Source organism: Arcicella sp. LKC2W (assembly GCF_034931005.1).
GTDB lineage: Bacteria > Bacteroidota > Bacteroidia > Cytophagales > Spirosomataceae > Arcicella.
In genome coordinates, this window is sequence record NZ_JAYGIN010000014.1 from 1 (window position 1) to 115,343 (window position 115,343).

The 115,343-nt window shown below is 34.9% G+C and carries 96 protein-coding genes, 2 tRNA genes and 1 pseudogene (1 of these 99 running past the window's edge); 49 read left to right on the forward strand and 50 right to left on the reverse strand.

Annotation, left to right across the window (positions count from 1 at the left end):
* Positions 1 to 2: 2 nt before the first annotated feature.
* Positions 3 to 1,001: a zinc dependent phospholipase C family protein gene (locus VB796_RS12065; RefSeq protein ID WP_323346799.1), complete on the reverse strand. Its 999-nt coding sequence runs from the start codon at positions 999 to 1,001 to the stop codon at positions 3 to 5.
* A 79-nt stretch (positions 1,002 to 1,080) separates the two neighbouring features.
* Positions 1,081 to 1,545, reverse strand: coding sequence for a GNAT family N-acetyltransferase (locus VB796_RS12070; protein ID WP_323346800.1), 465 nt, complete (start codon positions 1,543 to 1,545; stop codon positions 1,081 to 1,083).
* 71 nt (positions 1,546 to 1,616) lie between these two features.
* Between VB796_RS12070 and VB796_RS12075 the strand changes: the two genes are divergently transcribed.
* From VB796_RS12075 to VB796_RS12105, 7 genes are all read left to right on the forward strand, one after another.
* Positions 1,617 to 2,228, forward strand: a complete 612-nt coding sequence (locus tag VB796_RS12075; protein ID WP_323346801.1) for a hypothetical protein — start codon at positions 1,617 to 1,619, stop codon at positions 2,226 to 2,228.
* Positions 2,229 to 2,367: 139 nt separating this feature from the next.
* Positions 2,368 to 2,964, forward strand: a complete 597-nt coding sequence (locus VB796_RS12080) for a nucleotide exchange factor GrpE (protein WP_323346802.1) — start codon at positions 2,368 to 2,370, stop codon at positions 2,962 to 2,964.
* Between the two features lie 110 nt (positions 2,965 to 3,074).
* Positions 3,075 to 4,241 (forward strand): molecular chaperone DnaJ, encoded by a 1,167-nt coding sequence (gene dnaJ / locus VB796_RS12085; RefSeq protein WP_323347002.1) that lies wholly within the window; start codon positions 3,075 to 3,077, stop codon positions 4,239 to 4,241.
* A 204-nt stretch (positions 4,242 to 4,445) separates the two neighbouring features.
* On the forward strand, positions 4,446 to 4,967 hold the full coding sequence (locus VB796_RS12090; protein WP_323346803.1) for a DUF2911 domain-containing protein: 522 nt from the start codon (positions 4,446 to 4,448) through the stop codon (positions 4,965 to 4,967).
* 244 nt (positions 4,968 to 5,211) lie between these two features.
* Complete coding sequence (locus tag VB796_RS12095; RefSeq protein ID WP_323346804.1) at positions 5,212 to 6,462, forward strand: TlpA disulfide reductase family protein; 1,251 nt, start codon at positions 5,212 to 5,214, stop codon at positions 6,460 to 6,462.
* Positions 6,463 to 6,607: 145 nt separating this feature from the next.
* A complete protein-coding gene (locus tag VB796_RS12100; protein WP_109745228.1) occupies positions 6,608 to 6,976 on the forward strand; it encodes a response regulator in 369 nt (122 codons plus the stop codon).
* Between the two features lie 82 nt (positions 6,977 to 7,058).
* Positions 7,059 to 7,823, forward strand: a complete 765-nt coding sequence (locus VB796_RS12105; RefSeq protein WP_323346805.1) for an MBL fold metallo-hydrolase — start codon at positions 7,059 to 7,061, stop codon at positions 7,821 to 7,823.
* Here the strand turns inward: VB796_RS12105 and VB796_RS12110 are convergent.
* The gene (locus tag VB796_RS12110) at positions 7,820 to 8,548 is read right to left on the reverse strand and encodes a DUF2490 domain-containing protein (RefSeq protein ID WP_323346806.1); all 729 of its coding nucleotides are present in this window, start codon (positions 8,546 to 8,548) and stop codon (positions 7,820 to 7,822) included. The two genes, VB796_RS12105 and VB796_RS12110, sit on opposite strands and share 4 nt — an antisense overlap.
* Before the next feature lie 185 nt (positions 8,549 to 8,733).
* On the opposite strand from VB796_RS12110, the gene VB796_RS12115 reads away from it, so the two are divergent.
* Positions 8,734 to 9,492, forward strand: a complete 759-nt coding sequence (locus VB796_RS12115) for a hypothetical protein (protein ID WP_323346807.1) — start codon at positions 8,734 to 8,736, stop codon at positions 9,490 to 9,492.
* Positions 9,493 to 9,547: 55 nt separating this feature from the next.
* Here VB796_RS12115 and VB796_RS12120 read toward each other — a convergent pair whose 3' ends face one another.
* The 4 genes from VB796_RS12120 to VB796_RS12135 form a co-directional block, all read right to left on the reverse strand.
* The gene (locus tag VB796_RS12120) at positions 9,548 to 9,874 is read right to left on the reverse strand and encodes a nucleotide pyrophosphohydrolase (protein WP_323346808.1); all 327 of its coding nucleotides are present in this window, start codon (positions 9,872 to 9,874) and stop codon (positions 9,548 to 9,550) included.
* Complete coding sequence (gene dtd, locus VB796_RS12125; RefSeq protein ID WP_323346809.1) at positions 9,875 to 10,327, reverse strand: D-aminoacyl-tRNA deacylase; 453 nt, start codon at positions 10,325 to 10,327, stop codon at positions 9,875 to 9,877.
* A gap of 86 nt (positions 10,328 to 10,413) precedes the next feature.
* Positions 10,414 to 11,796 (reverse strand): magnesium transporter, encoded by a 1,383-nt coding sequence (gene mgtE, locus VB796_RS12130; RefSeq protein ID WP_323346810.1) that lies wholly within the window; start codon positions 11,794 to 11,796, stop codon positions 10,414 to 10,416.
* Positions 11,797 to 11,825: 29 nt separating this feature from the next.
* Complete coding sequence (locus VB796_RS12135; RefSeq protein ID WP_323346811.1) at positions 11,826 to 12,422, reverse strand: hypothetical protein; 597 nt, start codon at positions 12,420 to 12,422, stop codon at positions 11,826 to 11,828.
* 234 nt (positions 12,423 to 12,656) lie between these two features.
* Between VB796_RS12135 and VB796_RS12140 the strand changes: the two genes are divergently transcribed.
* Positions 12,657 to 13,256 (forward strand): hypothetical protein, encoded by a 600-nt coding sequence (locus tag VB796_RS12140; RefSeq protein ID WP_323346812.1) that lies wholly within the window; start codon positions 12,657 to 12,659, stop codon positions 13,254 to 13,256.
* 166 nt (positions 13,257 to 13,422) lie between these two features.
* On the opposite strand, the gene VB796_RS12145 is transcribed toward VB796_RS12140, so the two are convergent.
* Positions 13,423 to 13,788 carry a hypothetical protein gene (locus VB796_RS12145; RefSeq protein WP_323346813.1) on the reverse strand — a complete coding sequence of 122 codons (366 nt, stop codon included), beginning with the start codon at positions 13,786 to 13,788 and terminating at the stop codon, positions 13,423 to 13,425.
* Between the two features lie 33 nt (positions 13,789 to 13,821).
* Positions 13,822 to 15,198: a DNA repair protein RadA gene (radA, locus tag VB796_RS12150; RefSeq protein ID WP_323346814.1), complete on the reverse strand. Its 1,377-nt coding sequence runs from the start codon at positions 15,196 to 15,198 to the stop codon at positions 13,822 to 13,824.
* 233 nt (positions 15,199 to 15,431) lie between these two features.
* On the opposite strand from radA, the gene VB796_RS12155 reads away from it, so the two are divergent.
* Positions 15,432 to 16,061, forward strand: a complete 630-nt coding sequence (locus VB796_RS12155; RefSeq protein WP_323346815.1) for a porin family protein — start codon at positions 15,432 to 15,434, stop codon at positions 16,059 to 16,061.
* A 4-nt stretch (positions 16,062 to 16,065) separates the two neighbouring features.
* Here the strand turns inward: VB796_RS12155 and VB796_RS12160 are convergent, their stop codons facing one another.
* Positions 16,066 to 16,305 (reverse strand): hypothetical protein, encoded by a 240-nt coding sequence (locus VB796_RS12160; RefSeq protein ID WP_323346816.1) that lies wholly within the window; start codon positions 16,303 to 16,305, stop codon positions 16,066 to 16,068.
* Positions 16,286 to 16,522 (reverse strand): VF530 family protein, encoded by a 237-nt coding sequence (locus VB796_RS12165; protein ID WP_323346817.1) that lies wholly within the window; start codon positions 16,520 to 16,522, stop codon positions 16,286 to 16,288. The genes VB796_RS12160 and VB796_RS12165 overlap by 20 nt, the downstream gene beginning before the upstream one ends.
* Positions 16,523 to 16,599: 77 nt before the next feature.
* Here VB796_RS12165 and VB796_RS12170 point away from each other — a divergent pair, with 77 nt between their 5' ends.
* On the forward strand, positions 16,600 to 17,748 hold the full coding sequence (locus VB796_RS12170; protein ID WP_323346818.1) for an acyltransferase: 1,149 nt from the start codon (positions 16,600 to 16,602) through the stop codon (positions 17,746 to 17,748).
* Positions 17,749 to 17,785: 37 nt separating this feature from the next.
* Here VB796_RS12170 and VB796_RS12175 read toward each other — a convergent pair whose 3' ends face one another.
* The 4 genes from VB796_RS12175 to VB796_RS12190 form a co-directional block, all read right to left on the reverse strand.
* Positions 17,786 to 18,106: a helix-turn-helix transcriptional regulator gene (locus tag VB796_RS12175; protein WP_323346819.1), complete on the reverse strand. Its 321-nt coding sequence runs from the start codon at positions 18,104 to 18,106 to the stop codon at positions 17,786 to 17,788.
* 575 nt (positions 18,107 to 18,681) lie between these two features.
* Positions 18,682 to 19,887 (reverse strand): Gfo/Idh/MocA family oxidoreductase, encoded by a 1,206-nt coding sequence (locus tag VB796_RS12180; RefSeq protein ID WP_323346820.1) that lies wholly within the window; start codon positions 19,885 to 19,887, stop codon positions 18,682 to 18,684.
* Positions 19,888 to 19,942: 55 nt separating this feature from the next.
* Positions 19,943 to 21,148, reverse strand: coding sequence for a nucleoside permease (locus VB796_RS12185; RefSeq protein WP_323346821.1), 1,206 nt, complete (start codon positions 21,146 to 21,148; stop codon positions 19,943 to 19,945).
* A 598-nt stretch (positions 21,149 to 21,746) separates the two neighbouring features.
* A complete protein-coding gene (locus tag VB796_RS12190) occupies positions 21,747 to 25,160 on the reverse strand; it encodes a PAS domain S-box protein (protein WP_323346822.1) in 3,414 nt (1,137 codons plus the stop codon).
* A gap of 207 nt (positions 25,161 to 25,367) precedes the next feature.
* Between VB796_RS12190 and rsmA the strand changes: the two genes are divergently transcribed.
* The 3 genes from rsmA (at position 25,368) to VB796_RS12205 (ending at position 33,406) form a co-directional block, all read left to right on the forward strand.
* Positions 25,368 to 26,168, forward strand: a complete 801-nt coding sequence (gene rsmA, locus VB796_RS12195; RefSeq protein ID WP_323346823.1) for a 16S rRNA (adenine(1518)-N(6)/adenine(1519)-N(6))-dimethyltransferase RsmA — start codon at positions 25,368 to 25,370, stop codon at positions 26,166 to 26,168.
* Positions 26,168 to 29,011 carry a DNA mismatch repair protein MutS gene (mutS, locus tag VB796_RS12200; protein WP_323346824.1) on the forward strand — a complete coding sequence of 948 codons (2,844 nt, stop codon included), beginning with the start codon at positions 26,168 to 26,170 and terminating at the stop codon, positions 29,009 to 29,011. Before rsmA ends, mutS begins: the two co-directional genes overlap by 1 nt.
* A gap of 180 nt (positions 29,012 to 29,191) precedes the next feature.
* Positions 29,192 to 33,406 (forward strand): sialate O-acetylesterase, encoded by a 4,215-nt coding sequence (locus VB796_RS12205; RefSeq protein ID WP_323346825.1) that lies wholly within the window; start codon positions 29,192 to 29,194, stop codon positions 33,404 to 33,406.
* Positions 33,407 to 33,646: 240 nt separating this feature from the next.
* Here the strand turns inward: VB796_RS12205 and truA are convergent, their stop codons facing one another.
* The 4 genes from truA to VB796_RS12225 all read right to left on the reverse strand — a co-directional run bounded on the left by truA (position 33,647) and on the right by VB796_RS12225 (position 37,499).
* Positions 33,647 to 34,372 (reverse strand): tRNA pseudouridine(38-40) synthase TruA, encoded by a 726-nt coding sequence (truA, locus tag VB796_RS12210; protein ID WP_323346826.1) that lies wholly within the window; start codon positions 34,370 to 34,372, stop codon positions 33,647 to 33,649.
* A 199-nt stretch (positions 34,373 to 34,571) separates the two neighbouring features.
* A complete protein-coding gene (locus VB796_RS12215) occupies positions 34,572 to 35,288 on the reverse strand; it encodes a YebC/PmpR family DNA-binding transcriptional regulator (RefSeq protein WP_323346827.1) in 717 nt (238 codons plus the stop codon).
* A 258-nt stretch (positions 35,289 to 35,546) separates the two neighbouring features.
* The gene (locus VB796_RS12220; protein WP_323346828.1) at positions 35,547 to 36,086 is read right to left on the reverse strand and encodes a nuclear transport factor 2 family protein; all 540 of its coding nucleotides are present in this window, start codon (positions 36,084 to 36,086) and stop codon (positions 35,547 to 35,549) included.
* Positions 36,087 to 36,275: 189 nt separating this feature from the next.
* The gene (locus VB796_RS12225) at positions 36,276 to 37,499 is read right to left on the reverse strand and encodes a serine hydrolase domain-containing protein (protein ID WP_323346829.1); all 1,224 of its coding nucleotides are present in this window, start codon (positions 37,497 to 37,499) and stop codon (positions 36,276 to 36,278) included.
* A gap of 130 nt (positions 37,500 to 37,629) precedes the next feature.
* On the opposite strand from VB796_RS12225, the gene corA reads away from it, so the two are divergent.
* A complete protein-coding gene (corA, locus tag VB796_RS12230) occupies positions 37,630 to 38,700 on the forward strand; it encodes a magnesium/cobalt transporter CorA (protein ID WP_323346830.1) in 1,071 nt (356 codons plus the stop codon).
* A gap of 550 nt (positions 38,701 to 39,250) precedes the next feature.
* Positions 39,251 to 39,718 (forward strand): DUF3592 domain-containing protein, encoded by a 468-nt coding sequence (locus VB796_RS12235; RefSeq protein WP_323346831.1) that lies wholly within the window; start codon positions 39,251 to 39,253, stop codon positions 39,716 to 39,718.
* Between the two features lie 70 nt (positions 39,719 to 39,788).
* Here VB796_RS12235 and VB796_RS12240 read toward each other — a convergent pair whose 3' ends face one another.
* On the reverse strand, positions 39,789 to 40,538 hold the full coding sequence (locus VB796_RS12240; protein WP_323346832.1) for a DeoR/GlpR family DNA-binding transcription regulator: 750 nt from the start codon (positions 40,536 to 40,538) through the stop codon (positions 39,789 to 39,791).
* A 492-nt stretch (positions 40,539 to 41,030) separates the two neighbouring features.
* Between VB796_RS12240 and fumC the strand changes: the two genes are divergently transcribed.
* Positions 41,031 to 42,428, forward strand: a complete 1,398-nt coding sequence (fumC, locus tag VB796_RS12245; protein WP_323346833.1) for a class II fumarate hydratase — start codon at positions 41,031 to 41,033, stop codon at positions 42,426 to 42,428.
* Positions 42,429 to 42,631: 203 nt separating this feature from the next.
* On the opposite strand, the gene VB796_RS12250 is transcribed toward fumC, so the two are convergent.
* The 5 genes from VB796_RS12250 to galK form a co-directional block, all read right to left on the reverse strand.
* A complete protein-coding gene (locus tag VB796_RS12250; protein ID WP_323346834.1) occupies positions 42,632 to 43,912 on the reverse strand; it encodes a DUF4105 domain-containing protein in 1,281 nt (426 codons plus the stop codon).
* A 47-nt stretch (positions 43,913 to 43,959) separates the two neighbouring features.
* Complete coding sequence (rsmI, locus tag VB796_RS12255; RefSeq protein WP_323346835.1) at positions 43,960 to 44,634, reverse strand: 16S rRNA (cytidine(1402)-2'-O)-methyltransferase; 675 nt, start codon at positions 44,632 to 44,634, stop codon at positions 43,960 to 43,962.
* Positions 44,631 to 44,864, reverse strand: a complete 234-nt coding sequence (locus tag VB796_RS12260) for a 4a-hydroxytetrahydrobiopterin dehydratase (RefSeq protein ID WP_323346836.1) — start codon at positions 44,862 to 44,864, stop codon at positions 44,631 to 44,633. The genes rsmI and VB796_RS12260 overlap by 4 nt, the downstream gene beginning before the upstream one ends.
* Positions 44,865 to 45,002: 138 nt before the next feature.
* Positions 45,003 to 46,046 carry a UDP-glucose--hexose-1-phosphate uridylyltransferase gene (locus VB796_RS12265; protein ID WP_323346837.1) on the reverse strand — a complete coding sequence of 348 codons (1,044 nt, stop codon included), beginning with the start codon at positions 46,044 to 46,046 and terminating at the stop codon, positions 45,003 to 45,005.
* A 39-nt stretch (positions 46,047 to 46,085) separates the two neighbouring features.
* A complete protein-coding gene (gene galK, locus VB796_RS12270; RefSeq protein WP_323346838.1) occupies positions 46,086 to 47,249 on the reverse strand; it encodes a galactokinase in 1,164 nt (387 codons plus the stop codon).
* Between the two features lie 141 nt (positions 47,250 to 47,390).
* Here galK and VB796_RS12275 point away from each other — a divergent pair, with 141 nt between their 5' ends.
* On the forward strand, positions 47,391 to 48,233 hold the full coding sequence (locus VB796_RS12275; RefSeq protein WP_323346839.1) for an AraC family transcriptional regulator: 843 nt from the start codon (positions 47,391 to 47,393) through the stop codon (positions 48,231 to 48,233).
* A gap of 38 nt (positions 48,234 to 48,271) precedes the next feature.
* Here VB796_RS12275 and VB796_RS12280 read toward each other — a convergent pair.
* Positions 48,272 to 48,359 (reverse strand) — tRNA-Ser (locus VB796_RS12280).
* A gap of 238 nt (positions 48,360 to 48,597) precedes the next feature.
* On the opposite strand from VB796_RS12280, the gene msrB reads away from it, so the two are divergent.
* From msrB to VB796_RS12300, 4 genes are all read left to right on the forward strand, one after another.
* A complete protein-coding gene (gene msrB / locus VB796_RS12285) occupies positions 48,598 to 49,071 on the forward strand; it encodes a peptide-methionine (R)-S-oxide reductase MsrB (protein WP_323346840.1) in 474 nt (157 codons plus the stop codon).
* A gap of 356 nt (positions 49,072 to 49,427) precedes the next feature.
* On the forward strand, positions 49,428 to 52,034 hold the full coding sequence (locus tag VB796_RS12290; RefSeq protein WP_323346841.1) for a penicillin-binding protein 1A: 2,607 nt from the start codon (positions 49,428 to 49,430) through the stop codon (positions 52,032 to 52,034).
* Positions 52,035 to 52,046: 12 nt separating this feature from the next.
* Entirely contained in the window at positions 52,047 to 52,940 is an 894-nt protein-coding gene (gene hemF, locus VB796_RS12295; RefSeq protein WP_323346842.1) for an oxygen-dependent coproporphyrinogen oxidase, read from the forward strand.
* Positions 52,941 to 53,067: 127 nt separating this feature from the next.
* On the forward strand, positions 53,068 to 53,841 hold the full coding sequence (locus VB796_RS12300) for a DUF2490 domain-containing protein (RefSeq protein ID WP_323346843.1): 774 nt from the start codon (positions 53,068 to 53,070) through the stop codon (positions 53,839 to 53,841).
* 14 nt (positions 53,842 to 53,855) lie between these two features.
* Here VB796_RS12300 and VB796_RS12305 read toward each other — a convergent pair whose 3' ends face one another.
* On the reverse strand, positions 53,856 to 54,842 hold the full coding sequence (locus VB796_RS12305) for a sulfite exporter TauE/SafE family protein (protein ID WP_323346844.1): 987 nt from the start codon (positions 54,840 to 54,842) through the stop codon (positions 53,856 to 53,858).
* A gap of 80 nt (positions 54,843 to 54,922) precedes the next feature.
* On the opposite strand from VB796_RS12305, the gene VB796_RS12310 reads away from it, so the two are divergent.
* Positions 54,923 to 55,327 carry a hypothetical protein gene (locus VB796_RS12310; RefSeq protein ID WP_323346845.1) on the forward strand — a complete coding sequence of 135 codons (405 nt, stop codon included), beginning with the start codon at positions 54,923 to 54,925 and terminating at the stop codon, positions 55,325 to 55,327.
* A gap of 32 nt (positions 55,328 to 55,359) precedes the next feature.
* Here the strand turns inward: VB796_RS12310 and VB796_RS12315 are convergent, their stop codons facing one another.
* Positions 55,360 to 55,812, reverse strand: a complete 453-nt coding sequence (locus VB796_RS12315) for a helix-turn-helix domain-containing protein (RefSeq protein WP_323346846.1) — start codon at positions 55,810 to 55,812, stop codon at positions 55,360 to 55,362.
* 182 nt (positions 55,813 to 55,994) lie between these two features.
* Between VB796_RS12315 and VB796_RS12320 the strand changes: the two genes are divergently transcribed.
* Together VB796_RS12320 and VB796_RS12325 are read left to right on the forward strand one after the other, a co-directional pair.
* Complete coding sequence (locus VB796_RS12320; RefSeq protein ID WP_323346847.1) at positions 55,995 to 56,981, forward strand: hypothetical protein; 987 nt, start codon at positions 55,995 to 55,997, stop codon at positions 56,979 to 56,981.
* A gap of 221 nt (positions 56,982 to 57,202) precedes the next feature.
* On the forward strand, positions 57,203 to 58,798 hold the full coding sequence (locus VB796_RS12325; protein ID WP_323346848.1) for a phosphatase PAP2 family protein: 1,596 nt from the start codon (positions 57,203 to 57,205) through the stop codon (positions 58,796 to 58,798).
* Between the two features lie 129 nt (positions 58,799 to 58,927).
* Here the strand turns inward: VB796_RS12325 and VB796_RS12330 are convergent, their stop codons facing one another.
* The 3 genes from VB796_RS12330 to VB796_RS12340 all read right to left on the reverse strand — a co-directional run bounded on the left by VB796_RS12330 (position 58,928) and on the right by VB796_RS12340 (position 61,501).
* Complete coding sequence (locus tag VB796_RS12330; RefSeq protein ID WP_323346849.1) at positions 58,928 to 59,716, reverse strand: L,D-transpeptidase family protein; 789 nt, start codon at positions 59,714 to 59,716, stop codon at positions 58,928 to 58,930.
* Positions 59,717 to 59,766: 50 nt separating this feature from the next.
* A complete protein-coding gene (locus VB796_RS12335; protein WP_323346850.1) occupies positions 59,767 to 60,174 on the reverse strand; it encodes a hypothetical protein in 408 nt (135 codons plus the stop codon).
* A gap of 232 nt (positions 60,175 to 60,406) precedes the next feature.
* A complete protein-coding gene (locus VB796_RS12340; RefSeq protein ID WP_323346851.1) occupies positions 60,407 to 61,501 on the reverse strand; it encodes an o-succinylbenzoate synthase in 1,095 nt (364 codons plus the stop codon).
* A gap of 274 nt (positions 61,502 to 61,775) precedes the next feature.
* Here VB796_RS12340 and lpxK point away from each other — a divergent pair, with 274 nt between their 5' ends.
* From lpxK to VB796_RS12355, 3 genes are all read left to right on the forward strand, one after another.
* Positions 61,776 to 62,909 (forward strand): tetraacyldisaccharide 4'-kinase, encoded by a 1,134-nt coding sequence (gene lpxK, locus VB796_RS12345; protein ID WP_323346852.1) that lies wholly within the window; start codon positions 61,776 to 61,778, stop codon positions 62,907 to 62,909.
* A gap of 205 nt (positions 62,910 to 63,114) precedes the next feature.
* Positions 63,115 to 65,130 (forward strand): putative porin, encoded by a 2,016-nt coding sequence (locus VB796_RS12350; RefSeq protein WP_323346853.1) that lies wholly within the window; start codon positions 63,115 to 63,117, stop codon positions 65,128 to 65,130.
* Between the two features lie 26 nt (positions 65,131 to 65,156).
* The gene (locus VB796_RS12355; protein ID WP_323346854.1) at positions 65,157 to 65,774 is read left to right on the forward strand and encodes a tRNA-(ms[2]io[6]A)-hydroxylase; all 618 of its coding nucleotides are present in this window, start codon (positions 65,157 to 65,159) and stop codon (positions 65,772 to 65,774) included.
* Positions 65,775 to 65,811: 37 nt separating this feature from the next.
* Here VB796_RS12355 and VB796_RS12360 read toward each other — a convergent pair whose 3' ends face one another.
* Both VB796_RS12360 and nudK read right to left on the reverse strand, forming a co-directional pair.
* A complete protein-coding gene (locus VB796_RS12360) occupies positions 65,812 to 66,171 on the reverse strand; it encodes a hypothetical protein (protein ID WP_323346855.1) in 360 nt (119 codons plus the stop codon).
* Positions 66,172 to 66,330: 159 nt separating this feature from the next.
* Positions 66,331 to 66,906 carry a GDP-mannose pyrophosphatase NudK gene (gene nudK, locus VB796_RS12365; protein WP_323346856.1) on the reverse strand — a complete coding sequence of 192 codons (576 nt, stop codon included), beginning with the start codon at positions 66,904 to 66,906 and terminating at the stop codon, positions 66,331 to 66,333.
* A gap of 54 nt (positions 66,907 to 66,960) precedes the next feature.
* Between nudK and VB796_RS12370 the strand changes: the two genes are divergently transcribed.
* The 12 genes from VB796_RS12370 (at position 66,961) to VB796_RS12425 (ending at position 84,492) form a co-directional block, all read left to right on the forward strand.
* Positions 66,961 to 67,725: a DeoR/GlpR family DNA-binding transcription regulator gene (locus VB796_RS12370; RefSeq protein ID WP_323346857.1), complete on the forward strand. Its 765-nt coding sequence runs from the start codon at positions 66,961 to 66,963 to the stop codon at positions 67,723 to 67,725.
* 82 nt (positions 67,726 to 67,807) lie between these two features.
* Complete coding sequence (locus tag VB796_RS12375; RefSeq protein ID WP_323346858.1) at positions 67,808 to 71,443, forward strand: DUF559 domain-containing protein; 3,636 nt, start codon at positions 67,808 to 67,810, stop codon at positions 71,441 to 71,443.
* 161 nt (positions 71,444 to 71,604) lie between these two features.
* Positions 71,605 to 72,579, forward strand: a complete 975-nt coding sequence (locus tag VB796_RS12380; RefSeq protein WP_323346859.1) for an oxygenase MpaB family protein — start codon at positions 71,605 to 71,607, stop codon at positions 72,577 to 72,579.
* Positions 72,580 to 72,696: 117 nt separating this feature from the next.
* Positions 72,697 to 74,025, forward strand: a complete 1,329-nt coding sequence (locus VB796_RS12385) for a C69 family dipeptidase (protein WP_323346860.1) — start codon at positions 72,697 to 72,699, stop codon at positions 74,023 to 74,025.
* A gap of 109 nt (positions 74,026 to 74,134) precedes the next feature.
* Positions 74,135 to 75,754 (forward strand): ABC-F family ATP-binding cassette domain-containing protein, encoded by a 1,620-nt coding sequence (locus tag VB796_RS12390; protein WP_323346861.1) that lies wholly within the window; start codon positions 74,135 to 74,137, stop codon positions 75,752 to 75,754.
* 517 nt (positions 75,755 to 76,271) lie between these two features.
* Complete coding sequence (locus VB796_RS12395; RefSeq protein WP_323346862.1) at positions 76,272 to 76,724, forward strand: hypothetical protein; 453 nt, start codon at positions 76,272 to 76,274, stop codon at positions 76,722 to 76,724.
* 133 nt (positions 76,725 to 76,857) lie between these two features.
* A tRNA-Arg gene (locus VB796_RS12400) sits at positions 76,858 to 76,931 on the forward strand.
* A gap of 281 nt (positions 76,932 to 77,212) precedes the next feature.
* A complete protein-coding gene (gene dndC, locus VB796_RS12405; RefSeq protein WP_323346863.1) occupies positions 77,213 to 78,577 on the forward strand; it encodes a DNA phosphorothioation system sulfurtransferase DndC in 1,365 nt (454 codons plus the stop codon).
* A 368-nt stretch (positions 78,578 to 78,945) separates the two neighbouring features.
* The gene (gene dndD, locus VB796_RS12410; RefSeq protein ID WP_323346864.1) at positions 78,946 to 81,051 is read left to right on the forward strand and encodes a DNA sulfur modification protein DndD; all 2,106 of its coding nucleotides are present in this window, start codon (positions 78,946 to 78,948) and stop codon (positions 81,049 to 81,051) included.
* The gene (locus VB796_RS12415; protein ID WP_323346865.1) at positions 81,041 to 82,624 is read left to right on the forward strand and encodes a DndE family protein; all 1,584 of its coding nucleotides are present in this window, start codon (positions 81,041 to 81,043) and stop codon (positions 82,622 to 82,624) included. The genes dndD and VB796_RS12415 overlap by 11 nt, the downstream gene beginning before the upstream one ends.
* Positions 82,625 to 82,667: 43 nt before the next feature.
* Positions 82,668 to 83,258 (forward strand): hypothetical protein, encoded by a 591-nt coding sequence (locus tag VB796_RS12420; protein ID WP_323346866.1) that lies wholly within the window; start codon positions 82,668 to 82,670, stop codon positions 83,256 to 83,258.
* A complete protein-coding gene (locus tag VB796_RS12425; protein WP_323346867.1) occupies positions 83,236 to 84,492 on the forward strand; it encodes a DGQHR domain-containing protein in 1,257 nt (418 codons plus the stop codon). The genes VB796_RS12420 and VB796_RS12425 overlap by 23 nt, the downstream gene beginning before the upstream one ends.
* A gap of 242 nt (positions 84,493 to 84,734) precedes the next feature.
* On the opposite strand, the gene VB796_RS12430 is transcribed toward VB796_RS12425, so the two are convergent.
* The 3 genes from VB796_RS12430 to VB796_RS12440 form a co-directional block, all read right to left on the reverse strand.
* Positions 84,735 to 85,859 carry a PDDEXK nuclease domain-containing protein gene (locus tag VB796_RS12430; protein ID WP_323346868.1) on the reverse strand — a complete coding sequence of 375 codons (1,125 nt, stop codon included), beginning with the start codon at positions 85,857 to 85,859 and terminating at the stop codon, positions 84,735 to 84,737.
* 32 nt (positions 85,860 to 85,891) lie between these two features.
* Positions 85,892 to 87,034 (reverse strand): cysteine desulfurase family protein, encoded by a 1,143-nt coding sequence (locus VB796_RS12435; RefSeq protein ID WP_323346869.1) that lies wholly within the window; start codon positions 87,032 to 87,034, stop codon positions 85,892 to 85,894.
* A gap of 207 nt (positions 87,035 to 87,241) precedes the next feature.
* Positions 87,242 to 87,562 (reverse strand): DUF1016 N-terminal domain-containing protein, encoded by a 321-nt coding sequence (locus VB796_RS12440; RefSeq protein WP_323346870.1) that lies wholly within the window; start codon positions 87,560 to 87,562, stop codon positions 87,242 to 87,244.
* 195 nt (positions 87,563 to 87,757) lie between these two features.
* On the opposite strand from VB796_RS12440, the gene VB796_RS12445 reads away from it, so the two are divergent.
* Positions 87,758 to 88,300 carry a DUF5618 family protein gene (locus VB796_RS12445; protein WP_323346871.1) on the forward strand — a complete coding sequence of 181 codons (543 nt, stop codon included), beginning with the start codon at positions 87,758 to 87,760 and terminating at the stop codon, positions 88,298 to 88,300.
* A gap of 119 nt (positions 88,301 to 88,419) precedes the next feature.
* Here VB796_RS12445 and VB796_RS12450 read toward each other — a convergent pair whose 3' ends face one another.
* The 6 genes from VB796_RS12450 to VB796_RS12475 form a co-directional block, all read right to left on the reverse strand.
* The gene (locus VB796_RS12450; RefSeq protein WP_323346872.1) at positions 88,420 to 88,953 is read right to left on the reverse strand and encodes a hypothetical protein; all 534 of its coding nucleotides are present in this window, start codon (positions 88,951 to 88,953) and stop codon (positions 88,420 to 88,422) included.
* Positions 88,950 to 89,912 (reverse strand): DUF6371 domain-containing protein, encoded by a 963-nt coding sequence (locus tag VB796_RS12455; RefSeq protein ID WP_323346873.1) that lies wholly within the window; start codon positions 89,910 to 89,912, stop codon positions 88,950 to 88,952. The genes VB796_RS12450 and VB796_RS12455 overlap by 4 nt, the downstream gene beginning before the upstream one ends.
* Positions 89,913 to 90,167: 255 nt before the next feature.
* Positions 90,168 to 91,577 (reverse strand): DUF3987 domain-containing protein, encoded by a 1,410-nt coding sequence (locus VB796_RS12460; RefSeq protein ID WP_323346874.1) that lies wholly within the window; start codon positions 91,575 to 91,577, stop codon positions 90,168 to 90,170.
* Positions 91,578 to 91,608: 31 nt separating this feature from the next.
* The gene (locus VB796_RS12465; RefSeq protein WP_323346875.1) at positions 91,609 to 91,938 is read right to left on the reverse strand and encodes a helix-turn-helix domain-containing protein; all 330 of its coding nucleotides are present in this window, start codon (positions 91,936 to 91,938) and stop codon (positions 91,609 to 91,611) included.
* 364 nt (positions 91,939 to 92,302) lie between these two features.
* Positions 92,303 to 93,532, reverse strand: coding sequence for a tyrosine-type recombinase/integrase (locus VB796_RS12470; protein WP_323346876.1), 1,230 nt, complete (start codon positions 93,530 to 93,532; stop codon positions 92,303 to 92,305).
* Positions 93,533 to 93,770: 238 nt separating this feature from the next.
* Positions 93,771 to 96,935, reverse strand: a complete 3,165-nt coding sequence (locus VB796_RS12475; protein ID WP_323346877.1) for a DUF4450 domain-containing protein — start codon at positions 96,933 to 96,935, stop codon at positions 93,771 to 93,773.
* Between the two features lie 619 nt (positions 96,936 to 97,554).
* Between VB796_RS12475 and VB796_RS12480 the strand changes: the two genes are divergently transcribed.
* The 3 genes from VB796_RS12480 (at position 97,555) to VB796_RS12490 (ending at position 101,195) form a co-directional block, all read left to right on the forward strand.
* Complete coding sequence (locus VB796_RS12480; RefSeq protein ID WP_323346878.1) at positions 97,555 to 99,018, forward strand: diaminobutyrate--2-oxoglutarate transaminase; 1,464 nt, start codon at positions 97,555 to 97,557, stop codon at positions 99,016 to 99,018.
* A 54-nt stretch (positions 99,019 to 99,072) separates the two neighbouring features.
* Complete coding sequence (locus tag VB796_RS12485; RefSeq protein WP_323346879.1) at positions 99,073 to 100,602, forward strand: aspartate aminotransferase family protein; 1,530 nt, start codon at positions 99,073 to 99,075, stop codon at positions 100,600 to 100,602.
* Positions 100,603 to 100,739: 137 nt separating this feature from the next.
* On the forward strand, positions 100,740 to 101,195 hold the full coding sequence (locus VB796_RS12490; protein WP_323346880.1) for a hypothetical protein: 456 nt from the start codon (positions 100,740 to 100,742) through the stop codon (positions 101,193 to 101,195).
* A 55-nt stretch (positions 101,196 to 101,250) separates the two neighbouring features.
* On the opposite strand, the gene VB796_RS12495 is transcribed toward VB796_RS12490, so the two are convergent.
* The 5 genes from VB796_RS12495 to mnmA form a co-directional block, all read right to left on the reverse strand.
* A complete protein-coding gene (locus tag VB796_RS12495) occupies positions 101,251 to 102,690 on the reverse strand; it encodes an ATP-dependent DNA helicase (RefSeq protein ID WP_323346881.1) in 1,440 nt (479 codons plus the stop codon).
* The gene (locus VB796_RS12500) at positions 102,691 to 103,296 is read right to left on the reverse strand and encodes an HNH endonuclease (protein ID WP_323346882.1); all 606 of its coding nucleotides are present in this window, start codon (positions 103,294 to 103,296) and stop codon (positions 102,691 to 102,693) included.
* Between the two features lie 8 nt (positions 103,297 to 103,304).
* Positions 103,305 to 104,591 carry an AAA family ATPase gene (locus VB796_RS12505; RefSeq protein WP_323346883.1) on the reverse strand — a complete coding sequence of 429 codons (1,287 nt, stop codon included), beginning with the start codon at positions 104,589 to 104,591 and terminating at the stop codon, positions 103,305 to 103,307.
* Positions 104,592 to 104,662: 71 nt separating this feature from the next.
* Positions 104,663 to 105,256 carry an aminotransferase class IV gene (locus VB796_RS12510; protein WP_323346884.1) on the reverse strand — a complete coding sequence of 198 codons (594 nt, stop codon included), beginning with the start codon at positions 105,254 to 105,256 and terminating at the stop codon, positions 104,663 to 104,665.
* Positions 105,257 to 105,301: 45 nt separating this feature from the next.
* Complete coding sequence (mnmA, locus tag VB796_RS12515; protein WP_323346885.1) at positions 105,302 to 106,444, reverse strand: tRNA 2-thiouridine(34) synthase MnmA; 1,143 nt, start codon at positions 106,442 to 106,444, stop codon at positions 105,302 to 105,304.
* Between the two features lie 246 nt (positions 106,445 to 106,690).
* Here mnmA and VB796_RS12520 point away from each other — a divergent pair, with 246 nt between their 5' ends.
* The 3 genes from VB796_RS12520 (at position 106,691) to VB796_RS12530 (ending at position 111,718) form a co-directional block, all read left to right on the forward strand.
* Entirely contained in the window at positions 106,691 to 107,290 is a 600-nt protein-coding gene (locus VB796_RS12520; RefSeq protein WP_323346886.1) for an N-(5'-phosphoribosyl)anthranilate isomerase, read from the forward strand.
* A 670-nt stretch (positions 107,291 to 107,960) separates the two neighbouring features.
* Positions 107,961 to 109,919 carry a thiamine pyrophosphate-binding protein gene (locus VB796_RS12525; protein WP_323346887.1) on the forward strand — a complete coding sequence of 653 codons (1,959 nt, stop codon included), beginning with the start codon at positions 107,961 to 107,963 and terminating at the stop codon, positions 109,917 to 109,919.
* A 188-nt stretch (positions 109,920 to 110,107) separates the two neighbouring features.
* Positions 110,108 to 111,718: a flavin monoamine oxidase family protein gene (locus VB796_RS12530; protein WP_323346888.1), complete on the forward strand. Its 1,611-nt coding sequence runs from the start codon at positions 110,108 to 110,110 to the stop codon at positions 111,716 to 111,718.
* A gap of 240 nt (positions 111,719 to 111,958) precedes the next feature.
* On the opposite strand, the gene miaA is transcribed toward VB796_RS12530, so the two are convergent.
* Positions 111,959 to 112,864 carry a tRNA (adenosine(37)-N6)-dimethylallyltransferase MiaA gene (gene miaA / locus VB796_RS12535; protein WP_323346889.1) on the reverse strand — a complete coding sequence of 302 codons (906 nt, stop codon included), beginning with the start codon at positions 112,862 to 112,864 and terminating at the stop codon, positions 111,959 to 111,961.
* Positions 112,864 to 113,955, reverse strand: a complete 1,092-nt coding sequence (locus tag VB796_RS12540; protein ID WP_323346890.1) for a complex I subunit 1 family protein — start codon at positions 113,953 to 113,955, stop codon at positions 112,864 to 112,866. The genes miaA and VB796_RS12540 overlap by 1 nt, the downstream gene beginning before the upstream one ends.
* A gap of 472 nt (positions 113,956 to 114,427) precedes the next feature.
* On the opposite strand from VB796_RS12540, the pseudogene VB796_RS12545 reads away from it, so the two are divergent.
* A pseudogene (locus tag VB796_RS12545) lies at positions 114,428 to 114,655 on the forward strand (hypothetical protein); the annotation flags it as partial.
* On the forward strand, positions 114,648 to 115,100 hold the full coding sequence (locus VB796_RS12550; protein ID WP_323346892.1) for a hypothetical protein: 453 nt from the start codon (positions 114,648 to 114,650) through the stop codon (positions 115,098 to 115,100). The pseudogene VB796_RS12545 and the gene VB796_RS12550, both read left to right, overlap by 8 nt.
* A 197-nt stretch (positions 115,101 to 115,297) precedes the next feature.
* On the opposite strand, the gene VB796_RS12555 is transcribed toward VB796_RS12550, so the two are convergent.
* A protein-coding gene (locus VB796_RS12555) for a T9SS type A sorting domain-containing protein (RefSeq protein ID WP_323346893.1) crosses the window boundary here: on the reverse strand, positions 115,298 to 115,343 show its 3' portion. The gene runs 2,348 nt beyond the window's last position; 46 of the gene's 2,394 nt are visible here — the last part of the coding sequence; its start codon lies beyond the right edge, outside the window; its stop codon occupies positions 115,298 to 115,300.

Here is a 115,343-nt window from a genome sequence, read left to right on the forward strand (position 1 = left end):
AATTACTCTCCTTCGCTTTTTCCTTTACGTGATTGAAGTAAACCTTTAGAAATCAGTTCGTTATTTTTCCAAGCCTTCTTTTCAGCTTTAAGTTTTAGTTTATCGTCGTCGCTCAACGTTTGTAAATCAGATAAATCTGGACAGCCAGCATCAACCCAAGCCGTGAACCAAAAGTCAGCAACCGTTTTTGAAGCATCCAACATTCTTTCGTTGACTGTTGTGCCTAATTTCTCTGCATAAGCCTTCGCAAATTCACCCGAATAATTCTTTCTAATGGCTCCAAATCTCTCTGAACGTTTAAATTTTCGTTCTTCCGAAAAGCCTTCAGACGCTTTAATTTCATCTGCCAAAACTTTATCTAACATCAGTTTAGATTCTCTAATTTTCACCCAAATTTCAGCCAAAGGATTTTTGATATATTTAGCTTTGTGAGCTTGATACAAATTATAATTGTCAATATTCATCTCAGGAACGGTACTTTCCCAAAGTGAGTGCAAACCACGCTGATTAGTCATTTGTCCATCATAATTTATTGTAGTGTGCAAAGGAACATGAGCATCTGCAATATAATGTCCTAAATCTGCCGAATAAAATAAAATGCTGTCTTTCAGTTTGTTACGGAAAGCATTTGTCAATTTTGCTTGCAATTTCATGATTTCCCAAGGTACAGTGCCATATTTACGAAGTGTATCAGCCGTATATTTTTGAGATGCCTCTTCCCAAGTACGTGGCATTGTCTCAATAGAATTTTCTCCAAAAATGGGTGCATCAATATCTATAAAATGCTTGGTTGCTTCGCTTGGGTCATCTTTGCGTCTCACATCTGGACGTACCGAATTGTACACGATATAATCAACATTTTTAAAGAAAAAGCCTTGAAGTTTTTTGGGAAGTGAATAAATCGCAATTTGATGGATGGTTTTGTGTGCTAAAAAACCCCACGACCCACAGGCAAGTAAAACAATGATAGTGGTGAGTTTTAAAAAAGTAGGAATTCTCATAAAACAATTAGTTGGTTGTTAATTTAAGGGCATTTCAACTGCCTTTTGTTTGATTATAAAAATGAAAATAAATAAAAAATCAGAGTGATAATTCAAAATATAAAACTTCGTCTAATGGATTATAGACATAGGCATTGGTCGTAACAAAACCCATTGAACGATAGAGTTTTATAGCACTTTCGAGGGTCGTTAAAGTATCTAATTTCATAGTATTATAACCTGACTCTTTGGCAAAACGAATAAGTTCAACGACTAATTTTCGTCCTAATCCAGTTCCTCTGGTTTGGGGTTTTACGTACAAACGTTTCATTTCGCAAACACCTTCTCCTATTGGTTTTAGAGCAATACAGCCCAATACTTCATTATCTTCTTTTGCTAAAATAATACAACCTTGTGGAGGGTTATAAACTTTATGGAGCGTTTGTAATTCTTGTTCAAAACCTTGAAAACATAAATCAACCTGTAAGAATTCAGCGTACTCAATAAAGACTTTTTTTACTTCATTGAGTTCTTCAGGGGAGTATGTTACGTAGTGTAATTGCATAATTTTAATAATATTTTTGAATAATTCAAGATTAGAAAACGCATTCAAAAACATAGAATTACTTTTGAGTTATGAATTTACAAGAAATATTCCAAAACATCATCGCAGATGATTCTCTTCATGCTCGATTTTTAAATACACTATCGCTCATGGAAAATACGGGAGCCAGAAAAATCTCGGCTTCTGAAGATAAAACTAAGGTTTCTTATCTTATTCTAAAACACGCTTCAGAAGAAGCTCGACACGCATTTTATCTCAAAAAACAAATTCAAAAAGTTGATAAAATTGAAAACTTCCCAACTTACGAAAATGCGTATTTAGTTGCTCCTTTTGCCAGCTATACTTATTTGCATAGCCTTGATATTCATGTTTGTAGATACTTGAAACAAACATTGAAACTCGCTGGGAATGACCTCAAATATGCGGCATATTTACTGGTTACTTATGCTATTGAAGTACGGGCGGATGAACTTTATCCAATCTACCAAGATGCATTAGACGAAGTAGGTTCAAAGGTAAATGTAAAGTCAATAATTGTTGAAGAAGAAGGGCATTTAGCCGAGATGATTTATCAGTTAAAGAACTTCTCGGAAGACTGGCAGAACCATGCAGAAAAAGCTTGTGAAATTGAGAAAAACCTTTTTGATAATTGGACGGTTGCTTTAGCTGAAGAGTTGGTTTAGTAACACAGACTTCAGTCTGTAACTAAAAAAAAACATTCAGATACAGACTAAAGTATGTGATACAAACCTTTTTACACATATCTGCCAACTAATCTGTAATTTTACAGACTAAATCTGTCAATCTGACAGGAAAACGGAAATGGCAAAACTTTTGAACATATTAGGAAAGTACAAAAACAAAGCGAAAAGTGCATTGAAAATGGAAAATAAAGACGAATTATCAGTAGAAGAACAAGTAATCACGCCAGAAACTGACAATGTTTCAGAAGAAACACCGATAGAGGCTGAACCAGAGTTATCTGAAGCCGAAAAATTAAAAATAGAAGTAGCTGAATTGAAGGACAAATATTTACGTCTTTATTCAGATTTTGATAACTTCCGTAAGCGTACTGCCAAAGAGAAATTAGAGATGATTCAGTCGGCTTCGGAAAAAGTTATTGTAGATATTTTACCTGTCATTGATGATATCGAAAGAGCAACTGCAAACGCTCAGGAAGGTGAAATATCAGAAGGAGTTCACTTGATTTTTAATAAGTTAAGTAATACGCTTTCATCTAAAGGATTAAAACCAATGGATGCCAAAGGCGAAGTTTTCAACGCTGATATACACGAAGCAATTACGCAATTCCCTGCTCCAACTGAGGATGACAAAGGAAAAGTTTTTGATGTTGTTGAAAAAGGATATTATTTAAACGATAAAGTTATTCGCTTTGCGAAAGTTGTAGTAGCAAATTAGATTATAGAGATTAGATTATAGATTACAGAGAATAGATTGTACGGTGAAAGAAAAGAATTTGACTTAATTTTCCTTTATCATCTGTTCTCTATTATCTATTCACTAATAAAATTATGGCAAAAAGAGATTATTACGAAGTATTAGAGATTGCAAAATCTGCTTCGGAAGAAGAAATAAAGAAAGCTTATCGCAAGATGGCGATAAAATTTCACCCTGATAAAAACCCAGGAGACAAAACAGCGGAAGATAAATTCAAGGAAGCTGCTGAGGCTTATGAGGTTTTGTCTGATGCGAAGAAAAAAGCTCAATACGACCGTTTCGGACACGCTGGTATGGGCGGAGCCGCAGGTGGTGGTGGCTACGGTGGACAGAGTATGAACATGGATGATATTTTCAGTCAGTTTGGAGATATTTTCGGTGGTGGTGACGGTAGCCCATTTGGTAGTTTCTTTGGTGGTGGTGGCGGAGGTCAGCAACAACGCAGACGTAAAGGCTCTGACCTTAGAATTAAACTCAAATTAAATCTTGAGGAAGTTGCTAACGGTGTTGAGAAAAAAATTAAAGTAAAACGTCATGTTACTTGTAAGTCTTGTAGCGGAAACGGTGCTAAAAACGGTACAGAATTAAGCACTTGCCAAACTTGTGGTGGTGCGGGACAAGTTCGTAGAGTTCAACAAACCATGTTGGGACAAATGGTGACAACTTCACCGTGTCCGACGTGTAATGGCGAAGGAAAACAAATCAAAACTCGTTGTGAGGCTTGTTTTGGCGAAGGTCGTGTATTAGAAGAAGAAATTATCCCAATCAAAATTCCTGCGGGCGTTGCCGACAGTATGCAGTTGTCGATGTCGGGCAAAGGAAACGTGCCACCACGTGGAGGCGTTGCGGGAGATTTATTGATTGTCATTGAAGAGGAACCAGACGAAGTATTGCACCGTGACGGTACAAACGTAATTTATGACTTGCACCTGAACTTTGCAGATGCCGCTTTAGGAACAACCGTAGAAGTACCAACAATCGGAGGCAAAGCTCGTATTACGATTGAAGCAGGTACACAGGCAGGAAAAATCTTACGTCTGAAAGGAAAAGGAATTAAAGAATTGAACGGCTACGGAGTAGGAGATGAGTTAATTCACGTGAATCTGTGGACTCCAAAAAGTTTGACCAAAGAAGAAACTGAAATGTTAGAAAAAATGAGAGATTCAGCGAATTTCCATCCAAAACCTAACAAGAACGACAAGAACTTCTTTGAGAAAATGAAAGATTTTTTTAATTAGTAACACAGACTTCAGTCTGTAAACTATAAACAAAATATAAAAATCCCTCAAACCAACATTTGAGGGATTTTTTATGTCTCAATGAAACTTCTTAGCGGTTTTTTCGTTATGTATTTGGAACTTAAAATTCCTAAAAAATATCAAATCATTCATATTGAAAGAATATTTTTTTTAATATGGCTACAACAAAATCCATTTACAAAAATGAAAAAATTACTTTTATTAACAACGCTTATTTTTTCTGCTTTCATCGGCAACGCTCAACATGACATGAGCAAAGACGCATCAAAAATGCCTTCACCTCCTGCAAAAGCTACGGCAACTGTTGACGGAGCAACTGTAACGGTGAGTTATCACCAACCAGCAGTGAAAGGTCGTAACGTATGGGCAGGTGACCTTGCACCTTTCGGCAAAGTTTGGCGTACAGGAGCAAACGATGCTACAACATTTGAAGTAAGTAAAGACGTAACCATCAATGGAAAAGCTTTAAAAGCTGGTAAATATGCTCTTTTTACAATTCCTGGAGAAAAAGAATGGACTATCATTTTCAATAAAACAGTGAAACAATGGGGTGCGTATGGCTATAAAGAAGCTGACGATGCTTTAAGAGTAACCGCAAAACCAGAAGCGAATGAAATGACAGAACGTTTCACTATCAAAGCTGAAAATTCTGGTGTAGTAACTTTAGCTTGGGATAAAGTGAAAGTTCCTTTTACTGTAAAATAATTACTTGATTATCAATAAGTATTTACGAAATCGTCTGAATTGTTTCAGACGATTTTTTGTTTTAAAAGCATTTTAAATAATCAGGTTAAAGTTTTATTCATTCTTCAAAAATAGCTAATTTTATGATAAGCAATCGTTATAAATCACACGTCATAAACGTTCTTCTAACGAATTGAAATACTAACTACCAAAACGGCATGATTTTAGGACAAATAGTTTTATGATAGTCCTAATCTTTATAAATATGAAAAAACTACTGATTGTAGCTTTTGTAATCCTTACAAATTCTGTTTTTGCACAAACCTTTATGGCACAAACTGACCCGCCAACTTTAGGGAATGTTTGTCCAGATTTTACCATGTCTGTTATTACTTCCAATGGTAACGAAAAGAATATTTCCCTCAAAGAACTTCGTGGTAAAATTGTCGTAATAGAATTTTGGGCTACATACTGTTCGCCTTGTATTCCGTCGCTCAAACATTTTGACAAACTACAAGCTCAATTTGGTAATGCCGTTAAATTTGTAGCAGTTTCAGAAGAAAACCGAGATAAAGTTGATGCTTTTATCGCCAAACGTGGTTTTAAACATATTTCTTTTGCCATGGACTGGGGAAGGAAATTAAATGATATGTTTTACCACCATTTTATTCCGCATACAGTAGTGATTGACCAAACGGGTGTTGTTCGTGCTTTTACTTCGCCTGATGAAGTTGACCAATTTGTGATTGGCAAAATGATAAATCGTGAGCCCGTAGAATTTACGATGAAACATGAATATCAGGAAGCATCTTATTCACAATCGGAAACGTCGTTGAGTACAAAAAGACAATCTGATAATGAACCAATTATTGTTCATAAACCTAAAAGTCAAATTTATAAAATAGAGTTTTCAAATTTTAAGGAAGGACGTACTACTGAATTTATTAAAGAATCCTCTTCTGAATACCGTTTTGTGAATTGTCCAATTTCGTTAATGTATCAAATTTTGTACGACCAAAAAACGAGTAGAGTTATTTTGGATGTAAATGACCCAAGCAAATATTCTTTTGAACCTCAAAATATGTTTTGTTTGGATTTGAATATTCCTGATTTTATTGGTAAAACCATTCGTGAAGTTGGTGTGCAACAATTGGAATTACTTTTTCCATTGAAATCAAAAATGGAAATTCGAAATCAAAAAGTGTTTGCCCTTCAAAAGTCTGATTTAATAGGAGCAATTGCCAGTAAAGATAGCATTGGTATTACTCAAAAGGGTTTGACTATCAGAGACTTAATGAACTATTTTGAAAGCAATCCTCAACTGGTGGATAATTTGTCAGTAATCAACGAATCTGGACTTGATGATGCGACAGTGATTGATTTAGATTGGTTTCAAAATTATCCTGACTCTATTGAAAACCGCCTGCGAACTCTTGGGCTACATGGAGAAGTAAAAATGGTAGATATTCCTTGTTTAATACTTTATGAACAGCAATTAGTGAGTAAGAATGAGTAAAATCTTGGAATAATGAGCTTTCTCAATTGTTGTTTTAAGTGAAAAATGTAGAAATTTAAACTCAAAAACTTTAAACTCAGAAACTCTTGCAAATAATTGATTGCGGTTTCTTATCTTTACCACAATAATCAATTTTAAGTTTAATATGAAAAAAGTCTTAATTGCCGAAGATAGCTCAGTTATCCAAAACCTTGCTAAAAAAATATTGGAGTTCCAAAATTTTGAGATTCATTCTGTCAAGAACGGTCAACAAGTTTTAGATGCTCTTGATAAAGAGGATTTTGATATTCTTTTGCTTGACATCAATATGCCTGTAATGGACGGAATGGAGTGTGCGAAAACAGTACGTAATTTGAAAGATGAGAAAAAAGCAAAATTACCAATGATTGCTATTACTGGTAATGCTCGTAACTATTCTATGGAAGATTTCAAAGAAGCTGGTTTCGATGATATGTTAGCAAAACCTCTCAACTTTGATGCTCTTGTAGCACAAGTAAAAGCTTTAACTGAATAATTTTTAGGTGTTTGGTTTTAGGTTTTAGGGAATAGTAATTTACTCATCTCTAATGCCTAAAGCCCAACCCCTAACCCCTATTATGCAAATCACCTTCTTAGGCACTGGTACATCGCAGGGCGTTCCCGTAATTGCCTGCGGATGCGAGGTTTGCCAATCCCTTGATTTTCGAGATAAAAGACTTCGAGTTTCCATTCATATTGAGGTAGATGGAAAGAGATTTGTCGTTGATACTGGTCCAGACTTTCGTCAACAAATGCTTCGTGAAAGGGTCAATAATCTGGATGCTATTCTGTTTACGCATGAACACAAAGACCATACCGCTGGACTTGATGATGTAAGAGCGTATAATTTTTTTCAGAAACGTGATATGCCTATTTACGCAAGAAAACACGTTTTAGAGCAAATTAAGCAAGAATTTCATTACGCATTCACCGAAATTAAATATCCTGGAACTCCCCAAATTACGCTTAATGAAATTATTAATGAGCCATTTCAAGTAGAAGGAGTAACCTTTACGCCTATTGAAGTGATGCACATGAAATTGCCAGTATTTGGTTTTCGTGTACATGATTTTGCGTATGTTACCGATGTGAATTTTATCTCTGAAATTGAGATGAAAAAGCTCGAAGGGTGCAAAGTAATTGTGATGGGAGCATTAAGAAAAGAGAAACATCTTTCTCATTATACTTTGGCAGAAGCGGTGGAAGTTTTAGAAAAAATTGCTCCTGAACAAGCCTATCTTACTCATATTAGCCACCAAATGGGACTTCATCGAGAGGTAGAACAAGAGTTGCCTGCGTTCATTAAATTAGCTTATGATGGCTTGGTTTTGAAGTTAGACTAAAGCTTCATTTTGTGTAAAATCGTGAGTCTCATAATATTTCTATCAAAAAAGTCTTTTCCAGACGCTCGCTGTTGATACCAATGTAGATATCCCATTTCTACCGAGAAATTCTTCGATAAAACCTTCTCCAAGGCTATGTAAACACGGTTTTGGTCGAAATGATTATACACAATTTCTCCTCCAAAATTGACCATTAATTCGTCTGCAATCTTTAGATTTGTCTGTGTTTTACTTTCCAATTTACTCAGATTTATGACTAATTGCGGACGATAACGAAAGCGAAAATTAAAATCTGACCCCTCCAAAAGTTCAATTCCATTATTTTTTCTAATAAAACGTTCATCCAATCTAAAACGATGGGATAATGTCACTCTTTTTCCTAATGTTTGACTTTGCGTTATTTCTTGAAAAGTTCGAATTTCGGGTATAACTAAGGTCGAAGTAGCATCCGAAAATTGTGGACTTTGTCTAGAATACGTAATTCCTGCCGCTATGTCAAAATTTGGCGTAATTTTATAGTGAATATGTGAGTGGGCAATGACGTGATGGAGACGGCTATTATCCATAAATCTCCGTATATCAACTTCATTATGCCACGTCAATTTTGAATTTAGTGAAAGCTGATTGTAATAGCGAGTCCAATAAAGATTTTGATGAGTAATGTTAGTTTGTCCAAATAATTGGCTACCAATCAGAAAAGCAAAAATTAAAAAGGAATATTTCATAATAAAATCTATTGGAAAATAGATTTACAAATATCTTAAAAAATTAGCAAATAGTAACACAGACTTTAGGTTGTGTAATTAATTATGAACACTTTGATGTCGGTGATACTAATATGCTAAAATTGTGTTTGATAACCTTTTTGATTAGTTTTGATGCTTAATAATAATCTGTAACCATCAATTTCATGAAAAAAATTATTTACGGTTTTCTATTTTCAGGAATGTTCCTTTCTTGTTCTGAGAAGAAAAATACTGAGACTGTTCAAGACTCAACACAAGTTGTTTTAAAAGATTCTATCGGTGCATCAGCACAAGCTACTGAGGTGATGTATCTTGAAGATGTTTTGCAATGTTCTGATTTAAAGGGGCTTGAAACTAAATATGGTGCTGAGAATGTACAAAAAGAAGCATTGGTACAAACAGGCGATGGTGATTTTAAGGTTACAAAACTTTTTCCGAGTACGTCTAAAGAAGTAGAAATTTATTGGAAAGATGGTGAAGAATATAAGAAAATTCAAGATGCAGTGGTAAAGGGAGGTTTTAGCAAAACGAGTGACGTTGCTCCAACTTCTGTTTGGGAGTCTAAAGAGGGCTTGAGATTGGGCATGAAGATGTCGGAAGTGATAGAATTAAATGGAAAGAACTTTACGATTACTGGTTTAGGCTGGGACTTAGGCGGAAATATAGTGAGTTGGGAAGGGGGAAAGTTGAACAATAAAAATATTTCGGTACGGTTTAATGATTATTCAAATAATCAAGGAGGACTTTCTGAAACTGAATATAATTCAATTTCTGGTGATAGAGAGTTTGATACTCAGCATCCTGCTATTGTAAAGCTAAATCCAACAGTTGATGAATTATCGGTTTATCTAAAACCTGAAATTGATGCAGAGTTGGGCAAAAAAATGACCAAAGAAGTTGAGAAAAAACAAATTCCAAGATAAATTGTGATTCAATAGTTTGTGATTGAGCAACTTTACGCTCAATCACAAACTGAAGTTATTGTAGTTTGGTATTTTCCAAATGTCTTGTGGCATCACGTTTGGTTTTCTTATCCAAATTTTTCTGCAAAGCCGTTGTTAAATCAATACCTGTTTGGTTGGCGAGACAAATTAAGACAAATAATACATCTGCCATTTCATCACCCAAATCTTTCGCTTTGTCGGATTCTTTTTCAGACTGTTCTCCGTATCGTCGGGCAATGATTCTGGCTACCTCACCTACCTCTTCGGTTAGCATTGCCATATTAGTAAGTTCATTAAAATAACGAACTCCAACAGTTTTAATCCATTCGTCAACCGTTTTTTGTGCTTCTTCTATTGTCATTTATATTTTATTTTTAGAATCTAAAATGATGGTAACTGGCCCATCATTTACCAAACTAACTTTCATATCTGCCCCAAATGTACCTGTTTGTATTGCCTTTCCTAATTCTTTTTCAAGTTGTAAAATTGTTTTTTCATACAAAGGGATTGCTATTTCTGGTCGAGCCGCTTCAATAAAACTGGGTCTATTTCCCTTTTTTGTACTGGCGTGAAGCGTGAATTGGCTAATCAGTAAAATATCTCCATTAATGGCTGTAAGGTCTAAATTCATTTTTCCTTCTTCATCGGAAAATACCCGCATACCTACAATTTTCTTAGAAATCCAATCTATATCTTCTTGCGTATCGGTATGGGTAACGCCCAAAAGGACTAAAAATCCTGATTGAATAGTAGCTTTAATATTTCCATCAATTTTGACAGATGCTTCTGAAACTCTTTGAATTACGGCAATCATTTCTAATGTAGTATGATTCTCCAGAATCGTATAAAATGTTTTTTATTCCAATAGCGAAGTCACGATTCTGGAGAATCGTGGTACATTTACATCAATAAATAAACAATTAACAAATAAACTCCGTAACCTAAAAGGTCGTTGGTGGTGGTGATAAAAGGACCTGAAGCAATGGCAGGATTTATATCAAATTTGTTCAAGACTAAGGGCGTAATAGTTCCCATTAAGGACGCTAACATTACAACTGAAAATAGTGATAATGAGACAGTTAAAGACAAAAGTACGTTAGCACTATCCACCAATAAAGAGCCACCAAAAGCAAAAAGTCCTGCAATAATGGCATTAAATAATGCTACTTTTAAAACCTTAAAAAGACGTTCACCCAAAGGCATATCAATACCCGATTTATCTGCCAAACTTTGCACAATTATTGATGATGACTGAATTCCGACATTGCCACCTGTTGAACCAATAAGCGGAATAAACGCTGCAATGGCAGGAATTGTAGAAAGTTTGTCATCAAAATTATCAATTAATTTGGCTGCTAAAAAACTCCCACACATACCGCCAATTAACCAAGGTAAACGTGAACGAACCAATTTCCAAACACTATCATCTTCCTCCACATCTTCCGAAATACCAGTCATTGCTTGTACGTCTTCCTGAGCTTGTTCTGTGATGAAATCGACCACGTCATCAATCGTAATTCTGCCTAATAATCGTCCTTGAATATTCACGACTGGCACGGCATCAAGGTCATATTTTTGCATCACATCGGCTACTTCTTCACCAGTTGCAGTTGTCTTTACCGAAACAATATCATCTGAATAAATATCTGCAATTTTTGACCCTCTTTTTGCCAAAATGATTTTTTTCAATGATACTCTTCCTTGCAAAATAATATCATCATCAACCACATAAACTGCAGTTACATTTTCTACGTCTTCAGCTTGTCTTCTTATCTCTTCAACACATTCAGTGACAGATTGTTTGATGTTGATTTTTACCAATTCTTTTTGCATCAAACCACCTGCCGAATCTTCGTCATAGTGCATCAAATCATTGACAAACCGAGCTTGTTCTTTATCCTTCAAAAGCCCTACAATATCTTCAGAAATATCTTTTGGTTGCTCGTTCAAAATATCAACGGCATCATCAGAATCTACTAAATCTACATATTCGGCAATTTCTTGTGGCGTAAAATTTTTAAGGAATTTTTTACGGTCGTCAGAGTCAAGATTGGTGATAATTTCAGCCCCTAACTTTTTGTCCAATAGTCGCACTAAATAATGCGACTCCTCCCCATTCAACTCGTACAAGATATTGGTAATATCCGCAGGATACAGTTCTTCCATCTCAGTTTTGATAAGGTCGTTATCTTGCTGACTAATAGCGGTTTGTATCTTTTCGAGATAATCTTTTGTTAGTTCAAAAGGTGTAAGCTCGAAGGGTTGTTGTGAGTTTAGTTCCATATTTGATAGTAAGGACGATACGGTGAAATTCAATAAGTCACCACTAATCTATTTGACTTTGGATGTTTTTTTAATAGATATTCTTGGGTAGAACGTTTAATAAATCGGAGCTTTCTAAAGTATTTTTCGGGTGTAAGTTTAGCAATTTTTATAGCAGGAATGATGGCACTTGCCAGAGCAATAACCACCGCTGTACCAACAGCAAATGGAGCAATATAAGCGGCAATATAGATGGCGTAAGGCAAAGTGTATGCGGCTTCTCCAGCAAAAACTCCCCCGATAAATAAGAGCGTGCCTGCACTAACGCCTATTCCTTCAATAAATAAAAATGTCGAAGCAAAACCATGCTCGATTGAGTTCTTACGCTTAATAACAAGTGATTTTATTGTTGAAATATTATAAAATTGTTTTTTATAGAGAGAATCTAAAATGACAATTCCATTTGAATCAGCAGCATACAAAAGTCCCTTTCTGATTCCTTCATTTGTTTCAATTTTAACGATAAATCTAAGCCCTGCCCTTTTTAAAAGACGAATATTTGTTTGACTTGTATCAGCATTTTGAGCTTTTATTTCAAAATTTTGAGCAATAAATAAGAGTAATAAGAGGAGTTTTAAAGTTTTCATAGCAGATATTTTTTGTGAAAGTATAAATTTTTGGATGTAATCTTTTATGTAGACAATCATTCTCTCAAATTCCCTTATTTGTTCCCAATTCTGACAGTTTAACAAAAATACAAACAGCTACTCAAAGACTCAGTAAAATAAAGAAAGATTTAATGTAAAAGTTATACTCCAAAGTGTCCTTTGGTAAAAGATTAAAGAAGTTTTTTGTAAATTCAGAAATATAATCTTCCTCACATGAAAAATTCACGCAAAACTATCTTCTTAATCGTCGGAATATTGTCGTTTTGGCTATTAATAGTAGCCTTAAAATTTTATGGTGGTTATTGGTACGACCTTTATCAAAGTCCTTGGGCATATAGCCGTGATACCAATCAAAAACTGCTCATCGGTAAATGGGAAGGTGATTTTATTGACCCAAACGGTGTTAAAAAACATTTATCCCTAACCATTGTAGAGCCTACAACAGATGATGAACGTTGGGCAAAAGCCTTCACTTTTAAAAAACATAGAAGGGCAAGTTCCAGAAACGCAAAGAATATTTTTGATGGAACTGCATACGTAAAAAGTAAATTGGGTTTGGAAGCATACACAGTGTCAGGACATATAGAGGACGATAATATTCATCAATTAGCTGTTCATTTTAGTCCTGTCGATGAAAAGAAAAGGGTACTGCCAAACTTTACTTTGTTTGAAAGTACCCAAAGTTCGTGGCAAAATGATGACATGAATTTAAACCTAAAATTTGTGTATCATAAAGTTGACGGTAGTAGTTTTTGGCGTAGTAGCGACCCCAAACATTCGATGAAAATTGCTTGTAAACTCGGTAGATTTTAAGCATTAGACTTCCTGCGAAAGTGTTTTAAGTCGTAAAACACCATCTTTTCGGCTACAAATAGCGAGAATTTTTCAACCGTAGCTCTGCTATGCTTTCAAAATTTTCGCTATTTTCGCTTGAAAATATACCATTTTCCAATCATAAAATACTTTTGCAGGAAGTCTATTAAAAAATCACATACAAAACATACCCAATAATGGTTGCCAAGCCAATGGAAGAAACATAAGAACGAATCAGAGTTCCACCAAAATCTGAACTGAAAATTTTAAAAATATCTTTCCTAAAGGTGAAATAAACTATTTCTAAAATTAAAGGCAACGAGATAAAAATTACAGGGAAATCTTTGGCAATTTCCGTATTGTGTAGAAGAAAGAAAATCAACGAACTACCTAAAAAAATAGGAATGGCAATTACCATTTGCACCACAGGAGCAACGCCCGATTCTCCGCCGTCTGCTTTGGGAGTTCTGGTTGATAAATAAATATTAATCACAAATGCCAATACGACGATGATTAGATAGAAAATGTACATTTTGGTAGTGGTTTTGATTGTGATAATAAATTGCTACTTCCTTAAAATCTGCATAAATACATCTTCTAACATTCCTGCCATTCTGACTTTTATTTTGTAATTGCTTGTATCTAAACCTTTTGCATTGAATTTCGAAATCCATATTTCTTTAAACCCTAATTTTTCGGCTTCCGAAATACGTTGTTCAATTCTATTTACCGCTCTGATTTCTCCACCCAAACCAACTTCTGCTGCAAAACATATTGTGGACGGAATACTCAAATCTTCGTAAGAGGAAACAATAGAGGCACAAACTGCCAAATCAACAGCGGGGTCTTCTACTTTTAAACCTCCTGCAATGTTCAAAAATACGTCTTGATTTCCCAAACGAAAACCACCTCGTTTTTCTAAAACTGCCAATAACATATTCAAGCGTTTGGCATCGAATCCTGTTGAGCTTCGTTGTGGTGTTCCGTAAGTAGCAATCGAAACTAAAGACTGTGTTTCTATCAAAAGCGGACGATTTCCTTCTAACATTGCCCCGATGGTAATACCCGAAAAGTCTTCGTCTCGTTGTGAAATTAAGATTTCGGAAGGATTAGATACTTCTCTCAAACCTGAATTTAACATTTCGTAAATACCTAATTCTGAGGTGCTTCCGAAACGATTTTTGGTAGTTCTCAAAATTCTGTACGCCAAATGACGGTCGCCTTCAAATTGTAAAACGGTATCTACCATGTGTTCCAAAACTTTTGGACCCGCCAATGAACCGTCTTTGGTAATGTGTCCAATCATGAAAACGGGCGTACCTGATTCTTTGGCAAATTTCATCAATTCAGCAGAACATTCTTTAACCTGCGACACACTGCCCGCTCCCGATTCTACGAAAGAAGATTGTAGTGTTTGAATAGAGTCAATTATCAAAATATCAGGTTCAAATGTTTCAATTTGCTTGAAAATGTTTTGCGTTTGCGTTTCTGTCAGAATAAAGCAATTGGCACTTTTATTTTCCAAGCGTTCTGCTCGCATCTTGATTTGTTGCTCAGATTCTTCTCCCGAAACATACAAAACCCGATAATTATCAAGCATCAACGCAATTTGAAGCATTAAGGTTGATTTCCCAATACCAGGTTCTCCGCCTATAAGTATCAAAGAACCCAAAACGATTCCTCCGCCTAACACCCGATTTAGTTCGGCATCTTTGGTTAAAATTCGGGGTTGTTCTTCAAAATTTATTTCTTGTATAGCACGTGGTTTTGAAGCAACTTTTAGCGAAGTTGTCACTTTCCAAGAGCCTTTGGTGGGTTCATCTTTTTGTACAACTTCTTCTACAAAAGTATTCCATTCGCCACAAGAGGGACATTTGCCCAACCATTTGGGAACTTGATGTCCACAATTTTGACAAAAAAATGATGTTTTTACTTTAGCCATTTTTTAGGTATAAGTTATTAGTTATGAGGTATAAGTTATTAGTTATGAGGTATTAGTTATGAAGTAGTAGGTAACTTGTACGAATAACTACTACCTCATACCTACCACCTCACCTACTACCTCATACCTACAAAATGCCCTCCGAATACTAAATTATATCAAATTATTGAGTAATCGGATACATTAGAGCCATAGAATGACGTTATCTTGCCAACAAATAAAAAATAAGCAATATGAACAAAAAACTGTTAGCCTTTCTTTTTGTCTTGGCATTTGCGAAAGTGAATGTATCTTTTTCTCAATTTTCATTGGGAATTCGTGGAGGTGTAAATTTTTCTCAATTAAAAACCGACTTCAAAACGCAGTCTTTTGGAGATAATTTGCAACAAAGTTTGGATACTAAAACGGGATATGTTGGAGGTATTTATGCCCGTATCGGGAATAAGTTTTTCGTACAGCCAGAATTGATTTTTTCAGCAAAAGGGGGTAAAATCAATATTTTGCCAACTTCAGGTTCAACTTCTCAGACGGTAGCCATTGATTATTCAAGTATTGATGTACCGTTATTGATTGGCTTTAAACTTGGTCCTTTACGTTTGAATGCTGGCCCAATGGCATCATTTATTGTATCAAGTGACGGATTGGACGAGGCTTTGAAAAAATATTCGAGTAATCTTGGTGAATCTTTTAAAAATGCAGCTTATGGTTATCAAGCAGGTGGAGGTTTAGATATTGGTGCTCTTTCTGTTGATTTACGTTATGAAGGTAGTTTGTCAGAAATTGCAGGACTGAACTCATCAAATATCAATTTTTCTCAAAAAGGTAATTTGTGGCAATTGACGCTTGGATTGAAAATGCTGTAATTAGTTACTGGTTACTGGTGGATTGGTTATTGGTGGATTGGTTACTTGATTTTTTGTAATATTTTTGAAAAAAAGCGATATTTAGGGAATCTATAATTACAAAAAGCACTTTTTTATAACCAATAACCAATAACCAATAACCAATAACCAATAACCAATAACCAATAACCAATAACCAATAACCAATAACCAATAACCAATAACCAATAACCAATAACCAATAACTATTTATTCTCTTTAGCAATATCTCTTAAACTTTTCAAATATAAACCTTCTACCTTTTCTCTTGCCCAAGGGTTTTTACGTAAAAAAGTCAAACTCGACTTAATACTTGGGTCAACATTAAAGCATTTTATATTAATTCTACTCCCTAAATCCTCCCAACCATAATAGTTTACCAAGTGCGTAACGATGGTTTCTAAGGTCAAACCATGCAAGGGATTATTTTTCTGTTTTTCCATTGTGTTGGATTAAAATTTGAAATCAAAGTTACGAAGCGTAATTTTGTAATCCATAAAAGGACACTACATAAAAAATAATGCAAAACCCTCATCAACCAGTTTATTTTCCCAATCTCAACGGAGTTCGTTTTATCGCTGCTTTTTCTGTTTTGATACATCACACCGAGCAAATTAAATATTTGATGGGTTTAGAGAATAATTACGGCAATTTCTTTATCAAAAATATGGGAAAATTGGGCGTTGGTTTATTCTTCGTGCTAAGTGGTTTTTTGATAACGTATTTGTTATTAAGTGAGAAAAAGCGTCGGGGCGATATTTCAACTAAAGACTTTTACATTCGTCGAATTCTTCGTATCTGGCCACTTTATTTCATCATTGTTTTATTAGGGTTTTTCGTTTTTCCTGTCATTCCTATTTTCAATGAACCGCTCCGTGACCAATATTATTTTGATGCTGATTTTTTCAAACGTTTACCCTTTTTCTTATTGTTTTTACCCAATATAGGATTCGTATTTTTTCGTTCGCCTTACTTATGTGCTCAAACGTGGTCAGTAGGCATAGAGGAGCAATTTTATGCGATTTGGCCTTGGATTGTAAAAAGTAAAAACCCCTTGAAAACTTTCTTGAAATTATTAGGAGGATTTTTGGCAATTTTGGGAATAATATTGCTTTATGTCTTCAAAATCAGTGATTTATCAGAAGAAACAAAGTTTAAAATACAAGAAGGTTTAGCTTTGTTTTTTAGTCAATTCAGGATTTTGACAATGATGATTGGTGGAATAGGAGCGTATTTGATTTTTACAAAGAAGGAGAAAATATTAGCCATTTTATTCAGAAAAGATGTTCAAATTATCGTGTATGCAATTTTAATGTTGATGTTATGCACAGGTTTTCATGTTCCAGGATTCAATATGGAATTTTACGGATTTTTCTTCTGTTTTTTCATTCTGAATGTTTCGCAAAATCCTAATTCAATTATTTATCTCGAACAGAAAATTATTCATTATCTCGGTAAAATTTCTTACGGAATTTATATTTATCACCCAGCTATTATTGTGCTTTGTATCAATTCAATACATTATTTTTGGGGTAAGAATATCAATCATCTAACCTTCAATTTAATACTATATCCTACTGCTATTTTATTAACAATTGTGGTATGTGAAATGTCATTTCGATACATCGAAACGCCATTGTTAAAGTTGAAAGATAGATTTAATAGATAAAAAAAGCCCAAATTTGAATTTCAAATTTGGGCTTTTTTTATAGTCTTTGTAATAATTGTCCTTGAAGGTCGATTATTTTCTTTTGCATTTCAATCACTTCATCTGCTTTTATGATTACATAACCTGTTTGTGCTTCTTGTATGGCGGACATATTTTTAAGAGGAGTTTCTCCTGCTAAATATGCCACATTTACCGCTAAAGTTTCTGCAATTCTCTGCAATTGAGAGTATTTTGCATCATTTCTATTTAAAATTGCGTGCAAAGTAGCTTCTGTAATATTCGACGATGTTGCTAATTGTAATAATGTAATTCCTTTTTCAGCGACTAATACTCTAATTCTATCTTCAATTCTGCTCATAATTTGTTGTGCCGTAAGAATATTTATGTGATTAAGTGGTTTGAAATTTATAAATGATGATAAATTTTGAGTTATTTTTTAATAATGTTCAAAACTTTTTGGCTTTGTGTAGCTTCGGATAGGAGAATTTTAGGATTTTTCCACTAATCAAATTAATCTAACAAATATCTTGTTTTGAATAATTTTGTTGGATGCAAATATAATTATTTCTGATTACAGGTTGCCTTAAAAATCAGAAAAAAGTGTCTGAATTTCTAAAAAACATGATAAAAGCATACTTGGTATTCAGTTAATTATTGATTGATAACAAAAAATACTCATTCATTTTGAATTTATTGTTTGAGAATTGAGTATAATTATGGATATTTCTTCAAGGTCGTTTAGTTAAGCCGATAAACTTCTCAAAAGTTTGTCCAAATAATAGTTCATAAATTCTCTTCACTAAATAAATGACAATGGATACTGCTTGATTTCTTCCTTCACATTTTGAAATAGAATAATATCCTACTTTTCAAAGACTCTACATATAAATATTTTACTGGCTTTTAGTTGTTGTGTTAGTTGAATGGGGATAATTATTTAAGGTTCAATTTTTCGATTTCAATTATTTCTCCTGATTCCTTTTTCTTCAAAATTATTTTAATATCACCATTTGGTAGTAATTCTTCTTTGATAAACCAATGTTCTGCATCGTATTCTTGATAAACGGATGGTTTTTGTAAACCTTCTTGCCCACGCCAATCTGGTAGCAGGACAGGTTCCCATAATTTTGATTTAGCCGATTGATATGCTGCATCAATAATGGCATTTACTACATAACCATCATAAAAACTTTCTTGAGGTTTTCTACCTTCTTCGATGGCGTTAAACATATCCGTAAACATGTGTGTATAGCCTAATTCATGAGTTTCGTCTCCCACAGGAAAAAGCCAACCTGTTGCTGATTCTGCTTTTTCTGACACATATCCACCTTCCCCTTTTCCAGTTGTAAACATTTCAAAACCAGTCCTTAAAAAAGAGTTTGTCCAGATTGTACCTTCCGTTCCCATTACTTCATCACGTAAATCCATGCCACCTCTGAAAGTCCAAGAAACTTCAAATTGCCCAATAGCACCATTTTCATATTTGACCAAACCGATAGCATGGTCTTCGGCATCAATTGGTTTTACCTGAGTGTCAGCCCAACACATTACTTCAACAGGTTTAATATCTTTTCCGATAAAATTTCTTGAGATTTCGATACAGTGGCAACCCAAATCGAGGATTGCTCCACCGCCTGCCATTTCAATATTCCAGAACCAATCTGAATGTGGACCTGGGTGAGTTTCACGAGATTTAGCCCATAAAATTCTACCAATTGCTCCGTCCTTTACACTTTGAAGCGACTTTAAGAATTTTGGTGTATAACAAAGGTCTTCTAAATATCCTCCAAAAACACCTGCTTCTTCACAAGCCTTTGTCATACGGAGAGCTTCTTCTGCATTTCTACCAAGTGGCTTAGTACATAAAACAGGTTTTTTGTGTTTCACGCAAAGCATTACTGCTTCTTCGTGGATGTGATTTGGAAGGGCAATTACTACCACTTCAGTTTCTGGATGAGCAACGGCATCTTCCATCGAAGTAGTGAAATGCGGAATAGAATAATCATTTGCGAAGCGTATTGCGGTTTCTTCTTTACGTGCGTAAACCACTTCTACACGGTCACGACTACGTTGTCCATGAAGTGCATCGGCATAAAAACGCCCAATGAAGCCACCTCCAAGAATACAAACTTTTGCCATAATTTATTGAGTTGATGAATAATGAAAATAGTAAAACTTATGTTGACAAACAACCTTAAACGGTTTCTTTTTTATCGTTGAAGAAGATAATAAATAATATTAAAACGACTGCTGCAATTCCTGCGGGAACCATCCAAACGCCATTCCAATTGTGTCCCGTAACCACTCCAGAAGCATCTTGAAGAGTATATTTTTCTAAAACAAGCCCAGAGATTTTTGAACCAATACCCATCCCAACGCCGTAAGTAGCTAACGTAATAAGTCCTTGTGCCGAACTTTTGATTTTATCTCCTGCTTTGTTATCAGTATAGATTTGTCCAGTTACAAAGAAGAAGTCATAACAAACGCCATGTAAAACGATGGCCAAATAAAGTATCCATTCTGATGAAATGCCATCGCCATTTCCGAAACATAAAAAGCGAACAATCCACGCTACTAAACCTACAATAAGCATTTTTTTGATGCCAAATTTTTGTAAAGCAAAAGGGATTAAGAGCATGAAAAGCACTTCAGATGCTTGTCCGAGCGACATTTTATTTTCCACATTTGTCATGTGAGATTCCGTAAGCGATAAGTTGGCGTGAGCATAATAAAATGCCAAAGGAATACAGACTAAAACAGAAGAAATAAAGAAAATTAGAAATGAACGGTCTTTGAAAAGTACAAAGGCATCTGTACCTAAGATTTGTGAAATCGAAGCCTGTCCAGTTGCTTTTGGAGGTGTATCTGGTAAGGTAAATGAAAATATTCCCCAGATGATAGAAGTAAACATGGCAATTTGAAAAATAGTCACCTTATCTCCGTAGCCATAAAGCCCAATTACATTCGTCACTACAATCCATGCAATAGTTCCTAAAACTCGAATAGATGGAAACTCTTTTCCAGGGTCTTGCATTTGGTTCATTGCAATAGAACTCGACAAAGCCAAGTTAGGAGCGAAGGTCATGGTGTATGCCAAAATGTACCAAAAGAAAGTATCTGGATTTTGGTTTTGAATTAAAAAATATAGAACAACTGCACCAATTAAATTGAGAATACCCATTACTTTTTGAGCAGAAAAATAACGGTCAGCAATCATGCCAACAAAGAAAGGAGCAACAATTGAAGCAATCGAAAAGGTAGCATAAGCACTACCAATTTGGTCGCCAGAAGCTTTTAATGTTGAAAAAAGATACTTCCCCATTTGTCCGTACCAAGCTCCCCATGTACTAAACATTAAGAACATCATAAGCATTAATTGAATGCGGGTAATTACTTTCATTTTTTTAATTTTATCTATTTTGAATGTTTGTTGATAAATTGATGTTTGACAGAACGAAATTTAGTATAACTTTTTTTATAATATGTCATGGATTATTGACAAATTAGCGTTTATTTTTTTAACTATTTGATTTTTAGATAGCTAAGGGCTCTTTTCTTGAGAAATTTTAGCGAAAATCACGAGAGCAAATGGAAGGAATGATAGGCTTTCTAAAAATAAGCAAGTTTTACTTGTAGAATTAAGATTTATTGATAATTTTTACATACAATTACGTATAAATAAGTCTTATACGCTCCTTGCTTTTGTATTTAATGATGTATTTTATATACCATCGAAAGGTTCTGTCAATTGGTTGTGTTGTATTATTCTGTTACACATTGGGGTTTAGTTCAACAATATTAAATATTCCCAAACCATTGACATGAGGTTGCGACTAACCGCCAATAAGTCGTAGCAATATGGGGTATAACACCGCCAGGTTATGCCCCTATTTATTTGAATAATCCGCCAAAGTTAAATTTCGTATGTTGTGGGGCGGGGCGGCGCACTGCTCCACAACGCAAAGGTTCTTTAATCAATAAATTTATCTTGTTGATTGCTAAGATTCCTTCATTTTCAAAATTTCATTCTTGAATTTTTCAAACTCATCTTGCAAAATAATGATTTCTTTCTCGAAGAGTTGAAAATCACAATGCTTTGCTTTCTCTTCTATAATTCTGGTTATTTCATGCAAACGCATCGCTCCTAAAGTACCTGAATTCCCTTTTAATGTATGTAATTCTCCTTGTACTTGTTTACAATTATTGGCTTTATGACCTTCGATGGCAAGGTTAACTTGTTCGATGGCTTCTTCCTCAAAACCTTCAAAAATGGACGCTACAAACTCCATATCTCCACCAACACTATCAGCTAATTGTTTAACGATGTCATTATCAAGAATCGCAAATTTATCCAATTCTACATCATAGTCAAGAATCGTGAGATTTGAAATGTTTATAGAGTTTTGAGTCGCTATATTTTCTTGAATTTTTAGTGTTGCTTCCTCCTGAACTATCTCAATTGTGGTTGATTGTTTTTGTTCTTTAAAATCAGCTAATTGTTTACTGACCCATTCTGCTACTTTTCTAACCAAAATTTCTGCTCTGATTGGTTTTGGAACGTAGTCATTCATGCCGTTAGCCAAGAAACGGTCACGGTCTTCCTTCATGGCATAGGCAGTCATGGCGATGATTGGCGGTAATGCAACTTTCAAATTTCTGAGATGTTGAGTTGTTTCTACGCCATCCATTTCGGGCATTTGAATATCCATGAAAATAATATCAAATGGTCTTTCCGTTAGAGAAGTTTGCACTAATTCAATGGCTTTTTTACCAGAATCTGCCGTCAGAACTTCACAACCCGATTTTCGTAAAATTTCACTGGCAACTTTACGGTTGGTTGCGTTATCATCAACTACCAATAAATACGGATGATATTCACTAAAATGATTGACAACTTGGAAGACAGGTTCATCTTTTTTAGCCATCATTGGACTAATATCGGTCTGTTTGATTTCGATGGTAAACCAGAAAGTTGAGCCTTTGCCCCATTCAGAATGTACCCCAACATCGCCTTTCATCATGCGGCATAATTCTTTTGAAATAGCTAAGCCTAAGCCTGTTCCGCCAAAAGATTTTTTGGTAGAATTATCCACTTGTTGAAAGGCATTGAAAAGAATTTTGAGATTTTCTTCTGTAATGCCAATGCCAGAATCGGTAACTTCAACTTTTATTCGGTTAAATTTCCCTCTTTTTTCTACCAAATTGGCTTTGATAGTTATCGTTCCATTTTCTGTGAACTTCAAGGCATTTGAAGTGAAATTGGACAAAATTTGAAGTAAACGAGTTTCATCTGCAATGACAAATTCGGGTAAATTATCCCCAAATTCACAGATAATTTTGTTGTTTTTAACGATTGCTAATTGCGAAAATAATGCTTGAAGACGGTCGAAAACGTCTTTGAAAACCAACGGAGCTTCATGCAGAGCCATTTTTCCTGCTTCAATTTTGGCTAAATCCAAAATATCATTCAGAATATGAAGTAACGTTTCCGAAGATTTTTTGATGGTTTGCACATAATCTTTTTGCTCATCATTCAAGGGCGTGTCAATCATTAAGTCAATCATCCCAATTACCCCGTTCATCGGCGTACGAATTTCGTGACTCATGTTTGCCAAAAATCTTTCCTTTACCTTCAAAGAACGTTCTGCTTCGTCTTTGGCTTTTACAATATCCTGTTGATATTTTTTCAAATCGGTAATATCTCGCCCAATACCCGAAACTTCTTCAATATTGCCATTATTGACAATCGGATTTAGGTAAACTTCTACCCACTTTTCTTCTCCATCAGGTGAATCCAACTGAACTTCAAAATGTTGTTGTTCTCCTTTAAAAGCCGCTTTGTATCTTTCTTCCAATACTTTACGGTCGGTTTGGGAAACCATTCTGAATCCCATTTTTTCGGTACTTAGCGTCAATTGTGGTTTTACACCTAATTGACTTTCAATGAGTTGTGCGTATTCTTGGTTAAAGGAAGTCAATAACATTCTACGGTTTACTGACCACATTAAGTGCGAACTTCCTTCGATGATTGCCGTCAGACGAGCGGTTTCACGGGCAAGCATATCTTCTGCCTGTTTGCGTGCAATGGCAAGGGCAACTTGTCCCGAAATAAAATCCAATAACAATAAATCTCGTTGTTCGTATTTATTTTGGCGTTCGTAAGATTTTAAACCAATAATTCCCGTCACTTTATTGCCAATTCTCAAAGGCACACAAATCATCACTTTTGGCACAACGCCATAGAGGTAAATTTTCTTTTCTTCGGCTAATTGATATATTTCTTCGTCTCTGAGAATCAATGGTTTATTAGCAGCAATGGCATATTCTGTTAATCCATTTCCTAATTTTCTTTTTGTAAAATGAACACGATTGTCAAAATATTCATCTACATAATAAGGAAAGTATAAATAAGATTTTGCGGAGTCGTATTGGGCAATAAAGAAGTTTTTTACGTCAATTACTTTGCCTAATTCTTCATGAATATTGAAGTATAAATCATCTAAATTGGTTGAGCGAATGGTGGCTTGTGCAATGCTGGCGTATAAATTTGAAGAACGTTCTGCTCGTACTTTTGCCGTAGAGTTATGAAAAATACACCGAAAAGCGGTAGGAATATCTTTCTCAAAACGGCAGTTTACCGAACCAGAAAGATAGAGTCGTCGTCCGTCTTTTCTTCGGAAAACAACTTCTACATCGGCTATTTTTTCACCATTTTTAATATTCTCAAACTTTTCAAGTGCTTCACTCGCAAAGTCAGGGTGGAGAATATCTTTTAATCGTAAACTTGATAATTCGTCAGATTCGTAACCTGTATTTTCCAACCACGCTTTGTTGACATATAAAAAGCGTCCAGAAATACTGATGATTTGAATTAAATCGGAAGTGTTATTGATTAAATCTTGTAACTGTGCATTTGAACGAGATAATGCCTCAGCTACCTTTCGGCGGTCAGTAATGTCTTCACCGATGACCGTTAGATAACGGACTTCTTCGGTGGCATCATTGAAAATAGTAGAATTGAGTTCAACGTATTTTAACTGGTTAGATTTTGAGAGCATTGTGCGTTCCTTTTGCTCAAATAATCCACCTTTTTCCATCGCCTCTTTAAAAGAAATAATTCGTTGTTCTCTTTCTTCAGCAGGAACAATGGTATCAAAGAAGTTTTGACCTACTAATTCTCCAAATTCGTAGCCTAACATCTTGGTAGCGAAAGTATTACAAAAGACGATTGTTCCATTGTCTTCCAATACAATACCTACTAAATTGAGATTTTCGACTGTTTTTTCTAACTCAGATGCCATCGAAAGGGGCATTTCACCTGACCTTTCATTGACTTCCAATACCCGTAATTCCTTTTTTAGGTGACGTATTTCTAAAATTAATTCTTCTTTTGTTTTATGACTCCAACGCATATTTCAGTTAACAGTTAATAGTTAACAATTAACAGTTTTTGAAACTGTAATTGATTTAGATAAGAGAATTTGCAAAATACTAAACTAAACTTATTGCAAAAGATAGCCTAAAAGTACAAAATTCACTGTAATTTTAAGTTATAAATAAAGGTACAGAATCGGCATAATATACTGAAACTGTTTACTGATAATTGTTAACTGAAATAAATGGACGTAAGGGCAAAGAAAAGTTTAGGGCAGCATTTCCTTCGGGACTTGGAGGCGGCTAAGAAAATAGCAGATTTAATGTCGAGACATGGCGACTATAACCGTGTGTTGGAGATTGGGCCAGGAATGGGCGTTTTGACTCAATATTTATTAGAACATACTGAATATCAGACTGATGTGGTTGAACTCGACCGTGAATCAGTTGATTACTTAAATATTCATTATCCACAATTGAAAGGAAGAGTACATTCTGCTGACTTTTTGCATTTGAATTTAGCGAATTTTTTCAATGGCGAGAAATTCGGAATTGTGGGTAATTTCCCTTACAATATTTCGTCTCAAATTTTATTTAAAGTCTTAGATTACAAAGACTTAGTGCCAGAAGTAGCAGGAATGTTTCAGAAAGAAGTAGCCGTTAGAATTGCCTCAAAGCCAGGTAATAAAGACTACGGAATTTTGAGCGTTTTATTACAAGCGTTTTACGATATTGAATATTGTTTTTCACTTGGACCAGAAGTATTTTCACCACCACCAAAAGTCAATTCTGGTGTAATTCGTTTGAAACGAAATAATGTTACCGATTTGGGCGTTTCGGAAAGTTTGTTTAAATCAGTCGTGAAAATGGGCTTTAATCAACGCCGAAAAACATTGCGAAATGCCTTGAAAGCCTTGCAATTACCCGATAATCCGTTCATGAGCAAGCGTGCAGAACAATTGAGCGTTGCGGACTTTTTGGAATTGACCCAAATGGCAAAACAACAAGGAGATGTAAAAGAAATTGAAATTATTAAAGAAGACTAATGGCAAGACCATCTAATAATCCTACCGATAAAACCAAAGCTAAAAAAGTACATGAAACGCCTCTGGCAAAGCAATACAACCAAATAAAAGCCAAATATCCTGGGGCATTGTTGTTGTTTAGAGTGGGTGATTTTTATGAAACTTTCGGGGAAGATGCGGTACGTGCCTCTAAAATTTTAAATATTACGCTTACCCGAAGAAATAACGGTACTGCCGATGACCATTTGGCAGGTTTTCCACATCATTCTTTAGATAATTATTTGCCTCGTTTGGTACGTGCAGGCGAGCGTGTGGCTATTTGCGACCAACTTGAAGACCCCGCAACGGCAAAAGGAATCGTGAAAAGAGGCGTTACCGAATTGGTAACGCCAGGAGTTTCGTATAACGATAATGTTTTGGATATGAAACGAAATAATTACTTGGCTTCGGTCAGTTTTTCTTCGTTTTCAAAAGAAATTGTGGGCATTGCTTTTTTGGATATTTCTACGGGAGAATTTCTTTGCTCGCAAGGAAATGTGTCTTATATCGAGAAATTATTGCAAAGTTTTTCACCTTCAGAAGTGCTTTATTGCAAGAAAAATCGCCAAGATTTTACCAATATTTTTGGCGACAAATTCAATACTTTTGGCATTGATGACTGGGCTTTTAAGCATGATTTTGCGTATCCGTTACTGACTAATCACTTCAAAACCAATTCGTTAAAGGGCTTTGGCGTTGAATCGCTAACGGAAGGAATTATTGCTGCGGGTGTTATCATGCACTATTTGGCAGAAACAGAACACCGTGAAGTTGGGCATATTTCCCGTATAAATCGTTTGGAGGAGGAGAAATACGTTTGGTTAGATAAATTCACGATTCGAAATTTAGAATTAGTTTCGGCACAGCAGGAGGGAGGAATTCCGTTAATTCAGATTCTTGACCAAACCATGACTCCGATGGGTGCAAGACTTTTACGTAAATGGTTGGTGTTGCCTTTGAAAGAAAAGTCACTGATTCAAGAGCGTTTGAATACGGTTTCGTACTTCAAAGAAAATGATGAATTGCGTGAATCGTTAGAGTCGAGCCTTAAACAAATTGGTGATTTAGAGCGTCTTATCTCAAAAGTTGCCGTTCGCAGAATCAATCCAAGAGAATTATTGGCATTGAAAAAAGCACTTTTGCATATTGAGCCTATTCGTTGGCAATTGGTGAATGGCAAGCCTTTGGAAACGGTAGGTGGTTTACGTTCGGAAGTTGATAAGCAGTTAGCGGTGAGTAATGAAGAATCTCCCGAAATTAGTAGTGATGATTTTTTGAATGAAGTTTTGAATCCAGAATATGGGAAATCGGTAGCAGAAAATGAGCAATTGACTGTAAATGAAGTGGAGGTAGAAACGCCAAAATCTCAAAATTCTAAATCTGAAATTCTAAGAAAATATGCTGACCAATTGAATCCTTGTCAGTTTTTATTGGATAAAATTCAGCGAGAATTACGAGATGATTTGCCACTTTTGAGTAATCAAGGTGGTATGATTCGTCAGGGAGTTGATGAAGATTTAGACCGTCTTTTGGGCATAGCCTACACAGGAAAGGACTTTTTGATGCAAATTCAAAATCGTGAAATAGAAAGAACGGGTATTACGTCTTTGAAAATTTCTTTTAATCGAGTTTTTGGCTATTATTTGGAAGTTACCAATTCCCACAAAGACAAAGTGCCTACTGATTGGATTCGGAAACAAACGCTTGTCAATGCAGAACGTTACATTACGCCCGAACTGAAAGAATACGAAGAAACTATTTTGGGTGCGGAGGATAAAATTAACGTTATTGAGCAACGGATTTTCAATGAATTGGTGAATGTAGCGAATGACTACGTACATCAAATTCAGCAAAATGCCAAGATTATTGCGGTGCTTGATGTACTGACAAATTTTGCCAAAATTGCTGAGAAAAATAATTATTCAAAGCCACAAGTGTCTGATGATAAGGTGCTTAATGTGAAAAATGGAAGGCATCCCGTTATTGAGCAACAATTACCTTTGGGTGAAAAATACGTGCCGAATGATTTGTATTTAGATGATGCCACCCAGCAAATAATCATCATCACGGGGCCAAACATGGCGGGTAAATCTGCCCTTTTACGCCAAACGGCTTTGATAGTTTTGATGGCTCAAATTGGCTGTTTTGTTCCTGCATCGGAAGCACAAATTGGGATTGTAGATAAAGTTTTTACCCGTGTGGGAGCAAGCGATAACCTTTCAAAAGGGGAATCTACTTTTATGGTAGAAATGACTGAAACCGCCAGTATCTTAAACAACCTTTCGGATAAAAGTTTGGTCTTAATGGATGAAATTGGTCGTGGAACAAGTACCTATGATGGTGTTTCGATTGCTTGGGCAATTGCTGAGTTTTTGCATAATCATTCCAATCATCGTCCAAAAACACTTTTTGCCACGCATTATCACGAGTTGAATGAGTTGGCAAATGATTTTCCGAGAATCAAAAACTTCAATGTTTCGGTAAAAGAAATCAACGGAAAAGTGATTTTCATGCGTAAATTACAAGAAGGCGGCTCTGAACATAGTTTCGGTATTCATGTGGCTCAATTAGCTGGTATTCCGCAAAATGTGGTGTATCGTGCCAGTGAAATTTTGGTTGAATTAGAGAAAAACCGTTCAAAAGAACAACATCGCCAAACGATTAGAGAAATGCCAAAGCAGAATTTTCAAATGGCATTGTTTGAAGCAGAAAAGAATCCGAAATTTGAAAAGATTGAGGAACTATTGAAAAATATCGACATCAATACGATGTCACCTATTGAAGCTCTTTTGAAACTGAATGAAGTTAAGAAGGCTTTGAATTAAGTAATAAGTCTGTGAGTGAACTTCTAAATTTTTGGAGGAACTTCCCGAAAGTTCTAAAACTTTCGGGAAGTTTAACGGCAAATGAGGGTATTTTATTAAGTGGATACTCCATAAGTTGTAAAAAATCTCCCTAATATATAACGACTCATAGACTTGTCAGACCGACAACCTAATAAACCCATGAAAAAACTTAACACACTCATACTTTTGTTATTGGTTTGTTCTGCCGCCAACGCACAGAAGTATTTTGCTACAACCTTCGATAAACTTCCCCAAAACTATCAACTCTACCCCCGAAATGAGCTGAATGAAGCCACGATTCCCATTTCAGGGAAAATTGAAGAAACTGGTTGGGATTATTTTTCAGTTCAAATTTTCAGAAATAAAACCCAAATTGGCTATCAAAAAGCCTCGATAACTTATACCAATTCGGTTGGGAATTTCTCCTTTTCAGCCATAAAAATTAAAGCTGAAAAAGCAGAATATGATGTCAAAATCTTTGTGGTAAAAGGCAAAGATTCTTCAAGCATTACCACTCGTGAAAATATCGTAGCAGGTGATGTTTTTGTGATTTCGGGTCAGTCAAATTCAACGTGTTTTTTTAATGATACTCGTACCAACGAATACTGCCGAACTTTCGGAAAAACGATGGGAATAAGTGGTATTTCAACAGGAAGTCCTGCGGATACATTATGGGCTTTGTCAAATCAAGATGCTTTTAATCAAGGAGTTGGAACGATGGGTTTTGAGTTTCAGCAAACTATTTTAGAAAAATATGGTATTCCAACGTGTTTGATAAATGGTGGTTTTCATAATTCGTCGATGCTACAACACGCTACAAGAAATGCCAATAATCCCGCAGATTTGACGACGGGTTACGGTAGAATGTTGTACCGTTTGCAGAAAGCAGGCATTGATAAATCTATCAAAGCATTTATTTATCGACAAGGGGAATCAGAGGCGTATGGTGAAGGGACAGATTGGGATGGCTATTTTGATATTTACTATAAAAATCTTAAAACAGATTTGCCTTCAATCAAGCAAATTTATCTTTTCCAAATTGATGTGATTGGCTATACTCAATTACCTCAAGCTCCACGAATTCGGGATATTCAACGCCAAGAAGTAGATAAATATTCTGATATTCAGGTAGTTGCTTCTCTTGGTACGGCAGGTTTTGATGGTTTGCATTATACACCAGAAGGCTATCAACAAAATGGACGAGAGTTTGCACGGTTGATTGGTCGAGATTTTTATGCTTCAACCGATATAGATAATATTGATGCTCCGAATCTCAGAAAAGCCTATTTTTCAAAGAAAGATAAAACAGAAATTACCTTAGTTTTTCAGGCTTCTCAAGACTTGTCATTTTCGGCACAACCTCGAAATTTGGTAATGAAAAACCAGTTTTATTTAGATGGCATTAATGGCGTTGTTAATACTAATTCGGCTTCTGGAAATAAAATTGTACTGAGCTTAAATTCAGCAAGTTCTGCTTCGCAAATTTCATATTTACCACCATTTATTCTTAATAATGACCCCGAATATCCCTATATTGGTCCTTACATTGTGAATAAAAAAGGATTAAGAGCATTGACTTTTCACGAAGTTAAAATTGAGTCGTTTGAGTCTAATTTGCCTATTCCAACGATAACTTATACCAAAATTCCCCAAAATCTTCAATTATTTCCACGCAATGCCAAAAATGAAGCAAATGTACTGATTGCTGGAAAAGTAGAATCACCTGATTATACCTCATTGACATTACAAGTATTACGAAATAACGCTACCGTAAAATACTATAAATCAAGTTTGGTTTATGTTGCTAATACAGCAAATTTTTCATTTTCGCACACGATAAAAGCAGAATTGACCAATTATAGTTTTAAACTGTTTGCTATCAAAGGAGCTGATTCTGTGTTAGTTACCACTCGTGAAAATGTTGTTTCGGGGGATGTTTTTGTGATTAATGGGCAGTCAAATGCAGCAGCTTGGAATATTTCAAATACTTTTCCAAATAACGATTATCGTAATGAATTTTGTAGAACTTTTGGGCAAGTTCAAAACAATAATTCTTTCATCACAACGGCAGATACCACTTGGGCGTTATCCAATGCCAATAAGCCCTATGTGGGTGTTTGGGGAATTGAATTGCAAAAAATGCTTGTTGAAAAATATGGAATTCCCACTTGTATTTTGAATGAAGCCGTTTTTGCCTCCACCGTTACAGAGCATACCAATCGTGATGCAACAAACCCAAGTAATGTTGCTAATATTTACGGGCGATTATTGTACAGGGCTAAAAAAGCGGGCGTTTTAGATAATATCAAAGGTTTTTTCTATTGGCAAGGTGAAGCGGAGGCTTTGGATAAGCCTAATGTTTGGAAAACAGAATTTGAAAAATTGTATAATTTCTGGAAAACTGATTTTCCGTCAGTAGGTAAATTCTATATTTTTCAAATCAATATTTTGGGAATTGCCAATGAGGAAGCAGGTAGTTTGCGAGATTTTCAGCGACAAATCGGGAAAAATTATCCTAAAACACAAGTAATTTCAACCGTTGGGAATTCTGGTTATGACGGAACGCATTATTCCGTAGAGGGTTATAAAAAAGTAGCCAATGATGTTTTTCGTTTAGTGGCAAGAGATTTTTATGGTTCTGCTGATACTGTTCAAATAACGTCGCCAAATGTTCAAAAAATCTATTATTCAACCCTTGCCAAAGACGAAATAACGATTCTTTTTGAGGATTCTCAGAAAATGGTTTGGACTGCTGATTCTACTTATAAACAAGATGATGGTTTGCTCCGAAAGTATTTGATGAAAGATTATATCTACTTGAATAATACTACCGATAAAGTGGTTTCTGGAAGAGCTGAAAATAATAAAATTGTCTTGAAAACTTCGGGATTTACCAGTGGACAGAGTTTAACGTATTTACCACCCTATTTTCCAATGAATTATCCTGTGGACTTACGAGGAATTTTTGGTGGTCCTTTCGTGAAAAATCAACGAGGTTTATCGGCTTTTTCATTTCATAAACAAACCATTTCTGACCCGCTCGGTTCGCCTACATTAACGGCTAAAATTAAAACGGCTACTTCGATAGAATTAACTTGGACGCAAATCACTACGGCTACCTCTTATGTCTTAGAAATCAAAGACTTGCAAGCTGATAAATATACGATTGTAAAAACATTCCCAAAAGGTACTTTGACTTTTTTGAACGATAATTTATTGGGAAGTACCAATTATACTTTCAGGATTAGGGCGATTGCTCTCAATGTAGAATCAGAATATTCGAGCGTACAAATTCAAACACCCAAAGCATTGGATATTCCCAAAGTTACGGGCGTTTCAACTTATGTTGATGCCATAAAATTGACTTGGAATGCCGTTTCCGATGCCATAAATTATGTAGTTGAAAGAAAAAATAATACGACAAATGCGTATGAGCAATTAGCAAAAGTATCCGCTACGGTTCTGGAATATCAAGATAAATCATTAACTGCTAATACTTTATATACGTATCGAGTAAAAGCTATTGGAGCATTTACAGAATCACCTTTTGGGGAAGTACAAGTAAAGACCTTGGATTTTTTACAAAACTCAGATATTGCCGTTACCGTAATTTATAATAATTCACTAAAGATTGATTGGAAGGCTGTCCCGAACGCAACGTATTATATTTTAGAAAGAAAAGTGGCTGATTTAGATTTTAGAAATTGGGGAACATTTGAATCAGCCGTTTTGTCATTTACCGATAAAGATTTAGTCCCAAATACTGTTTATTCGTACCGAGTAAAAGCTTTGAGTGATAAAAGCGAATCGCCCTTTGTGACGGCTGAAAACAAAACTCCAGCTTTACTTTCAACGCCCGAAGTTACCATAAGTACAAGTTCTTTTGATGCTTTAAAAATTGCTTGGAAAGCAGTGCCAAATGCTTCGCAATATGTTTTGGAAAGACGTTTAAATGAAACAGATACCTTTAAGGAATTAGTGAAGTTGGACGCTACAAAAACGGAATACAGTGATACGCAACTGAAAGAAAAAACGACCTATTTTTATAGATTCAAGGCTTTAGGCGATAAAACAGAGTCAGAATCTGTTACTGTAAAATCAACAACTGCAACGATACTTAAAAACGAAGAAGAGGTTTTTGGAGGAATTATGCTTTTCCCAAATCCGAGTAATACGCAAGTAACGCTGAGATTTTCAGAATCCCAAAGTGGGCAAATTAGCATGGTGGATTTACGTGGAGTAATGTATTTTCAAGAAGAAATTATAAAAGTTAATGAATTGACGATACCATTAATTACTTTTCCAAAAGGTGTTTATTTCGTGAATTTCAAAAATGATAATGGTAGTTTTAGCAAGAAAATTGTAGTAGAGTAACACAGACTTTAGTCTGTTTGTGTTTTACAGACAGACTAAAGTCTGTGTTACTTTCAGTTTGTTTTTATACAGACTAAAGTCTGTGTTACTTTCAGTTTGTTTTTATACAGACTAAAGTCTGTGTTACTTTCAGTTTGTTTTTATACAGACTGAAGTCTGTGTTACTTTCAGTTTGTTTTTATACAGACTGAAGTCTGTGTTACTTTCAGTTTGTTTTTATACAGACTAAAGTCTGTGTTACTAATAATTAACCTCCATCAAAAAAAGTCCTTCCGCAGGGACGGCTCTACCAGCGTTTTTACGATTTTTAGAAAGAATAATTTGCTCAAAATCAATAATTGATAATTTGCCTGAACCAATTTCTAAAAGCGTTCCAACGACTGCTCGCACCATACCTCTCAAAAAACGATTTGCCTTTATATGAAAAATCAATAAGTCGTCTTTTTCTTCCCAACGAGCTTCGATAATACTACAATTAAAAGTAAAAACTTGGGTATTTACTTTGCTAAAGCATTCAAAATCAATGTGTTTGAAAAGAATTTGACAAGCTTCATTCATTAATTCCACATGTAGTTTCTGATTAAAATTGTAGCATAACCCTTTCTGAAATGGATTCTTTTTACGTGAAATACGGTATTCGTATTTTCGTGAAGTAGCTTCAAAACGGCAATGATAATCGTCAGCAACTTTAAAAAACTGATTTACAGAAATATCAAAAGGTAAAATTTTATTAATTCTATACACCAATTTTTCTGTATCAAGTTCATGTTCTACCTCAAAATGTGCCATTTGTTGCACTGCATGAACTCCAGTATCTGTTCTGCTACTTCCCGTAATTTCGATAGTGGTTTTCAGTAAAATACTTAGTGCTTTTTCAATCTCTTCTTGTACGGTGTTGGCATTATTTTGAATCTGCCAACCACAGTAATTTGTTCCTCGATAGGCACATTCAATGAAGTATCGCATTGTTTTAGTTATAAAATAATTATTTTTAATACAAATAGTTGTTATACTTACTAAATGGTTAACATTTGTCAAGTTTTTTCTTATTTTTGTGAATGAAAACTATTCTCACAAAGATTAGTAATCAAATAATAGCAAGAAGCAATACAGCAAAAAAGCCAGATTTTTATCTGGCTTTTTTCTTATTATGCTTTGGCACAAATTATCTCATATTGTGATAAACGTTTTGTACGTCGTCATCTTCTTCCAAACGCTCGATAAGTTTTTCAACGTCAGCCATTTGTTCTTCGGTCATTTCTTTAGTATCGTTGGGGATACGTTCAAAATCAGCACCTAATAATTCAAAGCCTTTTTCTTCCAATACTTTTTGTAAAGAACCATACGCCGTGAATTCTCCATAAATATTGATTTGATTACTTTCCAAATCTAAGAAAACTTCATCAGCACCAAAATCAATCAATTCAAATTCTAATTCTTCAACGTCCAAATCAGCCGTTTTTGCAATTTTGAAAACACATTTACGGTCGAAGATAAAATCTAACATTCCTGTAGTTCCAATTGTTCCGCCACATTTTGTAAAGTGGCTTCTGATATTAGCAATACTACGATTGGTATTGTCGGTTGTGCATTCTACCAAAACAGCAATTCCGTGAGCTGCATATCCTTCATACACAATTTCTTTGTAGTCTTCTTGTTCTTTAGAGGAAGCTTTTTTGATAGCACGTTCAACATTGTCTTTCGGCATATTTACTGCCTTAGCATTTTGAATGATGGCTCTCAAACGTGAATTTGAGTGTGGGTCTGGTCCTCCTGATTTTACAGCAATAACAATATCTTTACCGATTTTGGTAAAGGTTTTTGCCATTTGTCCCCATCTTTTAAATTTTCTTGCTTTTCTAAATTCAAATGCTCTTCCCATTGCTTGGTTATTCGTTATCAGTTATGTTATTAGGAATAGTTTTCAATTCACTAATAATCAGTTACTTAAAATTATTTTGTAATTATGAAGATGATATTTTGTATTTGAGTTAAACGTTTTTTTATGATTTTTTTTTGTTCACTCAATTTATACTTTTACAAAGTTATATATTAATACTTTTTTACGCAAAGTGCGTATAAACAAAAAGCCCACTTGATAGTGAGCTTTTGGGTATATTTTTGATAAATGATTTCATTTCTACCAACCATCATCAGCTTTTGGCTTTACATTGGCTGTTGATTTTTTAGGAGCTGGTTTTGCTGGAGCAGCCGCAACTGATGCTGTTGAACCTCCCATACCTTTTACTTGTGCGTCTAAATCTGCACGACTGAAAACACGACTTACGATTTTCCATTCATTACCAAATTTTAACATACTCAATAAGTCGATGTACTTAAAGTCGCCAAATTGAAGTTCAACGGTTGCTAAGGCAGAAACTCCTACGTAAGCATAAGAAATCAATTTAGTTGAACCGCCTTTGCTTTGAATACCACCTGCGGGCATTGAGGCAACGAATTTTGCCACTGGAATGTCTTGAATTGCTCCTGCACCACTTACAGTTCTCAACATAGCGGTAGGGTGAAACGCTTGGTTCAAAAGACTTGCGTCTCCTTTCAATACACCATTGAGGTAATTATTGACACATAATTTTACAGCTTCATCTTCCGACTGTGCCTTTACTGAAATAGCACTTGCTGAAATAAAAAACAAAAAGAGGATAATTCTGGAAATCTTCATGGCTGATTGTTTTTAGGTTTTACCCCTAAAATTAGTATTTTTTTGTGATTTAACGATTTATTGAGAATATTATTATAGTTGTGATTTAGTGAATTGTAATTAGTTCAGTTGTGATTGAGTGAATTGGGATTTAGTGATTGTTGTTCGTCTGATAATCACTAAATCACAATTCACTCAATCACCAATAAATTACTCTCCTTCCAATTCTTCTGGTAATCCTTCGCCACTCATAAAGTACCATGCTTTTTCAGGATAAAGAATAGACTGTGCTACTTTTATACGTCCAAGAGCATGATTGGCTACGTTTTGGAGAATAATAATTGAAGAATTATCTCGGTTGTTGTGCATATAATAATTTTTGAAACCATGCCACCAACCTGTATGGAATGTTAGCCATGAGCCATCATCTAAAAGCTGTAAACGCCAACCAAACCCATAATTTTTGGTAATCATATTTCTAAAAGTATGGGCAGGTTGGAAGGCTTCACGGAGGGTATTTATTTTTACTAATTTCTCCGAATTCAAAGCCATATCCCACTTAAATAAATCTTCAACGGTTGAATATACACCTTTGTCGCCCGTTGCACCGTCCAAATGGTCGAAAGGAACTTGCCAATAACCATGTCTGCGAGGCGTATAACCTACTGCCGCACTTGCCACTAATTCCGTTTTGGTTGGGTCATAAATAAAGCTGCGAGACATTCCTGCGGGAGCAAAAAGGTTTTTCTGAGCGTATTCTCGAAAATTCATTCCCGATAATTTTTCTACGATATAAGCCAATAAAACATAATTTGAGTTATTGTAATTGAATCGAGAATTGGGCAAATAATTGATACCAGGTTTGTATTTTGCGAATAAATCAACGATTTGGTCATTTGACATCGACAACCGTTTATTCCAAATTCTATCTAAGCAATATACGTAGTTAGGAATTCCTGATGAATGTGTCAATAAACTTCTGATGGTTATCGAAGAGTCATAAGGGAAATTTGGAATGTGTTTATAAACGGGGTCATCATAATTTATCAAACCTTTTTCATGCAACTGCATAATGGCAACTGCCGTAAATTGTTTTGATACGGATGCCAACTGAAATTGTGTTTGCGTTGAATTAGTATCTTTTTTGGTAAAACTTGAATAGCCAAACGCATTTTTATAGATGATTTTTCCGTATTGAGATACCAAAACTGCACCATTGAAACCGTTAAGCTTATGCAGTTTTTTGAAGAAAGTATCTAATTTTGCAGCTTTTCGACTGGCTATTTTAGCGTCAAACAAGCGAGAAAGACTATCGTTTCTAAAAGCAACAGCACTGGTGGTTTCGTCAGAAAGTGATTTGGATTGATGCGAGCAAGCAACGATTCCTAAACCCGAAAAGAAACTGAATAGTAAAATATATTTGGTAATTTTCAAAAGTATCACGTTTTATTAGAAGGATTATAAGATTTATATGTGGCTATCTTTATAACGCTAAATTAAGCGATGAATTTGATTTATGCCAATCTGTTTTTAATTTTAAGTATATACTCTCACAAACGAAATAATGTCAAAACGCTATAAAATTCAGAATGCCAATCTCGGAACTTCCCCTGGAACACTCACTTACGTTGGAGAAGAAGTAAAATTTGATACCAAAGTTTTTTGGACAGAATACAATGTTGAATTTTATAAAATGCACGCTTTCCCAAAGTTGGGAGATTTCAATCTTACCTTAGATGCCGACAAAACCTATTGGCTCAATATTGATGGTATTCATGAACCCAAAGTGATTGCAACCGTTGGAGAAGTGTTTGACTTACACCCACTTGTGATGGAGGATATTTTGAATTCTCAACAAAAACCAAAGTTTGAATATTATGACGATGAACAGCTTTTTATCACCATCAAAATGATGGAGTTCAACCCTTACACCCGTGAAATTGAGATTGAACATCTAAGCTTTATTTTGGGTGAAGGTTTTGTTATTTCATTTCAAGAAGAACGAACAAAAGATATTTTTGAGCCAATCTTACAACGCCTCAAAACTTCTGCGGGAAAAACCCGAAGAAACGGAGCAGATTATTTACTTTATGCTTTAATTGACTTGGTTGTAGATAACTATTTTGTGGTTTTAGAACAGGTTTCAGAAAATATGGAGCGTTTGGAAGAAGATATTTTAACGTCTGCCAAACAAAAATCGTTGAATGAACTTTACGGTATAAAACGAGAATTGACTTTGATGAGAAAAACCGTTTTTCCATTGCGTGAAATGCTTTTTAACCTAATTCGAGAAGAAGCTCCTTTGATAACTCCCAATACTGTTTTGTATTTGCGTGATGTACACGACCATGTTACGCAAGTGATTGAAACGGTGGATTCTTATCGAGAATTAGTAGCATCTTTAATGGATTTATATTTGTCGCAAGCCAGCAATAGAATGAACAATGTCATGAAAGTGCTGACAGTTATTTCGGTTGTATTTATGCCTTTAACTTTCGTTGCGGGAATTTATGGAATGAATTTCGACAATATGCCCGAATTACATTGGAAGTACGGTTATTACTACGTTTGGGGTTTTATGATTCTATCAGTAATCGGAATGTTGATTTACTTTAAGAAAAAAGAATGGTTATGAGTTGTGGGAGGGCAAAATAAATGGATGAAGTCAATGATGAAATCTTATAATTTGACTGTTAATCTGCCCCAAGTTTATAAAATTTAATTTGTTTAATGAAAATACTTTTTTAGCGATAAATACCTTGTTTTAAAACGTCATTTTTGAAAAACGATATCTATTTTGATATTCATGCTAATTTATGATACCTATTTTTGAGAAAAATTGATTTTTGAATCTAAATATACATTGAATCAAAACCTGTTGCTTAGAAAAGTGCAATAAAAAAACTTTATATTTCAATAAAATAATTTTCTGAGTAAAGACCGTTTGAAATTTGAGCCTTTTTAGTCCTAAAATTGTAAAATTGATATATTCTACCTTCAAAATCAGAAATATTATCATAAAACTCATGTTTTTTTCGGAAAATACCATCAAAATACAACTTTCAACTAAATGCCTATGAGCGTATAACTGCTTGATTTTTAATAACTTTTATGCAATTTTTACGTATCTATTGTAAGAAAATCAAATAGATACTTTATATAAAATCGTAAGAGCATTAAATAAAATGGTTAATATACTCAATTCAATATTTTTAATTTCAGGCAGACACGGAGTCTATACTGGAGTTCCACCAACTGTAATGGCTGGTTTTGTGGTAGTAGCGGCGGCGTTAATTTTATTAGGATTTTTCCTTACTCAAAAACGTCGTTCTTGGTATCAACATTCTCAATTGACACAAGGTGAGATTGTTGAGATTAGCAAACGTTTTGACCGTAGTGATAGACGTGGCCAACATCCAATTTTCTTTCCAGTTGTTTCATTCAGTGTGAATGATAGACAATTTAAAATTGAAGCTGACAAAGGAATGGCAATATTGAGCCAAATCGGACAAAAAATGCAGGTTCGTTATAATCCTGAAAATCCCTATGAATCAGCTTTAGGTGAAAGTAATATTCCTGGAATTAAACCTTCAGTTTTCTTCGCTTTAGGACTTGGACTGTTAATGGCAAGTTTATTATTGATGTTGAAATAGATAATATAGTGTGCAAACAAAAAGGGCGTAAAATTATTTACGCCCTTTTTGTTTGCAATTATTTGCAATTTTATAGAATTTCTACTCCTTTGTTTTTAAAGCCATTCAAAAGCTCATCAGACGGACTCAAACTGGTAATCAGATAAGATAAATCGGTGAAATTACAGACATTATAATTCTCTTTTCTGTTTATTTTTTCTTCCAAAACACAGGTTACTGTTTTTCTTGAGATATTCATCATTTTTTGTTTCAGAATAGACTCCTCGTAATGTCTGATGGCTAACCCATTATCCAAACTAATACTATTGATACCCATAAAATAGAGGTCAGCTTGAATGTGTTCTAAGTCTTGAATTGTTTTGCTTCCAATAGTTATTTGGTATCTTTTATAAAATGAACCTCCTAATAAAATAATTTCAATTTTGGGGTGTTCTGCCAATGCCGTAGCCAAATGTGGATTATTAGTTACGATGGTAAGTTCCAGATTTTTAGGTATTTGCTCTGCAATGTAGAAATTAGTAGTGCCACCATCCATTATTATTATTTTATTGTTTTCTAATAATTTTAGTGCTTTTTTGGCAATAGTAACAAATTCGGTATTGACAATCCCCAAACCTTTGCTGGGCTTCATTGAAAGGTAAGAATGGGCAATTGCTCCGCCATGAACTTTCTTCAAAAGACCTTTATCTTCAAGTTCAATTACGTCTCTTCTTACACTGTCGTATGATACATTTAATAGTTGACCTAAATCAACAAGAGTAACTTTTTTGTCGGTCCCTAATTTTTCTAAAATGAGTTGTTGACGTTCTTCTTTTAACATATTGAGAAATTTGGATATTAGTTCAATTGTTTCATGGGATGTTTCTATTTTTTATTGCAAATATCTGCAAAAAAATGCAAAATTGTTTGTAGATTACAAAAAAGTTTGCATAAATTTGTATCGTTATCATTAACCATTTTTATAGTTTAATAAATCAATAATACGAGTACATTTTTTTTTATTATAAAAGCCACTGGTTAAAATAATAAAATTGTGTTTTGAAAGGTTGAAATCGAAAGGGTACGGACATTGCTGTTTGTACCTTTTTTTTATGTTTTAGATTTAATTAATAGGCTCTATAAAATGATGAATAGCTTAAATTATCAACAAAGGTAAAGCATTGATAATTAGCAAATTGCTTTATTTCCTTCAATTCACATATTTATGCTCCTATACTAATTTAGTAAACATTTATTTAACTAAATATAATTCGTATTCCGTTTCGTCTTTACCTTTGTGTTGCAATTTAATTTATAATTTTCAATCTGAATAATGGAATACAGAATAGAAAAAGACACAATGGGTAAGGTGCAAGTACCTGCCAATGTTTACTGGGGAGCTCAAACCCAACGTTCAATCATGAACTTTCCAATCGCCCAGGACATCAATAAGATGCCAAAGGAGATTATCCGTGCATTTGCTTATTTGAAAAAAGCAGCAGCAATTACCAATTTTGAAGCAGGAGTTTTAGCAGAAGATAAGAAAAACCTTATCGGTCAAGTGTGTGATGAAATTTTGGAAGGAAAGTTAGACGACCAATTTCCGTTGGTAGTTTGGCAAACGGGTTCGGGTACACAGTCGAACATGAATTGTAACGAAGTGGTTGCTTACAGAGCTCACGTAATCAATGGCGGGAATTTGATGGACGATGTGAAATTCGTTCACCCAAATGATGATGTAAATAAGTCTCAATCTTCAAATGATACTTTTCCAACGGCAATGCACATTGCGGCATATAAGATTTTGTTGGAAGTTACCATTCCTGGTATCACAAAATTGAGAAATACTTTAGACGCAAAAGCAAAAGAATTCAGAACAGTTGTTAAGATTGGTCGTACTCACTTTATGGATGCTACACCTTTAACTTTGGGACAAGAATTTTCGGGTTATGTATCTCAGCTTGACCACGGTTTGCGTGCCATCAACAATACTTTAGCTCACCTTTCTGAATTAGCATTGGGTGGAACTGCCGTAGGTACAGGTATCAATACGCCAAAAGGGTATTCTGAAAATGTAGCAAAACATATTGCTGATTTGACAGGTTTGCCATTTATTACGGCTGAAAATAAATTTGAGGCATTGGCTGCTCACGATGCTATCGTGGAGGCTCATGGTGCTTTGAAAACCGTTGCGGTTAGCTTAATGAAAATCGGTAATGATATTCGTATGCTTTCGTCGGGACCACGTTCGGGTATTGGTGAAATTTATATTCCAGACAACGAACCAGGTTCTTCAATTATGCCAGGAAAAGTAAATCCTACGCAATGCGAAGCGATGACAATGGTGGCGGCTCAGGTAATGGGGAATGATGTGACAATCGGTATTGGTGGTTCAATGGGACATTTTGAATTGAACGTATTTAAACCAGTAATGATTTTCAATTTCTTACATTCGGCACGTTTAATTGGTGATGTTTGTGTGGCATTTAATGATAAATGTGCTGAAGGAATCCAACCTTTACACGAAAACATTAAGAAGCACGTAAATAACTCATTGATGTTGGTAACTGCTTTGAACACTAAAATTGGCTACTACAAATCGGCTGAAATTGCTCAGACAGCTCATAAAAATGGCTCGACTTTGAAAGAAACAGCGATTGCTTTAGGATACTTAACGGCAGAAGAATTTGACGCTTGGGTAAAACCTGAAGATATGGTAGGGGAGATTTAGTGACTGGTGATTAGTTATTGGGAATTAGTGTTGGGTGAATTTCAAAATCAGACATAATTTCAGAGATAACTTAAAAATCATCAGAAAATACAAAAGGTCAAGGATTCATTTCCTTGACCTTTTTTTAGTTCAAAAGCTATGGTTATTTGACAATTGAAGTGTTTATCAATCAACCAATTTTCTAATTACCAATAACTACTGATTTACTCAATACCATTTTCGTGTTCATAATGAATCACTTCCAATTTTCTACCTTTGACAATTTTACGAAATTTTGCTTTAGTCATACGGTGTTCTCGTTCAAATCCTGCATGATAAAATGCTCTTACAAATAATGCCAAAACCAAAGGAACAGTGTCCATCGAGTATTGAAAAACGAAAAATAGACCCATGGCAATCATTAATCCGACAACGATGAAATAGTAACCATACCAAAAATCACGAGCGTCTTTTTTCTCTGATAATAAAAATATAATGGGCAAGTGCAGTGGAAAAGCCCAAAGTAGATTTTTATTATAATTGGTTACTCCGTGGTCTGTGCCAAACCATAAAAACAATAAAAGCCAGCCGAATATCCCGATGATTCCAAAAAGAATTTTATCGTAGAGATAACCTTTATTCCTTTTTTTCCAGTCATTAAAAGTTATATAGGCAGTGATTAATAAAATCAAACTAAACCAAAAACGTGGCGTAAGGAAAAATGAAGGTTCCTCATCAACAGGATTGGTCGGAAATAAATCATGCGTATTTCTGACAAAATAATAAACATGGTGTTTTGACATTCGTCTGGCTGCTGCCATACTTTTCATCAAATTTTCAGGAAGATAACAAGCATCAAATTGTAAAATTCGCTTGTCGGCAGGAGCTCCCAAAGCGGCATTCATACCTACGGCAGCCCAATAATGATGTTTTCTTAATAAACATTTATTCATCCATTGACGGTACGAACTATCATTCATAGCAGTAATATTTTGCAAATGAACACTATCTGTACAAGCCAACATTAGAGCATCACGAATTCGAGTAGAACAGTTATCCGAGAAAAATTTATACATATAATTTCTGGTCGAAGGATTATTATATGTTTTTTCTAAACTGTCAAAAATTAACTGTTTTTGTCCAATCCCCAAACTCATTACCTGTTCCGTCATATTCCGATTATGCTTTTGGTAATATTCCTGATAAGCATATAAAGGAGCGTAAGACATCTGATATGGGAGTTGACCACGAATAAATTTGAAATAAAAATTTTCAGTATCGTAGTCATAACCACCAAAGTTATAGGCTTTGTCAATTCCGTTTGAAGGGTCATAAATCCATAAAAGCGTATGCCCAAAAGCATCGTTCAATTCATCACCTGGGGCTACCGTTATTAAGCTAATTTTTGTGCTTTCCGATAGCTTTTGGGCGACAGATTGTAAGGCTAAAACAAGCATTAATATGCTCAAAGAAAGGATTTTTGGTATAAATTTCAGATATTTCATAAATTAGTTACGGCTTTGTGTTATTTGTGCTACTAAAATAACATTTTTTAGTCTTTTCCAGCCACAATAATGACAATTTCTCCTTTAATCGTATTAGGATTTAACTGATAATGGGTCAAGATTTCAGCTAAAGTACCTCTTCGATTTTCCTCAAATATTTTAGTTAACTCTCTCGAAACACAAGCCTGACGGTCTGAACCGAGGTATTCGGCTAATTGCTCCAATGTTTTTAACAAACGATGTGGCGATTCATAAAAGATAATGGTTCTTTCTTCTTCCACTAAATTTTTCAGCCGAGTTTGCCTCCCTTTTTTATGAGGAAGAAATCCTTCAAAGGTAAAACGGTCGGCAGGTAATCCAGAATTGACCAAAGCAGGTACAAATGCGGTTGCTCCAGGCAGACATTCTACTTCAACGCCTTGTTTTAAACATTCTCTAACTAATAAAAAACCAGGGTCAGAAATAGCAGGTGTTCCTGCATCAGACACTAAAGCCAAAACTTTTCCTTCTTTCAATAATTTGATAATTCCTTGTGTTCCATGATGTTCGTTATGAGCATGATGTGCGTACAAAGGCTTGTTTATCCCTAAATGTTTGAGCAAAACACCTGAGTTGCGAGTGTCTTCCGCCAAAATGGCATCAACGGATTGTAAGACTTTAATGGCTCTTAGCGTAATATCGTCAAGATTACCAATGGGGGTGGGTACTAAATAAAGTTTCATTTTAATAATTTATCAATGGCAGCGGCAAGTTTTAGGTCTTTTTCCGTTACGATATTTCCTGCGTCGTGGGTATTAAGTTCGATGTTTACGGTTTTATAAACATTCGACCACCAAGGATGATGGTCATGTTTTTCGGCTAAAATGGCGACTCTGGTCATAAACGCAAAGGCTTCCGAGAAATCTTTGAACTCAAACGTTCTTTTCAATTTATTGTCTTCTTCTTTCCACATAGTTTTAGCTTTATTAAACCTAAAATTACTCGTAATTAAGCCATTTTACAAGAAGGAAGCTATATCAAAACAAAATCCGCAGATATTCTGGTGTTTTAGAACATCTACGGATTCTGAAAATTTCTATCAATTAGAAAGTTAATTATGCTTGTAGTGCGTTTCGCTCAAATTTCTTAATTGTTCTGCGGCACGTTCTGGCGTAATATCTCTTTGTGGGTTTGCCAATAATTCATAGCCAACCATAAATTTTTTAACCGTCGCCGAACGTAAAAGCGGAGGGTAAAAATGAATATGCCAATGCCACCCTTCTAAATTATCGCCTTGTGTTGGGGCTTGGTGAATGCCCGCCGAATAAGGAAAAGAGGTGCTAAAAAGATTGTCGTACCGAGTTGTCAATCTTCTAACAATATCGGCTAAATCATTCTTTTCTGCTTCGGTCATTTCTGAAATATATGCCATGGCTCTTTTAGGAATCAATAGCGTTTCAAAAGGCCAAGTTGCCCAAAAAGGTACGACTACCATGAAATTATCATTTTCTACAACAATACGCTCATTTTCAGTCGATTCCAATTGAACATACTCTTCTAAAAGTGTTTTTTTATAGGTTCTATAATGAACTCTTTGGTTTTTAGTTTCTTTTTTGATTTCTACGGGAATATTACTTGATGCCCAAATTTGTCCGTGTGGATGCGGATTTGAACAACCCATAATTTCACCTTTATTTTCAAAGATTTGAACATACTGTATATCTTGACGTTGACGAAAATCTTCAAATTCTGTAATCCAAGTATCAACTACTTTGCGAATTTCTGGCGTTGTCATTTCTGCCAAAGTCAAGTCGTGGCGAGGAGAAAAACAAATTACTCGGCATTCGCCTTTTACACTTTCTGCTTTTAGTAAATTTCCTTTTTTGATTTCTCCATCGGGTACATCCGACTGCAAAGCAGCAAAGTCATTTTGGAAAGTGTAAGTATCTGTATAATTGGGATTTACTTCACCATTTGCACGAGTATTTCCTGAACATAGATAACAATTTGGGTCGTGTTCGGGGCGAGAGTCTTTGACAATATTTTCTGTTTTGCCTTGCCACGGACGCTTCGTTCGATGTGGCGAAACCATCACCCAGTCGCCAGTCAGAGGGTTTTGTCTGATATGAGAATGTTCATTAAAATCGAAAAACATAATTTTGAGAAGTTAAATATAGAGATTGTTTTGTTTTACTTATTGGATAATTTCTGTTCCATTGGCAGTTACGACACTGTACATTTTGAGGTCGATACCCGTTTTTTCCTTATAGAGCATCGAAAGACGGGCATATAAATCATCAATTACATCAGCTTTGATAAGATTGATAGTACAACCGCCAAAACCTCCTCCCATCATTCTTGAACCCAAAACGGCAGATTCGTGCCAAACGGCATCAACCAAGAAATCTAATTCTTTACAACTTACTTCGTATAGATTGCGTAAGCCTTCGTGAGTAGCGGTGAGTTTTATACCAAAATCTCTTAGATTTCCAACTTTCAAATCTTCACAGGCTGAAAGCATCCGTTGATTCTCCTCAATTACATATTGGCAACGATTATAAACCACAGGATTTAATTGACTACGACTGGCTTGTAGCCACGCCAAAGGCACTTGGCTAAGGTTGGGAATGGTTTCGTCAAAGTGTTTTCTGAAAAAAGCTAAACCTTCTTCACATTGCAAACGGCGTACATTGTATTCAGAGTCAACTAAATTATGTTTTACACCAGTATCAAAAAGAACAATTTTATAATCTCCGAGGTTAAGTGGAAAGTACTCATAATCAAGCGTTTCACAATCAAGTCGTAGCACATGATTTTCTTTTCCATGAATACTGGCAAACATATCCATGATACCACATTTCACCCCCATAAATTCATTTTCTGCTTGTTGTGCTAATTTGGCTAATTCATTTCTGCTCATGCCAAACTCATTCATTTCATTAATAGCAAAAGCAACGGCACTTTCTAAAGCCGCTGATGAAGATAAACCCGAACCAATAGGAATGTCACCTGTAACCACGCAATTGAAAGGAATCACTTCAAGTCCTCTTTTATAAAATTGCTCTACGACCCCTAAAATATATTCTGCCCAACGGTTTTGAGGAATCGGTTTGAAAACCCCAAATTTTATATCGACACTTTTGTCAAAGTCAACTGAAATCCATTTGCCACTTTCTGAATCAGAAGGAGCAATAGCTAAATACGTTGATTTATCAATGGCAGCAGGTAATACAAAACCTCCATTATAGTCCACGTGTTCACCAATAAGATTGACTCTGCCCGATGACCTAACGATGGTAGGATTTGTAGAAAAGGTATCAAAAAATAGTTGTTTTATTTTTTCGGAAATTACATTCATTGTATTTGAAAAATATATAATTTTATGATTGCTTTTATAGTTAAATTTGGTTCAAAAGGTTTAATAGTGAACTTATTGCAAAGTTTTTGAAAAAAATATTTGAATAAAAATAGTAAAAATTCTGAAAAGATAGAAAATCTTATGGACGAAAGTTTTTCAATAATATTACCCCAAGCACAACAGCAAATGTTAGCTTTACATCCAGTGTGTCAATCTTTATATTTAACCGAAATGGGTTATCGTCCCAGAGCTTTTTCAGAGGATAGAGAGCGACAAAAAGATACGCAACAATACATTTTGATTTATTGTACGGCAGGAGAAGGGCAATTTAGAGTTTTGAACCAAACTTATCAAGTGCTTGCAAATCAATTTTTTATTTTGCCTGCTTACTGTGTACATAGTTATGCTCCTAATCCCGATAATCCTTGGACAATTTATTGGTTACATTTTTTTGGCACGAATGCCCGTGCAATGGTTACTTTTTTGCAAGGCGAAAATTTATATGCCCCAGTTGATGTAAAATTTTCAGAAGATAGAATCAAATTGTTTCAAGAAATATTCTCGCACGCTGAGCAAACGCAGGACATTTATCATCTGATTCACGCTTGTAATTATTTAAGCCATTTTTTAACATCATTCAAATCACTTGAAAAAGAAAATACACTTCGTAGCTCAGGAATTGAAAATGTCATAAAGTTGATGAAAGAGAATTTAGACAGAACCTTTATGTTAAATGATTTTGTGGAAGTGTCAGGCTTGTCGGCATCTCATTTTTCTGCGGTATTCAAGGCAGAGGTAAAACAAGCTCCGATGAGTTATTTTAATTTTCTCAAAATTCAACACGCTTGTCAATTATTAAAAAATACAAATTACTCAGTAAAGAAAATAGCGACAATGATTGGTTTTGATGATGCTTATCATTTTGCCAGAATATTTGAAAAAACAATGAGTATAGCTCCAGGAAGATTTAGAAAGAGGAGATAGAAAAATAAAAAAGCCCATCCGATTTGGAAGGGCTTTCTTGGTAGAGAGTGAGGGATTCGAACCCCCGGACCTGTAACAGTCAACAGTTTTCAAGACTGCCGCAATCGACCACTCTGCCAACTCTCTTTGTGTTTGATGATGCAAAATTAGTGTTTTCTTTCTTTCCGTACAAATCTGAAGAGAAAATATTTTTTCATTTTTTGTCATTTTGCATTCCAATCCCTGATTATCAAGTAGATAAATTTGTAAAAACTTTTTAATATTTTTTTTCGTATATAAATAAACAGGAAGTTTTGGGGTCTAAAATGTCATTTTTAGGCAATTTTGAAAAACTTTAACATTAAATCACAAACAAACAATTACCATGAAAGCATTAGGAATGATATTATCACTTAGCTTATTGATTTTGGCTTGCAGTAGTTATACACAACAAGACAAACCCCGTAAGTTTGAAGTCAGTAAAACTGAAATGGAATGGAAAAAACAATTAACTCCTAACCAATACACCGTGACTCGACTAAAAGGTACAGAAAGAGCTTACTCAGGAGAATATTGGGATAACCACGAAAAAGGCAAATATCAGTGTGTGTGTTGTAAGTTAGATTTGTTTTCGTCGGATACAAAGTTTGAATCTGGAACGGGTTGGCCTTCATTCTGGAACCCAATCAGTAAACAAAGTGTATTGATTGCGAATGACAATTCTCACGGAATGGTGCGTGATGAAGTTGTATGTAGCCGTTGTGGGGCTCACTTAGGTCATGTTTTTGATGATGGGCCTCAACCAACAGGTAAGCGGTATTGTATGAATTCTATCTCTTTATTATTTGTCAAAAAATAGAATTTCAAATTAAAATTAGGAACCTGTTTAAACTTTCTGTTTTGAGATATAAAGTAGTGTATTTTTGAAGTCTTTAAACTGAAATTTTTGAAACATAGCAGAGCTACGTTGATAAAATTTTGGTTTAAAGGATTCTAAAAGACTTAGTTTTAGCCGAAAGAGAAAGTTTAAACAGGTTCTATATTAAAATTTAGAGAACCAAAGTGTTTAAATCGGTATAATACCTTCAATTATAGGCTTATTGGAGATTTGCTATTTAAACTTTTTGGTTCTCTAACGTTTTAACTATCCAACTTCTTTAACTCATCAAACTTTTATCGTAAATTGTCGCTTATTTTCGATAGATAATTAAGTGTATGATGGATAAAATAAAACAACTCATTAAAAATTCTTATAATAACCTCAAAACTATGCTGTTAAATGTCCTTAACTGGCTTTGGCTTAAATTGGACGTTTTATTGGTAAAAGTCTTTGGAGAACAGAAAGTGGCTACTTTCTACAAAAGACTTGATGATATTAAGACGACTTATTGGGATGCAAAACAAAAAGTTGCTGAAGTTGTTGACCAACGTATTGATAAAGAATCGTTTTATTATACTCAGGTAAAGCGACTTTGGAAGGGCTTTGCTTGGATAGTTTTTGCAGGGTTTTTCTATATATTTTGTATTGAAACTAATTTTTTGTGGCTTACTGGAGAAATGCCTTCGGTTGGAGAATTACAAAATCCTAAGTTGTCACAATCTTCTGAAATTTATTCTTCTGATGGTGTTTTAATGGGTAAATTCTTTTTAGAAAATCGTACACCTGTTAAAAATTACAAAGACTTATCTCCGTACTTAGTAAATGCTTTGGTTTCAACCGAAGATGCTCGTTTTTATCAACACTCAGGTATTGATTATAGAGCATTATTTGGTGTTGCTGTTGGCGTGATTACTGGTGCAAGCGAGCGTGGCGGAGGAAGTACCATTACACAACAATTGGCAAAAAACCTTTTCAAAACTCGTAAAAAAGAAGGAGTAACTAAAAAAGGCGTTTTGGGATATGTTCCAGGTCTTAAAACATTGGTTATCAAGACGAAAGAGTGGTTGACTGCTATAAAATTAGAACGATATTATACCAAAGAAGAAATCATTGTGTGGTATTTGAATACCGTTGATTTTGGCAGTAATTCCTATGGCATAAAAGTGGCTGCAAAAACCTATTTTAATACTTCTCCAGATAGTTTGAATGTACAAGAAGCAGCGGTTTTGGTGGGGATGCAAAAGGCAACGAATACTTATAATCCTCGCAGAAACTATGACAAATCTTTAAGTCGTAGAAATACTGTTTTATCAAGAATGCTGAAGTATAATTATTTGCCCAAAATGGCTTATGATTCCTTAATAAAATTACCAATCACCCTAAAAGTAAATGATGAAACACCGTATGATGGAACAAGTAATTACTTTAAATCTGCGGTTGCGAAAGCATTAGAAAAATGGGCTGATACCAGTGATGTTGAATTAGACCTTTATCGTGATGGTTTGAAAATTCGTACCACAATTGATTCTCGAATGCAAACTCATGCCGAAACGGCTGTTCAAGAAGGAATGCAGGTTTTACAAAAAACATTTGATAATCATTGGTCTGGTAAAAATCCTTGGGCAGATGAAAAAGGAACAGAAATTCCTGGATTTATTGATACTGTTGCCAAGCGTACAAGCTATTATAAATTCTTGGCGGTAAAATACAAAAATAACCAAGATTCGATTTGGCATTATATGAAAAATGTCAAACGTAAAATGTGGGTTTTTTCACGCAATGGGGCAGGAGAAGAGCAAATGACCATGAGTGCTTATGACTCAATTGCATATTATAAACGTTTTTTACAGTCTGGAATGATGAGTATGGATCCTTTTACGGGACATATTAAAGCTTGGGTCGGTGGTCTTGATTTTCAATATTTCAAATATGACCATGTAAGTCAGGGTCGTCGTCAGCCAGGTTCAACTTTCAAGCCTTTTGTTTATACAACGGCTATTGATGGGCCTAAAAATATGTCACCTTGCTCGCAAATTACAGATAGACCTTTTGAAATTGAGATAGAAGAAAAAGGGGAAAAGAAAATATGGCGACCACATAATGCAGATGGACGTTTTAGTTACTCTACGATGTCGATACGTAGAGCCATGGCACGTTCTATAAACTCTTGTGCTGCTTGGCTAACCAACGAAGTAGGACCCGATTCGGTGGTTTATTATGCCCACCAAATGGGAATTAAAAGTCCATTGTCGGCAGTTGCTTCTATCGGTTTAGGTTCAAATGATGTTACCCTTTTTGAAATGGTAGGAGCGTATGGATGTTTTTTGAATGAAGGAATTTATACAGAACCCATGTTGGTTGTTGAAATTCAAGACCGTAATGGAAATACAATTCACACTTTTGAACCTGAACGTCGCCAAGCTATCAAAAAAGAATCAGCCCTATTAATGAGATATATGTTGGAAGGAGGTTTAGAAGAACAAGGTGGAACTTCTCAAAATTTATGGTCATTCAAGGATTTATTTGATGGAAAAGATAAATATAAATCAAGATTTGCAGGAAAAACAGGAACAACTTCAAATCATTCAGATGGTTGGTATATGGGACTCACCAGCAATTTAGTAACAGGTACTTGGGTAGGTGGTGATGACCGTTCTATACACTTCCGAAGTGGAGCTTATGGGGAAGGTTCAAAAACAGCACTGCCACTTTTTGGGCGATATATGTCTAAAGTCATTAAAGACCCAGATTTAGAAGCCTATCATCCCGTTCCTTTTGAAAAGCTTGATGCTAAGCGAATTACAAAAGATTTTAACTGTACGGCAGCTTACGTGCCTCGAACAGATACTTTATATTACGATAGTACATTTGTAGGTTCAGATACAATAACAGCACCTGTGAGACCGTCGGTGGAAGCAAAACCTGACTCGTCAAAACAATAAAAAATATTAACCATGACTAAAGAACAAATATCAGCCTACTTTCAAGAACTTCAAGACCAAATTTGTAATTCCTTAGAAAAAGCAGATGGTAAAGGGAAATTCCACGAAGATAATTGGCAAAGAGATGGTGGCGGAGGTGGTAGAAGCCGTGTAATCCAATCTGGAAAAATTATTGAAAAAGGTGGAGTAATGTTCTCAGCAGTTTGGGGAGATTTACACGAAAAAATGTTGGCATCAATGGGCTTGACCGAAAAGGTTGATTTCTTTGCTACGGGCGTTTCTATTGTATTGCATCCTGCAAGTCCACGAGTACCAATTATCCACATGAATGTCCGATATTTTGAAATGTCAAACGGTACATTTTGGTTTGGAGGAGGAATAGATTTAACCCCTCATTATGTAGTAGAAGAAGATGCAAAATGGTTTCACAATTACTTGAAAAAGGCTTGTGATAAGCACAATGAGGCTTATTATCCTAAATTCAAGACTTGGGCTGATGATTATTTCTTTAATACTCACAGAAATGAAACTCGTGGAATCGGAGGCATTTTCTTTGATTATCAAAAAATAGATGAAACCAGAAGTAAAGAACAATTATTTGCTTTTGTGAAAGAAATTGGAGAGTCTTTTGCCCCGATTTATACCCATTTCATGAAGAAAAATAAAGATTTACCTTTCACAGAGAATGAGAAAACGTTTCAGATGTTACGAAGAGGAAGGTATGTTGAGTTTAACTTAGTTCATGATAGAGGAACTAAATTTGGACTGGAAACCAATGGCAGAACGGAATCAATTTTAATGTCGATGCCACCTGTTGCCAATTGGGTTTATGATTATAAACCTGAGCCAAACTCGGAGGAAGAAAAAACGTTAGGGCTTCTTAAAAAGGGAATAGATTGGGTATAAGCAGATAATTAATAAATCACGGCATATTATTTGTAAACGGATATAAGAGTCTTCTGACTACTATATCCGTTTTTTTATGCAAAAGATTTTGAGATATATTTATTATTTCCGCTAAAATTCATAATCTATGAAACGATTTTTAATACTCTTTATATTTTTATCGTCCCAACTCAAAGCACAAGATTTGAACCTTAAAGGTTTTAGTCCCAATTATTACCAAACGGGAAATATTTCTGGAAGTTTAGGATATAATCTCAATGTATCTTCTATTAGTTCTTTATCGGAAACAATAGAAAATAAGGAGTATCCGTCAGGTCAACTTCATTTTGTGGCACAGTTACTTCTTATTCAAAAATTTAATAAGCACTTAACGGCAGGTTTGGGTTATGGTTACGGAAATCATAATATTTTTGGATTGAAAGAAACCGAAAATCGTTACATTGGTCAAGTTGGATATTTGCATAATTTGGGGAAATTGGCCATTACGCACCGATTGAGATATGAATATAGAACGCCCAAAAATCTCAAAACAAATATTGTTGATGATGCTTCTATTTTAAGGTATCAGACCTATTTTACATTACCTCTTTATAATCCGAAGGAAACTAAAAAAGGCTTTTATTTATCTGCTTCCAATGAAGCATTTTTATACTTAAAAGGAGCAACGAATGGTCCAGTAAGTGCCAAAAATGGGGTTTATGAAATGAGTAATATTTCAGAAGATTGGGCTCATTTATCGTGCGGATATAATATGGGTGGCAAAGCACGAGTTGAATTGGGCTATTGTTTTCAAGCCTTAATTCGGGATAAACAATATGATGTACGTTATCTAAATTTAGCCCAATTGAACGTTTATGTAAATCTAAATTGGGAAGATTTACAGTCTTGGTGGTATTTATAGTAATAAAATGATAGCTAAGATTCTTTACGAACTCTTGCCAAATAGGTAAATAAGCCAATGCCTGATATCAAGATTGCTCCACAAATAAGTGCTTGATTTAGAGAAGGTTTAATCACCCACATTGCCCCAAAAAACTGTACAATAAGGATGATGTACAGCAAAGTAGCAATTGCTTTTCGTGGCATTTTACTAATTACAAAAGCTCCTAATGGTGCAAAAATAGCGACAAAAGGTACACAGGCTAACCAAATTTCAAAAGCTTCGGGCTGAAAATCATTAATAAGCTGAGTATGAATAAATAGCCCCAAAATGGTTTCGAAGGTCATAATAATAACCGATGAAGGAGTTGCCACTTTTTCACTTACTCTGTAATAGATAGTCATCAAACAAAAAGTAAAAATGTTGATTCCTGTTCCAAAAATTGATGAAATAATCCCACCAATTAATCCAAAAATAATTAATCTTCCTTTGTCAGAATTCTGAAAATTTTGGATACTTTCAAAAACTTCTCTTTGAGATTTTCGGTTTTGTAGCCACAAAGCAATGCCAAAACTTAACCAAAGTGAAACAAAAAATAATTTTGCTTGTACTGGAGATATAAGTGGCACAACATAGTATGTTCCTAAAAATAAGCCGATTACACCTCCGATTGTTACGAAAATAATATAATTCCAATCAACCTTTAATTTCATTCCTATTATCAACAGACTTGCTGAAGTCATACCAATACTTTGAATGGCAAATGCAAAATTACGGGCAATAGCAGGTTGAATTTTAAGGATAAGCGTAAAAATTGGATACGCCACCGCAGCACTACCTTCAGGACTTGCCCCAGCAATGAATGACCCAAAAATCATCGTAAGAACGGTTGCCCATTGGCGAGTATATATAACAAAACTTTCGTGCTTGAGCATATACCAAAGCCAGCAACTCAATACGGTTATTAAGAAGAATAGGTATATCCAAGGAATTTTCGTTTTCTGGATTTTGTTTGACTGCATAATTTTTTTGTTACTTTTACTTTTCAGTAAGCGATTTGTACAAATTTAGAGACAATTAAATCATAAAGATATTCTGAGCAATGAAAAATTTTGACGAAGTATTACAAAAATTGGTTGACGAGCAAGAGTTTTTGAAAGGGATTCAAGGAAGAATTGTAGATAATTATGATATTATGATGCAAAACCAGCAGCAAAATGCTGATAATCATGAGATGGTAATACAAAATCAAACTACTATAATTCGTAATCAGGAGATTATTGTCAATAATCAAATGAATATTGTTAGGAATCAGAAGCAAATTGCTCAAAATCAAGTTACCCTTGATGTGATTCAACAAACTCAGACACATTTATTGAATATTATTAAAAAATTAACAGGAAGCGAAGAGCCATTAGAAGCGACAAAAGAATTTGTAGAAAATATAAGACAACAAAGCGAAGCAAGTAGGAAAGGGCAACACCTTAATGAATCTTCTACTTTATAAAAAAAGGGGCTATCAATTTTGAAGCCCCTTTTTTAATGATTTAATTTTTCTTCAAGTAATTTTATCTGTACTTGTAACGATTTAATTTCAGATACTTTACTTTCAAATAACTGCTTGACTAATTGCAATTGAATTTGAAGCCCTTCTACTTGTTGGTTTAATAATTTATTTTGGAAAACTAATTGATTATAAGGATTGCTTAAATCATTTTTATCTTCTTCTTTTTTATTTGAATTCCGCAATTTGTTATTTTGCTTGATTTCTTCTAAAGTCATTTCCGAAAAATCGGAATTTTGTAATTCATCCAGATTTACACTAAAATAACTTCCAATTGTCTCACAAACATCTAAAGAAGGCACGGTGTGTCCGTTTTCATAGTCAGATAATGCACTTTTACTAACTCCGAGAATTTTCCCTAATGCTTCTAAGGTTAATTTATTCTTTTTTCTGAGAACCCTAATATTAGCACTGAACTTGTTTTCCATTAATCAGGAATTTTTAAAATAATATTTCCGTTATTTTGGAAATAAGAAATATGATTGTTTATTTTGCTATTGCAATTTAATGTTTTTTCCTGAATAATGGAAAATCCTCTGCCGATTGTCATTATCACATCGTTTTAAGAAGAAATTTCTCATAAAATTATAATCAGATTTTAAAATTAATAATGAAAACATTTTACCGATTTGGACTTGTGGCTACTCTTAGTTTAGCAAGTCTTGTTACAAAAGCCCAAACCATGACAGATGGTATTTTTATGGCAAAAGGAAATCTCTGTGGAGGTGTAACTTACACCAATGACTCATGGAGCAAATACTGGGAGGGAACTTTATACCGTGAAAATAAAAATATTGGAACATTGACTACTGAGTCGGTTATGTTGATGGGAAATTATGGTATTTCTGACCGTTTCAATATTTTGGCCTCACTGCCTTATGTTACTACAAAAGCCTCAGACGGTGTTTTGCATGGTATGAGTGGTTTGCAAGATTTAACAATGTCGGTTAAATATCGGGTAGCTCAAACCAAGAGTTTATCAATAATTGGTTCGGTTGGAGGTTCAATTCCAACGAATAATTACGTGGCAGATTTCTTACCTCTTGCCATTGGAATGCAGTCAAAAACGCTTTTTGGTAGAGGAATTTTGTATTATACTTTACCGTCTGATTTAGCTTTGACTTTACACGGAACATATACTGCACGCTCAAATGTAAAAGTTGACAGAACGATGTATTACTCAGATAAAGGTTATTTTACCAATGAAATGACGATGCCTGATGTGGTTAATTTTGGAGGAAAATTTGGGCATTATTCTTACCGTTGGCAGTTAGAAGGAACTTACGACCAACAAATTACCCAAGGAAGTGTTGATATTCGTAGAAATGATATGCCAGGACTTTGTGATAAATTTGATTTTACCAAAGTCGGTTTTATTGCGGCATATCGTGTGCCACAATTGAAGGATTTGCAAATTATTGTAACGGGTAGCAAAGTGCTTTCAGGACGTAATGTTGGCGAATCAACTAATTTTTCGATAAGTCTTACCAAGTATATTGATTTCCGTAAAAATAGAGGCTCTGAAATTCCAACAGGTCCAATTTGTCGTCCTGGTGATAAAAATCATACAGGTTCAATGACCGAAGAGCATAAATAAACGGAATTATCTACTATTTGTCGTAAGACAAAATTAGCCCACGGATAGAACAGATAAAACAGATTCACACTGATTTTTCTTTAAATTTATCCGTGTAAATCCGTTGAATCAGTACAATCTGTGGTCTAATTTTATTCTGCGACAAATTGTAGATAGTTCCGTAAATAAATAGAGCCTGATGCTTTTGCATCGGTTGATAAATTTGAGAAAATTATAAAAAAATGAAAGCAATAATTACTAAAAATATAAAATTAACGTTAACTGCCATTGCTATTTTAGCAGGAGTTTCGGCTTGTGATAAGTACCTTGACCGTGATGGAACTGAACTTGAAGCATTATCACCTACTAAAATTGATGATACAGCAGGTGCTTGGAAAACTTATACATCCATGAATGTTTCTGAATTTACCGTTCCAAATATTGTGCCTGTACCGTCAGCAGTAACTTCAACACAATATTTACAAGAAATTGCAGAAGTAAAAACAGAGGTTGCCAACATCACAGATGAACGCCGCAATGCGATTCGTTATTGGAGTGGTGGTGGTGTGTTGCGTTGGAATCAAATCATGCGTGAATTAGTTGCTAAAAATAATTTGCCACCCGCTGAAAATGAACAAGGACTTTATCCCGTTCCAAGTTCGGCAGACCCTGATAATTTGAACGGAACGGGTACGGCTTTTCCATTTTCAAATCCACCTTATGCGGCACGTGCGTATGCGTATGTGTCGGTGGCTCAATACGATGCTTTGGTTGAAGCAATGGCTTTGAAAAAACTATACAACCGTAAAACGCCCAATGCGGTTGATGCTTCCATTACCCCAATCATTTTGGCAGCTCCTAAATTAGCTTCTTATCCATCTGAAGATGCAGTGATGGCGGCAGTTACCTATGAGTTTATGAAACGTTTGTTCCCTCAAAAAGCAGATACACTTTATTTGTACAAGAAAAAAGAAGAACAAAAATGGTTTAAATTATGGGCTGGAGTTTCAACTCGTTCTGATATTGAAGCAGGAGAAAGATTAGGAAAGGCTGTTTTTGCCAAAGTTTTTGCCCGTTTCCGTACCGATGGAATGGCAAATGCAGTTGGAACACAAGTAAAATGGGATAGTTTGAGTAAAAGAATTTCGGAGAAAGGTGAAATAGCTTGGAAATCAATGGAAAACGCACCACGCCCTCCAATGTTACCATTTTACGGAAACGTTGCTGCTTGGAATATGGACAAAAGTACATTAACGAGTATTAGTACGTCAATTCCGCCATTGGCTACTAACTCTAATGAATTTAAAGCTGAGTTGGCAGAAGTAAAAAGTTACACTGAAAGTCCAACTCGTGAAAACATCGCAATTGTTCATTATTGGGCAGATGGAGCAGGTACACACACACCTCCAGGACACTGGAATCAGATTGCCGAACAGTATATCGTTAACGCAAAACAATCGGAAGTAAGAATGGCTCGTAACTATGCGTTGTTGAATACTGCCATGATGGACGCATCGATAAGTTGTTGGTACACAAAAAGTTATTATTACTATCCACGTCCATCACAAATGGATAATAGTATCAAAACTTTGACGGGTTTGCCTAATTTTCCTTCTTATACTTCTGGACACTCAACGTTCTCTGCTGCTGCTGCTACCGTATTGAGTTATTTATTTCCAGAGGGAGCAAGTTCTTTTCAGTCGCAAGCAGATGAAGCTTCAAAATCTCGTTTATATGGTGGCATTCACTACAAAATGGATTGTGAGGGAGGTTTGAAAATTGGTAAAGCCGTAGGTGATAAAGCGGTATTGAGAGCTCAGGGTGATGGAGTTCAATAAAATGAGTAGAAATAATCAATTAGTGTCTTTGCAATACAAGAAGAATGAATTCATGAGATAACTAAATTAAGAATTTAATAAAAATGGTTAGTGTTATAGACTTCTGCCGAGGATAATCGGCAGAAGTTTTTATTTTTTTATGGTATATTCTCCCGTAACTTTTACCGAAATTTTAGGTAATTGATGCGTTTCTTCAAAAATATCATAGCCTTCTTTTAGCTTTTTCCAAAATATAATAAACTTTTCAGTATCAATATTTTGTCCATTTTTCAAAGTACTCCAATAGTCAACGAAATCACTTGACTTAACAATTTTTTGTAATTCCACCAGATTATTATTTGTCAATTTTGCAGGGAAAATATGCACTGGAATTTCGGTTTGTCCTGCGTTTTTTGCTTCTACTGCCAACAGATAAATCTCTTTGATTTTATCATCCGTCATGGGTAAACAACCAACGGTCATACTCGCTCCATGAATAAAAATATCGTTGCCTAAATGACCCTTTTCGCCCAAAATTTTATCAGAAGCATTTGGGTAATTAATCCCTAATGATAAATAAAAATTACTCATTGGATTGAATCTTTCAATATAATAGAAACCTTCGGGCGTTTGCATATCGCCTTGTTTCCTTTTAGGGCCAAGATTGCCAGACGAAGCTGCTATTGGGTAATTTTTTAATAATTGGAAGGTTTTATCATCCGAATTTTTTGCCCAAATCTCTAAAATTTGTTCCTTCTTGAAAGCCCGAAAATAAAGTTGAAGTTTTTGAGGAGAAAGTGATTTATCGCTCAATAAAGCAAAAACCGCCTTCGATTTCTCTTCGTAGGCGGTTTTTACTCGCTCATATTTGAGCTGTTGCACTTTAAAATTTGTTGGAATGGATAGCATTAAAATGATTGAAAATGCGACTAATTTCATGCTCTAAAGATTGGTGAATGATTCACTAAACCGTTGTATTAAGTTCAAATCTATGCTTCTGCTTTCCAAACAATTTTTTTGTTTTTACCCACCTGCAATACAATTCTTACAGGCGTTGGCAACAATAATAATTTAGCACTTGCAGCAGGGTCTTCTTCCAATTCAATTTCTACACCTGCATTTTTCCCAACTTCGATAGAACCATCTGCGGCAATTTTAAATGATTTTGCTAAATAAGCAGTTGGCAATAAAACGTCAGATTCTGGGCAATATTCCTTATGAATATCCGAAAGGATTCCTTCTAAATAATCACCGTATTTATCATTGAAATCATCTTCTAAATCGTGAAGGGCTTCTTCTACATCATCATAATTCTTATGGTCGTAGCCCATTTGGCTAAGTTCTACTCTTTTTTCAAATAAAGAAAGGAGTTCTTGGTCGAGTGCTTGAATATTCATTGAGTTTAATTTTTTCAATTAATTTGATTCTGCAAAATTGCAAACTCCTGAATTAAACTCAAACTATTACTTGAAAAACTTATTAGGAGGGGAGTTTTTTAGTGAGAAGTCTATGCGTTTTTGAGTTGAAAAACTAAGTCAAAAGTCTTTAAATAGATTGAATTTCTAATATCACAATTCGGATTGATAAAGATTGTTGACCCCTTTACGAATTATGACATGAAGAACTTAATCAAACCAAAAACTCCAAAACGTCCAAATCCCAATTATTGACAGGATTATGGAAGATTTTTCCGTGATTAATTTCGAGAGGAGAAGTAATATTATTGTGATATAGTTGACCCGTTCCAAGTCCTTGTGGAAGCGGGTTATTAAATTCTGCGGTAAATTGAGTGATGGCATTTAAACCAATATTTGACTCCAAAGCGGAGGTCATCCACCAACCAATTTTTAGGCGATTGGCATTTTCAATCCATTCTCTACATTGCTGAAAACCACCCAAAAGGGTAGGTTTGAGAATAATGTATTGAGGCATTATTTTTTTGAGGAGTTTATATTTATCGGTATATTCTCGAATACCGATAAGTTCTTCGTCTAAAGCAATAGGAAGTGGAGTATTTTGACAAAGTTCAGCCATGACATCTTCATTTCCTTGACGGATTGGCTGCTCAATTGAATGAAGTTTAAATTCTGCTAATCTTTGAAGTTTATCTAAGACTTCATGCACGGAAAATGCCCCGTTGGCATCAACCCTAAGTGTTATTTTACTGTCATCGTAGCGGTCACGAATGTATGCCAAAACATCACATTCTTTGTTGAAATCAATCGCTCCAACCTTCATTTTAATAGTATTGTAGCCAGCCTCTAATTTTTCGTCAATCTGTTTGAGCATAAAATCTTTATTGCCCATCCAAACTAATCCATTGATGTTGATGGTGCGGTCTGCTTTAGCAAAACCATTGTTGAAAACGACTCTTTTACCACCATTCATAAGGTCAAGCATGGCGGTTTCAAAACCAAAAACAATAGAAGGAAATGATTTGTCTAAAACTTGGTCGAGGATAATATTCAGATTCCAAGGATAGACTTCAAGGTCGAGCGTATTGAAGTTTTCACAGATACTCAGGAGTTGTAAATCAAAATCAGGACGGTCGTCGATACTTAACCCTTTGAGTGGCGAACATTCTCCCAAGCCAAAGGCAGCGGGATTGTCAGAGTCAAAAATCTTAACAAAATAGCTATCTTTATGCGTAAGCACACCCCGAGACGTACCTGCCTCGAATTTGAAATCAAGTGTATGTTTTGTGAATACCGCTCTAAGACTCATTATATGTTGATAAGATTGATTTTGGCAAAAGTTTTCAACCTAACATTTTTTGAAAAGTTAGTCGTTGTTTTAATAATTAATTACCTGACTTTATGTGTGTTAAGGTTGTTGGAGGAGACTTTAACCGAAAAAATAATCGTTAAAGTATCTTAAAAGGGGTGTGAATATACTAAAAAGTCAGAACTCTTTTAGAATTTTGCACCATCAAATTCTTATTTTTTATTAAATGGCAGTTTTTCTTAAATATTATTCACGAAACTGATTTTTTCTAACAATGCAATTTTTACTTCTTCCTTTTTCGTGGCTTTATGGTTTAGTGACAGATTGCAGAAACTATTTATATGATAGTGAAATCTGGGAAACCACCAGTTTTAGCAAACCCATTATTAATGTTGGTAATTTGACCGTTGGCGGTACAGGAAAATCTCCGCACGTTGAATATTTAATTCGATTATTGAAAGATAAATATCAGGTGGCAACGTTAAGTCGTGGATATGGACGCAAATCTAAGGGTTTTATCCATGCCGATGCAAATGCTAATGCAAAAAACATTGGTGATGAGCCTTTGCAGTTTTATCAAAAGTTCAAGCATGAAATCTCCGTAAATGTTGGCGAAAATAGGGTGGAGGCTTTGCAGAAAATATTTGCTCAAAACCCTAAAACTGATGTTGTTATTTTAGATGATGCTTTTCAACATCGTCCTGTAAAACCATCACTAAATTTGCTTTTGGTAGATTATAGTCGCCCGATTGATAAAGATTATCCCTTTCCAGCGGGTCGTTTGCGTGAGCGAAGACACGGAGCAAAAAGAGCCGATGCCGTTATTGTTACTAAATGTCCTGATTTACCGATTGATTTGCAATCGGCTGTGAAGGTTAGTTTAGAACCTTATTTAAGGGGATTTGAGAAAAAACAATCACAATATTTGACTCGGATTAACTTCCCGAAAGTTTTAAACTTTCGGGAAGTTAGAAGTCCTTTTACTACTTCGGTAAAAGCCCCTCCCATATTCTTTACGAAAATTCTATACGGAAAACCTCAAAATTGCCGTTCTGACATTAAGAATGGAGACTTTAAAAAGGTGTTACTGCTTTCAGGAATTGCTAATCCAAAGCCTTTTGAAGAATATGCAAAAGCTACTTTTGAGGTAATTGAGCATTTGATTTATAAAGACCATCATGATTTTTCTGAAAAGGATTTGGAAGAAATTACTACTAAAATCCCTGATGATTTAACCGCTATTTTAATGACAGAAAAAGATATGGTAAAATTTAAACCATTGCTGAATCATGCTTTATTAGTAAATATTCCATTGTATTATTTGCCAATTGAGATTGGTTTTTTAGAAGACTCTATGAAAAAAGATTTTGATGAATTGATATTTGCTCAATTTGAAAAATCTATTTAAAACGGAACTGTATACTTATTAATGCAAGTCCTAAAAACCTCACCCCCAGCCCCTCTCCGATGGAGAGGGGAGCATTCTTCCGCTTTTCTCTCCCCTCTCCATCGGAGAGGGGTCGGGGGTGAGGTTTTGCATTAATAAGTATATAAGTCCGATTTAAAATACCTTAATCAGCTTTACCTAATTCGTTTTTACCTAAATTTGTAGTGTGAAATTAAGAATATATATACTTACCATAATCGGGCTTTTATTTTCGGGTTTGTTAAAAGCTCAATTCCCCTCGACAACCCAGCAAGGTGGAAGTGCTTTTCCAACTAATGGTTTTCCAACTGGAAATCAGCAGGATAAAGACGCTAAAAAAGCCACAAATTCTAATGGTAGAATTGGACTTGATGATTCTACCAAAGTGGTCTATGGGCCAACTTCAACGAGATATTTTTTGGAAGAAGACGTTGTTAACAACCGCAAACGCCTTTATAATATTGATACAATCATTGACGGAATTCATAATTATAATTTCGTTCAAAGAAATAAAAATCTGTATCAAGATTTAGGAAATTTAGGAACTGCCATTCGTCCTGTTTTTTACAAAGCACCTGAGCAAATTGGGACACTTTTGGGCTATGATGCCTTTACACTTTATACTTTCAAGCCCAATCAAGTAAGATATTACAATACAAAATCGCCTTTTACCAATATTATTTATGTACCAGGTGGAGGAGAACAAGACCTTTTACAGTTTGAATTGAGCAGAAATATTGATTCACTCTGGAACGTTGGACTAAATGTTCAGCGAATAACCGCCAATAAAACCTTAGTTGACCAAACTTCAACGGGTGATAATTCGTCGATTGGGCATTGGGATTTCATGGTTCATTCCAACTATCAAACCAAGAATAAAAAGTATTCACTTTTGGCTTATTTCAATTTGTCTGACCATAATTCAAATGACCAAGGCGGTGTCGTGTTAGAATCAGGTAGAGATTATCAGGGAATGCTGGCATTGGCAGATAACCGACCAACTTTGACGGTAGCATCCACTCGTGATAATTCCTATAATCTTCATGTCTATCACGAATATGTAGGTTATAAAGCTTTTCAAATTTTCCAAACGCTTGATTATCAGACCAGAAGAGTTCGTTTTGGCGATAAAGGTTTCAGTGCGGCATGGCAGACAGGTTTTTATCCTTATGCTTTCAAAAAAAATCTTGAAACGCCTTATCGTTATGCTGCTGACACTTCTATTACGAATAACGTTGTTTTAGACTCACTTTATAATGAAAGCAAGTACAGTAATTTTGAGGCAAAAACAGGTATTAAAGGTTTTTACAAAGGTTTTAATTATCGTATGCACTTACGAACTCGTATTTTCAATTACACAAATCCTTTAAAATCCGCTTATAATATTTCTAACAAAAACGAAAACTTTTTAGGGCTTTGGCTGAATCAGTATTTCAAAGACAGTACAAGAGTTTTTGGAGAAGTAGAGTTTTCTACTGACCTAAAAAATCTCAGAATTAACGGAGAATTTCAAGGAAAATGGTTGAATGTAGGCGGAAGTTTTATCTCAACACCAGCCACATTGGTTCAGCAACGAACCTATAATAATGGCTTTAGATGGACGGGGGAATTGGATAATGTCAAAACTACAAATGTGTATGCTTACACAAATTTGAAATTCAAGCAATTAGTTTTACGCCCAAGTGCAGATATTACCAAAGTTTCAAGCTATACTTATTTTGATACTTTGGCTTATGTTCAGCAATCCAAAAAAGATATTGAAATTTATCGTGTAGGTTTAGGTTTTGATTTTAGAAAAGGGCATTTTTCAACCACCAACCAGATTTATTATACTACCACTGGCGATGAGGATAACTTAATGAGAATTCCGAAGTTATTTATTAATTCTCGTGTAGCCTTTGATTTATTATATCGCAAGAAATTATTTATCCAAACAGGCTTAGAGTTTCATTATAAGTCAAGTTATTATGCTGATGCTTATATGCCTGCCATTCAGCAGTTTCATTTGCAGGATAAACAACTTATTGAAGGCTATTTACAAGCCGATGCTTTTGCCGATATGAGAATTAATCGAGTAAGAATATTCTTGAAATTTGCCCATGTAAATAAGGGACTTTTAGGCAATGGCTATTATGCTTCACCAGGTTTTGCAGGTATGGGCAGAGTCTTGGCATTTGGCGTACATTGGTTACTGTTTGATTAATTTCGCATTTCGCAAATCGCTTAAAAATGAATACAGAACAACGAAATAACGCTACTAAAACCATGTTGGGGTTAAAACTCCCAACTGACCCACGTTGGGTAAATGTGGCAGAAAAAAATATTGGTGAAATTTTGATAGATCATGCTTATTGTGAGCAGAAAGCGGCTTCTTCATGTATTTCCTTAATTATTCAATATCCAGAAAAAGAAAAATTGAGAGAAGTTTTGATGCCCGTAGTGTCCGAAGAATGGGCTCATTTTAGAATGGTGTTGAAGGAAATGGATGCACGTGGTATTGAGTTGGGAAAACAGAGACGAGACGAATATGTTCATCAATTATATAATTCGATGCGACACGGAGGAAGTCGTGACGAGCAATTGGGCGAAAGACTTTTTTTGAATGCCTTAATCGAAGCGAGAAGTTGTGAGCGTTTTAGAATTTTATCTCAAGAAATTTCAGATGAAAGTTTACGTGAATTTTATCACGAATTAATGATTTCAGAAGCAGGGCATTATGTGAATTTTATTGACCTTGCGAAAGAATATTTATCTGCCCAATACGTAAAAACTCGTTGGGAAGAATGGCTTGAAACCGAAGCAGAAGTCATTAAAAATCTCGAAGTTAGAGGTGATAGAGTGCATTAAAAAAGGTAGTGGCGAAATTTCACCACTACCTTTTTTACTAAAATGTTCCTCTTTTTCTATCTCTTCTATCTTCTTTTCTATCACGTTTGTTTTCACGGCGGTCTGCAACATCTTCTTTTTTATCACGTTTGTCCTCACGGCGGTCTGCAACATCTTCGAGTTTATCGGCACGACCAGTATTTCCATCTAATCTATCTCTTACATCTTCACGTTTATCTCTTACATCTTCACGTTTATCTCGGTGGTCTTCTTTGTGGTCTTTAACATCTTCACGTCTATCACGACGGTCTTCTTTCTTATCTCGTTTAAGCCTTTTAGCAGGCGTTTGAGCATCAGCCATATTCAAACAAAAAGCAACAGCAGTAATGGTGAGGAGTGATTTTACGAAACTTTTCATGATTTTATGATTGTTTAAAGTTGAATTTGTGCTTTTGACATCATGCTTTTGAAAAGGTTTAATCTACTTAAAATTATTCGTTAAAATGTAGTTTATAAATTCAATATCCATAACACTTTCCAATACCAACGCTCGATGCGTAATAACTGACCGACTCACCTAAATAAGCTGATTTATCTGTACATATTGCAAAAGCATAATTGTTTTGGCATCTTTAATTTCGCCTGTTTTTATCATATCGAGAGCTTTCTGAAAATCTAATTCTAATACATCAATTTCCTCTTCTTCTTCAACGCCACCACCTTCATTAATTTTCTGTTCTTTGGAGTAAGAAGCCACAAAAAAATGTAGAATTTCAGTCACAGAACCTGGTGACATATAAACTTCAAAGATTTTCTGAACATCTGTGATTTGATAACCCGTTTCTTCTTGCGTTTCTTTTTTGATGCAATCTTCTGGATTATCAGCATCCAACAAACCCGCACAAGCTTCAGTCAGCATCCCGTCTGGATTTCCGTTTAAATACGTTGGCATTCTGAATTGGCGAGTTAAAATCACGGTTTTTGTCGCTTGGTTGTACAACAAAATCACCGCTCCGTTACCTCTATCATAAGCCTCACGACTTTGGGTTTGCCATTCTCCATTTTTCTGTAAGAAATCAAACGTAACTTTGCGAAGGATATACCAATTATCAGAAAGGACTTCGGTCTTTATATTTTTTATTTTAGAATTCATTTTGATTGAAAATGATTAAAAATGATTATTTTTGAACAAAATTAAAATAAGCACATGAATTTCCAAGTCAGAAAGCAAAAAATACTTGAAAAATTAGAGCAAGATGCCATTATTGATGTGAAGGAATTGGCAATTTTGCTCGAAACTTCCGATATAACCGTTCGTCGGGATTTAACAATTTTGGCGGAACAAGGCTTACTACTCCGCACACACGGCGGAGCCATGAAAGTGAGTCTTTCGCAAATGCCCGTAAGTTTTGCTCAGAAATCTGCTATCAATGCCGAACAAAAAGATGAGATTTGTAGAATAGCCGTTAATAAAATCAGAGAAGGGGATGTCGTTTTTTTAGACTGTGGAAGTACCGTTTTTAGAATGTGTCCTTTCATTCGGAATATGAAAATAAAAGTGGTAACTAATTCATTGCCAATTATTAACGAATTGATTGGCTCAGAAGTTAGTCTGAATTTTGCGGGTGGCGAAATTGATTTTGAGCGACAAGCAGCACACGGAAAAATAGCTGTTGAACATTTTCAAAGATACCGAGCAGATAAGGCTTTTGTGGGCATTGATGGTATTTCTCTGAAAAATGGATTGAGTGCTTCGAGTGAAAAAGAAGCAGAAATAACAATGGCTTTAGCTCAAAATGCTCGTGAAGTTTTCTTCCTTTGTGATGCTGGAAAATTAGAAAAAGACCGATATTTACCTTTTGCTCCGATTAATTTCGTTCAAAATCTCATTACTGATTCTTTGGCTTCGGAAGAGCTATTGGAAAAGTATAAAATGGCAGGCATGAATGTTTTGAGAAGTGAAAGTAAATAGCTTTTTGCAACTCAAAGGCTCTCCTTGAAAAACCATAAAACTTCCGTATTTTTGATAAACAGCAATTATTTTACCCCAACAAATGCAAACTTTCCTCGACCGTTCGGCACAGTATATTTATTCTCAACATTCTCATAATCAGCTTTCTAAAGTTTGTATTGTTATTCCATCTCGTCGTGGTGTTTTGTATTTCAAACAGGCATTGGCACAACTTTCAGATGTTCCTTTTTTAGCTCCCGATGTTTTATCGGTAGATGATTTTGTGATGCAAATGACGGGACTTCGGCAGATTGACCCCGTGGCTTTACTGTTTGAATTGTACGATGTTTTTAAAGAAATTGACCCCAATGTAGCTTTTGAAAAATTCATGACTTGGGCAACTACGCTCTTGAATGATTTTGATAAAATTGACCAATATTTAGTCGATGCGAAGGCATTGTTTAGTTATATGTCGGAGGCAAAAGCTTTGGAGCGTTGGCAAATGCAATTGGGTGAATCTCAGAAAGATAAGAATCTAAAAACTGACCGAACCGACCGATATTTTAAATTATTTGAGAATATTTTTACGGTTTATCAAAACCTGAGAAACCGTTTGACTGAGCAAGGTTTGGTATATCGGGGGATGGCATATCGTGATTTAGCCGAAAATGTTGATAAATATATTCTTGAAAAAGATAAACATTTGAAGTATTATTTTGTGGGTTTTAATGCCCTCAGTGATGCCGAAGAACGCATTATCAGAACGCTATTAAAACGTAAAGATTTTGCCGAAACACTTTGGGATACAGATACTTACATTCTCAAAAATAAAGACCAAAAAGCAGGAGCTTGGTTGCGTTATTATAAAGAAGGTGATGATAAAAATGGAATTCCGCCACTTTATAACAAAGAATGGCTTTGGGAAACTGATGAGTTGGTAAAAGGAACTAAAAATATTCAAGTAATTGGCGTTTCCAATGCCAGCATTCAAGCAAAAGTAGCAGGACATATTTATCGAAGTTGGGGGGAAAAGAGTTATGGTGAAATGGGGGAAGGAGGAAAGGGTGAAAATGAAAGTACTCAGACGGCTATTGTCTTAGGGGATGAAAACTTGCTTGTTCCTGTCATGAACTCCTTAGATGAATCGGTGAAGGATTTTAATATTACAATGGGTTTATCGTTAAAAAATTCCATGCTTTTCACTTTAATTGATTCACTTTTTGAGTTACAACGTAATTTGGTAGAATTCAAAACCGAAGATGGTGGAACGGTTAAAATTCCGAAATTCTCTCATCGTCAGGTAGTTAAGGTATTGAATCATCCATTTTTGAGACGTTGGGAGTTGATGAAGTATCAAGTAGAAAAACCTCACTCCCAGCCCCTCTCCGATGGAGAGGGGGGCATTAGCTCTAACCAATTTGTGGGTGAAAAATATGTGGATAATACAGCCAGTGTTCCTGATGGAGAGGGGAACATTCAACAAAGCCAATCTGCGGACGAAAACTCCCCTCTCCATCGGAGAGGGGTTGGGGCGACCGACGCTTCGGGTGAGGTTTTAGAACATAAATTCTACCAAAAATCTGGATATGAGGAATGGAAATATTTAAAACAATTTGCCAGAGATAATCGTAAAAATCCCACCGAATCAGAAGAAATACTTTGGGAGAAACTCAGAAATAAGCAATTGGGTGATTTCAGAGTAAGAAGACAACATTCGATAAATTTATTTATAGTTGATTTTGTCTTTTTAAAACAAAATCTAATCATAGAACTCGACGGTGGAATTCACGAAGTTGATGACAATCCCAAATATGATGAATACCGAACTCAAGAACTCAATGCAGAGGGTTTTAGAGTGTTAAGGTTTAAGAATGAAGAAGTTTTAGAAAACGTAGATGAGGTTCTTAAAACAATTTTATACTATCTGGAAAATATAACTGAGACCTCTCGTCCGAACAAATCTGTGGACGAAAACTCCCCTCTCTATCGGAGAGGGGTTGGGGGTGAGGTTCTAAACCCAATCCGCAAAACCCTCCGAGAAATCACCGAGCGAAACCGTGTATTCCTTAGCTCAAAAGAACTTTTGGAAATTGCTGAAAATGACCCACTTTTTGAGATAATTTTTAAACATTGGAATAATAATCCACAAAATGCTATCAAGTGTTTTTATGCTCTAATTGATTTATTACGAGACGTTTACAAAGAATCTCAAGATGCTGTTGAAACTGAATATCTGTATCAATTTTATCTGATTTTGCAGAGAATGGAAGGCATTTTGGAGGCTCGAAAAGATACTGTAACAATGCGGAGTTTCAAGACTTTTTTGTTTGAATTTATCAAGCAGACCAAAATTCCTTTTGAGTCTGAAACGGATGAAAGTTTGCAGATAATGGGTATGTTGGAAACCCGTACTTTGGATTTTGAAAAGGTTATCATTCTCTCGGTAAACGAAGGAACTTTACCACAAGGAAAGCGACAAAATACCTTGATTCCGTTTGATGCTTTGAGCGACCCGCAGTTCAATTTACCAACCCATAATCACGCCGATTCGGTGATGGCATATCACTTTTTTAGGCTTTTGCAACGTGCCAAAGAAATCGTTTTGGTTCATGTTCTACCTTCTGATACGTATGGAGCAGGTGAAAAAAGTCGCTTTATTCTGCAAATTGAGCATGAATTAGCCAAAGCCAATAAAAATATTACGTTAACGTATCCGTCCATTAAATTCATTGCGGGCGATGAGGAAAGAGAAGAAGAAACCAAATTAGAAATCCAAAAAACGGATGATATTTTGGCATTTATTGAAAAAGAAATTACCGAAAAAGGTATTTATCCTTCACATTTGAATCAGTATTTAGATTGTTCGTTGAAATACTATTTCAGTCGGATTGCGGGCATTGCGGAGGAGGAAACGGTTGAAGAAAAAATTGGGGTGGATACCTTCGGAAATTGGATTCACAAAACCTTTGAAAATATTGATAAAGAGTTTGTAGATAATGGTGGGGTGGTTGAAAAAGAGGATTTAGAAACGGTCTTGAAAAATATTCAATCTTATCTAAAACAGGCTTTCAAAGAAACCAATCAAGGTTTGCGAGCAGAGGAAGGTATGAATTATGTTTTGTATCAAGTTGGCGAAACTATTGTGAAGAAGTTTTTGCGTTATCAGCTTGATAATGAATTGTTTCCGTTGGAATTGTTGGATGTTGAAAAGACTTTAAAGGTACAATTCGCTGCAAATGTAAATGAAAGAATTTTACCCGTTAAAATTGCAGGACGAATCGACCGAATGGACAGAGCCAATGGAAATCAAGTACGAGTTATTGACTATAAAACGGGAAAAGTTGAGGCTAAAGACTTGAAAATCAATATAGAAGACTTGTCAGAGAATCTTTTGACGGATAAGGATAAAGATAAATTCCGACAGTTATGGTTGTACAAATACATGGTTTTGAAGCAAATGACTTCAAAAAATGGCTTGACAATCAACGGTGTAAAATTGAAAGAAATTGAAAACGAAGTCAGTTCAGGGATTTACTCTTTCCGAAACATCGAGGCGGGACTTTTACAACAAAAAATGGAATTTCAAGAAGGCGAAACAATTCAAGATTTTATATTTGAATCCGAGAAATATTTACAAGCTTTTGTTAGTGATTTACTCAACCCAGAAAGTCCATTTGAAAAACGAAAAGACGTAGAAAATTGCGTTTATTGCGATTATCGACGGATTTGTGGGAGATAAATTTCATTTTTGTACTGAGTCCAAAGTATTAAGAAAAATTAGACAAACTTTATTCTGAAATACTTGAGACTTAGTACATAATACTTTTACACAAAACCATTTCCAAAACATAAGCCTTCACCGATATGTTGTAATCTCAGTACCAAAACTTTATTACAAATATGAAAACCATAAAACCCACCCGTCAATTCCCTAATGAGTTAATGGATAAACTCCGACAAACGGGAGATTTGTTAGCCGATGACGTAATTTTTCGTTTAAATGAAAAGCACGGGATTGCGGGCGTGAGGGAAATGTTTTCTTGGTTAAATAGTTCAGAATCAACGTCTAAATTTGAAATTATCAATGAATTTATAGCTCAAAATAGCTCTTTGCCTGATTTTGCGGATAAAAAGCTAATGAAGCAAGGCATTGATTTCTTTCAGAAAAATCAGCAACAAATTGGAATATTATTAGCGTGTTTGTCGCTTCCGTATTGTTACGCTGGGGCAGATGGAGCGAAGGTTTTGGCAATGTCGCAACGGATTCAAACTGATACAATAAAACGTTTGGAAGAAACAGGCGAATTTATTCAAATTATTACTCAAGAAAAGAACTGGAATAACGGTGAGGCATTTCGTAAAATATTGAAAGTGAGATTGATGCACGCAGCTATTCGCTTTTTTACTGAATATCATGGCACTTGGAATTTAGCTTGGGGAAAGCCCGTAAACCAAGAAGATATGGCAGGTACAAACGGAGCTTTTTCATATATTGTAATTCGTGGCATGAGAAAATCAGGAGATGAGCCATCAGAGTCAGATTCAGAAGCTTACTTACACCTTTGGAATGTAATTTCAGTAATTATGGGCGTAGATAAATCTCTGATTCCGAGTAATTTACGAGAAGCTTTTGTAATGGATAAAGTAATTGCCAAACGTCAATTTAGACCTTCTGAAGAGGGCAAATTATTAACAAAAGCACTCTTAAATACAATGGAGAAATTTGTTGAAAACCCATTACTAAAATCTTTTCCTGCGGCTCAAATGCGGTTTTTGATGGGTGATAAAGTAGCAGATATTTTGGGAATTCCTGCGGTTGCTTTTGAGAAAAAATTGATTCCTTTTATTCCAACTTCCATTCTATTTAAGCAATAATATCGTCTCACAGACCCGACTATATCAATTTTCGTATAATTTTACGCCATAAACCTGTAAAATCAATATGTTGAGATTGGACAAATATCGAATCTTCGGCATCGAAACTGATAAATTATGTGTGATACTTTTATTGCCTTACCTTCTGTAACTAAATCAAATAGTTTAATTTTTGGTAAAAATTCTGACCGTGAACCCAATGAGGCTCAGGCAATTGTGCGTTATCCGAAATTGAAACATATCGAAAAAACACTCCGTTGTACCTATATTGATATTCCACAAGTAGAAGAAACTTTTGAGGTTATTTTGTCAAAGCCTTTTTGGATGTGGGGTGCAGAAATGGGCGTAAATGAATATGGCGTAACGATTGGAAATGAAGCTGTTTTTACAAAAATTAAGCATCAAAAAACCAATCAAGGATTGACGGGAATGGATTTGTTGAGATTAGCTCTTGAACGTTCAAAATCCGCCGATGAAGCTTTAAAATGTATCATAGAGTTACTCGAAAAATACGGTCAAGATGCTTGTGGAGGTTATCAAAATCGTGATTTTTATTATGATAATTCCTTTATTATTGCCGATGCTGAAAACGCTTTTATTTTGGAAACGGCTGGGAATCAATGGGTAACCAAAAAAGTAAATACTTATGCAAGTATTTCAAATGGCTTAACAATTACGGATGATTATGATTCAATTTCGGAAAAAGCTATCACTTTTGCTCAGGAAAAAGGATTTTATAAATCAGGGAAATTTAGTTTTGCAAAAGTATATTCTGACCCTCTAATGACTTGGTTAAGTTCTTGTAAAACTCGTCAGAAAGTAACCATGAAAGGTGCTGAAAAACACGGTTTTAATGTGCCATGTGCCATTGAACTTTTATCTTCACATCATTTATCAGAGGATAAATTTGCTCCTCACAAAGCCAGCACAAAAGACGTTTGTATGCACGCAACTGGCAAATTGAATCCTAATGCGACGGTTGGTTCAATGATTGTTGAAATTAGGAGAGATAAACCCATAACGATTTGGTTAACAGGGACTTCTAATCCGTGTTTGTCGATTTATAAACCATTTTTCTTTGGAGATAATGGCGTTTTGAACGATGTTTATCAAGTGCCAGATGTAAAATTTGACAGAAAAACCCTTTGGTGGATTTCAGAAAGATTGTACCGTTTGGGCAATCTAAATTATCAAGCTTTAGTTGGAATTGTCAAAGAAGAAAAAGAGCAAATTCAAAAGCGTTTGATTGAAGAAGAACAGCAACTTTTTAAGGGTAATCCAAATCAGGAAACGTTACAGGATTTTTCAAAAAATAGCTTCCAAACGGCTTTCAAAGCATTAATTGATTGGAATAATAAAGCCTCCAAAATTGCTTGGCGACCAGCATCTTGGAATCCATTCTATTATTTCTTCTGGCGAAATTTGAATAAAAAAGTGGGTTTGTAACACCGTAATCTTTACCATCAAATACCAAATAACCAAAGGTTAAATTTCCCAATCTCCATACAATATCGTAATTTTGTACTTTATTAAGAATTAAGCAAATACAAGATAAATGTTAAACGTATCAAATGTTTCACTCCGTTTCGGAAAACGGGTACTTTTTGAAGATGTAAATATCAAATTTGTAGAAGGTAACTGCTACGGTTTGATTGGTGCGAATGGTGCAGGCAAGTCAACATTCTTAAAAATTCTTTCGGGAGAAATTGATTCTCAGACAGGTTCTATTTCGATGAATCCAGGAGAACGTATGTCGATGCTCAAGCAAAATCATTTTGAGTATGAGGAAATCCCTGTATTACAAGCGGTTATCATGGGTAATAAACGCCTTTATGATATTATGGTTGAGAAAGATGCCATCTATTTAAAGGAAGATTTTACAGAAGAAGATGGAAATCGTGCTGCTGACCTTGAAGCAGAATTTGCGGAAATGAATGGTTGGGAAGCAGAATCGGAAGCAGGACAATTGTTAAGTGGCTTGGGAATTAAAGAAGATTTGCACTATACCTTGTTGAAAGACGTTTCGGGGTCTGAAAAAGTAAAAGTGCTTTTGGCTCAGGCTTTATTTGGCTCGCCAGATATTTTGTTATTAGATGAACCTACCAACAACTTAGATATTGAGTCTATTTTGTGGTTAGAGAACTTCTTGACAAATTTCAAAAATACCGTAATTGTTGTTTCTCACGACCGTCACTTCTTAGACAACGTTTGTACGCACATTGCCGATTTAGATTTTGGAAAAATTCAATTATATGGTGGTACTTACACTTTCTGGTACGAATCATCACAATTAGCCGCTCGTCAACGTGCTGACCAAAACAAGAAAACTGACGAAAAACGTAAAGAATTGGAAGAATTTATTCGCCGATTCTCTGCTAACGTTGCGAAGTCAAAACAAGCAACTTCTCGTCAGAAAATGTTGGATAAATTACAAGTTGATGATATTAAACCTTCATCACGTCGTTATCCATTTATTAACTTTAAACCAGAACGTGAAGCAGGCGACCAATTACTTTCAGTAGAAGGTTTGTCGGCTAAAAATCAAGAAGGTGAATATTTGTTCAAAGATGTTTCGTTTACTTTAACAAAAGGAGATAAATTAGCCGTTCTTTCTCGTGACTCATTGGCTATCAGTGCTTTATTTGACATTTTGATGGGCGAACGTACTGCCGACGCAGGAACTTTCAAATGGGGTGTAACTACCACGCAAGCGTATTTGCCTAACGATAATGCTAAATATTTTGAAGATGGTTCAATTAATTTAGTAGATTGGTTACGCCAATATTCAACCGAAAAAGACGAATCATTTATTCGTGGATTCTTAGGTAGAATGTTGTTCTCTGGAGACGAAGCCTTGAAAAAATGTACCGTAATTTCTGGGGGTGAAAAACAACGTTGTATGTTCTCCAGAATGATGTTGTCGGGTTCAAACGTAGCCATTTTCGACGAACCAACCAATCACTTAGACTTAGAGTCAATCACAGCGTTGAACAACGGAATGGTTGATTTTGCAGGAACAATTTTATTTACTTGTCATGACCACCAATTAACACAAACGGTAGCAACACGTATTTTAGAACTTGGACCAAAAGGATATTTAGATAAATTAATGACCTTTGATGATTACATTACAGATGACCGAGTAAAGGCTCAGAAAAATGAAATTTACGGATAATAAAACAAGAAACCCTGAGAGTTATCTCAGGGTTTTTGCATTAATTTAACAGTTAGGTATGTTATCTTTAGTGGTGGTAGTGAAAAAATGAATGAGTTAGGGTTACTTTGTATCTTAGTGGTTAGGCAAATATTTCTTTCTTCTACTTAGTCCCGACTCCAATAGCCGCCACTATCTTCATCGGGTATGTAATTGTATTATTCTAATTACATACTTTAAACGTGATGAAGTTTATTAGGTCACAAATATTACCAAATGTGAATGGAATCACAAATGTTAATATTTGTTAATCTGTTAATTTTCATCTATTTAACTTGTTTTTTAAAGCATAAGTCAATATAATATTTTGTATGTATTGATTTTTGTAAATGATAATTTTTTATAAATATTTTTATGAGCTATGTTTTTTTGAATTTTTATTTCAACAATTGAATCATAATTTTATACTACTGCCGAATAATAACAAACCTCATTTTTTAGTTTTTAAAATAGCATTTTAACTTAACGATAATACAAAATGAAAAACCTATCATTTATTTTAGCATTCATTATATTAGGCATAACTTCTTCTTGCAAAAAAGATGAAGCAGCAACGCCATCTAAAACAAAAACAGAACTCATTTCAGCCAAAGTTTGGATACCCAATCAGGTAGTTGCTTTAGGTTCAGTACCCGTTTACCAAAGAGGAGGAGTGGCTTCTGCGAATCTCTTCGACTTGGATAAAGTTGTATTGACATTTAAAGCAGACGGAACAATATCTGGTACAGACAATACAGGTAAAGCCTTATCTGGAGCGAAATGGAGTTTGTCATCCGATGAAACCAAAATAGTAATTTCAGGTTCGGGTATTACAGGTTTAGACGGAGAGGCATTGATTATTCAGTTGACCGATACCAATTTTGAAGTAAAAGGTAAGGCAACAGTCCAAGGAATTACGGGGGAAGCTAATTTAAAAATGATTCCACAGTAAAATATTTTTAAATATAAAAAACTTAAAATCAGTTAGTTGGAAAATTAACTGATTTTTTTTACAATTTTTTCTTGTTTCTCTTTTGTATTTTAAAAATAATCTCCTAATTTTGCAGTCCCAAACAACGGGAAATGGTTTTGTAGCTCAATTGGATAGAGCATCTCACTACGGATGAGAAGGTTTGGGGTTCGAATCCCTACAAGATCACTAAAAACCCTTCATACATTGCGTGTGAAGGGTTTTTTATTGTTTGGGATAGGGAGTGGGATAGTTAAAAATATTTTAAAAAAAATCAAAATATTTTTAACTATCCCAGTTTTTGTTTTTTTATAAAGTAATTTTACTATCCTAATTTGATAAATTAATAAACCAACATCTATGAAAACGGCTTCCAAGTAGATATTCAAAATCGCTCATGTATTGTTGACTGATTAAAATAACTACACATTTTCCGATAGTAGATTGTTATTAGTTAAAATAGCCTTACAATGTCCTTAATCATACCCTTTATAGAAGAAGAAATCATTGACCAATATCTAATGGAGGACGATAATCGCCCATGGATTATTGGCTTTAGTGGTGGAAAAGACTCCACGATGCTTTTACAGTTGGTTTGGAATGCCCTCAAAAAAATACCTGCTGAATTACATTTGACTCGTGATATTTATATAATCTGTAATGATACGATGGTAGAGAATCCCCATATCGTAGATTTTATTAATCGAACACTTGCCAGTATTTCTAAGGCTTCTGTTGAACAGGAGATGCCTTTTCAAGTCAGACAGACTACGCCCAGATTGGAAGATACTTTTTGGGTGAATCTTATTGGTAAAGGTTATCCTGCTCCAAATAATACTTTCCGTTGGTGTACTGAACGACTGAAAATAAACCCTACTACGGAGTTTATCAAAAGTAAAATCAATGAAAAGGGCGAGGTTATTATTCTTCTTGGTACAAGGTCGGCTGAAAGTCAAAACAGGGCGAGGTCTATTAAGAAACACGCTGTTAAAGGACAACGTTTACGTAAGCATATTTTGCCTAATGCGTATGTATATGCCCCCATTAAAGATATTGAAACGATGGAAGTGTGGCAATATCTCCAACAAGTGCCACCGCCTTGGGGTGGCACGAATAAAGAATTGGTAACGCTTTATAAAAATGCCAATACGGGTGATTGCCCTTTGGTAATTGATGAAAGTTCACCGAGTTGTGGTAATAGTCGTTTTGGATGTTGGGTTTGTACAGTAGTGAAGAAGGATAAATCAATGGAAGGACTGATTGTTAACGGTGAGGAATGGATGTACCCACTTTTGGACTTGCGAGATGAATTGGTAAATGGACGAAATATTCGGGAAAATCGAGAGATTTTTAGAAGACATCGTAGGTTTAAAATTGCTAAAAGTGAAGTTGATAAAAAAGTAGCCCAAAATGATGAAGAACGAGAAGATGGTTCGTGGGGTGCTTATACGCCTGTATATCGTGCAAAAATTTTGCGAATGGTTTTAGAAGCACAAAAGGAAATCCAAGAAACTCAGGGCGAAACCATACAACTAATTACTCACCAAGAACTCATTGCTATACAAGTAACTTGGTATCGTGACGGTATTCTTAATCATAAGGTTTCCGATATTTATAATTCAATTTTTAATGCACATATCGACATGAGTAAACACTTAGAAAAATCCAGACAAGAAGAAGAGTTACTGAAAGAAATTTTTGATGATGAAGACGAATTCGAGTTTATTCAAAAATCGCTTAATATTATGAAAACCAAAACATTAATGCTCAAAAAAAGAGGGCTTTCAACTGATATTGAGAATTTAGTGGAAGAACAATTAAATAAGAAGAAGTAATATGGATAACGAATTGATTTTTCAAGAAGTTGATGCAGGATATTATTTTGCCTACATAACTAATCCTATTAATCAAGACCTTGAAGTTGTTATTTCTTCTGATGGTTGTTGTGAATAATTTTGGTCTATTTGCAATCCTGTGGATTCTTACAGGGAATTAGAGTCTGGAATTTTTGATACTTATATAAGTTTAGAAAAGACCAATATAATTTAAAATTCTTGGGTTCATTCAATAGTTTAGAGAAAGCTGAAAAGCATCTTAATAAACTTTACCAATCAGGTATAAAATTTGAAACAGTACCTTCAACTGAAAGTGAATACTACAACGCTGATTACTCAGATAAAAAGCAATCAATTTTCGTATAAAAATGATAATTAAATCAATAGAATTAGATAATTTCAGAATTTACAGAGACTATAATAAAATTGACCTTTCTATTGTAGATGGCAAAAATATTTATGTTATCAGTGGAAAAAATGGTTTTGGGAAGACAACATTTCTCATGTCTTTGGTTTGGTGTTTGTATGGAAAACAGATGCAAGATGTAGATGATCTTTATCGTAAAGAAATTGCAGACCAAGCTGGTTATCGAAAATATATTGCAAATAGTCTCAATAGGAAATCACAAGCAGATGGGAAAAATCAGTTTTCTGTAAAAATTACAATTTCGGAAGCAATATTACCTCAACTTTCTTGTAAAGAAATCACTATAAAAAGAACCTATAACACTTTAACTAATGTAGAGGATTTGGTCATTTTAATAGACGGTTTAGAAAATGAAACAGTAAGAGAACTGTCAGATGATAAGGTTGATAGTGGCGAAATATTTATTAGAGATTATTTATTACCAATAGAAATTGCTAAATTCTTCTTTTTCGATGCTGAAAAGATAGTAACGCTTGCAGAAGTTAATACTTTAGAACAAAGACAAAACTTAAGTAGAGCATATTCTGAAATTTTAGGTATAAAAAAATATGAAGAATTGAAAGACAAATATGAGGAGATACAAAAGCGACTAAGAGCTAATAATGCAAAAAGAGAAGAACAAGAAAGACTAAATTTATTGGATGCAGAAGTTAAGAATATTGAATTGAAAATCCATAGTGAAAAAAAACAAATTGTAGAATATAGAGATAGAAAAGATGAAATTCGCTTTGAGTCTAACAAATTACAGGAGAAATTAATACGTGTAGGTAGCGTAATGAGTATTGAGGATTTAGAAAATTTACGTGAAGAAGAAAAAGTAATAGATGGAAAGATAAAAGCATTAACTTCTGAAATGCAAGAACATTATGATATTATACCATTTGCCCTTTCTGGAGGTAGAATGTCAGAAGTTTTAGAACAAGTTAATGATGAAGAGAGCTATAAAAAATCAGCTTTTGATCAAGAAAAAATAAAGGAAGTATCTGATAATATAATAACAGACCTAATTTCTGAACAACGAAATTTCAGTGGTGTAATCAAAAGAGATGTACAAGATTTTTTTTATGATACTATTGAAAAGTTAATCAAAAAACATTTTTACTCAAATATCCCAGATTTACAGTCCAATTTTAGAGAACTACATAACTTTTCTGATTTGGAAAGAGGAGAATTAAATACGTTTATTCAAAAGATAAAATTCTCATTCAAAGAAACTTTCAAACTTTTAACTTATAAAAACAATCAGCTAAAAAATGATTTAAGTCAAGTAAGAAGGAAGATTAGTGATGCTGAAACAAAAGCAGAGGATTCAATCGTCAAAGCTGATAGAGAAAGAAGAGATAGCTTAGAAAAAGAAATATTAAGTATTGAGAAAGAAATGGAGATTATAACTCTTGGTATTGGGAAATCTGAACAAGAAATAATTAATAAAAAACGTCAAATTAGTGAGATAACAAGTAAATTAAAAGTTTCAGAAATTAATCAAGAAAAAGATGATTATTTAACACTCAGAATTAGCAAGTTAAAAAAATTTATAACCGAATTCAAAGAACGAAAAAAACAGTCATTAGAGACTCAAATACTAACTCAATTAAAAAAACTTCTTCATAAAAAAGGATTTATAGATAGAGTACACGTAGAGGTTACTTCTGGTGTTATTGACATTAAGCTATACAACAAAAAGGTAGAAATTAGAAAGGAAAGTCTTTCCAAAGGCGAACAACAAATGTATGCTACTGCTTTACTTCACGGTTTAGTAGCAGAATCTGAGATTGAGTTTCCTGTTTTTATTGATTCGCCTATGCAGAAATTTGACGAAGAACACGCAGAGAATATCGTCAGACATTTTTATCCGACCATCTCCGACCAAGTAATTTTGTTTCCGTTAATTAATAAAGAATTAACCCAACGTGAGTACAAAATGCTTGAATCAAAAATAGCGAAGGCATTTTTAATAACAAATGTTGATGCCGACAAATCAGAATTTTTAGAGACTTCCCCACAGGATTTCTTTGCCACTTACAATAAACTTTATAATGCAGATTAATATCTCTACCTCGCAAGAAACCGAGGAAATATTAGGTAGATTAACGTCTAAATTCAGTTTGCCTTCCAAGAATATTCTCATGCGTATTGCCCTTGCGTATTCGCTCACGAGAGGACGTAAATTAGACCTGTCTAAACCTGAAGACACTAAGGGTAATCCATATAAAGAGTTTACAGTAGTGGGTAATTATCGTACCTATTATATTGCTCTCATTTGTCAATTCTACGGGATTTTCAAAACTGATTCAGACATTTCCAAATATTTAAAATTACATATTGACGATGGTTTGCGGTTGTTGGATAGGTTATTTTTGGAAAGCTCTAATTACAATTTCTCTGATTTTTTATTGGAACACATCGAAAGAGGTATTGATTCCTTGGAACAGTCAGTTACCACCAACGATCCCATTATATACGATGCCAGTGTACGTGGGCTTAAAGTGTATAACAAGGGATATTTTGAGGGAACTTTAAAAATGCTAATCGGACAAGAGTTGAAAATAAATACCCCGATTTATGCCACACTCAATGATACAACGGTTCATAGTAACGCCCATATAGCCGTTGCAGGAAATTCTGGAACGGGTAAAACACAATTTGCTTTAGAAATTCTTCGTCAGTTTGTAGAAGTTTCAAACGGAGCAGTCAATTTTATTTACCTTGATTTTAAGGGTTTAAAAAAGGATGATGTGGCAGGACTTACGCCATTTTTCAATAAAACCCAAACTACTTTTATTGATGCCCCCCAAGTACCCTTTCCACTCAATCCGATGTCGTTTATTGATACCGTGAATGAGAAAAACAAAATCATGGGCATTAATAAATTGGTGGATATTATTACGCATTATTCCAACATCGGCAAGAACCAACAACAAACACTAAGAGATGCTACTAAAGACGTATTTCAAGGCTTAAAGAACGGCGAATATCCTTCATTCAGAGATATTTATGACCGTGTGCTTGAGATGGAGGGCAGCAAAGCCAGTACCTTGAAAGAGATTCTGAATAGTTTGAGTGAGTTAGACCTTTTTGAGACAAAAACGGATGCCAAGAAAAGCATTTTCAATCAAAATTATTACCTCAGTTTATCGGGAGATTTACCCAATGCCATACGGTTTACGTCGGTATTTTTGATTATCAATTACATCTACAACAACTTTATGAATATGGAAAATGCACCTGTGAATGATAAGTTGCAAGCCATCCGTTATGTATTGTTGATTGACGAAGCCCACGTAATTTTCAAAGACCGCAAAGCCCAAGATTTATTAGAAAAAATCTTACGAGAAATCCGTTCTAAGGGCGTTAGTGTAGTTTTATTGTCGCAAGGTATTGAAGAATTTAACCAACAAAGTTTCGACTTTTCGAGTATGTGCGAAACTGCATTTTTGATGGATATTAAAGACAAAACCAACTTGAAAATGATGTCAAAATTTTTAGGTCTTGGCGAAAAAGAAAACACTTTATTAGCCCGAAACATGGAAAACATCCAAAAAGGGCAAGCGGTGAGTAATTTGAAGGAGTTTAAAAAAGCGGAGTTGTTTGAGGTTGGGCAGTTTTGGAAGAGCTTGTGAAGGGGAATAATACAATTTAGAGAAAATAATAATAATTTAAAATATGAAAAATCTACTAAAAGTAATCTATTTTTGGATTTTTAATTGGGTATTTGTACCATCCTCTAAGCAAATAACGGTGTTAAATGGTCTGAGAGAAAATAATGAAAGTAAGTCTCAAAAATGGTTTTTTATAGCTGTTATTCTCAATTTAGCTCCTTTTTTGTTGGCTTCATTACTTGAATGGTATTTACATATTGATAATTTTAAATGTTTTTTAAATAATGGTTCTCTTCCAATATTATCATTTGGAATCATTGCTACTAACTTTTTTTACCTAATCGAAAATATCCCTGAAAATTCAAATCAAGATAAAGAATTGTATCAGAATATGAAATTAAAAGTGAGCGTAGTGGCAATCATAAGTCTTTTCATTTCGACAATATTATATGTATTTCAGTCGAACTTTATACTTCTCTTTCTTCCAGAACATTACAACATCTCTATTTATATATCACTTATTGTATTTTGCTATGCAGTTTCTTGCGGAAGGAAAATGTTTTTACTCCAAAATAGTTTTTTAATAGATTATGCTGCATCAGTGAATGATATTCAAGAAAAATTAGAAGAACATGATGACGAATTTGAACAATAACATTTTACTAATTTCTTGTCAGGAGGTGAAACAAAACTCTGTTGATTTTTTTCTTGGAAAAATAAAGGTCAAAGAATTAATAGAATTGGTTTCGGTAACAAGTAGAGCTATTACTGGATTTAATGATTCAGGAGAACCTCTTTACAATAATAATGATTATATTCAGCGTGAACCAAATTCTTCACGTGTAAATAGTATTAAAAACTATTTACTAACAGATGAAGATGCTTGTTTCCCAAATAATATCTTAATTTCTGTTCCATCTATTTTATTGGCAGAAGAAGTAAAAAATAGTGATTTGGAATATGATGAATCACATATCTTTACTCTTAAAATTGATAAGAATAGAATAGATCTAACATCGACAGAAGCACCTTTATACTTACAGATATTTGATGGTCAACATAGATTTAGAGGTATTCAATTGGCAATTCAAGAGCTAAGACAAACAGGTTCTAATGATCAAAAGTTAAAAGAGTTAGAAGAGTTTGAATTTGTTGTTTCCTTCTTTATTGAGGCAGAAATAGAGTTTCAAGCAATGCTTTTTTCTATCATTAATCGTACACCTGTTAAAGTTTCCCAAGATTTAGTTTATGACTTGTTTGGTTTAACGATAAAAGATTCTCCTCAGAAAACGGCATTAGCTATTGTCTTACAACTTAATGGGTTAAGAGAAAAAGAAGATGGTAAAGTCGGACCTTTTTATAGAAGAATAAGGCTTTTGTCTCGCAAAGAAAAGGGATTCGATTCCCCCATTTCTCAAGGAATATTCATTAAACAATTACTGAAACTAATATCACCATCGCTAAGTAAAGCAGACCAAGAACGGCTATCGGAAAGAGAACAATTACTTACTGGAGGTAATAATAGAACAATTTTTCGTCAGTGGTATGCAACAAATAAAGACAATAACATCTATAAAACATTACTCAATTATTTCATTGCAGTTAGAGAAACTTTTGTTGATAAAAACGGGAACAGTTATTGGGATTTTGAATACACACCTGATAATGCTTTACAAAGAACTATCGGCTTTACTGCACTCATTGAAATATTAATTTTGATTTTTCCCGATTGTTTGAAAGAGAAAAATATATCAGTTGAGTTTTTTAAAAAATATCTTCAAAAAGCAAAAGATATAAAACTCGTTGGAGAAGAAAGACCATATCCATTTACAAGTATTGGAGGAAAAATGCTCAAAGATGATTTAGAAAGATTAATTTTTAATAGTTAAACAACAAAACTCTCACCACTGGTGAGAGTTTTGCATCTCCCTCAACCCCTCCAAAATCTCCTCCCACTTTGCCTGTAACAGCCTTTTATCAGGTAATTTAGTCTGATAATCCGCTACCAACGTGGGGAAGAATGTACGACTTAGGGCGTATTCAGAGGCTTATGATAAAACTCGCCCCACTGGTGCGAGTTTTGTAATTTAGTCAGTCTAATTTCTCAACACACCATGTAGAGTTTTGAAAATCACACCTCAATCAATTTCAACAAATCCTCTTCCTTCGGTAATTCCACTTGATATTTACTTACAAAAACTTGGCTATCCATGCCTGCGGTGGCGTACAATACTTTTGTATTTGAACCTTTTTCAGTACACAGAATAATGCCAATGGGTGGGTTGTCGGTGGCTTGCATTACTTCGTGTTTGTAATAGTTCAAGTAAAAATTCATTTGTCCAGAATCGCTATGTTTGAACTTTCGTACCTTCAAGTCTATCAATACGTGGCACTTCAAAATTCGATGATAAAAAACCAAATCTATTTTATCATGTTCGCCATCAACGGTAATACGTTTTTGTCTTCCCTCAAAACAAAACCCTGTTCCTAATTCTTGTAAAAAAGTTTGAATTTTATCCAATAAAGCACTTTCTAAATCATTCTCTGAATATTTTGCAAGTTCTTCAAAACCCGTAAATTCCAGAATATAAGGGTCTTTTATAGTGTCTTCAATAGTTTCAATTTCAGCCTTTAAGTTATTGATTAAGGCTTCTTTATCAGTTGAAAGTCCTACTCGTTCAATCAACAAACTATTAATTTGTCTTTCTAAAAATCGTGCTTCCCATTGTCCCTTGATAGCTTCTTTTTCATAAAAGGCACGTTTCAAAGGCTCTTTGATTCGCATGAGGGCGGAGAAGTGACGGAAAGAGAAGTTTGACAATAACTTTTCAGGGGTTAAATTTGAGTTAATTGGCTCATAATTAGATACTTGTAGTTTGGAGGCCAGTGGCTGCCGAATTGAGGAGTTTCCCACTATTTGGAATTCTTGTTCCAATGGAACGAGAATTGGAAGACCCTTTAATTTGGCAGCCACTGGCTGCCAAATCTGTGGATATGCAGAATAAAACAATCTGTAATCGTTTAAAGAACGACGAGCAAACCCTTTTAAACCTTTATTTTTCAAAGATTTAGATATATTTTCAAGTAAGTTTTGTCCATATTCAGCTCTGTCCTGACCATGTTGTTCAAACTCAACAATATAAAATCCAATCAACCAGTTACGGATAACGAGTTGTTGATTGATGGACGAAATGGCTCTTTTTCGCAAAGAGACGTGTGTATTTTCAATGGTTTCAATTAACTGATTGTAAAGCATTTCGTATTGATTTTATAGTGATTTCTTATAATTTAATTCCAAGCCCTCAAACTCTCCACCACTTTCCGAACAGCTTCCACAACCACAGGTATTTCTTCCACTTTATTGAATCGTCCGAAGCTAAATCGAATACATGAAAAGGCTTCTTGTTCAGTCATATCCAATGCCATCAATACGTGCGAGGGGTCGATGGATGCTGACGTACACGCAGAGCCGTTTGAAACGGCAATATCTTGCAAACCCATAATCAAAGCATCAGAGTCACACCCTTTAAATTTGATATTTGTAGTATTATAGAGCCTGTGAGTAGTATTTCCATTGATAGAAGTGTCTGGAATTTGCAATAGGGCTTTTTCTAATTCGTCTCTCAATGCCCCGATTCTTTGAGTATCTGCTTTCATTTGTTGCTGACATAGTTCGGCGGCTTTTCCCATACTTACAATACCTGCAACATTCAACGTGCCAGAGCGTTTGCCACCTTCATGTCCACCACCGTGTAATAATGCTCCTAATTTTACGAGTCTATTACGTCTTTGTCGGACAAATAATGCTCCTACGCCTTTTGTACCGTAGAATTTATGGGCGGACATTGCCATTAAGTCAATATCCAATTCATCCACATTGATGGGCAATTTACCAACGGCTTGCGTGCCATCCGTCATAAATAATGCACCTGCTTCGTGGGTTAATTTTGCTATTTCTTTAATGGGTTGAATCGTACCTAACTCATTATTTACCAACATCACCGATACCAAGATAGTATCAGGACGTAATGATGATTTAAAAACTCCTAAATCAATCATCCCGTCGGTTTGAACAGGCAGAAAAGTAATGTCAAAACCCTTAGTTTTAAGGTACTTACAGACATCTAAAACCGCTGAGTGTTCACTTTGAACAGTAATGATATGTTTGCCTTTTTTAGTATAGTTTTCTGCTACTCCTTTGATAGCCAAGTTAATAGCCTCGGTTGCACCCGATGTAAAGACAATTTCATGTGGTTGTGAGCCAATTAAATCAGCCACTTGCTGACGAGCATTTTTAATGGCATCGCTTGCTCCTAAACCAAAGGCGTGTGTGGAACTTGCATTCGCAAAATTATCAGTTAGAAACGGGAGCATTACTGCTAATACTTCAGAGTCAATTTGCGTAGTAGCGTTATTATCGAGATATATCATATTTTCTTTAATTCACAGTGTTCTTAATTAAACAATTTTGTTGAGGGCTACTTACTTCCCTAATCCCTCCAAAATCTCTTCCCATTTAGCCTATAACTGCTTTTGTTAGGAAATTTAGTTTGATAGTCAGCTACTAAAGTTGATGATAATGTCAATATCTTACGAAAACTCGCTACACAGTAGCGAGTTTTCGTAAGATATTCCCTTTCAAATTATCCAACTCAATTCGTGACGCACTGCGTCACGAATTGGAAAAACTAAAAAAAACTGTCTCATGTTACGGAGGTTACTATCGTCAAATCTTGTTCCAAATTCTAAGGTTAAAGACTTTGACAGATTTTTCAATGTTGCTTTTCCGTAAACAGCCTTTGTCTTTCGGTTTTGTTCATCTTCTACAATCAGTTGACCAACCTCCCAATACATATTTAACACGATGGCATTACTTGAACGGTATGCAAGGTTTTTAGCTTTCAGTACAACCTCTTTGACCGTCTGAAATAAGGTATTTGTATTTTCTAATTGGCTCATCATCAACAAATTTATAAAATTAGAGTGTTTATCTCCATTGCACCTAATTTTTAAAGGGTATTGAATTTCAAAATTAAAGACAATCAATTGAGATAAAATATTTAAAGCATAAAAATTAAAATTATGGTCATCTTTTAATCTGAAATTGTCTAATTTGGAGGAAATAAAATTTATCTACTCGTAATATTAAAAGCTATGTTTTCAAATGCACAAAAAATATTAATTAAAGCCAAAAAGATTTTAGCAGAAAATACAAGAAGAGAAGGTAACTATTATACCGATAAAAGGTATGTACGCATGGCAGGCAGAACAGCATGGCAAGGTGTAATAGTTGGATTGAATGAATGTTTAAAAATACAGGAGAAATCAGAACTGAAAGTGTATCAAAAAGTACTGTTACAAAATCCCTACTTTTTAGAAAGATTTAATAATGCTTACGACACTTTATGTAATACTTTGGGCAGTGATGGAAACTTAAATGTTGTGATTGTTGATGAAGGAATGAGACAGGCAAAAGAGTTAATAAATTGGTCAGATAAACTGAGCCGAGGGTATGATATAAAAGACAATATATTTGAAGTGCCAGAAAAAATGTCAGCGGTAATTGAAGAGCAATATAATGACCCAATTCTTTACGAAGAAGGTTTTTTCGAGAGTTGGGAGGATGAAGTAAGATTACAACAAAAAGTGGATATAATGATCAAACAACTTCAGGAAGAAAATGTAAAAGGCTCATAATGTCAGACAATTTATGATATTTTGGGACATTCTAAACATAGTATCATATACAATAAAACACCCCTAATTTTTCTGATTTAGGGGTGTTTTATTGACAGGAGATTGAAATTAGACCACTTTTAGAGTTGTCCGACAGATTTGTCTGACTGTTTGTCCGACGGTTTTGAATCAACTTTCAAATGGTGTGAATTTTGTTGAGATTGCCATTGGTTATTGAGTTGTTTTTGTTTTTTCTCATTTTGTCGTTGAAGATATTTCCATCCAAAATATGCACCTGTCAATAATACGATCCAAAATATAAATTTAAAAAATGAATTATCTTCTTTGGATTGAATGGGCAATTTAGGGCTTGCTTCATCAATTTGAAAATCACTTTTTTGGTGCTTTATCTTCTCGTCTAAAAGGGCATATTCTTGTTTGATTTGCAACTCTTTTATTCTTTTTTCTTCCATTGCTAACCGTTCCGCTTTTGCTTGCTCTGCAAAGAATTTTTCAACAATATGATTGAGCAATTGACTTATCTTCACGTTTTGTGCTGAGGCAGTAACTGCTAACATTTTTTTCATTTTAGCAGGTAAGCGGAAGTCTATTTTTTCGGTTTTAGAAGTGTTGATAATCTGATTATCAACACTGTTTTCTTGTTCTTTAGTCATTTGTTTAGCTGTTTGGTGTTTAAAATTGATAGACCATTCTGGTCAATCATTGTAAAGTAATCGGCTAAGTCGTAGCCATCTTTTCGTTGTTCTTCTGTTGCTGCATTTTCCACTAATTTTGACACTGAAATATCAAATCCAGCTAAATTCAGTGTTTCAGCTTTATCTGTCCATTTTTTAAAAGGTGTTCCTTGTCCATTTTTATCTATACCTGCGTCTGGATACAGAATTATTTTTCTGCCTTTTAGTGGTTTAAAACGGTCAAGAGGTAAAGCTATTCCCCCAGAAGCTAACCATGTTATTTTTGGGTCAATTGCAGTCAAAATGATTGCAGTCTTTTGAGATTCAACTATTCCGATACTTTTTTTAGAATCTTCGGTTAATTGATGGAGTCCAAAAAAACATTGTTCGATAGTAAAATTTTGAATTTCTGATACTGAATGTACCCAGTTATCGTAATCTGTAACTCGTTTCCCAATTGTAGAATTGTAGAGCATAATTTTTCCAGTTCTGACTTTGTATTCTTGGTCGATTTGCCAAAAAACTGTTGCACCTTTCCAATGTTTTGAGTCTCCAATTCGGAATTTATTAATCAAAATATTGGTTTTTTCTTCTCCAAATAGCCTTTTTAAATAATCTGTGAAGTAGTTTGGAATATTTCTATTCATTGATTTTTCCACCCAACTATAATCAATATACGTTGTAGGTGGTTTTGGCTTAGGTAATCTTGACTTTGGTGCTTCATTTTTTTGATAATCAAGTCCATTTTTTTCAAAAAACTGTTTCGGGGTATTATGGCAGCCACAACTGAATTCTCTATTGCATCGTCCAACGTCTTCATCTGGAAAATATTCGTTTTTAAAATTATCCCAATAACGTTTGAAAGTTCTTTTTTCACAATCTGGACAGGAAAATAGCCTATTTGGTTTTGAATTATCGAGGGAAAAATTATATTCCATTTTAATAAATGTATTTAGTTGGCACTTTTGGCACTTTGACACTTTGATTGCCTAATTGGTTGATAGAGAGATAGTTGTGTTTTTCTAAAAGTGCCAACAAAATGCCAAAGTGCCAATACACTGTTTCAAAGTGTCTCAAAGTGCCAAGCATTTGGCACTTTGAAAACCCACTTGAATAAATACAAGTGTTTGATTATTAAGCATTTGGAAATTAGAAAGGTGTCAAAGTGCCAAAATGCCAAAAATGCCAAGGGTTTAGAATATTTTTTCGTAGTGTCCGTGCTTCAATTTCCGAAAAATATCTTTGTTCGATAAGAAACGCATTATAGTTCTTTCAGATAATTGGAATTTATCTCCAAGGTTTAATGCGATTTCGGTCGTAAGTTTCTCTGGTAATTTAGAATACCATTCTTTGTGATTAATTGGTAAATCATCTAATTGATTGTTCAAAACCTTATTTACCGCAATGGCAGAATTTCTAAAATATTCTCCTAACTTAATTGCTCCATCTACCGTTTCCGCACTTATTGATAAAGGAGGGAATTCATCCGTTTCTTCAGAAGCCCATTTTAGAAGATGGAGTAGTAGAGCAAATCGAGGTACGTACTGTTCCAGTTTAGTGTAAATGCCTTTAAACTCTTCATTATCGGTTTGATTTGTCAATGGAGTGTTTATTTGATTGACCCATGTGTATAAATTCTCTCTTCCTTTTGCTGTAAATTGTAAGATAGTGGCTTCAATTTGACCATCTTTATCGTATTGGCAGGGTAAATCTAAGAGGCAATTGATGATAGAATTATAACTGGAAATCAAATCTTCAGACATTTCCTCATCGTTCCATCCCTGTTTAATTAGATTTTTTAGGTAAACAAATAATAATCGGTCAATGAATCCATTCTTACCCCTATTTTCCTTCGTTATTTCTTTGAGTAGCAAAGGCTGAATTGTGCCTCCGACAGAGATAAATGGACGAGTTATTAAGCAGGGTTCGGACATTTTACGGTCAACAGTAACTGTTTTATTGCTCCACGCACTCAGCCAGAATTCTTGCTGACTATTTTTATTGTATCTCTCAAAATTCTTAAACCATCCAGCAATTTCATCAATGTAAACACCTATAGAACGTTGATTTTTGGAATGAATAGTGTAAAGTGCTTCGGCAGTATAGTCGGAAATTAGAAATTTTTTCCAGAACGGTTTTTGCTGATTTTCAGTATTGTCTTTCCCATCTTCCTTAGCTTTTAAATACTCAATTAGTTCGATTTTGTAGGCGTTGTACGAAGCAATATCAGCGTTTTGAATAGGTTTTAATGCGAATTCTAACGGGTGAGATTTGACTGAACCTGTCGGAGCAACTAAGCATAAATATATGATTGCAGACTGTTCAAATCCAGTTTTAATTTTAACTCGGTGAGTGTTTCCGACGGCAATTGAAGTTGCTAATAGCACACTGGATGCCGTAAACTCCACAGGGTAATTCAATGTAGTTTGGGCAGAAAGAATAATTTTTTGAATAATCTCAGGGAAAACTTCCAGAGGAAATTTCGGTTCAGAAATTGTTTTTTCTGAACCGTTGATTTCTCCACCATTTTCTATGTGATTTAATTCATTTTCCAAGTCAGAAAGGCATACCTCTCCCACTGGCACATTGTCGTTTTGTGTCATTTTTTTATAATAAAAAATTGTGAGAGAATTCTTATTCGTGATTAGATTCCAAGTATGCCTCTAATTCGGAGCGGTTAAAGAGAACTCGTCGTTCTCCCACTTTAATACCCTTTATTTTACCTTCTCTGCGGAGCTTGCCGAAAGTTGGACGAGAAACTTGCAGAAAGTCAACAGCTTCTCTGTAGTTATAACGAATTTCCTGTTTTTGATTTGAATTATGCAGAACAATTGAAGGTACATTAATGTCCTTTAAGTTATCTTTAACCACCTGGTCGAAAAGTTGAAGTAACTCTTCGCCAGTTAAATTAAACAGTGGTTTTTTGGCAATTTCACCCAGTAATTGTAATTTTGATTTGTCCATCAGGATTTTTTGTTTAAAAAAGGGGGGGGAATAGCCATCGGGTCGCAAACTTTCAGGCTATTTTCCTCTCTTTTTATGTTTAAAATATTTAATAAAATTTAAAATATTCCTTTTAAATTTTTAAAAGGCGTTTTTTTCTTCTCTGCAAATATGCCACATTAAAAATAATTATTTGAGAAAAGTGAGAATATTGAGAAAGATGAGAAAAATGATAAAAATGAGAAATTTTTAATTAGCTTTTGAAGCTTGTAATTTTTATATTATCCATTTTTTAATTTTAATTCTGTCTTTTATTTATTAGATAATATTGAAGAAATAAGTTTTATGTTAAAATTTAATTAATTGATTATTAGTGTTTTATGTTTTAATCTTCCCACTTTGACATCTCATTTCGTTTGTCTGCTTCTGTAATTCTAATATATCTTTCAAAAGACCGAAGGTCTTTATGACCAGTAATTTTTTGAATTATAGGAATCGGAATCCCCCTTAAAATAGATTGGGTAATAAATGTTCTTCTTGCCGTATGAGAAGAAACTAATTTATATTTTGGTACTATCTCTTCGTTCCTTATTCCCTTTTTATAAGTGATAACCTGCTCAGGCGTATCAATTCCAATTTCTTCCAAAGCTTCTTTGATATAGTCATTAAAGTTTTGCTGTGAATATTTTGGTAATAGATTATTATACTTGTCTAAAACGGCTTTAGAATACTTATTAATTGGCACAATAATAAGTTTTTTGAGTTTAATTGATATAAGCTGAAACTCGTCTTTTTTTACATTTTCTGGTTTTATTTCTGAAAAATCAGATTCTCTCAGTCCTGTTGCACAACCAAATACAAATAAGTCCCTTACTCTTTCTAACCGCTCATTTTGAAATTTGTATTCCCATATTTTTTTCAACTCTTCTTGTGAGATGTAAACTTTAAAAGTGTCTGCTTCTGGTAGACTGTCAAAGTTTTTTAAAATATCTTTGTTAAATAGGTTTAGTTTAGAGGCATAACCCATGAATGTTTTAAGATAGTCTAATTGTTTATTTACACTTGAATTCATAAGCTCCTCTTCTTCAATCAACCAATTGATGTACTCTGTATAAAACTGATAGTTAATATCTGAGAATGTAGGTATTTTTTTCCCAAAAAATGTCTTTAGTTTATTCAAGGCAGTTTGACGATGTTTAGTAGTATCCTTACTATCAATTAAACTATTGACTTTAATAAAGTCTTCTATTACTTCATAAAAACTTTTTTTAGCATTTTCATTGGCTTGCTCAGCTTCCGTACTTCCTATGTTCTCTAATTTTCTTAGTTCCTCTGTAATATACTCAAAAGTCAATTTGATATTATTCATTACCGTGTGGTCAATGATTTGGTCAATCTCAATTTTCTTTTTGTTTATTTTTGCCCAATGTCTTTCAAAACCATAGCCAAATGTCTTTCTAACTTTTTGATTTGTTTCGTCCCAATGCTCAGGTTTAACTTTAAATCCACTTGAATAAAGCTTAATTTTACTATTGATACAAACTTGTACATATACAGTAGTTGTATCAAAAGTATTCTTTCTATCAGTACGTAATTTTAGTTTTGTCGTTGCCATATTTACATCATAAATTGATTCGTTTGGCAAATGTATAAATAAAAATGAAGAAAGCAAGTGGGAAGGTAAAGTCCAATATTTTAGGATTTGGCAAGTGTTTAAATTGACTAAAAAAGCCTTTCATGAGCTGTATAGAGGATATTTTGGTGATTTATGATTTTTTGAATACTAAAGTATGGTGTTCCCTACAAGATCACTAAAAACCCTTTATACATCGTGTATGAAGGGTTTTTTATTGTTATTCCTCCAAAGTCGCTGCCATTAATCCAATAATTACATCATTGTTTAACGCAATGACTTGAATTGTTTTTATTGGCATCTGTGGGATTTTTATGGCATAAACATTACCTGCTCCGCCATCAATTGCTCGGTTGCTAAATCCTTTTATACCGCTGTATTTAATGCCTTCTTTCGCAAATTGTCCTGTTTTTAATAATAATCTGGTCGGACGGTTTGTTTGTGAATATTTAAAGGCTTTTCCATCATCAAAATAATCTTGCTCTATTGGCGACCAATTGTTAGGATTATTCAATGGAAATTCTTGTTTGCTTCCGTTTTCAAAAGTTATAACTACTTTTCCATTGTCCATTTGGCTTTGCATAGGATTGGTCGTTCCTGCCATTAATAAATGTAATCTTTGCCCTTTTTGATTTTCAGGTTTGATGGTCAACGTATCTGGGAAGTTATCCCACTTACTGACAAAAGCAATATTGTTTTTTTGAAGGTCAGTTGGTGTTTGAAATGGTATTTTCTCATAAAATAGCTGTCCATTTCCTTCTTGGGCTTTTTTACGTAAACCTGAATCATCGATTATTGCGTCGGTTAAGGGATAACACCAATTGCCAATTCCTTGCGTTGGGAGTTGCAACGTTGCTGATTGTGGACGTGGACTCAAATACTCATGTTTGAATATATTGGTCACTTTATCATTGAAGGATTTACTCAAATCAATGGGATGGAAAATGTTTGAACTCGTTTCTTTTTCTACGATAGTTTCTACTAATTTCTCGGTGATAGCTTTGACTTCTCGTATTATTTTTTCTCCTCCAAAAGTAATCTCTACATGAAAGTTTTCCCCTTTTATAGTGGTGAATGACACAAAGGTTTCATTTCCTTTTTTGAGCAAAGAATGATTGACTGATTTTCCATTAACGCTCACTTCTTTTATGGTAGGATATTCGCAAGGAATAAGCATGGTGAGTTCAACGGCTTGTTTGAATGCTGTTTTAATTTCATATTTTGATTTTTTCCCATTTCGTTTAAAATCATATTGAATATCTTTTGTTTTCAAATTGGCAAAGTCCCATGTTTTCGGAAAACCTTGTTCAATGGTCAATTGCTCATTTAATAAATGAGGTTTTATCCCAAATAACCCTTCTACTAAACTTCTGCCTGCCATGCCTATTCCATCGGCAAAATCACGGTATAATTCGCCTCTAACGGCATCAAAACTTGATAATTGCTCAAATCCTCCAGGAGATGCGGAGGTATATAAACTTTCAATCAGAGTATTTCTCCAAATGTTATACGCCAAAGTCGGATTTCCGCCTTGCCAACACGCCAAAGCCGTATGCAAATTCTCGCCCAAAGCTACATTGTTGATACTCCATGTATAAGGTTGCCAATTAGTGGTGCTGAGGAGATAAAAATCTTGTTTGAGTTCTGGAATGGTAAAGGGAATTTTGGGAATGTTTTTGTCAATATATTGGGTCATACTAAATTGTTGTTCAGGCGATGCTGCTTCTGAATCAATGGCATGATAGACTGTCCAAACAGCTGCTGATGGATGTGTTTGTTGTAAGCCTAAAGCGTCTTTATATTCGGCAAAACAACCTGTTTCGGTTAGCCAAAGTTTATCTTGCAAGGCTTTATAAATTTTATCGGCTTCGTCTTGAAAAGGTTTGTCATTTTTACCTAATATTTTGGCTAATTGTGCCATAGAACGAAAGGCACGGTAATTATAAGCGGTTGAGTGCGTAACACCTCCGCCGCTATACTGCAAGGCGTCACTCGCCCAAATACAACAATAAGCATCAAATAAACCGTCATTGTCAGGGTCAAAATTATGTTTTTCCCAAGCTAAATGTTTTTCAATAACGGGGAACATTTCTCGTAAATAAGTAGTGTCGCCTGTCCAATTAAAATGATTAAGTAATTGGTCGATATACACCAAATTCATGTCGTAATGATGAGCTTTAATATCACCATTTGGATTTCGACAAATATAACCATCGGTAAAAATTGCCTTTCCGATTTTTTCAACTTGTCGAGCCATGTTCATTGCCGTATCGGGTAGAAAATCAGTCAGTGGAATATTACTGCCAACTTGCGATTTGGCATAGGCTGAAAAATGCGTTCTGGCTCGGTCATGTTGCCCCAAAACGTCAGCAATATAAGGGCCACGCCAAGCGGGTAAACGCATTCGCCAAGCAATTGCCCCGTGCATATACGTTGGACTTTCCCAAATGGCATCTGCTGCCAAACTTAGTGCTTGTCCGAGTGGATTAAGTAGTGAATCGGGCGTATTTATCTGAATAGTATTGAGAATTTGCTGACGTAAATGCTCATTTTCTTGAGCAAATTTGGCAAGATTATCATACTCAAAAGTCAACTTTCCTTTTTGAATATAACAAAATTGATTGGTATTTTTCAGCGAGCCCAAAGCCATCAAACAAGGCGTTGCGGTTTGTTCTTTAGTAGGAATAATATTTAGAGGTGAATCTGTATTGACTGCATTAACGATTGCCAAATCATAGTTTTTAGGGAAAAGTCCTGCCATTATTTGGGTAGAATCTTTGGGATTATACCGAACTCTAAAGCTATTGCGATTTAATTGAAACTGATTATTTAGGCATTTTTCGGGCGTTAAATAAAATACGCTTTCGGGGTCTGCACCGATGTCTCCGTCACGGTTAAATTTCTTGCCTGTAATTCCTCCGTAGAGAAAAATCAATTTTAAAGCTTTCGGAATTTTACCAATTGCCTGATATTCAATCAACATTCCTTCTGAATTATGGGTTGCTGTGGCTTTTAATTTTAAAGTTGATGCCCCTAATAATGCGTCCTTAATTTGGTAAAACATTGCTCCGTCTTCATAGATAGTTTCAATGGTTTTTGCCTCTGAAATCCATTTGCTTTTTGAACCGTTGATTAAGCCGATTTTGCAGTTGCCGCCCATGCCTGGTAGGTACATCGCAAATTCTGGGAAATCACCAGTTTCTACTCGAAAAGCTGTATTTGAGCCGTATAAAGCACGATTGAATTTCCGCTTTGGAGTTTCACAACGAAATCCTTTTCCATGAATTGGGCTATAATGTAAAGGTTTAAGGTTAGTCGAGGTCTGCCCAAAGGAAACCTTAATGCAAATTGCGAAAAGAAAAATGAGGTTAATTTTTTTTGTCATTTTAGCATACATTTAGAGATAATGAAATCAAGATACTAAGAACGATTAACCTGAATTTATACTCATTATTTTTAGAAACGATATTGCGGGACGAATCAGTTTTAACGTTGTTTTTGAGGTGTTTTGCATCACTAAATGGGTGAATTGGTTTTGTGATACTAATTTTTTATTATTTCTCTTTTATAAATTGGTTTTCAATAACTTAACTACATGGACGAAGAAAAAGAGATTTTTATTTTCAAAAACGCTTTATTTATTGGATAAAATATTTTAGGTTTGTTGTAGTTAATGAGACGAGCGTAAAAAAAATATGATAAACCCATAAAATTATGTGTCGTTTTTAATCCTTACTCCTCAAAAAAAAATCCTTACATAATTTAAAATCCTCCGTCAAAGAGTTATCCGCCAGCGATTCATTGACAAAAGTTTTACTTAGTAGCCTCTAAGTAAAACACTCAAAATCCTTCGTTTAATCTTTGTTTTATTAAAAAAAAATTCAGGAAAAAACTTTTCTGATAAGAAATTTCAGCCTTGTTCTACCAAGACTGAAGATTTTTATTGTTGTGTATTACGTCACAAAGTATATAAAACAGGAACTATTAATTTAAATCAATTTACCATGAAAAACGTTAACCCGTCTAAAGTACACCTTACAAATGATATTCGTGTGTTCAGAGAAATCAAAACGCTACCTGGAGAATTTAGAAATCCCTCAGAAAATGAGCAGTGTGTAGGTTTTCTAAATCGTCAAGCTGAAACCGAATCAAATGCCAGAAGTTATCCTCGAAAATTGCCTTATGCCTTAAAAAAAGCGAAAGGAATTTACATTCAAGATGTTGATGGAAATGTTTATTATGATTGCTTGGCAGGTGCAGGAGCTATTGCTTTAGGGCATAATCATGAGGTTGTTCAAGAAGCGATTCGCCAACAATTGGACGATAATTTACCACTTCTTACACTGGATATTACTACACCCGTAAAAGAGGCTTTTGTGAATGAAATTTTGAGTCTTTTTCCTGAAGAATTTGCCAAAAATGCTAAAATTCAATTTTGTGGCCCTTCAGGAGCTGATGCTGTGGAGGCTGCTATTAAATTAGTGAAAATTGCTACGGGAAGACGTACGATGGTTGCTTTTCATGGTGCCTATCATGGTATGACACACGGAGCATTGAGTTTGATGGGGAATTTGGGAGCAAAAACACCCATTACAGGTTTAATGTCGGATGTTCATTTTTTGCCTTATCCGTACCAATATCGTTGCACGATGTCTAATAATTGTGGTTCAGGTTGTGATTTAACTTGTAGCAAACATATCGAAGATGTTTTGACAGATGATGAAAGTGGTATTCCTAAACCCGCAGGAATTATCATTGAGGCAGTACAAGGTGAAGGTGGCAAAATTCCTGCTCCAGATGAATGGATGCGTGAATTGCGTAGAATTACGAAAGAACAAGGTATTCCTTTGATTTTAGATGAAATTCAAGCAGGGATTGGTCGTACAGGAAAAATGTTTGCTTTTGAACATGCTGGAATAATGCCCGATGTGGTTCTTTTATCGAAAGCAGTAGGAGGGACTTTACCTATGTCGGTGGTGGTTTATCACAAAGATTTGGACAAATGGGGGCCAGGAAGTCACGCAGGGACTTTTAGAGGAAATCAGTTAGGAATGGCAACAGGAACGGCAACTTTAAAATATATTCGAGAACATAAATTGGCTGAAAATGCGGAAAAAATGGGTGCTATTTTCTTTGAGCGTTTGCGAGAAATGCAACAAGAAGTGGCTTGTATTGGCGATGTGAGAGGTAGAGGATTGATGATTGGGGTTGAAATTGTGAATAGAACAACTGGTAGAATGAAAAATGGAAATCCTGAAAGATTTGAAAAACTAACCCGCAGAATCCAATTTGAATGTTTTTGTAGAGGATTAATTATTGAATTGGGCGGACGACAAACGAGTGTTTTGCGTTTAATGCCTCCATTAATTATCAATGAAAATCAAGTACATCATGTTTGTGATATTCTTCAAGATGCCATTGTTGCTGCCGAAGAATTTGTGATGGAAGCAGAGGCGGTTTTGATGTAATGTCCATAAATTTGGCAAGCCTAATCTGCTTGCGATAAACATACTATTTAAAAAATGAATCAAAATACGCTATACGCAGAATCCGCCAATATTTCTGAATTGACAGAGTCCTTTAAAAAGTTTTTTCTAAATGATTCTTCTGAAAGTGCTTTACAATATCGGAAATTGACTAATCAAGTGGCTGGTTATATCAGCGAGCAAATTTCTACTCAAAAACAAGCATATTCTGGGAAAAGTCCACAAGCATTAACCACTCAAATTGCTGATTTTGAGATGTTTCCTAAAGATGGAACTCCATTAGAAACTCTTTTGGAACATACCCGTGATTTAATCATAAACAATAATATTTCAGTTTATCATCCCAATTGCTTGGCTCATTTACATTGCCCAACTTTTGTGGCTTCTTTAACTGCCGAAATGATCATTGCAGCTTTCAATCAGTCGATGGATTCGTGGGATCAAGCACCCGCTGCCACGATGATTGAACAAGCTTTTTGTAATGAACTTTGTCGAGTTTATGGTTTTGATAATCAGGCAGATGCAACCTTTACAGGTGGTGGAACAATGTCTAATTTTATGGGACTTTTGTTGGCTCGTGACCATTTTAGTCAGCAACATTATAACTGGAATATTCAGAAAAAAGGTTTACCGCCTGAGGCTTCAAAATTTAGAATTTTATGTGCTGAATTTGCTCATTTTACGGTAGCTCAATCTGCCTCAATTTTAGGATTAGGCGAGAATGCCGTCGTGAAAATTAAAACCAATGATTTTGAAGAAGAAGTTTCGGCTTTGGAAGATACCATTTTTAAACTAAGAGCTGAAGGTTTAATTCCAATTGCATACGTAACTACTGCTGGTACAACGGATTTTGGAAAGATTGGGCAAATTGGTAATTTAGCAGAAATGGCTCATCAACATGGGCTTTGGTTTCATGTTGATGCGGCTTTCGGTGGAGCATTAATATTTTCAGAAAAACATAAATATAAGTTAGCAGGGATTCATCAAGCGGATTCTGTGACGGTCGATTTTCATAAGTTATTTTATCAGCCTATTTCTTGCGGGGCGTTTATTGTTAAAAATAAGCAATCTTTTGAGTACATTCGTTTACACGCAGATTACTTAAATCCAGAAAGTAATGAAGCGTTTGGGATTTTGGATTTGGTTTATAAATCTATTCAAACAACCAGACGTTTTGATGCACTCAAGCCTTTCCTTTCGCTTCAACATATTGGTACTGAAAAGTTTGGCGAAATGATTGATTATACCATTGCATTGGCTACCTCTATTTCTGATTTATTAGAAGCTGACCCTCATTTTGAACTGGCAACTCGTACACAAATCAATGCGGTAGTTTTTAGATATTTACCTGAAGGAGAACACTCCGTACAAGTTATTGATGATGTAAATAATGCCATTAAAACACAACTTTTATTATCAGGAAAAGCCATTATTGGACAGACTTCGGTTAATGGAAAAGCATATTTAAAGTTTACGCTTTTGAATCCGATGACAGAAAAAAGTTCGATAATTGACTTACTGGAAGAAATTAAACGTACTGGATTGAAAGAAATGCTCAATAATTGATTTTGTGTAGGGAGAAATGTTATTTCCATGCTGTCAATTTAAGAAGTTGTTTAAATTGATAACACTGGAATGTTATTTGTCCCTACATTTCTTTGAAAATCTTAAAAGATTAAATATGTGTTCCATATTTGCACACAATGAAACAAAAAATAAAAGAATGGCTTAAAAGATATGGTTTGGCGGAGGTGGTTTCACTGAGCTTAACGGTAGTATCTGCTTGGCTTGCATTTAGATTGACCGAAAATAAAATTACGACTGCTTTAGTAGGTACTTGGGTAGGGAATATTGGATATTTTGGAACAATTTTGATAGAAGATATTTTGCTGGCAAAAAAACAATTAAAGGCAATTGGTAAAGATTACTCACTTGAAACATTCTTTAAAAATGTAAGAGCTTTATTTGTAGAATTTGGGATTGCAGAGTTATTTGATAGCCTTTTCATTCGTCCGACGTTGATGTATTATATTCCTTTGTGGATTGGTGATTTATCATGGGGAGTAGTCATGGCTAAATTTACGGCTGATATAACTTTTTATATTCCTGCCATTGTAAGTTACGAATTGTCGAAGAAGAAGTTGAGGGATTTTGAGTAACACAGGAATCTTTCCTGTGAATATACCGAATTATTCACAGGAAAGATTTTTGGTGTCATAGGTCAAAAAAATCGTTATGGAAATTCAAAAGGAAAACTTCATGCGTTGCTCTTGTTACCGCTGTATATAACCAACGAATAAAATCTTCATTGATGAGTTCATCGGTTAGGTATCCTTGTTCAATAAAAACGGCATTCCATTGTCCACCTTGCGATTTATGACAAGTTAAAGCGTATGCAAATTTCACTTGTAAGGCATTCAAGTATTTATCTTTACGGATTTCTTCGTTGCGTTCTTTTTTGGTAACGATATGGGCATAATCTGCCGAAACAGACTCATAGAGGGCTTTGTTTTCATCTTTTGACATAGCAGGCGTGTTGGTATAAAGGGTATCCATCATCACTTTTGCTTCAATATGTGGATGGTCTTCATAATCTAAAAGTCGCAAAGTCAGGGTTGCAAATCTGAATCCGTGCATCTCTTCAATTCCTCTAATTTTCATAACTTCCACAAAATCACCATTCGCTAAAAAACCTGCGGGAGAATCTTCACCCAACCAATGATAATTATTTCTTACAATCATTAATAAATCTCCCGTAGCCAATTCATCTTCTTGAGAAAAAATTCTTTGACGAATATATCTATTATATTGAACCGCAGTTTTGTTGGAACGAGTAAGAATTATGGTGTTTTCACGGTCAAATTTTCGGTAGGCATAGTTTAATCCATCTTCTAATTTTTCCCCAGTCATTTTATAAAAATCCCTAAAACCTTTTGTCGTAAAGCTGATTTTCGGTTCTTTATCTTTTAGTAAATCACGTAATTTAGTGGCATTGAATAAGATTCCAGAGTCAGCATCCTGACGCATAACATCGGTTAACTCTTGCTCCAAAACGCCCACATGAAATTGCCCTTCCATGTAATTTTTTTCAAGGGCTGGCGAGTTTAATTTGCCCACAGGAGGTAACTGAGCGGTATCTCCCACAAAAATCACCTTGTTCCCATTATAATCAGTTTCGGGATTTGTGAAGATAAATTCCATCAAATCCGTCAATAAACCAGCCGAACCGTATTCGGCATCATCCGAAATCATAGAGGCTTCATCAATGATAAAAACCGTGTTAGTTGCGTAATTATTTTGACGTTGAAATTCTAAATTACCAGTAAAAGCGTTGGCAACTTGACGGTAAATTTTCTTATGAATCGTCAAAGATTTTTTCTTGGAATAATTACTCATCACCTTCGCCGCCCGACCCGTAGGAGCAAGAAGCACTGATTTTAGTCCAAATTTGGGCAAAACCTTAATAATAGAACTAATAACGGTTGTTTTACCTGTACCCGCATATCCTTTCAACAGAAAACAAAGTGGACCAAAATCATCGGTATTAGTCATAAAATTATCCATTTTTTGGAATAATTCTACTTGTCCAGAAGTTGGTTCAAAAGGAAATTTTTGACGGAGTAGGAAGGAGGGGGTTGGGTTTTCGGTTGGCATTTATTGAAAGATGAAACGGTGTTTTAATTGTTCTCTTGGATAATTGGGTTTGTCTGAAAAGCCATCATAAGATTGTCTTCTACTTTCAACCATTGCCTTATGATTGAAGTTGAGTATTTCATCTGTTTTCTTAGCTTTTTCTAATTTATCAATACTCAAATTGGGCAGAATTCTTATTTCATGTTCAGTATAGTCATAGAAAAAGTAGGATTCAAAATTGTATGATAACTCGTCTGGACGAAGGAGTAAATCATCAAATTGGTCTCCTTTTTCCTTTTGACAATGAGCACACGCAACGTATAAATTATCCCAATTGCAAACATCAAGTGGAAACTTTGATTTAGGCTTAAAGTGGTCTATCGTTTCATCGGCACTCATTAATGGAAAACCATCACAATACGAACAATGAGCATCTGTTTGTTCAACTAAAGTTTGGAAAATCAGATGATTTAGCTTCTCCTTATTTACTTGAGGGTAATTATAATACGTTCGATTCGTTTGTTTTTCGTATCGCTCTCCATAAATAACCCAACGTGGTCTTATGTCTTCCTTAGAAAAGGGTTCTATTAATACACTTGGACAGGGTTTTCTTATAAATTTTCTCATTTGTAAAACTATACTAATTCTTTTTGAGTGATTCTTTTGAGCTGATTCATTTCCATACCCATCATTTGTTCTAATTCGGTACTTTGAGAAGCTAAATGTTTGACAAGTTCGTTGAATTCTTCACTATTATAGGTTTGTCCCATTATAATTTGTTGTCGGATTTCTCTGAATCGAGCCAAATCTTTCTCAACTTCTACTCCATACTGCTGGTTTATTCCAAAGACTTCATCTAAAATCCTACGGACACTTTTTCCATCTTCCGACAAAACAGGTTCACCATCCAATACCGCAAAACCATCATCCCCTTTTTGCAATTTATGAACCCAAGCCCCATCAACTGAACCCACCACGAAAGGCGAATGGGTTGAAATGAAAATCTGAGCATTTTTAAAGAGTTTTTGCACAACGGGTAAAATTTTACGTTGCCAAGCTGGGTGAAGATGGACTTCGATTTCGTCAAGGAAGAGGATGAAGTTTCTGTCGAAAATGGGTGTATCGTTTTCCCATTTTAATCTATCCATTCTCATTAACAAATCTCCAATCCATGAAATCATTGATTTAAGACCATCTGGAAGAGTGTCAAAATGTAATCTGAATTCTTTTAGTACGAAAACATTGAAATCGTCATCAATATCAAATGAAATAGCTTCTTCGATTATTTCACTAATGATATTTTCTAAATTTTGGAGAGTTTCTTTTAAAACTTTCGCTTTTGCATTATCTCCTCTCCCTTTTGAGCTTAATTCACGAGTTACTGTGTTGACAATCCATTGTATTAAATTTTCAGGATTAATTGAACGATTAACATCTAATGAATTTTGCAAAGGGTTATCCAATATTTTTTTAGGACCTTCAATTTTTACTTCTGTTACTCTTCTATATCCAGAATAGGCAAAAAAGGCAGTTTTAAATGGACGTAATTGAACAAATGAATTAAGGTTGTCTTCTTCTAAAGTAGTATGATAGCTTCCTAAAAAATCTGGAATATGTGTAACAGGGGCAAATAGGCGACCGAAGAATATATATTTTGCAGGAGAACAGGCTTCGAATTTAACTTCGAAAGAGCCTTCTGTGTCATGGCTTTTTTTGTGAAAATTTAAATGGACGTTTTCTGACTTGAGAGTAATGGACTCGATTAATGCCTCCAACACCGTACTCTTCCCAGTCCCATTTTCCCCAGTCAAAATATGAATTTCAGCTTTATCTGGGTCAGTCTTTTTAGGAAAGTCCATTTTTATATGCTCAAAAGCTCCTATTTTATTGATTTCAAGGCTTTCTATTCTGAAATTTTCCATTTTGTTTCTTTACTTGTTTTCTCAAAAATAATCATTTTTCCCGTTGGACAGGTTTTTAACCTGTCAATTTACTAAATAATCGCAGATACAGGTTGGAAACCTGTGCTACTCAACTCCCGAAAGGTATTTACCAAGCAAACTCCTTGATAGTTTTCTAAGTCTTGAACCTTTATTTCTTTTTCTGTAATTACTTGTCTATCAAGTAATTGTTGTCTTTTGGTACCTTTCAATAAAGGCGTTGAAGGCGTAAACCAATTTGTGCCATCATAAAAGGCTAAATTGGCAATGGTACAGTCGGTAATGAAACCATTTTTTGTCATAATTACTTCGTCAACTGCTTGATTTTCAGTGAGTAATTTTGTTAAAAAACTACGGTCAGAATATTTGTATGAATAATCCCAATCGCCAATATCAACCAATTTTAGCGTTTTTATTTCTTTATAAACGTAAGGAGTAAAGGTGATTTCTTGAATTTCCTCTGAATAAATCACACGACAACGAAAAATACCTTCTGAACATTCAGAAGGTATTTTTACGATATTTTCTAATTTCAAAATATCTTGACAACCAAACAAATCTGCTCGTGAAGCATTAAAGCGATTATTATGGTATTCGATATGTTGAAATGTTCCGTTTTTTATTTGTATAGTTTCTAATAGTTGCATGGATTTTATAATCATATTGCAAAAATCACTAAATCACTAATTCTTTCATTCACTCAATGTAACTGCCGCATAAATGCCAGTTTCAGCATTTTGTTTGAAAGATTTCAAAATCCAACCGCCACCAATTACGTCATCTCCTTCATAAAAAACCGCTGCTTGCCCTGGGGCAATTCCTGAAACTGAATCCTGAAAATGGACTTTCATTTTATCACCTTCTTGCCAAATAGTTGCATTTGCTCCTGCATCTTTATAACGAACTTTGGTAATGGTTTCAATCGGATTTTCGATAGACGCATATTTTGATAAATTCAATTGTCCAACCATCATTCCGTCTCTTTCCAAGTCTTTATCACGACCCAAAACCACTTCATTGGTATCTTTTCTGATTTCAGTTACAAAAGCAGGATAACCCAAAGCAATTCCCAAACCTTTCCGTTGTCCGATGGTATAGAATGGATAACCTTCGTGTTTTCCCAATATTTTACCGTCAGTATCCAAGAAATTCCCGCCTTTTACTCTTTCTTCCAAACCCTCTACACGGCGTTTGATAAAACCTCGGTAATCGTTATCTGGCACGAAACAAATTTCGTAGCTCTCCGCTTTATTGACCAAATCCATAAAGCCACGCTCAGTAGCCATTTCACGGATTCTTGCTTTGGTCAAATGCCCCAAAGGCAATTTTGTACGAGCTAAACTTTCTTGTGAAACACCCCAAAGTACATAGCTTTGGTCTTTCCAAGCATCAAATCCTTTTGAAATAATGTGTCTGTTGTTTTCCTCTCGGATATTGGCGTAATGTCCCGTAGCAATAAATTCACAGTCTAATTTATCGGCACGTTTCAAAAGTGCATCCCATTTGATGTGCGTATTACACATTACACAAGGATTTGGTGTGCGTCCTTCAATGTATTCTCCTGTAAAATAGTCGATTACAGCATCGCCAAATTCATTTCTAATATCCAGAATATAATGTGGGAAACCCAATTGTACTGCCACATTGCGGGCATCGTTGATGGAATCTAAGGAACAGCAACCTGTTTCTTTTTTTGTACCACCCGATGAGGCGTAATCCCAAGTTTTCATCGTCATTCCAACGACTTCATAGCCTTCTTCGTGGAGCATTACCGCTGCCACTGAACTATCAATACCGCCACTCATGGCGACTAAAATTCTTCCGTGTTTACTCATTTTGTTTGTCTGCAAGGGTTCAAGGCCCTTCGGTTGAATGTATCTCGATTCTCCAGAATCGAAAAATGTACCACGATTCTCCAGAATCGTTTTACATTGTTTCTAATTTATATTGTTCACGATTCTGGAGAATCGTGGTACAAAGTTACAACATTCCTGCAAATACTTTGGTTCTGTGGGTTTGTGATGATAGTTTTGTTAGAAATATGAACAAATTTTCGATTCTGGAGAATCGATTTACATTTTATGTTAAAAACAACAATAAAAGTTTCCAATATCAATAATCTTTCTGATGCTCGTTATTGTGCAGGAATGGGTGTCGAAATGTTAGGTTTTTCGATGGATGAATTAGACTTCGAGAAATTCAAAGAAATGCGTGGCTGGCTTGCAGGTGTACAAATTGTGGGTGAAACAGATTCACAAGACGTATCTGCGATTATTGAATTAGTAGAAAAATATCAACCAGATTTATTACAAGTGAGTGATTGGCAGAATGTTACTGAAATTCAACGAATTGGCAAGCCGATTATCTTGAAAGTTGATTTTGCAACGGCAAATTTGCCCGCACTTTTTCAAACTACGAAAGGGAATGTTGAATATTTTTTATTAGAAAATTCTGATGATTTTGGCGTGATTGATGATGCTGTTTTGAGTCAAATTGATGCTTGGTCATTCCAATTCCCTATTCTTTTAGGCTTCGGAGTGAAAGAATCTAACGCAAACGATTTACTGGAACAAACCCAATTGTCTGGACTTGCTCTGACGGGTGGACATGAAATCAGACCGGGATTTGGTGATTTCGATGAATTGATGAATATTTTGGAAGTTTTAGAAACAGACGATTAAGCGTTTTTGGCTGGTAAACGTTTGTCTTTACTAACTGTTACTTTAAAGCTGAGATATACTCCCATACCCAGCAAGAGAATTGCGAAGAGGACGAAAATCATGGCGGTTTTATCGTTTGTAAGGATTGTTTTGCATAAGTTTTAATTTTTTAACGTGTAAATATTGAAAAAGTAACAAACTTACTTGGTTTAGAACAAATATTAATCCAAAAATAATTGAAAATCAATTACTTCCAAATAAATGTCTGTTTTATAATCTAAAATTTTATTATTTGGTATCATATTGATAATGAATGTGTTACTAAATAAATAATCTTGATTTATAAAGTCAATTTAAAAATTATTTCTATAAAATTGTTTACCATTTACTCAATAACCTTTCCTCTTTCATTTTTTTACTGAAAATAGAATCCTTCAAAAGATAACTTAGACTCCTTCGAAGTCAAAAATAGATAATCATAATTTTCTTGAATTCATTGAAAAACAGGTATTTCTACCTGTTTTTTTGTTGAATTTGTTCCATAGTTTAGCAGAAAATTTTATAAGTAAGCCGAATAAGTAGTTTTATTGCAAATTTTAATGGACGAGAGAATAAGGTAGTTTGATAAAACTCTCTCTCTGAACGCTAATGATAGCATATAAGTAAACAAACCATATTTAACTGATAACTAATGAAAAAGGCTACTATTGAAAATCCAACTCGCTGGACAAGAGATTATTTATTTGATGCGTTGAAAGATTTAGGAATTCACTACATTTTTGGTGTTCCTGGAACAAACGAAATTCCGATTATTGACGGAACATCTTATCCTGAAAATGAGGTAAAGTATATTGAATGTCTCCACGAAAATATTGCAATTGGTGCTGCGATGGGTTCGGCAAGAATGACGGGCAAACCTGGAATTTTAGTAGTTCACGTTACGCCTGGAATTGCCCACAGCATTGGCAATTTATTTAATGCTTATCGTTCAAACACACCTTTGATTATTCTTTGTTGTCAACAACAAAATGAGTTGGTAACTCAAGAACCCCTTTTAGCTTCAAATTTGGTTGATTTAGCTCGTCAATACACCAAATGGGCTCATGAAGTTCGCACGCCCGAAGAAGTACCTTTAGTATTGCAACGTGCTTTTAAAGAAGCAATGGCTCCGCCAAATGGCCCTGTTTTTATTTCAATTCCTTGGGAGTTTATGATGGTTGCCATTGAAGATGACCAAAAATTGGAAGGAATTACTCGAATTTCTCCGCATTTTACGGGTGATGATACTTCAATCAAACAGGCAGCTGAAATTTTAGCCAATGCCAAAAATCCATTAATTGTGGCAGGTGATGCTGTTGGTTATGCCGATGCGTGGACAGAAATTCAGGAATTAGCTGAATTGATTGGAGCTCCTGTTGTTCAACAAACTTTTAGTAGCGTTGCCAATTTTCCCAATAACGATTATCACTGGCAAGGCGAATTACCTGGAAGTCAGGCAGGAGTTCAGTCGGTTTTTAAAAGACATGATGTTGCTTTTTTAGTTGGTTTTGGGGCTCAGGCTCAATTGGCAGTTTTCAAATATTCAGATGGGCCATTGATTCCTAAAGAGGTGAAACAGGTTTATTTGACAAATAATACATGGGATATTGCTAAGAATTTCTATGGAGAGTCAGCCATTTTGGGAGATGTAAAAGCTACTTTGCCTATTCTGAATAATTATATAAAACCACAACGTCCAGCAGGAGCAATTTCTCGAAACAATAAACTTGAAAAATTAGCTCAAAAACGTGTTCATCAATGGGAATCTTATTTGGAAGAAGCTATGCAACAACCTGATATTTGGGCAGTTGTCATTGCAAAAGCACTGAAAGATGAAATCGAAAAACGTGAATTGGTAGATAATTTTGTGTACGTTCACGAAGCAGTTTCTGATGGAGCACCTTTCCAATATTACCTTCCTTTTAGTACCGAAGGAGCAAAGCCAATCAGTTATTACTGTGTGGCAGGTGGTTCGTTGGGTTGGTCGATGCCCGCATCATTAGGAATAAAATTAGAAGAAAAAACAACACAAGGTATTGGTACTAAATTAGTTATCAATGCTGTGGGCGATGGTTCGTCTTTGTTTTATCCGCAAACTTGGTGGACGGCTGCTCACGAAAAACTTCCTATTTTATACATTATCACCAACAATCACGAATACCACACCCTTCAATTAGGCTTACAACAAGTAGTGGCAGCGTATGGTACGGAGGCAGGTTATGGCTGGAAACCTAAAACGATGGATCCAAGTTATTTGCGTTTGGAACGCCCGAAGATGGATTTTGTAAATCTTGCCAAAGCATTTGGAGGTGAACACGGAGAAGTAGTTCACACGCCAGCAAATGTACATGAAGCAGTGGCGAGAGGAATTGACCACGTTTTGAATAATCAAACCTCGTATATTTTGGATATGAGAATTGCCTCAAACACGCCAACAACGCCTGTAACGACTCCTGATGGAAGTATGATTTCGGTTGATAAACGCTATTTATTACAACCAGAACTGAATGTTTTTCACGCAGATTCGATGGAAAATCATACGCCGATGTTAAAAGCTGGTCGTGGTGCAGCAGATGAAAAACCGAATTTTAATCTTCCTTCTCTTTTCTGATAAGACTTTTGTCTTTGAAATCTCGAATAACAAACATCAAATTAAAACTGTAGTTCTACTATAATTTGTACGGGAACTAACGTCTTGGAGGTTTAAAACCTCCAAGATGTTCATATTCGAATTTCATTTCTGTATAAATCATAGTAGAACCAAAACTATCTAACGGCAGAAAACTGCAAGAAAATTTTATGACAAATGAACACATTGACATCGCTATTGTGGGCGGTGGAGTTTCGGGCGTGTATAGTGCTTGGAAACTCAAAACGAAATATCCCGATAAGAAAATTGTGGTTTTTGAAGGAAGCGACCATATTGGTGGACGTTTGCTTTCGGTAAAACCACCCGAAATCCCCAATATGGTTGCCGAATTGGGTGGAATGCGGATTCTGGAAAATAATCAAAAATTGATTGTCAATTTGATTGATGAGTTAAATAAAAAACTTCCTGACGATAATAAAATTGAGTTGTACGATTTTCCAGTTGACCAACCGCAAAATATTGCGTATTTGAGAGGTGAACATTTGCGTTTATCTGATTTTACAACGAATCCCGATAAAGTACCTTATCATCTATCTTTTTTGGAAAGAGGAAATTCCTCTGGAACAATCGTCGTGAATGCCATTGAGCAAATTGTTCCAGGAATTACTAACCCATTACTAAAAGAAGATGACCGTTTACGCATGACTCGAACGGCTACTTTTGAAGGAATTCCTTTGTATAAATTAGGTTTTTGGAATTTGCTTTATCGTGTAATTAGCGGTGAAGCGTACCAATTTAGCATGGATTCGGGAGGATATAATTCTACTTTAGTCAATTGGAATGCAGCCGATGCCATTCCTTGGTATTTATCCGATTTTGGTATTACGCCATTATACAAAGGTTTCAAAAAAGGTTTTCAACAAGTACCCATTACGTTGGCTAATTTCTTTGAAGATATTGGAGGAGAAATCCGTCTGAATGCTAAATTAGAATCTTTTGATTGGAATGGAAGTAATTTCGATTTAACAATTGACGGAGAATCTTTAACGGCAGGACAGTTGATTTTAGCAATGCCACGTCGTTCGCTTGATTTATTAGCACCGTCTTGTCCAAAATTACAAGAAATACAGCCACTTATCGGTAGTGTTACCCCTCGACCATTGTTTAAAGTTTTCACCACTTATTCAAGTCCTTGGTGGCGAGTGGCGGGTTATACCGACGCAACGGGCAAATATATTCCTTTGCAATCTGGTAGAACGGTGACAGATTTGCCTGTCAGACAAACGTATTATTGGCCAAATAGTGATGGTTCGCCTGCAACAAAAGGAACGTCAATGTTATTGGCAAGTTATGATGATGGTTCAAATATTGGTTTTTGGGATGGTTTACGTCCTCAACGTAAAAAAACTTGGAGTAAAGGTCTTACACATACAGAAATCGAAGACCCATTTGTAGGAGAAGAAAATGTTGAATTAAAAGCAGAAGCAAGTGAAAATGATGGATTGAATCAAAAATGGCATCAATATAAAGCACCACGTAGAATGATTGAGGAAATGACTCGACAATTAAAGCAAATTCATGACCTTGATTATACGCCATGTGTACGCAGTGCCGCTTTCCGTGATTGGGGCGAAGACCCATTCGGAGGAGGTTGGAATAGTTGGAATATTGGTGTGAAAAGTTGGGAAGTAAAGAAAAAAATTGTTCACCCTATTAATGATTGTCCGCTATTCATTTGTGGTGAAGCTTATTCAGATGCTCAAGGTTGGGTAGAAGGAGCTTTGCAAACAGCAGATATTATGCTGAAACATCTTTTGTAATTTGGTAAACGGTTACTGGAAATTGGTAACTGGTCAATTTATATGTAAACATGAGTCATCCTGAATTTTAAAATCATAAAAAAGCGGTCAAAAACTAATTTTGGTCGCTTTTTATGATTGAGGGACATCGAATTCCTACTGTTTGAGCGCAGCGAGGTGGTTCGCCACTCCGATTACGAATTCTTGATTTTTTTATGAATTCCTTAAAACCGCTAATTCAAAAGAAAAATTTGGGATGATTCATATTATTTTTTCAATTAATTCTTCCAACGGATTTTGAGATGATAGCCAATTGATTTCTAAACCATCACGCTCCATTTTTCGGAAATAAGTCATTTGTCGTTTGGCAAATTGATGAATGGCTACATTGAGGCGTTCCACCATAATTTCGTAAGTCATTTCCCCTGTTAAATATTGGGTAATGAATTTATATTCTAAACCGTAAAAAATGAACTTTTCGGGAGAAATTCCGCTTTCAATTAAGGCTTTTACCTCCTCAAGCATACCATTTTCTAAACGCTGATAAAGTCGTTTTGTGATTCTTTCTCGACGAATTTCTGTATCAGGATTTAATCCAAAAATGATTGATTGAGGAATGGCAGGTTTTGGAATTTCAAAGTCAGGATTTTGACTTAAAAACTGACTAATTTCAAAAGCTCTGATGAGTCGTTTCTTGGTGGATAAATCAGGCTTAAATCCATCTCTACGGACAAGATTATTGGCATTACTTAATAATTCTTCGTAGGATTTTGAGATTAACGTTTCTCTAAAACCTTCATTAATCGGTATAGCCGTAAACTCGTAACCTTTCAAAACTGCTTCTAAATACATTCCAGAACCACCACACAAAATGGGCGTTTTTCCTCTTACGATAATATCGTGATAAGCCTTTAAAAAATCTTGCTGAAATTGGTGAATATGATACTGTTCGCCAGCCTCTAAAATATCGATTAAATGATACGGAACGACTTGATTATCAACTGTATATTCGTCTAAATCTTTACCTGTGCCAATATCCATTCCACGATAAACTTGTCGAGAATCGGCACTTATAATTTCTCCATTCAATTGATGGGCGAGTTGAACGGCTAAATGGGTTTTTCCACTGGCAGTTGGTCCAAGAATGACGATGAGTTTGTTGTCCATTACACCATTAATAGTCTCCAAATTGCTGATAAAAATATGCCCAGAATAGCAAAAGGCGTAAGCACTTTCCAAGTTAAGTACATCAATTGGTCAACCCGTAAACGTGGGTATGTCCAACGAATCCACATTTGTACGAAGATGCCCAAATACGCTTTTAGTAATAACCAAAACATTCCCCAAATTACACCAATCCAAGAATCAGGCTCGCCCGAAGTCCAGTTCGCTAATTTTAAGAAACCAATATTTGGTAGGGGAGTGTTCCAACTACCTAAGAATAAAATGGCTCCTAATAGACTGACTAAGAGCATCATGCCGTATTCAGAAAGGAAAACCAATGCCCAACGTATTCCAGAATATTCGGTATGAAAACCACCCACTAATTCAGATTCTGCTTCGGGCAAATCAAATGGAGCTCTGTTACATTCGGCTAATGAAGCGATGAAGAAAATAACGTAAATTGGAAATAAGAAAGGAATTCTGACGATGTTCCAAGAGAGAATTCCGCCTACATTGGTAATGTCAATATTCAAGAATTTTAAACCAAACAAATAGGTTGTTTCTTGGGTATAAACACCTTGTTGAAAACTGATTTCTTGTAGATTTAAGGTCTGAGAAATCATGACTACGCACATGACTGAAAGTGCCAAAGGAATTTCGTAAGACACAATTTGAGCCACTGAACGCATCGCTCCGAAGAGAGAATATTTGTTATTAGAAGCCCAACCTGCCATCAAAACGCCAATTATATCAATTGAAATAATCGACAGTAAATAGAATACACCAATATCCGCTTTTGAGCCTTGCAAAAACTCACTTGGTCCCAAAGGCATCACGGCAAAACCCGCAAAAATGGCAATAAAAATAAGAGCAGGGGCGATGAGAAATAGCCTTTTATTGGCTAAAATTGGTACAATGTCTTCTTTTTGAAGCAATTTCAGTAAGTCGGCAAAGATTTGTAGCAAACCGTACTTCCCAACTTCCATTGGGCCAAGACGGTCTTGCATAAAAGCAGATATTTTTCGTTCGCCGTACACGCCAATAACGATATTGGCGAGAATCAGACCGAGGCATATTAATAAGGCTATGTACATTAATTTTTGTTTTTTTCGACCGAATTCGCTCGGATTACTGTAAATGGGGGTATAAACGCTAATTTTATTGAAGGTATCTACCTTTTAATAAAAAATCAAAAATATTTTATTTTAGTAATTTGATTATTTGTCGGAAATAATGACATTTGGACGTAAATATAAAAGGTTACAAACTATAGTTTTAATAATTCTATCATTTAAACAAATAATCAAACATGATACTAAAAAAAACAGCCCTTCTGTTATTAACATCTGTATTAGTTTTTTCAATCTTGTAATGACGATTCAGATACGCCTCTTCTCGAAAACAAAAGCATTATTAGTATAATATTCAAGAAGCTAAAAACTATTATTACAATCAATTAAAAAACTCAATAAAGAGTAGTGAAGAATCAAATATTCCAATTTGGGACGATGCTAATCAAAGAAAAGTTTTTTCAAGAGAAAGTATTATAACTGTGCTAATTTTACTAAACATACTGCCATAGAAATAATGGACAACCATGAAGCAGTTTATGATGTCAATAACCCCGATGAGGTTAGACTAAGGCAAATGGATTTATTCAATAATAATCTTGGCATTCAATCCTATATTCAAATAAAATCACAGGTTGAGCATGAAATTGTAGGTGCATATAAAGCCCAAATAATAGCTAATGCTATAATTCAAAAAATAAACACAGGACATTGCAATGATTAATAAAAAGATTAAAAAAGAATTATATTCATTAGCGAAAATAATTGGAGGTTTTATCATTGTAGTAATTTTGTTGATTCTACTCTCTGTACTATTTAAGTCTCCAGAAAAGCCATTTGCTGAATTTTATATCACGGATTTTTCTAAGCCAATTACTTTCATTGATTCAAGTTCTGCCGAACATCGTGACGACCATGCAGTGATTCTTCTTAAAATTACAGGCGTATTAGATTCAAATGCAAGTATCACGTATGGGTCTAATAGAAAAAAATTCCAGAAAGTGAAGCCAAGAGAAATGGAAGATGATGGAAGAGCTTATGAATTAACCAAAGGAAAAATTAATATTGATAATAGAAATGATTATTATCAAGGAGATACTATTCGTATTTTATTTACCCCAAAAGGTTGCAAAAAAGGTTGGTTGAGAATTAAAACCAAAATTTACTAAAATATTGGTACTCGCTCACCCCGATTTGCAATCGGGGTGGTCTGGTTCAGCGACTGTGTCGCAAATAACTAAAAGATACTTTTAATTTCAATCAGCCCTTGTAATCTCGCATAATTTCTTGCAGAACTAAACAAATAATGCTCAGGTGTTTCTACAATTAATGCTCTCACAGGTTGGATAGTTTAAGTTAATCTACTTCAAATTTTAACAAATTTTTTCGCCCATATCTCTCCATTCTTTTTT

Excerpts from the sequence above, each read along its gene's own strand:
- VB796_RS12065 (WP_323346799.1), bottom strand. The coding sequence starts at position 1,001 with ATGAGAATTCCTACTTTTTTAAAACTCACCACTATCATTGTTTTACTT.
- VB796_RS12070 (WP_323346800.1), bottom strand. The coding sequence starts at position 1,545 with ATGCAATTACACTACGTAACATACTCCCCTGAAGAACTCAATGAAGTA.
- VB796_RS12075 (WP_323346801.1), top strand. The coding sequence starts at position 1,617 with ATGAATTTACAAGAAATATTCCAAAACATCATCGCAGATGATTCTCTT.
- VB796_RS12080 (WP_323346802.1), top strand. The coding sequence starts at position 2,368 with ATGGCAAAACTTTTGAACATATTAGGAAAGTACAAAAACAAAGCGAAA.
- VB796_RS12090 (WP_323346803.1), top strand. The coding sequence starts at position 4,446 with ATGAAAAAATTACTTTTATTAACAACGCTTATTTTTTCTGCTTTCATC.
- VB796_RS12095 (WP_323346804.1), top strand. The coding sequence starts at position 5,212 with ATGAAAAAACTACTGATTGTAGCTTTTGTAATCCTTACAAATTCTGTT.
- VB796_RS12100 (WP_109745228.1), top strand. The coding sequence starts at position 6,608 with ATGAAAAAAGTCTTAATTGCCGAAGATAGCTCAGTTATCCAAAACCTT.
- VB796_RS12105 (WP_323346805.1), top strand. The coding sequence starts at position 7,059 with ATGCAAATCACCTTCTTAGGCACTGGTACATCGCAGGGCGTTCCCGTA.
- VB796_RS12110 (WP_323346806.1), bottom strand. The coding sequence starts at position 8,548 with ATGAAATATTCCTTTTTAATTTTTGCTTTTCTGATTGGTAGCCAATTA.
- VB796_RS12115 (WP_323346807.1), top strand. The coding sequence starts at position 8,734 with ATGAAAAAAATTATTTACGGTTTTCTATTTTCAGGAATGTTCCTTTCT.
- VB796_RS12120 (WP_323346808.1), bottom strand. The coding sequence starts at position 9,874 with ATGACAATAGAAGAAGCACAAAAAACGGTTGACGAATGGATTAAAACT.
- dtd (WP_323346809.1), bottom strand. The coding sequence starts at position 10,327 with ATGATTGCCGTAATTCAAAGAGTTTCAGAAGCATCTGTCAAAATTGAT.
- mgtE (WP_323346810.1), bottom strand. The coding sequence starts at position 11,796 with ATGGAACTAAACTCACAACAACCCTTCGAGCTTACACCTTTTGAACTA.
- VB796_RS12135 (WP_323346811.1), bottom strand. The coding sequence starts at position 12,422 with ATGAAAACTTTAAAACTCCTCTTATTACTCTTATTTATTGCTCAAAAT.
- VB796_RS12140 (WP_323346812.1), top strand. The coding sequence starts at position 12,657 with ATGAAAAATTCACGCAAAACTATCTTCTTAATCGTCGGAATATTGTCG.
- VB796_RS12145 (WP_323346813.1), bottom strand. The coding sequence starts at position 13,788 with ATGTACATTTTCTATCTAATCATCGTCGTATTGGCATTTGTGATTAAT.
- radA (WP_323346814.1), bottom strand. The coding sequence starts at position 15,198 with ATGGCTAAAGTAAAAACATCATTTTTTTGTCAAAATTGTGGACATCAA.
- VB796_RS12155 (WP_323346815.1), top strand. The coding sequence starts at position 15,432 with ATGAACAAAAAACTGTTAGCCTTTCTTTTTGTCTTGGCATTTGCGAAA.
- VB796_RS12165 (WP_323346817.1), bottom strand. The coding sequence starts at position 16,522 with ATGGAAAAACAGAAAAATAATCCCTTGCATGGTTTGACCTTAGAAACC.
- VB796_RS12170 (WP_323346818.1), top strand. The coding sequence starts at position 16,600 with ATGCAAAACCCTCATCAACCAGTTTATTTTCCCAATCTCAACGGAGTT.
- VB796_RS12175 (WP_323346819.1), bottom strand. The coding sequence starts at position 18,106 with ATGAGCAGAATTGAAGATAGAATTAGAGTATTAGTCGCTGAAAAAGGA.
- VB796_RS12180 (WP_323346820.1), bottom strand. The coding sequence starts at position 19,887 with ATGGCAAAAGTTTGTATTCTTGGAGGTGGCTTCATTGGGCGTTTTTAT.
- VB796_RS12185 (WP_323346821.1), bottom strand. The coding sequence starts at position 21,148 with ATGAAAGTAATTACCCGCATTCAATTAATGCTTATGATGTTCTTAATG.
- VB796_RS12190 (WP_323346822.1), bottom strand. The coding sequence starts at position 25,160 with ATGCGTTGGAGTCATAAAACAAAAGAAGAATTAATTTTAGAAATACGT.
- rsmA (WP_323346823.1), top strand. The coding sequence starts at position 25,368 with ATGGACGTAAGGGCAAAGAAAAGTTTAGGGCAGCATTTCCTTCGGGAC.
- mutS (WP_323346824.1), top strand. The coding sequence starts at position 26,168 with ATGGCAAGACCATCTAATAATCCTACCGATAAAACCAAAGCTAAAAAA.
- VB796_RS12205 (WP_323346825.1), top strand. The coding sequence starts at position 29,192 with ATGAAAAAACTTAACACACTCATACTTTTGTTATTGGTTTGTTCTGCC.
- truA (WP_323346826.1), bottom strand. The coding sequence starts at position 34,372 with ATGCGATACTTCATTGAATGTGCCTATCGAGGAACAAATTACTGTGGT.
- VB796_RS12215 (WP_323346827.1), bottom strand. The coding sequence starts at position 35,288 with ATGGGAAGAGCATTTGAATTTAGAAAAGCAAGAAAATTTAAAAGATGG.
- VB796_RS12220 (WP_323346828.1), bottom strand. The coding sequence starts at position 36,086 with ATGAAGATTTCCAGAATTATCCTCTTTTTGTTTTTTATTTCAGCAAGT.
- corA (WP_323346830.1), top strand. The coding sequence starts at position 37,630 with ATGTCAAAACGCTATAAAATTCAGAATGCCAATCTCGGAACTTCCCCT.
- VB796_RS12235 (WP_323346831.1), top strand. The coding sequence starts at position 39,251 with ATGGTTAATATACTCAATTCAATATTTTTAATTTCAGGCAGACACGGA.
- VB796_RS12240 (WP_323346832.1), bottom strand. The coding sequence starts at position 40,538 with ATGTTAAAAGAAGAACGTCAACAACTCATTTTAGAAAAATTAGGGACC.
- fumC (WP_323346833.1), top strand. The coding sequence starts at position 41,031 with ATGGAATACAGAATAGAAAAAGACACAATGGGTAAGGTGCAAGTACCT.
- VB796_RS12250 (WP_323346834.1), bottom strand. The coding sequence starts at position 43,912 with ATGAAATATCTGAAATTTATACCAAAAATCCTTTCTTTGAGCATATTA.
- rsmI (WP_323346835.1), bottom strand. The coding sequence starts at position 44,634 with ATGAAACTTTATTTAGTACCCACCCCCATTGGTAATCTTGACGATATT.
- VB796_RS12260 (WP_323346836.1), bottom strand. The coding sequence starts at position 44,864 with ATGTGGAAAGAAGAAGACAATAAATTGAAAAGAACGTTTGAGTTCAAA.
- VB796_RS12265 (WP_323346837.1), bottom strand. The coding sequence starts at position 46,046 with ATGTTTTTCGATTTTAATGAACATTCTCATATCAGACAAAACCCTCTG.
- galK (WP_323346838.1), bottom strand. The coding sequence starts at position 47,249 with ATGAATGTAATTTCCGAAAAAATAAAACAACTATTTTTTGATACCTTT.
- VB796_RS12275 (WP_323346839.1), top strand. The coding sequence starts at position 47,391 with ATGGACGAAAGTTTTTCAATAATATTACCCCAAGCACAACAGCAAATG.
- msrB (WP_323346840.1), top strand. The coding sequence starts at position 48,598 with ATGAAAGCATTAGGAATGATATTATCACTTAGCTTATTGATTTTGGCT.
- VB796_RS12290 (WP_323346841.1), top strand. The coding sequence starts at position 49,428 with ATGATGGATAAAATAAAACAACTCATTAAAAATTCTTATAATAACCTC.
- hemF (WP_323346842.1), top strand. The coding sequence starts at position 52,047 with ATGACTAAAGAACAAATATCAGCCTACTTTCAAGAACTTCAAGACCAA.
- VB796_RS12300 (WP_323346843.1), top strand. The coding sequence starts at position 53,068 with ATGAAACGATTTTTAATACTCTTTATATTTTTATCGTCCCAACTCAAA.
- VB796_RS12305 (WP_323346844.1), bottom strand. The coding sequence starts at position 54,842 with ATGCAGTCAAACAAAATCCAGAAAACGAAAATTCCTTGGATATACCTA.
- VB796_RS12310 (WP_323346845.1), top strand. The coding sequence starts at position 54,923 with ATGAAAAATTTTGACGAAGTATTACAAAAATTGGTTGACGAGCAAGAG.
- VB796_RS12315 (WP_323346846.1), bottom strand. The coding sequence starts at position 55,812 with ATGGAAAACAAGTTCAGTGCTAATATTAGGGTTCTCAGAAAAAAGAAT.
- VB796_RS12320 (WP_323346847.1), top strand. The coding sequence starts at position 55,995 with ATGAAAACATTTTACCGATTTGGACTTGTGGCTACTCTTAGTTTAGCA.
- VB796_RS12325 (WP_323346848.1), top strand. The coding sequence starts at position 57,203 with ATGAAAGCAATAATTACTAAAAATATAAAATTAACGTTAACTGCCATT.
- VB796_RS12330 (WP_323346849.1), bottom strand. The coding sequence starts at position 59,716 with ATGAAATTAGTCGCATTTTCAATCATTTTAATGCTATCCATTCCAACA.
- VB796_RS12335 (WP_323346850.1), bottom strand. The coding sequence starts at position 60,174 with ATGAATATTCAAGCACTCGACCAAGAACTCCTTTCTTTATTTGAAAAA.
- VB796_RS12340 (WP_323346851.1), bottom strand. The coding sequence starts at position 61,501 with ATGAGTCTTAGAGCGGTATTCACAAAACATACACTTGATTTCAAATTC.
- lpxK (WP_323346852.1), top strand. The coding sequence starts at position 61,776 with ATGCAATTTTTACTTCTTCCTTTTTCGTGGCTTTATGGTTTAGTGACA.
- VB796_RS12355 (WP_323346854.1), top strand. The coding sequence starts at position 65,157 with ATGAATACAGAACAACGAAATAACGCTACTAAAACCATGTTGGGGTTA.
- VB796_RS12360 (WP_323346855.1), bottom strand. The coding sequence starts at position 66,171 with ATGAAAAGTTTCGTAAAATCACTCCTCACCATTACTGCTGTTGCTTTT.
- nudK (WP_323346856.1), bottom strand. The coding sequence starts at position 66,906 with ATGAATTCTAAAATAAAAAATATAAAGACCGAAGTCCTTTCTGATAAT.
- VB796_RS12370 (WP_323346857.1), top strand. The coding sequence starts at position 66,961 with ATGAATTTCCAAGTCAGAAAGCAAAAAATACTTGAAAAATTAGAGCAA.
- VB796_RS12375 (WP_323346858.1), top strand. The coding sequence starts at position 67,808 with ATGCAAACTTTCCTCGACCGTTCGGCACAGTATATTTATTCTCAACAT.
- VB796_RS12380 (WP_323346859.1), top strand. The coding sequence starts at position 71,605 with ATGAAAACCATAAAACCCACCCGTCAATTCCCTAATGAGTTAATGGAT.
- VB796_RS12385 (WP_323346860.1), top strand. The coding sequence starts at position 72,697 with ATGTGTGATACTTTTATTGCCTTACCTTCTGTAACTAAATCAAATAGT.
- VB796_RS12390 (WP_323346861.1), top strand. The coding sequence starts at position 74,135 with ATGTTAAACGTATCAAATGTTTCACTCCGTTTCGGAAAACGGGTACTT.
- VB796_RS12395 (WP_323346862.1), top strand. The coding sequence starts at position 76,272 with ATGAAAAACCTATCATTTATTTTAGCATTCATTATATTAGGCATAACT.
- dndC (WP_323346863.1), top strand. The coding sequence starts at position 77,213 with ATGTCCTTAATCATACCCTTTATAGAAGAAGAAATCATTGACCAATAT.
- dndD (WP_323346864.1), top strand. The coding sequence starts at position 78,946 with ATGATAATTAAATCAATAGAATTAGATAATTTCAGAATTTACAGAGAC.
- VB796_RS12415 (WP_323346865.1), top strand. The coding sequence starts at position 81,041 with ATGCAGATTAATATCTCTACCTCGCAAGAAACCGAGGAAATATTAGGT.
- VB796_RS12420 (WP_323346866.1), top strand. The coding sequence starts at position 82,668 with ATGAAAAATCTACTAAAAGTAATCTATTTTTGGATTTTTAATTGGGTA.
- VB796_RS12425 (WP_323346867.1), top strand. The coding sequence starts at position 83,236 with ATGATGACGAATTTGAACAATAACATTTTACTAATTTCTTGTCAGGAG.
- VB796_RS12430 (WP_323346868.1), bottom strand. The coding sequence starts at position 85,859 with ATGCTTTACAATCAGTTAATTGAAACCATTGAAAATACACACGTCTCT.
- VB796_RS12435 (WP_323346869.1), bottom strand. The coding sequence starts at position 87,034 with ATGATATATCTCGATAATAACGCTACTACGCAAATTGACTCTGAAGTA.
- VB796_RS12440 (WP_323346870.1), bottom strand. The coding sequence starts at position 87,562 with ATGAGCCAATTAGAAAATACAAATACCTTATTTCAGACGGTCAAAGAG.
- VB796_RS12445 (WP_323346871.1), top strand. The coding sequence starts at position 87,758 with ATGTTTTCAAATGCACAAAAAATATTAATTAAAGCCAAAAAGATTTTA.
- VB796_RS12450 (WP_323346872.1), bottom strand. The coding sequence starts at position 88,953 with ATGACTAAAGAACAAGAAAACAGTGTTGATAATCAGATTATCAACACT.
- VB796_RS12455 (WP_323346873.1), bottom strand. The coding sequence starts at position 89,912 with ATGGAATATAATTTTTCCCTCGATAATTCAAAACCAAATAGGCTATTT.
- VB796_RS12460 (WP_323346874.1), bottom strand. The coding sequence starts at position 91,577 with ATGACACAAAACGACAATGTGCCAGTGGGAGAGGTATGCCTTTCTGAC.
- VB796_RS12465 (WP_323346875.1), bottom strand. The coding sequence starts at position 91,938 with ATGGACAAATCAAAATTACAATTACTGGGTGAAATTGCCAAAAAACCA.
- VB796_RS12470 (WP_323346876.1), bottom strand. The coding sequence starts at position 93,532 with ATGGCAACGACAAAACTAAAATTACGTACTGATAGAAAGAATACTTTT.
- VB796_RS12475 (WP_323346877.1), bottom strand. The coding sequence starts at position 96,935 with ATGACAAAAAAAATTAACCTCATTTTTCTTTTCGCAATTTGCATTAAG.
- VB796_RS12480 (WP_323346878.1), top strand. The coding sequence starts at position 97,555 with ATGAAAAACGTTAACCCGTCTAAAGTACACCTTACAAATGATATTCGT.
- VB796_RS12485 (WP_323346879.1), top strand. The coding sequence starts at position 99,073 with ATGAATCAAAATACGCTATACGCAGAATCCGCCAATATTTCTGAATTG.
- VB796_RS12490 (WP_323346880.1), top strand. The coding sequence starts at position 100,740 with ATGAAACAAAAAATAAAAGAATGGCTTAAAAGATATGGTTTGGCGGAG.
- VB796_RS12495 (WP_323346881.1), bottom strand. The coding sequence starts at position 102,690 with ATGCCAACCGAAAACCCAACCCCCTCCTTCCTACTCCGTCAAAAATTT.
- VB796_RS12500 (WP_323346882.1), bottom strand. The coding sequence starts at position 103,296 with ATGAGAAAATTTATAAGAAAACCCTGTCCAAGTGTATTAATAGAACCC.
- VB796_RS12505 (WP_323346883.1), bottom strand. The coding sequence starts at position 104,591 with ATGGAAAATTTCAGAATAGAAAGCCTTGAAATCAATAAAATAGGAGCT.
- VB796_RS12510 (WP_323346884.1), bottom strand. The coding sequence starts at position 105,256 with ATGCAACTATTAGAAACTATACAAATAAAAAACGGAACATTTCAACAT.
- mnmA (WP_323346885.1), bottom strand. The coding sequence starts at position 106,444 with ATGAGTAAACACGGAAGAATTTTAGTCGCCATGAGTGGCGGTATTGAT.
- VB796_RS12520 (WP_323346886.1), top strand. The coding sequence starts at position 106,691 with ATGTTAAAAACAACAATAAAAGTTTCCAATATCAATAATCTTTCTGAT.
- VB796_RS12525 (WP_323346887.1), top strand. The coding sequence starts at position 107,961 with ATGAAAAAGGCTACTATTGAAAATCCAACTCGCTGGACAAGAGATTAT.
- VB796_RS12530 (WP_323346888.1), top strand. The coding sequence starts at position 110,108 with ATGACAAATGAACACATTGACATCGCTATTGTGGGCGGTGGAGTTTCG.
- miaA (WP_323346889.1), bottom strand. The coding sequence starts at position 112,864 with ATGGACAACAAACTCATCGTCATTCTTGGACCAACTGCCAGTGGAAAA.
- VB796_RS12540 (WP_323346890.1), bottom strand. The coding sequence starts at position 113,955 with ATGTACATAGCCTTATTAATATGCCTCGGTCTGATTCTCGCCAATATC.
- VB796_RS12550 (WP_323346892.1), top strand. The coding sequence starts at position 114,648 with ATGATTAATAAAAAGATTAAAAAAGAATTATATTCATTAGCGAAAATA.